An 86,024-nucleotide genomic window follows, 5' to 3' on the forward strand; every position below is an offset into this window, starting at 1 on the left:
GGTTATTTTTGTACCTTTAACTGTTACTTACACAATTTTAACATCTAAATTTAATCTATAGGTTCAATGGATGCTGGAATGACGCTGAAGGTTACTGTTGGATTCTCTTTCATTAGTCGAGACGAAATTTTTACTTCAATGACAAGATCTGTATCAGTTTCGTAGCGATAGTTTTTTTTATTTGCTGGAATTTCAATGGTAGCAGGCTGATCGAATCGAAACTTAAGAGAACTCATCTTTGGTGCAAATAAATACATCGCACCTGCCAACTTTTTGGTAACGTTATTAAAATCTTCGATTATTAAAAACAAATCTCTATATGGCATTACTGTTGACGATGGAGATTTAATACTGGCATTCAAGTTCAGTACCAATGAGTCTTTATCTTGATTCAATCGCAGGGCGAGTTGCTTTGCACGCGCTTCTTTGAATACCGGCAGTTTAATGGTTCCGTTCGTCATATCCACGGGGATCTCATTAAGTATCCGGTTGTCCTCTACGATCCAAACTTTGATTTCATCATACGAAATCTCTTTACTCAATATCTCTAGTTTGATCTGACTTTCTATCAGTGGTGATTTTGACTGACTAACTGTACTCAGAAGAGTGTTAATTTTTCCATATTCTATCTCACGACCTTCTGATGCTGCAGGTTGAGTTCCAACTATTACTAATAAAAACCCCAGGAGTAGTCTGCGCACAATTAATTCTCTATCGACGATAAAGCCCTCTGTAGAACCCATTCAACCGTGATAGAACTTTATATACTTTTCTTCCATAGTTATTTTCGAATTTTGAAAAGACCAAGTTCGTCACAAACTATTGTCTTTTAGGTCTTTCTTTTAGTTCTCCTCCACAATTTTTACAGACGTGGTTATGATCTTCTGCGCATGACTGGCAATACGTGCACTCAAAAGAACAAATATGTGCCAAAGAATCGTTTAATAACTTAACGGCACAAACTAAACATTCTTCCTTCATTTCAAGCATATACTACCTTTCTAATTCTCTGTTCGAACTTACTCAACCGTTACAGAGTATTTTACAACAGTAAATAATCTTAGATTAGAATATAAGTCCATCAGCACCATCAATAGTGGAAAAAGACACAACTCTCTCAATTTATTTTCTTTACTCTTCTCTAACTGATCTAAAATACAATAATTTATATTCAAATCATCTAATAATTTTTTATATTTACCTAATCCGCCTAAAGGAAAACCAGTCGAGTAATGATTTACTCCGAATAATTTTAAGTTAAAATTTTTGTTTAAAAATTCCGCTCCATCGTCAACTGCCTCATAAAAGGATCCGCATTGAATAAGGACTAAATCAAAATCAAAATCCTTTTTTAGGGATTCTGTGATAGTAACTTTAATACCTTTATATTTTGATTTTGGATATCTCTTGGCTTTCTGTTGCTCCAGTCCAGTTGATCCGCCTTGATAAATTTTAATCATAATAGTTATAATCCTATTAAGTTAATTTACTGTTGTAAACTATTCCACAGTAACGAATTCATTTTGAGTGCAGAATTAAGAGTATGATTTTTTCTGAACTCTTTGTGAAATTTTAAATAAAATTCAATTTCTTTTCTACCCATTCTTCATCTTGATAAATTATTGGTTTTTCACAGGACAATCCGTCCTCCCCCAGTTCATTAAGGACTTTTATATACTTTTTTCGTAACCTGTCTTGCAAGACAGGTTCATTAATTAGAAGGTGTGCTTTTGATAGATTATGTGACGAATCTGCAATTTTCACTTGTTTCGCAATCTCATTCCTTTTTACCCTTGGTAAATAATCATTGAAATAATCATCTGATGATAATTTCGTCATTGCATGAATTGCCTCTATCACATCATTGCCGAAAGACTTTTCTATCTGATTTGTTATCTCTTTTTTAAAATCCTCTCCATTAGGGTGCTTACTTGCGTCTTCAATTGCGTCATGGAGTAAACCAGTTATTTCGTAGCTTTCTCCAAGGTGGGAAACTCTCGAAGCAACATCTAATATATGAGCCATATATGGATATTGTTTTTTATCTGTCTGATTCCCGTGAACTTTTTTTGCTATCTCTTTTGCTTCTAATAAAGGATCCTTATTCACTGTTGTAAACTATTCCACAGTAATGGAGTATCCATAACCGAATTATTTTTTTTAGTTTGTCTGTTTTGATTTTTTTCCATCCTTATGTTTCTCTTTTCAGTACAGTGTCAATTTGTAATAAGTATCATGTCGCTTGTGGTGGCATAGGTTTTATTTTCCCAATTAAAGTTTATATTTTTTCCAATGTTTTTGGTTTTGGAAAAATATTCTTTTAAGGATTCTTTTATTAATGGGAGCGATCTTTTCATAGTCCACCCTTCGAATAAATTTTCATTATTAATAAAAACAATAAAGAATCTATTTGCTGAATCAAACCTTCTTATTCCTTGGTTCTCGTATAACCATATCATTAAGGAATTTGGATTGCTTTGCACTTCTGCAACCAACCTCTTTCTAAATCTTTCTAGATCTAAAACTAGTTCATTTGATGAATCATATTCTTTATGTTTTATCCATAGATCTTTAAGCAAATCTGCGCTTGGGGTTGATTGATCAAATGATATTGATAGTTCTCTTGCTGATTGTTTAAGAAGTGTTAGTTCGGGTCTTAGTCCCTCTTCTTTCCTTTTGTCTTTAATATATCCTTCTGGAAGATATGTGACTTTAAGATCAAAGGGGGTCTCATCAATAAAAAAATCTATTTTTTTAATTTGTCCAAGCGCTGGAGTGACTCTATTGAAATCTTTAAAAATGTCTTCAATCATGATTGAAGTCCAGTGATTATACCAGGAACATCTCACGTAACCTCTAAGACTATCTTGAAGGGAATTGTTTATATGATCTTCGAGTTCATTATAATTTGGTATCTTTTTTATATAGTTATTGACAATTGTTTGTTCTAAACTGTTTTGATAGAGACCTCCCCAATCAAACTCCTTTAATTTATATAATTCATTGTATAGTTCGTCTTCATTTAGAAGTCTTTTTTTTCTTTCTTCAATATATTTTTGATTTATATAAGACTGAATCTCATTTTTTTTTAATGGGGAGTTAAAAATTAGGGGTAATTTCTCTTTTACTAAAAGTTTTTCTTTATCAGACAGATTGAATTGCTTTATAAGTTCATCCATATATACAGATCTGCTTAAAGACTTAATGTATAAATATCTTAAACCCTCAGATTGATTAACAATTTCACTAATCTGATCTTTCTTGTACATTTCTTCTAGTTCTTTTAAATGACCCATGATGTCTCCCAACCTGAAATTTTAGATATATCTTTTTTGGGTCTTTGATTTTTATAGAAAACAACACACCAATCATATTTTAGTGCTCCTTCTCTATTATCTTGAACAACAGATCCTGCACTATAGTTTGCCTTAAATTTACCCTCGTAATATAGTGCTTCCGATTGATCTGACAGGTCCTTTAAAAAATTCCAGAAGTCCATGTCGGTGGTGTTAAACATTAAGATTAATCTACCGCCCTTTTTAATTTTTCTTTCACATAGGTCCCAGAAAATAGAGAAATCATTTTTATAACTGGTTTGATCTTTATTTCTTTCAGGAGAGTTTGAAACTATCATTTCGTTATCATAATTAGGTTTCTCTCCAATAATAGCATTCCATATCTCAGATAATTCTAAGTAAGGAACTCTGTCTCCATGTGGTGGGTCAGTGATTATGTTATCAATTGTGTTATCTTCTATATTGTTAAGCATTTCTCTAAAGTCTTTCAAATGAATTTCGTTATTTGTTTGAGTTGTATTAATAGGATTTTCTTCCATTCTTTTAAGAGCATTGATTAATCTTTTGCTTCTTCCGCTAAAAACTCTCCAAGCATTTGTTTCAATGCTTCTATCAGGTTTCCACAAACCAATTACCCAACTTCCAACCTCATATTTAACTTTGCTTTTAGAGTTTTTATTTCTTCTATTAATTGCAAAAACCATTTTTGACATTTGCCCGACGCTGCTTGTAAGAATAAATTTTGCAATTTCTTGATCTCCTTTGGGCATTTGACTAATGCTCCTTAAAATAAGATCAATTGATTTGATTGCCCTGGTTGAAAACAAGGAATATAGATCTTGATTTTTTCTTACGTTTATTCTCACATTTTCTAAAAGGTTAGTATTTTTAAAATAAATGGTTTTAAAATTATGCTCTTCTTTAAAGTTCCAATCTTCCGCTTTTGCTAAATCAACTCCCCTCCCCTTAGGCACCCACACTTCTTTTATTTCACTTTTTTCATAAAGTATATGTGATGCTTCAACATTCTTACTGTTGGTATAAAAAGACCTTATTTCTTCTTCGCAGTCCTCTTTAATCTTTAAAAAAATTTTTTCGACTTGATGCGATGTTGGAGGATTGGAGATTATTCTAGAAATAAGGATTGCGGAGGGGTTAATGTCACAACCCACAAAAGGAATATCGTTTTGCTTGCATGCTCTTGCAATAACACCTGATCCTAAAAAGGGATCAACGATTAATGAGTTAGAGTCTGCTATTCTGTCTAATATTTTTTGATATAGTTCTACGGGTTTTTTTCCCCAGTATTTATGTGCCGAGTATATGCCAGCATATCCCTTCATTCGACGGTGACGGATTTTGCTAAATTTCTAGGTTGGTCTATATCGGTCCCCTTTAGAACAGCGACATGATAGGAAAGCAACTGCAAAGGTATTGTATAAAGTATTGGTGCTATTAATTCGGGAGCTTCTGGTAACGCTACAAATTTAGTTATCAAAGAATCGTGTAAAGCTTTATCGTGCCCGAATACATATAATTTTCCTCCTCTAGCCCTTACCTCTTCTAAATTAGATTTTAGTTTTTCTAGTAAATCGTCATTAGGAGCCACGGCTATAACGGGCATTTCTGAATCTACCAAGGCTAATGGGCCATGTTTCAACTCTCCGGCGGGATATGCCTCGGCATGAATATAAGAAATTTCTTTCAGCTTTAGTGCTCCTTCCATAGCAATTGGGTAATGAATTCCTCGACCCAAAAATAAAGCATGGTCTTTGTGGGCAAAATCTTCTGCCATATTAATAATTTCTTTTTCTAACTGCATAACCTTTTCCAAAGAATCTGGCAAGGCTTCTAAAGAGGTATTAATACTTTTCTCTGCAACCTCAGATAAACCATGATGTCTACCAAGAACTAAAGTTAACATTAATAATCCCACTAATTGAGTAGTAAAGGCTTTTGTTGAAGCCACCCCTATCTCGGGTCCAGCTTTGGTTAAAAAAACTAAGTCTGATTCTCTGGCTAAGGAGCTCGTAGGAACGTTGCATATTCCTAACTTTGCCAGATAATTAGCCGCGCTGGATGAACGTAAGCATGCCAAAGTATCTGCGGTTTCTCCTGATTGGGATATGGTTATAAACAAAGTATTTGGGGCAACCACTTTATTTCTATATCTAAATTCGCTGGCAACCTCTACGCTACAAGGCAATCCTGAGAGGCCCTCTAACCAGTATTTTGCAACCATGCCGGCATGATAACTGGTTCCACAAGCAACTATCTGAACAGCTTGAACATGTTTAAAGATTTCAGGAGCGCCTGGACCAAATATTTCTTCTTGAACGCCATTATTTGTAAACTGACCTTCTAAAAGCCCTTTAACCTTTTGCGGCTGTTCATATATCTCTTTTAGCATAAAATGACGAAAGTCACCCTTTTCTACAGTCTGACCCAAACTTTTTGCTATCACGATTGGCCTATCAATTATTTCGCTATTTTTATCCCAGATAGTGACCTTTTGAGAAGATATCTCTGCCAGATCTCCTTCCTCTAAAAAAATAAATTCTTCTGCAAAATCAGCGAGAGCCAACTGATCTGAAGCTAGAAAATTTTCACCCTCTGCCTTTCCGAGAACTAACGGACTTCCTTTTCTTGCAGCGGCTATAACATCAGGCTGATTTGAAGACATAACGCCTATAGCATAAGCTCCTTCTAATTCAGCTACTGCTTTGCTTAACGCTTCTGTAATAGTTAAGGCGCCATCGGATAATTTTGCATGGACTAAGTGAGCTATCACTTCAGTATCTGTATCAGAAGTAAATGCATATCCCGACTCCTTAAGCATAGTGCGAAGGGCTGAATGATTTTCTATAATCCCATTATGCACAACAAAAACATTTTCATTTGAAGTGTGAGGATGGGCATTATGCTCGGTAGGAGAGCCGTGAGTTGCCCATCTAGTGTGGGCAATACCAACCTTGCCAGAAATAGGGCTTTCAGCTATAGCTCTTTGCAATTCAGAAACCTTTCCTAGCCTTCTAAGTACGTTAACTTGGTCTTCTTCTTCATTGTAAATAGCTATGCCTGAAGAATCATAGCCTCTATATTCCTGTCTCACCAGACCCGCTAACAACTTGTCAGTAACTGGTCGATTTGATACTACTCCAACTATTCCACACATTACTTTTTCTTTTTGATATTAACTTGTTTTCCTCTTGCTATAGCTAAAGATTCCTCTGGCACATTCTTAGTTATAACAGAACCAGCGCCTGTATAGGCATTTTTTCCTACTTTAACAGGAGCAACCAATGAAGAGTTAGAGCCTATAAATGCTCCTTCTTTTATTTCTGTAATTGATTTTTTCTTTCCGTCGTAATTACAAGTTATAGTTCCAGCGCCTATATTTGCCCCCTTCTCTATCCTGGCATCCCCCAAGTAAGTCAAGTGTTTAGTCTTAACATTGTTATCAATTTTGCTTCTATTTACTTCAACAAAATTTCCTACTTCTACAGATTCATTGAGCGCGCTACCGCCTCTAACTCTGGCAAAAGGACCTAGCTTACAATCCTTGCCTAACTTTGAATCTTCAATAACAGAATTTGCATAAAGCCTACTTCCTTCGCCTATTATGGAATCTTTAATAAAACAATTCGGTCCTATATTTGTATTTTTTTCTAAAATCACCTGCCCCTCAAATACACAATTTACGTCAACGAAACAACCCTTTTCTGCCTCCAGGTGGCCCCTGACATCGAATCTATTAATATCGCCGAAGCGAACACCGCTTTTGATTAGGCTTAATGCCTGTCTTTTTTGATAAACCCTTTCAAGGTTATGCAACTCCTCTGCACTATTAGCGCCTAGGGCTTCTTCCGGAGAGCTCAAGGTGATTGCTTTAATTTTCCTTTGTTCTGATTTAGTTATTTCAACTAAATCAGTTAAATAATACTCTCCAGCTTTATTTTTTTTCTTTATTTTAGGTATCAGATCTAGTAGTAAATTTGACTTCATTGCCATTATGCCCGTATTCACCTCAGCTATTTTCTTTTGCTCCTTTGTAGCATCCTTTTCCTCTACAATAGATTTAATTGTGCCTTTCTTATCTCTGACGATTCTTCCATAACCTTTTGGCTTATCTAGCTCCATTGTCAATAATGCTAAATCATTACTCTGAGCAGATTTAATTAACTTCTTTAGGCTGGCCGGCTCTACCAGGGGAACATCGCCATACAAAACAATCGCAATTGAATTGTTTCTTAATTTTTTAAGGGTTTGCTTTACGGCGTGACCCGTTCCCAACTGATCTCTTTGTTTTACCCAAGTAATGTCTTTGTAAGTTTCGAGCGAAGACATAACCTCTTTCTGTCTGTCGCCTACCACTACAAAGGATTTGGAGTTTAAAAAATTTTTAGCTGTGTCTACAACGTGCTGGACCATGGGCTTACCGCCAAGAATTTTTAATACTTTGGGGACATGGCCCGACATTCTTTTCCCCTTCCCTGCGGCTAATATAATGAAATCTGTCTTCATATTAAGCATTTGTAAGGTAAAAAACGGCTGAGGTAAAGAAAAAAGAAATCTGAAGTTACTTCTTACGTAACTTTTGAATGGACTTTAAACGAGCTGCTGCTTCTGCAAGTTGAGCTGCAGCCAAAGAATAGTCTAAATCTGATTTTTGTCCTTCTAGCTCTTTTTCAGCTAACTCTTTTGCTCTTTCTGCTTCTGCTTCGTCAATATCTCCAGCCCTTTCTGCCACGTCTGTCAGAACTGTTATAGAACCTGGCTGAACTTCTAAAAATCCTCCAGAGGCATAAAATACCTGCTCTTCTCCTCCCTCCATAGTTAATCTCAAGGGTCCTGGTTTTAGGGAAGTAAGCAAGGGTGCGTGCCTTGGAGTGATGGCAACTTCTCCAGCTCCTCCGTCAGCTATAAGCATCTCTACCTCTCCTGAAAAAAGTTCTCCTTCTGGACTTACAATGCTACATGCGATAACTGACATTAATTATGACTCCTTTGATTTCTCTACAACTTCATCTATTCCGCCAGCCATAAAAAATGCCTGCTCAGGGATATCGTCATAATCTCCGTCTACAATTCCTTTAAACCCTCTGATTGTTTCAGCTAAAGATACATATTTTCCTGGGGCATTAGTAAAAATCTCTGCAACAAAAAAAGGTTGAGATAAAAATCTTTCTATTTTTCTAGCCCTGGAAACAACTAATTTATCTTCTTCTGACAACTCGTCCATTCCCAATATAGCAATAATATCTTTGAGTTCTTTATATCTATTCAAAACCATCTTAACGGAATTCGCTACATCATAGTGTTCTTGCCCAACAACATCTGGTTCTAGCTGTCTGCTCGAAGAATCTAAAGGGTCAACCGCGGGATAGATTCCTAGTGCTGCTATTTGTCGAGACAGAACTACCGTTGAATCCAAGTGTGCAAAAGTTGTCGCAGGAGATGGGTCTGTATTATCATCAGCCGGAACATAGATAGCCTGAACAGATGTAATTGAACCTGTTTTAGTAGAGGTAATTCTTTCTTGCAACACGCCCATTTCTTCTGCTAATGTTGGCTGGTATCCTACAGCTGATGGCATTCTCCCTAAAAGTGCTGAACACTCTGTTCCTGCAAGCGTATAACGATAAATATTATCAACAAATAGAAGTACGTCATTTCCTTCGTCTCTAAATTCTTCTGCCATAGTCAAGCCAGATAGAGCTACCCTAAGTCTATTACCAGGAGGTTCGTTCATTTGGCCATAAACAAGTGCCACTTTATCTAGAACTCCTCCCTCTATCATTTCATGATACATATCATTACCTTCTCGAGTTCTTTCGCCCACTCCAGCAAAAACTGAATAGCCATCATGCTCATAAGCTATATTTCTAATCAGTTCTTGTATATTCACAGTTTTGCCAACCCCAGCTCCTCCAAACAATCCTACCTTGCCGCCCTTGGCAAAAGGACACATAAGATCGATAACTTTAATTCCTGTCTCTAGCAACTCTTTAGTTTCTGCCTGATCTTCATAAGAAGGAGGCGCTCTATGAATTGGCATCGTCTTATCTGCTTTTACTTCTCCTTTTTCATCGATAGGCTCTCCTAGTACATTCATAATTCTTCCCAGGGTGCCAGTCCCTACTGGAACTGAAATAGGATTTGCAGTATTTTTTACAGAAACCCCTCTTTGAAGCCCTTCTGATGCACCCATGGCTATAGTCCTCACAATGCCATCTCCTAGTTGCTGTTGCACTTCCAAAACCAAGCCCCCTTCTTCTACCTCAAGGGCGTCATAAATTTTGGGCAGGCTCTCCTTAGGAAATTCAACGTCTATTACCGCGCCTATTATTTGTATTACTGTTCCTTTGCTCATAGTTTTTAAATCCAAGTTTTAATTAAATATTAAAGTGCCGCGGCACCCCCTACAATTTCTGAAAGTTCTTGTGTAATAGCTGCCTGTCTAGCATTGTTATAAACAAGCTGCAATTCATCTATTAAATCTCCTGCATTATCAGTCGCGCTCTTCATTGCTACCATTTTTGCTGCCTGTTCGCAGGCTATGTTCTCTACCAAGCCTTGATAAACTAATGACTCTATATATCTAGACATCAGACTGTCTAATATGGCCCTTGAGTCGTCAGGTTCGTATAAATAGTCCCAGTGCTGAGGTTTTTTTTCAGTCTCTTCTCGAACTAAAGGAACCAACTGATCAACCGTTGGATTTTGAGTCATGGTGTTTACAAACTTATTGCTGGCTAAATAAATCTGGTCTACTTCGCCCTCCACAAAGGAATCCAATAAAACCTTTATAGCTCCTAGCAACTCCTCCAAAGAAGGGTTGTCTCCAAGCTTCTCAGTTGCTGATATTATCTTGCCTCCATATGATTTAAAAAAAGCCCTTCCTTTCGTCCCTATTAAACAGAAGCTTACTTTCTTCCCTTCCTCGGAAAGGTCTTTCGTAAATCTAGTTACCTGCCTAAACAGATTGGCATTCAAGCCTCCACAAAGCCCCTTATCTGAAGTGATGACAATGATCGCTACATTTTTGACCTCTCTTTCATTCATAAAAGTAGGTTTATATTCTGGTTGCCCATTCGCCAAATGAGAAATAACTTCGAGCATTCTTTCTCGATATGGCCTCCCCTTAGCCATCCTAAGCTCAGTCTTCTTCATTTTACTGGCTGCCACCTTCTCCATGGCGCTGGTAATCTTTTGAGTGTTGCCAATGCTGGCAATTTGATTTCTAACTTCTTTACTGTTAGCCATTTCTTAGTATGTTTGAGTACTTACAAAATTATCTAACGCCTCTTTAAATTCTGCCGCTATAGTTTCGCCATAATCTCCAGTCTCATCTACGGTTTTCATTAAATCAGCGTGCTCTGAACGCAAATAAGCCAATAAAGCCTTTTCGAAATCTTTTATTTTTTCTACTTCCACCTCTTTTAGATACCCTTCATTCGCCGCAAAAAGAACTGCGCCCATTTCGGACACGCTCATTGGTGAATTTTGTCCTTGTTTCATAAGCTCCGTAACACGCGTCCCATGCTCTAGTTGCTCTCTAGATGCATCATCAAGATCTGACGCAAATTGAGAAAAAGCTTCTAGCTCTCTATATTGGGCCAAAGCCGTTCTAATTCCGCCACCAAGTTTTTTTATTATAGGAAGTTGCGCCGCCCCTCCAACCCTAGATACAGATATTCCAGGATCCATGGCTGGTTTTAGGCCTGCGCTAAAAAGAGAAGTCTCCAAGAATATTTGGCCATCCGTTATAGAAATAACGTTAGTAGGCACAAAAGCAGATACATCACCTGCCTGCGTCTCGATAATAGGAAGAGCTGTTAAAGAGCCCGTTTTATCTTTTACTTTTCCTTCTGTGAACTTTTCCACGTAATCTGCGCTAACTCTAGCAGCTCTCTCTAATAGTCTTGAGTGAAGATAAAAGACATCGCCCGGATAAGCTTCTCTGCCGGGAGGCCTCTTTAGCAAAAGTGACATTTGCCTATAGGCCCATGCTTGTTTAGTTAAATCATCATAGACTATCAATGCATCCTCACCTCTATCACGAAAATACTCACCCATTGAGCAGCCAGAAAAAGCAGCAATATATTGCATTGGCGCTGGGTCTGCCGCCCCCGCTGCTACAACTATGGTGTTATCCATAGCTCCATATTTTTCTAGGGTTCTTACTACCCCTGCTATCGTTGATTGTTTCTGTCCTATTGCTACATAGACACATCTAACTCCAGTATCTTTTTGATTGATAATTGCATCTATTGCTATTGCCGTCTTGCCTGTCTGCCTGTCGCCTATGATTAATTCACGCTGCCCCCTTCCTACTGGAACCATGCTATCTATTGCCTTCAACCCAATCTGCACTGGCTGATCTACGCCCTGTCTCGAAATGACTCCTGGAGCTATTTTTTCTACTGGCGACCTAAAATCTGTTTCTATAGAACCCTTACCATCTATTGGCTCGCCTAAAGCATTAACAACTCTTCCAAGTAAAGCTTCTCCTACTGGAACTTCTAAAATTGTCCCCGTACATTTGGCAGTTTCGCCCTCTGCCAGGAGCCTATAATCTCCTAGAATGACCGCTCCAACAAAATCTCTCTCCAAATTAAGGGCCATTCCTTGCACGCCGTGCTCAAACTGGATTAGTTCTCCATTCATCACTTCGCCCAGGCCGTGTATTCTTGCAATTCCGTCCGCCAAAAATACAATTGTTCCTTCATTGCTTGGTCTTGGCTCTGAGTCCAAGGCATCAATTTTTTGTTTTATTATTTGGCTTATTTCAGATGGGTTTAATTCTTCCATTTTTAACCTTCTTATATTTATGTTATTTGATTCCTGAGTTTTTCTAGCTTTCCTTTGATAGATGCATCTAAAACGTCATCTCCACTTTTTGCCAAAAAACCTCCTATTAATGATTGGTCTATCTTGGTTTTGATTGTTAAATTTTCACCAAACCTCCCCTTTAGAACCTTCGCCAAGTTTTCGTTTTGATCTGCCGAAAGATCAAATGGAGACGTCAGTTCTACGGTCCTTTTTTTCTCCTTTTTTTCTATCAACTCTTTATATTGTTGGTATATGCTTGGTATCAAAGAAAGCCTTTTTGATTCACCCAGAACCTTTATTAGGCTTATTGATTTTGGGTCAATCTCGCCATCGAACAATGACAAAAATTTAGTTACCTTTTCTTGATAAGAAAGATGTGGTGAGTCAATTAGGCCTGCAACGCTCGGATCTTGAACTACTTTTGCCATTTGCTCTAAATTTTTTGTCCAACCTTCTGAGTGGTCAAATAAAGCGGCGGCATAGGGCCTCGAGAGAGTTTCGTTATTTGCCATAATTAAAGCTCATTTGATATCTCTTCTATTAAGGCCGCATTGCTTTCTTTATCTATCTCGGCCTTTAATAGCTTTTCTGCACCAGCTACAGCCAATACAGCCACCTCAGCCCTTAGCCCTTCCCTGGCCTTATTGGCGCTTTGTATTAAATCTTTCTCAGCCGAAGCCTTTATTCTGTCTGCTTCGTCTTGAGCTTTTGATTTTGCATCTTCTACCATCTGGTTAGCTCTCAAGTTTGCTTGGTTTAAGAGTTCAGCGGCTTCTTTCTTAGCAGCCCCCATGACTTCTTCTTTTTTTAATGCAGCCTCTTCTAGCTCCCTCTTCCCCTTACTCGCTGCATCCAATCCTTCCGATATTTCCTTTTCCCTTTCTTCTAGAATTTGCAACATTGGCGGCCAAACATATTTCATGCAAAACCAAACAAATAGGATAAAGGCCAGTAATTGACCTATTAAAGTGTAATTAAAATTCATTCGATCTTGTTGCTTTTAGGTAAAAAGAAATATTAAACCAAAAGCTAGCGATATAATTGGAAGCGCATCTACCAGCGCCATCATTATAAAAAACTGACCCAATAGATAGCTTTGAAGTTCTGGCTGTCTTGCTATACCCTCTAGATACTTAGACGCGGCAACCCCGACACCGATAGCCCCTCCAACGGCCCCCAAACCAGCCATTATGGCTCCGGCTACTAATCTTAATTCTTCCATTTCTTTCTCCTTAGTTAATTAATGGTGAGTTTCGTGTGCTTGGTTTAAAAACACAACAGTTAAAATCATAAATACATAGGCCTGCAACGCTATTATCAGAATATGGAATATCGCCCATCCCATATGCAAAAGTATTCCAAAGACGCCCCAAATGACTCCGGATATACTTTCAAAGAAGCTTCCAAAAAGAAGCGCTATCAAGATAAAAATCATTTCTCCTGCAAAAAGGTTTCCGTATAGCCTTAATCCTAATGCCGCCTGTTTTGCGTAGAATCCTGGAATTTCTACTATCATGTTAAAAGGAAGGGCCCACTTTCCAAGCGGTTGTAAGGTTAATTCTGCTAAGAAGCCGCCCAAACCTTTGTTCTTTATACTGTAGTAGTGAATAAGAATTGCGACACCCAAAGCCATTCCAGCGGGGGCGTTTATATCGGCTACAGGTAAAATTTTAAAGTAATGAACTGGTCCATATACGACAGAGGACTGAAAACCATTTGCTATCCAAGGAATTAAGTCCACCGGCAAAAGGTCCATTAAATTCATTGCCAGAACCCAAGAAATAGATGTCAGGGCTAGCGGGCCGATAATATTATTGTTTTTAGGAACAAACGTATCATTGACCGCCCCTCTGACAAAATCAAAAACATACTCAAAAGCATTCTGTATTTTGGATGGGTTTTTCACTGACGCCTTTCTTGCGACCAGCCAAAAAAATAAACAGACCATGGAGCCAAGAAAAACAGATACAAGCATAGTATCTACATGGATTGCGTTAAAACCCATTTCTTTAACATCACATGTATAATTTTTTTGCTCTACATGAGCAGAGTGAGATTGGCCAATATTTATATGTCCATCGGCAAATCTCCATTTTCCATCGGAGCACTCTCCAAAAGTTAAATTTTGAAGATGGTGTTGTATAAAATCAGTCGAGTTTAATTCTTTATTAGCCATATCATTTAAGGGCGCCGCAATTATAGATTGCTATGACCTTCAATAAAAGGCTAAAAATAAAAAAACTTTATTTTTTTATTTTTTCTAAAACTCCCTGAAGGTGCTCTAAGTTTTTATATTGAAAGGCTACCCTGCCCTGGCCTGACTTTTTATGTGATATGGTCACCTTAGTTCCCAGGATATCTGATAGTTCTTTTTCAAGTAATGTAATATTCGGGTTGGCTGGTTGCTTATGATTTTCTTTAATTTTACCCGCGTTTGCCTGATAGTTTTTAACCAAAGCCTCTGATTGGCGAACAGACAGCTCTCCAACTACTATAAGCTCAGAAATTTCTTGTTGTGCGGACTCCGTCAAAGGGATTAATGTTCTAGCGTGGCCCATATCTAACTTCCCTTCTTCTAATAAATTTAAAACCTCGGAACAAAGGTTCAATAACCTTAAAAAGTTTGCTACAGCGCTTCTTGATATTCCCAGCGAGGAGGCCACTTCTTCCTGTGATAGGTTGAATTCTAATTTAAGCCTTTTTAGGCCCCTTGCGGTATCTAGGGGCCCTAAATCTTCTCTTTGAAGGTTTTCAATTAGGGCAATTTTTGCAGTTTCATCATTATTTAGCTCTTTAAGGATCGCCGGAACTTTATTTAGACCTGCGATCTTAGCTGCCCGCCACCTCCTTTCGCCAGCTACTATTTCAAACCTGCCAGAAGCTAAACTTTTAACTAAAATAGGCTGAAGTACCCCCTCTTCTTTTATGCTCTCTGCAAGCTCGCTAAGGCCCTCTTTTTTAAAACTTGTTCTAGGCTGAAATTGGCCTGGCACTATATCCGCCAAGTCAATTTCTAATAAACTATTACCTTCATTTTTAATGTTCCTAGACTCGCTCATTTCTCCCAAGAGAGATCCAAGCCCAGTTCCTAAGTTTTTCTTTTCTTCATTCATTGCCTAAAAGTTCTTGGCCTCCTTCCATTCTTCCTAAAACCTCCCCGGCTAAAGCCATATAAGCCAAAGATCCTTTGGCCGAAGGATCATAATTCAAAATTGGCTTTCCAAAACTTGGGGATTCTGCCAGCTTGATATTCCTTGGAATAATCGTGTTGTAAAGTTCCTTCTTAAAATGCGTCGACAGCTCTTCTGAGACCTGTTGACCTAACTTGTTTCTTGAGTCAAACATAGTTCTTATTATGCCAGAGATTTTTAAATTATGACCAGTCGCCTCATTTAGTTCATTAACAGTTTGCAGCAAGCCAGTAAGCCCCTCTAGGGCAAAATACTCGCACTGCATAGGAACCAAAAGTTCACCTGCTGCCCTTAAGCCGTTAATGGTTAGAAGGTTCAAGGAGGGGGGGCAATCTATTATACAATAATCATATCTGTCCTTCCTTGCCGCCAAATTATTCAAAAGCACCTTTTCTCTTTTATCTTTATTCCTCAGGCTAGATTCTACCGCTATCAAAGAGGGGCCCGAAGGCATTATGTCAAAACCAAAAGAGCCGGCTCTTTGCACTTGGTTTTCTCCTTCTTCAAGAAGGGCCGATAAAGTGCCGCCGGTTGTCTGAATTTTATTAATTCCTGAGTTTGTGGTGGCGTTTGCCTGAGGATCTATATCCACCAAAAGAACCCTCCTGTTGGCAGCCGCCAAAGACGCGGCCAAATTAACAGCTGTCGTGGTTTTGCCAACCCCTCCCTTTTGGTTTGCTATTACTATGGTTTTCAATTTCCTTCCTGCTTGTTACATTTCGACCCAACTGTTATCAATATGTTTTGGCTTCTAAGCTCCGAGTATATATTTTCTGTTGAAATTATCTGGTATTTTTTTGAAAGTTTTTTTCCAATTTTTTGTTTTTGGCTATTAGTTTTCATGAGCCTTAAAAGTGCCCCCCTGTCTAAATAATAAGAGCTGGTTGATATGGCCCTGTCTATATCTCCAAAAGCTCTGGCTATTATTTCTACATCGGTTTTCTTTAAAAAAAAATTTTCCATCCTTTCTGAAATCACCTCCACATTTGTTAACCCTAGCTCATGAACCGTCCTGAACAAAAAAGAAGATTTTTTATTATTACTCTCAACAAGATAAAACTTTAACTCTTTCCTCCTAATGGCGACTGGAATCCCTGGAAACCCTGCCCCACTGCCCAGGTCTATAATATTTTTTCCTTGGATTTTTGTTGCAACGGAAAGAGAGTCATCTATGTGGAGGTCTATTTCTTGGAGGGCACTTTTAGACATTAAATTATGGGTTTTCCCCCAAGACAATATAAGTTCTTTGTAGCTATTAAAAAGAAGCTTTTCCTCTTTTTTAATGTGCACGTTAAGCAGCAGCTGAGCCCTGTTTTTTGGTTTTCTTTTTTAAATAAACTAACAGTAAAGAAATTGCAGCGGGCGTGACGCCAGATATTCTAGACGCTTCACCCAAATCTTCCGGTTTATGTTTTTCTAATTTTTCGGCCACTTCTATGGAAAGTCCGCGCACCTCCTTATAATTGAGTTCGCGTGAAAGTTTTGTTTGGGTTTTTTTCTGAGCCCTCTTAACCTCTTTGTGTTGCCTTACAATATAGCCGGCATATTTTATCTCTGCCTCTATTTCATCTATATAGTTTTGGCTTATTTTTGGATTTTCAACAAGGTTTAAATATTTAATGGCGGGCCTTTTTAGAGCATCAAAAAATGATTTTTTTTCCGCTATCCTTTCTCCCGTCTCTTTTTCTAACTTCTTAGATTTAATAGATTCTGGAATTATAAATTTTTCTTTTAACGAAGACAGCTCTTGGCTTGTTGTTCGCTTTTTTTCTTGTGTTCTTTTCCAGGCTGCCTTGTGCAATATCCCCATGTCGTTGGCAATACCTGACAACCTTAGGTCCGCGTTATCTTCTCTCAGCAAGAGTCTGTGTTCTGCTCTGCTTGTAAACATTCTATAAGGCTCCATGGTTCCCTGGATAACAAGATCATCCACCATAACGCCCATATATGCCTGATCTCTCCTCGGCACCCATGAAACCTTTTTTCTTACCTTTAAACTAGCATTTATTCCTGCCAGCAATCCTTGCGCCCCCGCCTCTTCGTACCCCGTGGTTCCGTTTATTTGCCCTGCAAGAAAAAGGTTGTGAATGTGTTTGCTCTCAAGGGTGTGATATAAGCCTCTTGGGTTAAAGTAATCATACTCTATGGCATAGCCGGGTTGAACAATTTTTGACGCTTCTAGGCCCTGTATACTTTGAACCATTTTTATTTGCTCTTCCAAAGGAAGGCTTGTAGATATTCCGTTTGGGTAAACTAAATCCGTATCTAATCCCTCGGGTTCCAAGAATATTTGGTGGGAGTCTTTTCCCGAATATCTTACCACCTTATCTTCGATGGACGGACAATATCTTGGGCCGATGCCCTTTATTACGCCCGTGTATAGGGGCGACTCTGCAAGGGCTCCTTTTATTATTCTGTGAGTATTTTCATTAGTTCTTGTTATATAGCAGTTAACCTGTTTGGGGTGGTCTTCTGTTTTTCCAGCAAAAGACATCACGGGCCTAGGTGTGTCTCCTGACTGGGCCGTTGTTTTGTTCCAATTGATCGAACTTCCGTCAATCCTGGGGGGTGTTCCTGTTTTCATTCTTCCGACTTCGAGTGGTAACGACCTGAGCCTTTTAGCTAAGTTGTTGCTTGCCTCGGCTCCGGCTCTCCCGCCGTCCTCCTGTTTTAATCCCGTGTGCATTACTCCGCCCAAGAAAGTTCCAGCTGTTAAGATCACACATTCGGCTTTTATCTTGTTTTTTTTCTTTGTTAATATCCCGCCCGCTCTGCCTTTGGTTATTAACAGGTCTTCTACTTCATCTTCTAAAACTGATAAATTTTTATAGTTTTTTAAGAAGCCTTGGATGGCTTTTTTGTAAAGGGCTCTGTCCGTTTGAGCCCTGGTGGCTCTGACAGCTTGACCCTTGGAAGAATTCAATACCCTAAAATGAATGCCTGACAGGTCTGTAGCCCTGGCCATTAATCCTCCCATAGCATCAATCTCCCTGGCTAGGTGGCTTTTACCTATTCCCCCAATAGCCGGGTTACATGACATCTGTCCCACGGTTTCAAAAGAGTGTGTAACTAGCAGAACCTCTAAATTAGAACGAGCGCAAGCGGCAGCAGCTTCTACGCCAGCATGACCCCCACCTATTACAATTATTTGATAATTTGTATTGATAATTTAATTTTGTGTATAACTTATAAAATAAATTTATAGTATTAATATTAACTTAATTCACTATTATAGAGCAGAAAAAAAATGTGGAAAACTAAAGTCCTTCTTATTTATCAAGCTCATTAGAGGAATCAAATATATGTATAAATAAAACACAAATTGTATTCTAAGAATTAAAGCTGTTGATACCTTTGAGGTAATAAAAAACTGCAAACAGGTCTAAGTAGAAAATAAACAAGTTATACACTTATTTTCCAATACAAAAACTAGAAAAAATTTCTTCTAGTAAATCTTCGCTTGCAACAGGTCTTGTTATTTGCCCCAAAATATCCTGACCCTCTCTGAGAAATTCCGCACACAGTTCATTTTGCCCCCTTTCTTTTAAAGCAACTCCACAACTGTAGAGTTTTTGCAAGCAACCCTCTATTAATACAATGTGTCTTCTTCTTGCCAAAATAGGAACTTGACTCTTCTCGGAAACCCCCAGCACTTTTAAAATTTCTGCAGTTAATACGTCTAAGCCCCTCTCTTCTTGCGCAGATATATATATAAAATCTTTATACGCACCAAATCTTTTCTCCTCACCCAGGTCAGCTTTAGTGTAAATTTTTATCATAGGCTCTTCGTTGAAATCGGGATGTTTGTGGTTCGTATCAACAGAACACGTATATAAAACTAGGTCAGAATCTACTTTTTCTGAGACCGTTCTTTTTATTCCTTCTTTTTCTATGGGGTCACTAGTTTTCTCCCTAACCCCGGCTGTATCTACAATCTCAATAACGAAGCCGTCTAAGTTTATTTTTTTTCTAATAGGATCTCTGGTCGTTCCTGGAACGCTTGAAACAATGGCTATATTCTCCTGAGCTAATCGGTTTACAAGTGTAGATTTACCTGAGTTGGGAGGGCCGATGATGGATACTTTAAAGCCGTCTCTTAAAAGCGCCCCCCTCTTAGAGCCCTCAAGGATAGAATTCACCTCTTGTATTATTTCTTCTAAAAGACCTTCTAATAGGGCATCCTCCTTTTCGTCTGTTTCATCTTCTGGAAAATCTAAACCTGCTTCAATGTTTACGCGCATTTTTAAAACTTTATCTATAACCAGGTTTATTTTATTGGAAAAATCACCCTTAAGAGAGGACTCGGCAACCTTTATAGCCTCTAGTGATTCTGCAGATATAAGATCTGCAACAGATTCTGCCTGAGCCAAGTCAATTTTCTCATTTAAAAAAGCCCTCTCAGTAAACTCTCCCGGTAAGGCCATGCGAGCACCTTCTTTTATAGCTGCCCGAGTTATTAGATCTAACAAAAGGGGGTTGCCATGGCAGTGAATTTCAACAACGTCTTCTCCCGTATAGGAGTTCGGGGCCTTAAAGTAAACAACCAGTCCAGAATCTATCATTTCCTTATCAGAGTCACTGACAGTACATTTTTTTACCTTCCAGGGCTCGGAAAGATCTCCGCAGAGAGCAGAACCTATGAGTCGCGACTTTTCACCGGAAAGCCTCACTATGCCCACTCCCCCCTTTCCAACTGAAGTGGCGGGGGCAACTATCGTTTCCAGCATCTATCTATAAGGCCTAAGATAATAAAGTTGTTGTATTAAGGTAACCAACATATTTATAAGCCAATAGAGAACTAGGCCCGCCGGAAAGAAGCAGAACAGAGCAGAAAATGCCAACGGCATATATTTCATCATTTGGGCCTGCATGGGGTCAGCATTAGGGGGCGTGGGCGTTAGGGTTTGCGAGTAATACATACCGGCAGCATTTAACAAGGGAAGGACAAAAAAAGGATCTTTTTGAGACAAGTCAACTATCCAGAAGAAAAAGGGCGCATGTCTAAGCTCTACCGTTTCTATTAAAACCCAATAAAAAGCAACAAAGAAGGGCATTTGTGCAACCATAGGTAAGCAGCCCCCAAGCGGATTTACACCCTCTTTTTGGTAAAGCGCCATCATCTCTTGACTAAATTTTTGCTTATCAGAACCATAAGTTGCTTGTAATTCTTGTAGCTTAGGAGAAAGGGCTCTCATTTTTCCCATAGACCTGTAGGCAGCGGCAGATAATGGCCACAAAAGAAGTTTCAAGGACACGGTTAAAAATATAATAGCCAGACCCCAGTTCCCTAAAAAAGAAAAGCCAAAGTTTAAAACCCAATAAAGAGGCTCTCCCAACCAAAAAAGCCAACCATAATCCACGGTTAATGCTAAGTTTTCTTGAACTTCGTTTAGGTTTTTAGGTATTTTAGGACCAACAAAAAGAGTTTGAACTGATGTTTTTGTGATGCCAGGCTCAAGAAAAAAACTTTCCCCCGCCATTCCGACTGAATATACACCATTATCTTTCCGCCTTGCTTGAAATAAGTATCTTTGATCTTGGTTGGGCACCCAGGCAGAAATAAAGTAATGTTGTATAATTGAAGCCCAGCCGCCCTGAGACTCTTTAGAAAAACCTTCTTCATCAACATCGTCAAAACTAACTTTTTCATACTTGTCGGTGTCTAGAGAAAAAACAGGCCCTAGATATGCGTATGTCATAAAACCAGATTCCACTTCGCTGCGACTTCTTTCTATTACAGAAAAACTCGCAAGGCTTTCCGCCAGGTACCCCTCTTTTAAAGTTATCTGGTCTCTTACTTCAACATCATATTTATTCTTTTTTAAAGAAAGGGTTTTTTTGATGATGTATTTTTCGTTTTCCCCAGAAAGAACATAGACAGGATTTTCTCCACCTTCAGACAAAATAAAAGAGGAAAATATAGGATCTAAGGCGCCCTCTTCTTGAGATAAAAAACCACTCTTAGCAAGATACTTACTTTCTCCCGAGGCATCGAAAAGTATTATGTTACTTTCCGACTTCAGCTCGTTTTTCATTAACAGAAGCTCAGCCTTCACAAGCGCCCCGTTTTTAGGATCTACCTCTAAAGACAAAACGTTATTTTGAAGTTTATAATTTTCTAAGCCAGGCTCTACATCATCAAAAGAAGCCAAAGGCTGTGCGTTGTTAAGAGGCGTTAAACCTTTAGTAAGTGAGTCATTACTATCAATTAAAACACTATCAATATCTTTTACTACTTCATGCCCCTCCTCAAGGACTAAACTTTTAACAGGCTCAAAAGAAGACCATTGAATTAAGAGATAATAAGAAACTGTGGCAATTGACAGAATAATAAATCCTTTAATTTTATCCATTTTTTTTATCTGTTTTATTTGTGTTTTGAACAGGGTCGTAGCCACTTCCTCCCAGAGGATGGCAACTTAAAATTCTTTTTAACGAGGCTATAATTCCCTTAAAGGGGCCGTGGATCTGGATGGCTTCCAAGGCATACTCTGAACATGTAGGTTGGTACCGGCAAGAACTTTGCGTAAGAGGACTGATAAATCTTCTATAAAAATTTATTACTAGAATTAAGAATTCTTTAGTTAACTTGTTTACTAGAGGCATTTTCCCACAACAAATAAATTTCATGTTTAAGAGCGGGGTTTTTTATATCCAGCCCTCTTGAAGATATTATTATATAGTCTAAATTAGGCAGCTTATCTTTTTGACACACAAACGTTTCTTTAATGAGTCTCTTCACTAAATTTCTGTGCACAGATAGCTTAATATTTTTTTTCTTTAAAGATATCCCGAGCCTAGGATTATCCTTTGAGTTTTTCTTTGCTAGCAGAGAAAACCCTTTAGATTTTAATTTAAAATCAGGACACTTAAAGACGTGTGCAAAAGTTTCTTGAGAAGATATTTTGTTTATCTTTTTAAGGGACATTTTAATTAAAAGGAGGATTAAGCTGATAGTTTTTTTCTACCCCTTTTTATCCTAGAGTTCAATATGGCCCTCCCACTCTTAGAAGAATTTCTTAATCTAAAACCGTGGGTTCTCGCCCTTTTTATTTTACTTGGTTGATATGTTCTTTTCATAATTGTTTGGTATTTAGCTTAAAGGGGGTGTGAATAATAGGTTTTTTCACCAATTTTAACAAGAAAAATTAAATAATCATTTAATTAACAGTTTATTAACAGTTTATAATCTTATTTATGCTGTGGATAAGTTAAAAAAAAAATGTATAATTTCGTTATGCCCAATTTATATTTCTGGAACGAGTGCAAAAAAACAATTCAAAGAGATATATCTATGGAGGAGTATTCTACATGGATTTCTCCTTTATCGCTAAAGGAAAATGAGGGATCAAAGCCTTTGTCCTATAGCGTTATAGCTCCTAATAAGTTCATTTTAGACTGGGTGGAAGAGAAATATTCTTCCTTGATACAGGAAAGGCTTGTAGCCATAACAACAAACCAGGAGTTAAATCTAACATATGAAGTCCAGGAGCATCCTGTGAATAACTCTATACAAGAGGAAATAACTGGAAGGTATGAAAAGAAGAGTCGGCCAGCTAAAACCAAAAAAGAACCCAAGATAGAAGAGAATTTAATCTCCTCTTTTGTTTTTGACAACTTTGTAGAAGGAAAATCTAATAGAATTGCCTTCGCCGCTTCAAAGCAAGTTTCAGAGGGAGAAAAAAATTCCTATAATCCTTTATTCATTTATGGCGGGGTGGGCCTAGGTAAAACCCATTTAATGCATGCAGTTGGAAATCATATAAAGAAATCAGATTCTAATAAAAAGGTAGTATACGTTCATTCGGAGAAGTTCGTGAATGATATGGTAAAATCGCTGCAATTAGGAGCAATATCAGAATTTAAAAGTTTTTATAGAGGCTTAGATGCTCTGCTTGTAGACGACATACAGTTTTTTGCAAATAAGGAGCAATCCCAAGAGGAGCTTTTTCATACATTTAATTCGCTTTTAGAGAAAGGAAGCCAGATGGTTCTTACTTGCGATAGATACCCTAAAGAAATAGATGGACTAGAAGATAGGCTAAAATCAAGATTAGGTTGGGGCCTGCCCGTTGTAATAGAGCCCCCAGAACTTGAAACAAGGGTGGCTATATTGTTATCAAAAGCAAAAAGCATGGAAGTTGATTTAGACAACGAAAGCGCTTTCTTTATAGCCCAGAAGGTAAGATCTAATGTTAGAGAGCTAGAGGGCGCCCTAAAGAGGGTGGTGGCTAATTCAAACTTTACAAATAAACCCATCACCGTTCTTTCAATAAAAGAATCCCTTAAAGACCTTTTAGCGATCCAGGCAAAACAAGTAAGCGTAGAAAATATTCAAAGAATTTCTTCTGAGTATTATAATATTAGGCTAGGAGATATGCTTTCTAAAAAAAGAAGTAGGTCTATAGCAAGACCAAGACAAATGGCAATGTCTCTAGCAAAAGAGCTTACAAATCATAGCCTTCCTGAAATAGGAGATTCTTTTGGTGGCAGAGACCACACTACAGTTTTGCATGCTTGTAGAAAAATAAATGAATTAAGAAGCTCTAGTAACGAGATAGAGCAAGATTATAGAAACCTGATAAGAGTATTAACGGCATGAATTTTATAGCAAAGAAAGATCAAATTGTAGAAGCGATACAGAATGCGGCAGCAGTAGCAGAAAGAAAAAATACCATACCTATTTTAGCAAATATGCTTATAACCATCGTAGGGAAAAAAGCAGCTTTTTCTGCGACAGATCTAGAGATACAAATTAAAACAATAGCAGAAGTAAAGGAAGTGAAAGAAGAGGGAGAAATTACAGTATCAGCAAAAAAAATGTCGGAATTATGTAGGTCTTTGCCCGATAATGAAGAAATAAATTTTTTTCTTAACTTGGGCAAGCTGTCCATAAGGGCAAAGTCTTTTAAAGCAGATCTGTCTACTATTTCAGCGTCAGACTTTCCTGAAATAGATTGTAAGGAAGTTCTGTCCGCAACAAAAGTAGCCCCAGATTTAATTAGAAATATACTTCAAAAAACTCATTTTTCCATGGCATCACAGGATGTAAGGTACTACTTAAATGGTTTGTTAATAGAGGTTAAGGAAGGCGTTATCTCCGCCGTAGCAACAGATGGTCATAGATTGGCTATATCTAGAAAGAATTTAAAAGATGTAAATGATTTTAGCTCCATAGTCCCAAGAAAGGCAGTTTTAGAGCTTCTTAAAATTCTTCAATCTGCAAATGATGAAGTAGAGTTAGTTTTAGGGTCTAATTTTTTAAGCCTTAATTCAGATATTTTTAAGTTTTCTTCAAAATTAATAGACGGAAAGTTTCCGGATTATAAAAAAGTTTTTCCAGAAGGGACCCCTGAATCACTAAGAATTTTGCGTGAAAACCTTTTGTCTGCCCTTAGCAGGGCCTCAGTATTATCTAATGAAAAGTATAGGGGGGTTCGTCTTTCTTTATCAGAAAATGCTTTAAAGCTTTCAGCGAATAATCCAGAACAAGAGTCGGCAGAGGAAGACTTAGAAGCTACTTATTCTGGGGAATCTTTTGAAATAGGATTTAATATAGGTTATTTAGTAGAGGCACTTAACTCAATAGATACAAAAGAGGCTGAGATTTCTTTCTATGGGGAGGATTCAAGCTGCACAATAAATTCTACCAATGAAGATGATTCTTTATATGTGATTATGCCCATGAGGTTGTAATCATACATGGCTTTAATAAGAGCAGACATTTCAAACTTAAGACTATTTAATAAGAATTCTTTTACTTTCGAGCCAGGTATAAATCTAATCATTGGAAAAAACGGTTCTGGTAAATCTAGTATCCTAGAAGCCTTAAATATAGCCTATTCAGGCAGGTCTCATAGATCTTCAAGATTAATAAATTGTATAAAAGAAGAAACCTCTGGATTCGTTGTGTCTTTATTGGAGAATAGAGAAGGAAAAAATATAAGAATAGATGTAGAAAAGCCCCTTGCAGGAAGGGTCAGGGTTAAAATAAAAGAGGGAGAAAACAAATTAAATAAATCTTCAATAAGCGTAATACCTTCCATAATAAATGATACTTCGTTTAAATTAGTTGAAGGAGTTCCAGAGCAAAGGAGGGATTTTCTTAATAAAATTATGTTTCACGTGAAACCTGAAACTAAAAAAATATATAATTTCTATATAAAGTCTCTAAAACAAAGAAATAATCTTTTGGCATCAGGACAAAAAAATAAGGAATTAGAATTTTGGACGGAGAAGATTGTGGAATATGGGGTTTTATTAGGAAAGTCCCAGAACGAAGTATTCAATATATTCAGAATTTCAACAGAAGAAAGTCTTCTGAAAATTTCTAAAGATTATAATTTAGATTTTTTAAAAGGTATTACTTTTAATTATTCATGGGGTTGGAAAAAAGGTAGAAGTTTAAAGGGCGAGTTAAGAAATTCATTATTTAAAGATATAGCTATAGGTAGGACAAGCGTAGGTCCTCACAGGGCGGACTTAATATTTACAAAAAACAATAAGCTTATAAACGACTTTTTATCAAGAGGACAAGTTAAGTTATTGATAATACTAGTTTTTTTATCTGTTCAAAAGATCGTAGAAGAAATTCAAGGGCATAGAAATTTCCTTATGATAGACGATTTAGGTTCTGAATTAGACGAACAAAATTTGGATGTAGCAATTGATCTAATGTCTAAAAATAAAAGACAAGCTATATTAACTTCAACCGGCAAAGATTGGGTCAACAGCTTAAATAAAAAAAGCAAAAACATTAATAAGATTTTCATATAAAAATGTTGTAAAATAACCTCATGGCGAAACAGAAAAAAAGCACTTCAAAACCCGTCAAAAACCAAACAAAAACAGTAAAAAAAAATGAAGTAAAGTCTGCTGACTATGACTCTACTAGCATTCAGGTCTTAAAAGGACTGGAAGCGGTAAAAAAGAGGCCTGGAATGTACATAGGGGATACAGATGACGGCACAGGTCTGCACCATATGGTTTTTGAGGTAGTTGATAATTCAATCGATGAGTCTTTAGCTGGCCACTGCTCTCAAATAAAAGTAACCATACTCGCGGATAATAGCGTGGTTGTAGAGGATGATGGAAGAGGTATTCCTACAGATATTCATAAAGATGAAGGTGTTTCAGCGGCAGAAGTAATAATGACAAAACTTCATGCGGGAGGTAAATTTGATGATAATTCATATAAGGTTTCCGGCGGACTCCACGGAGTAGGAGTTTCTGTTGTGAACGCACTTTCTGATGAGTTGGAGCTCACTATTAGGAGAGAAGGTAGCGTATATCAACAAATGTACTCTAACGGAGATCCTAAATCAAAATTGAAGAAAGCTGGTAAAACTGAAAAAACTGGAACAGAAATTAGGTTTATTCCATCAAAGGATACTTTTACTAACATAGAATTTCACTATGATATCTTAGCTGGAAGATTAAGGGAGTTGTCTTTCTTAAATTCGGGTTTAGAAATTATTTTAGAAGATCAAAGAACAGGAAAAAAAGAAACCTTTAAACATAAAGGAGGTCTTGCAGCATTTGTTGGTTTTCTTAACAAGAAAAGGAATACAGTAAATTCTATTTTTCATTTTATACAAGATGCTAAAGATGGAATGTCAGTAGAAGTTGCGCTTCAGTGGAATGATGGATATCAAGAAAATATTCAATGCTTTACAAATAATATTCCACAAAGGGATGGGGGAACTCATTTGGTGGGATTTAGGACAGCTCTCACGAGAGGACTTAACAATTATATGGAGAAGGAAGGCTTTTTTACAAAAAATAAAATAACCGCAGGAGGTGATGATGCTAGGGAAGGGCTTACAGCAATTATTTCTGTAAAAGTACCAGACCCTAAATTTTCTTCACAAACGAAAGATAGATTAGTTTCTTCGGAGGTAAGGCCCGTTGTAGAACAAGAAGTCTATAAAAGCTTAAGGGAGTATTTACTAGAAAATCCAAACGAAGCTAAATTAGTTGCAACGAAAATAATAGAAGCTGCTAGAGCCAGAGAGGCAGCAAGAAAAGCAAGAGATTTAACTAGGAGAAAGGGAGTTTTCGATGGTGGCGGATTGCCCGGTAAGCTATCTGATTGTCAAGAAAAGGATCCGGCTCTCAGTGAAATATATCTTGTAGAGGGAGAGTCGGCAGGCGGTTCGGCCAAGCAAGGGAGGGATAGAAAATTTCAAGCCATATTGCCACTTAAAGGAAAAATTTTAAATGTAGAAAAAGCCAGAATAGATAAAGTTTTATCTTCAGATGAAATAATTACACTTATAACGGCTTTAGGCTGTGGCATAAAGGGTGAGGAGTGGCAAATTGAAAAACTTCGCTATCAAAGAATTATAATAATGACAGATGCCGATGTGGATGGCTCGCATATTAGAACTCTTCTGCTAACATTTTTTTATAGACAAATGCCAGAGCTTATTGAGAAAGGCTTTATTTATATTGCACAACCACCTCTGCTTAAGTTAAAAAAAGGCAAGCAAGAAATTTATTTAAAGGACGATGTGGCCTTCAGAGATCATTTAATAACTGAAATTCTTGAAGAGGGCGAATTAGTATTAAATAAAAAAGGAGAGTCTATAACGGGATTGGCTTTAGGAAAGCTAATAAAAGAAAACGATGAATTTAAATTAGCAATAGATGGCCTTTCTAATAGATACCCAAAAGTGCTTTTAGAAAGAATGGCCTACATTAAAAAATTACCTGACTTAAAAAGCGAAAAAGAAGTCAATAAATGGAGTAAAAGTCTAGAAAAAAGTTTAAATAATTCAGCTCAAAGTGGGGCTATATGGAACACTAAAGTATATAAAAATACTGAGCTAAATATTTATGAGCCAACCTTTTTATTACTTAGTCACGGAACAGAGGACTCCTGGGCATTAAATAATAATTTCTTTAAATCTAAATTTTATAAAGATATCTGTACATTTGGAGAGGACTTACTGTCCTTAATAAACGAAAACAGTTATTTTGTTTATAATAAAAATAAATATTTAGCATCAGATTTTTCTGAAGCTCTTGAGAATCTATTAGAGGCGGCAAGAAAATCATTCTCTATTCAGAGATATAAAGGACTGGGAGAGATGAATGCTAATCAACTTTGGGAAACCACTATGGATCCAGAGGCAAGAAGATTGGGGCAAGTAGGTGTAGAAGATCTTCAAAATGCTGATAACTTGTTCCATGCTCTTATGGGGGACGAAGTCGAACCTAGAAAGCAATTTATAGATGAAAATGCTAAATTAGTCGTGAATCTAGATATTTAGCTCTCAAGACCTCTTATTTCTTTTAAGTTAATTCTTGTCCAATTTTCAATTTCTATAGCAGCCTTTTTTGTATTTGAAACTAACAAAGATTTACCTATTCTAATTTTTATCGTACCTGGTCTTTTTAAGAATCTATGAGCTGGCCAACAATCCCCAGAATTATGAACAACGGGAAGAATAGGGATATTAGTTTTAAGAGCTAATTCAAACCCGCTTCTTGAGTATTTTTTTACCTCACCTGCGGGCATCCTTGTGCCTTCAGGAAAAAAAAGAATAAACATATTATTATTAAGCCTTTTCTCCCCTTCTTTTAATATGGTTTTTAAGGCAGAATTTGGTTTTTTTCTGTCTATAGCTATGGGCTCTAATTGTTTCATGGCCCATCCCCAAAAGGGAATGAACAATAATTCTTTTTTTAATAGTGTGCATAATGGAAAGAAAAGATATTGAAAAAAGAACGTCTCCCATTGGCCCTGATGGTTGGAAACAATAATACAAGGCTTGTTAGTTATATTTTCTTTTCCCTCTATTATTACTTTTATATTGCAAGTCTTCCCTAAATACCAGTTAGCAAATAAAGGCCACATTGAAAAAATTTTAAGCCTTCTTTCTAAACTTATAAATGGACCTATAAATGTAGCAAAAAACCCAGCAATAAATCCTGAAACAAGATACCCAATATAAAAAATGAATGATCTAAGAAAAATCATTATTTACAGAGGATTTTTCAAAATATATGCAGCGGCATGTTTTAGGTCTTCAAAGCAATGTTCTTCTTTTGGGCAAAAGGGGCTTTCTAGCGTTTTTTTTCCATAACCAGTTTTCACTAATAAGGGGATGCAGCCAAAATTTCTTGCTGCCAATACATCTGACTCTTTATCACCGATAAAGTATGAACCTTCTAGATTAATTTTAAGTTCATTTTCTATTTTTGTTAGAAGTCCTATTTCAGGTTTTCTACAGTTACATTTTTCTTCAGGGGAGTGCGGGCAATAAGCTATGCAATCTACCTTCCCCCCTTTCTCTTCTATTATTTCTAACATAAAGTTATGAACTCTTTTCAACTCTTCATCAGAAATAATTCCTTTACCAATGCAGGCTTGGTTTGTGGCAACAGTAATTTTATATCCAGATTGATAAAGTGTGGCTATAGATTCTATACTCCCATGAATGGGTTTGAAATCTTCTGGCACTTTAACATAGTCCCATAAGTCTTCATTTATAACACCATCCCTGTCCAGTATAAGCACTTTATTAGGGTTCTTCATTTATGAGTTTCTTTGTATATTTATAAGAATTTTTTTTTGAAGAATTCACCTACTTCATCTATCTTTATCCTTTCTTGCTCCATTGTATCTCTATCTCTCAAAGTTACAGTTTTATGATCTAATGATTCAAAGTCTACAGTTATACAGAGGGGCGTCCCTATTTCATCATGACGCCTATAACTTTTGCCTATATTTCCAGAGTTTTCAAAAACAACTCTACCTAGTTGCAACTGTTGTAGTTCTTTTTTTATCTTTAAAGCTTCATTAACAAAATCTTCATTATTTCTTTTTAAAGGAATGATGGCAGCTTTAATTGGAGCTAGATGAGGAAGCAAAGAGAGCACAACCCTTTCTTTGTTATTATCTAGCTTTTCTACTTTAAATGCTTCACAAAGTATAGCCAGTATTCCCCTTTCAATGCCGGCCGAAGGTTCAATCACAAATGGAACATTCCATTTTTTTGTTTCCATATCTTGAATCGCTAATTTAGAGTTTGAGTGCTTATTCACGATGGTATTTGAAGTTAAAGATAGTTCTTCCTGGTTTTTAGAATGTGAACCTAAATCAAAATCCGCTCTATTAGCAATTCCTTCAAGCTCTTCAACGCCATGAGGAAATTTATACATGATATCAACAGTTCTTTTAGAATAATGAGATAAATCCTCTTTAGGAACTTCATAAAGTTCTAAGTTTTCTTTATTAAGACCTTGATCTACCCACCAATCTAATCTATTTTCTATCCATGATTCATGCCACTTGTCATCTGTACCTGGTTTCACAAAAAACTCTAATTCCATTTGCTCAAATTCACGAACCCTGAAAATAAAATTCCTAGGCGTTATTTCATTTCTAAAAGCTTTACCAATTTGAGCTATTCCAAAAGGGAGTTTGTGAGATGTTGCATCCATTACATTTTTAAAATTTGTAAAAATATTTTGAGCAGTTTCTGGCCTTAAATAAGCAAAAGATTTTTCATCTTCTAGAGGACCAACATTAGTTTTAAACATTAAGTTAAAAGGTCTTGCTACGGTCAGATCAGAAGATCCACAGTTAGGACATTTCTTTTTTTTAAGATGATCTTCTCTCCATCTACTTTTACAATTTTTACAATCTACTAAAGGGTCAGAAAAAGTATCTTCATGTCCTGAGTACTTTAGAACTTTTGGATTCGTTAAAATGGAAGTGTCCAGACCTTCTACGTCATCTCTATCGTAGACCATAGATCTCCACCAAGTTTGTTTTAGGTTATTCTTAAGCTCTACTCCCAACGGACCAAAATCATATGTTCCTTGAAGTCCTCCATAAATTTCATTAGATTGAAAAATAAATCCTCTTCTTTTACAAAGAGAAACCAGCTCATCCATTGTTTTCGCAGCCATAGGCGTTTAATTAAATTTCTTAAAGTAAATACTTACTATCGTTAACACTCTTTAATTGTATGGATCTATATTTGAAGAATGTTTATATTTTTTATATTCCCAAGCGTATTGTTCAGGATAATTCATTATACATTTTTCTAGTTCTTGGTTCATGCAGTTGACGCCCTCTTCTAAGTTATTTCCAATATGTTCTAGCTTTGAACTAAAGATAATTTTAAAATGGCCTTGATTCCCCTCTCTCAAGCAAACCATAGAATGACATGGACTATTAGTTTTCATTGCAAGGGTTGAGACTAAAGTCATGCTTAAAGCTTTTCTTCCAAAGAAGTTAGATAAAATTCCGCCACCAATATTTGGCACTTGATCAGATGCTATAGCAACTACTTCATTTTTTTTAATTGCCTTCATAAGAGTTCTTATACCTTTAAAATTAGTTTCAACCATATTAACCCCCATTTCTTCTCTAGCTTCTAAAATCATTTCATTAAAATTAGAATTTTTAATCTTCGTAAAAGGAATCGAACATACAAAGTTATGCGATAAGAAATTAATGAGAACTTCTATGTTGCCTTGATGGGGTGTAAAAAGTATTACGCCTTTATTAAGTTTTAGACTTTCATTAATATTATCTAAGCCTTCTACTGTAATTTTAAAATAGGTATTTGCCTTGTTAGTAGAGAACCAAACTAGAATATTTTCTAAAAAGCCCTTAGAACTTTCAATAAGACTTTTTTTTAATAAGTTATGGGAGTCTTTTTTGCTTAAATCAGGGAAAGATAAAGAGATATTCAATGCAGAGATCCTTCTTGAAGAACTCTGAAGATAAAACAATAAAGAGCCTATTATCTTTGCCATAAAGTAAATAACGCTTAAAGGAGTTACTCCTATGATATTAAAAGCAATCCTATAAAAAAATTTCATATTTAAATTAAATAAGATCTATTAGTAATCCAATTTTCATTTTCTCCAGAAAGAAGGAGACAATATAACTAAAAGGGTAAATATTTCTAATCTTCCAAGAAGCATTGCTAAACAAAGCCATAATTTAGAAATTAAGGTAATATCAGCATAATTCTCAGAAACATTACCTAAACCAGGGCCTAAATTATTAAGTGTAGCTCCTACGGCAGAAAAAGAAGTTATAAAGTCGTTACCTTGATTTAATAATGCCATAAAAATAACAATAAAAACAACTACATATAGAGAAAAAAACCCCCAAACTGAAGCAGCTATCTTAGTTGATAATGGCTTATTACCAAGTTTAATAGATAAAATTGCATTTGGATGAATAAGCTTAATAATTTCTCCGGTACCTTGTTTAAAGAGTATCAAAGCTCTAATTACTTTAATGCCTCCACCTGTAGACCCTGCACATGCACCCACAAAAGCAGCAGTTAGCAGCATAATAGGAACAAATGTCGGCCATTTAGAGTATTCAGTTGTAAGAAAACCTGTAGTAGTTGCTATGGATATAGATTGAAAAGCCGCTTCTTGGAATGTTTTCGACACATTCTGATCAAAATTTAAGTGCAATACTAAAGCAGAGGCTATGAATATTGAAAGAATTATCAGAAAATATAGTTTAACTTCTGAGTCTGCTAGATAATGACCTAGATAAATCCTATTCAATTTAGTTTTTGACCAAGCTGTAAAGTGAAGGGCAAAATTCATACCAGCAATGAGCATAAAGAGCATCGCTACCCATTGCGTAGAATAATGACTAAAGAAAGCAAAACTTTCATCATGAGTAGAAAAGCCTCCAATAGAGAGGGTAGAAAAAGAATGACAGATAGAATCAAAAGCACTCATACCTGTATAATAATAAAGAACTCCGCAGGCAATTGTCATTGATAGATAAACATACCATAAGGCTTTAGCTGTCTCTGTAATCCTAGGAGTCAGTTTTGAGTCTTTCAAAGGACCAGGCGTTTCAGCTTTATATAATTGCATACCACCTATCCCTAATAATGGTAAAACAGCGACGGCAAGAACTATAATTCCCATGCCACCTAACCATTGTAAGAATTGTCTGTAAAATAAAATAGATTTAGGCATTTCATCTAGGCCTATAAAAACAGTTGCACCAGTAGTAGTTAATCCAGAGATAGATTCAAATAGAGAATCTACAAAAGAAAAGTCGTTAAAATGCGCGAAATAGAAAGGAAAAGATCCGAAAAGTGCTAAAACTGTCCAGAAAAAGGCAGTTATAATAAAACCATCTCTAGTTTTTAAATTTTCTTTCTTATTGTTAGATAAGAAAAACAATAATATCCCAGACAGAATAGATATACAAAAAGCATAGGCAAATCCTCTTATTTCAAGAATTTCATTATATAAAAAGGCTACACCTATAGGGATTAACTGCGTAAAGCTAAATAAAATGAGAAGAAAGCCTAAAATTCTAGAAGTATATGTTAATCGCATGCCTTTAACTATTAAGGAGAAAAAATGCTCTTAATTTCGGGTAGAATACTTTTATCTGTTAAAAATAGAATTAAATGATCATTTTCACAGATGATAGTGTCATGATGGGCTATATTAGCATAATTATCATGCATAATAGCTCCAATTGTAACTCCATCAGGCACCAATACTTCTCCTAGTCTTTTGCCTATCACGCATTTTTCTTTGTCTTTATTCTTTTTAACTATTGTCTCGATGGCTTCGGCTGCTCCTCTTCTAAGAGAATAAATAGTTTCAACTCCTTCCCCAGCAACTTCTGCTAGCAAGGTTCCAATAGTTATTTGTGATGGAGCTATAGCTATATCTATACCTTTTCCTTGAACTAAATCAACATACGCAGGGTTATTAATTAGTGCTATAAGTTTATGAGCACCCATTTCCTTTGCTAATAAGCAAGACATAATATTAGCTTCATCGTCATTAGTTAGCGAAGCAAATACATCCATACTTTCTATATTTTCTTCATGTAAAAGTAATTTATCAGAAGAGTCTCCATGTAAAACAATAGTCGATTCAAGTTTTCCAGCTATATATTTTGCTCTTTCTTTGTTAGTTTCTATAACTTTGACTTGGTGATTATGCTCTATTGCTTTTGCTAGCCTACTGCCGACTTTTCCTCCTCCTGCTATCATAATTCTTTTATAGGCATCTTCTTTCTTTCGCATTTCATTTATAACACTCGAGATGTCATTTTTTTTTGCAATAAAAAATACTTCGTCTCCTGCTTCTATAATAGTATCGCCAGATGGAATAACAGCTTGGTCTTGTCTAAAGATGGCTGCTATCCTGGTATCTACTTTTGGCATGTGTTTCTTTAAATCAGAAATATGGTGGCCTATAAGCGGACCTCCTCTCACGGCTTTAACTCCAACTAAATTAAGCTTTCCATTGGCAAAGTCTAAAACTTGAAGAGATCCAGGTGTATCAATTAACCTTTGTATATAGTCTGTTAAAAGTTGTTCTGGACTTATTATTTTATCTACTATTTGTAGTATTGCGCCTTTAGTATCCTTTTTGGCATAAGAAGCATCTCTTATCCTAGCTATGGTTCTAATGTTAGCGGAAAGAGTTTTTGCAATCAAACAAGCTACAAGGTTTATTTCATCGCTACCTGAAACAGCCACCACAATGTCTGCTTTTTGAATGCCGGCCTTTACTAATACGTCAGGGTGAGAACAGTGACCTTGTATGGTTTTTATATCCGCATGTTCTTCTATGGAAGAAAGGTAAGAAGGGTTAGCATCTATAATCGTAATATCATTTTCTTCACTTTCTTTAGCAAGCAGATCTGCTAAGGTGCTGCCAACGGCACCTGCTCCTAGAATAACTATTTCCAACTGTATTTATAATAGATAAGTTTTAATGATTTATTATAGCCCTTTTATATAAATTGTTGCCTATTTATTAATAGAAATTAGATTTATCAAACACCTTATGGGCCGTATTTAATAGATCAGTTTTGGTCCACTTTCTCTTACCAGGGATTTGAATTTCTTCTATTTCTATGTATTCATTACTTCGGCAACCTATAAAAAAACCTTGCTTATTTTTAATATATTCTCCAGGTTGAAGTTTAAATTGGTAGCTTTGAATAGTTCTAGCTTGGAAAAACTTAATTCTTTCTTTGTTTAGAAAACTATAAGCCCCAGGTTTGGGATTAAAAGCTCTTATTGATCTTATAATTTCCTCAGGTCTCAAGTTCCAGTTAATTCTTGCTTCCTCAGAATTTATTTTGTTTGCATAACTTGCCATCTTATTATTTTGCTTTTTAGCTTTTATTTTTTTCAAAAAAAAGTCTTCTAAAAATTCTTTTAAGTTTTCACAACTAATCATCATAAGCTTATGTTTTAAACTTTTAGCTGTTTCATTGGCTTCTATATTACATTTTATTTTTCTTAGCATTGGACCAGTATCCAAGCCTTCATTCATGTACATGAAGGTTATACCTGTTTCTTTATCACCATTTAGAAGACATCTTTCAATAGGGGCTGCACCTCTCCATGCCGGCAATAAAGAAGCGTGAATATTGATACAACCTAGTTTAGTTATTTTTAATATTTTTTTAGGAATAATAAGACCATAAGAAACGACTAATAAAAGATCTGCGTCTAAGTTCTTCATTTCTGCTTCAATTCTTACGTCGTCTAAAAGAGTTGGCTGAAAGACTTTTAAGCTGTTGTCATTTGCAACCTTTTTTACAGCAGAGGGTTTTTTGACCTTTCCCCTGCCTTTGAAGCTATCTGGCTGAGTAAGTACACCAACAATTTCATAATTAGTTTTTAAAAGTGAATTAAGTATAGAGGCAGCAAAGGAAGGAGTGCCAGCAAAAATTATTTTCATTTTTTAGTTCTTTCCTTTATTAATTTTTTTTTGATTATCTCCCTCTTCAGGTTAGATAGATAGTCTACAAAAACTTTACCATCAAGATGATCCATTTCGTGTTGAATAACAACTGATTCTAGGCCTTCCGGTTTAATTATTAGATGCTCTCCTTTAACGTTTTGGAAAGATATTTCTACATTATTATTTCTCTCTACTGGTTCATAAAATCCAGGTACAGATAAACACCCTTCCTCATATACACTTTTGATTTTATCCAAATTCTTTTTTAAAGGATTTATTAAAATCAGTGGACGGTTCTTTTCTTCGCTAGTATCTACTGCTATTATTCTTTTATGAATATTGACTTGTGTAGCAGCTAGTCCAATGCCGTCGCTAGAGTACATTGTTTCTAATAAATTATTTGCTAAATCAACTATAGAGGAGTCTATTTTTGATATAGGTTTGGCCACTGTTCTAAGTCTGCGGTCAGGGAAAATTAAAATTTTTAGTAGTGACATTTAATGTTCTAAGCAAAATAGTAATTATATTAGAATAAAGATATATTTATGGAGAAAAAATGAGTAAAACAATATCAATAATACTGGGCTCTGATTCGGACTTAGGTTTAGTTAAAAAATGTACTGATGTCTTAGAGTTGCTAAATATAGAATTTAGCACGAGAATTTTATCGGCTCATAGGACCCCTGACCTCCTAGAAGAGCATGTTAGTGAATGTGAAAAGGGCGAAACAAAAGTTTATATAGCTTTTGCGGGTTTGGCAGCGCATTTAGCCGGAGCTATAGCATCTAAAACTATAAAACCCGTGATAGGGGTTCCTGTAGACGCGGGACCTTTAAGCGGATTTGATGCTCTTTTATCCACCGTTCAAATGCCTAAGGGAATACCAGTTGCTACAGTGGCAATAGGTTCGGCAGGTAGTGCTAATGCCGCTTTCCTAGCCGCCCAAATATTGTCTTTATCATCTGATGAAGTTGCCAATAAACTAAATGAAATTAGGCTCGAAAACAGGGTAGTTATAAAAAAGAAGAATTCAGAATTGGCATAACTAATAATGCCGCAAATTAAAAAGGCAGTTGAGGCTTTAAAGGCAGGAGAGTGCATAGCTTATCCTACAGAAGGAGTCTGGGGGTTGGGTTGTGATCCTTTCAATGAAGAAGCTTTAATTAATTTAAGGAAACTAAAAAATAGAGACGATACAAAGGGTTATATACTTTTAGCTTCTTCGCTTATTCATTTTAATGATTTTGTTGATACAGAATTATATAAAACTAAACTTATGGCAAAGTGGCCTGGCCCTCATACCTGGATTGTAGAAACTAGAAAGGAAGCCAACTTTCCAAATTTGCAGATAGAAAAAACTATAGCCTTAAGGTTAAGTAATCAAAAAGTTATAGTCCAGTTATGTAGTAGGTTTGGAGGGGCGATCGTTTCTACTTCCGCTAACCCCAATGGAAAAAAACCAGCAATAACAATAGAAGAAGTAAGAGAAAATTTTCCAGGAATATGTGTCTTAGAAGGAGAGCTAGGGGGCCTGAAAAGGCCAACGCCTATTCAAAATTTATTATCCGGAGACTTTGTAAGAAGATAAATAAATGAAAAAGCTGGGAGTTATTGGTCATCCTATAGGGCACACGTTGTCACCACAAATTCATCAAGCATTCTCTTTGCAGACCGGAATTGAATTGACCTATGAGCCTATAGATATGAAGGAATTTAATTTCACTGCAAATCTTCTAGATCTTGTTAAAAAGGGTTTTAATGGATTAAATGTAACTTTACCATTGAAGGGTTGTGCATATGGATCGGCAGATATCAAATCGGAAGAGTGCAATTTAGTTAAAGCAGCAAACACATTACATTTTATAGATAAGCAAATATTAGCATACTCAACAGATGGCAAAGGCTTTGCTCGTGACCTAAAAGATAAGAATCTTAAAGTGCCTGGCAAGCATATACTGATGATAGGCGCAGGAGGTTCGGCGAGGTCAATCCTTCCTTCTCTATTAAGCATGAAGCCTATGTCTCTATCCATAATAAACAGAACTAAGCACAAAGCTGAAATTCTAGCAAAAGAGTTTTCAAATGAGCAGATATTAATAACAGGAGGAGGTTTAGATGCTGCGCATGATAAATATGACGCAATAATAAACACTTCTTCTTTTGAAGCAGAAGGGTCTAAGTTACATATAAATAAAAATGCATTTAAATCAGTCGAATGGTCTTATGATTTAATGTATTCAAAAATAAATAAGACAAAATTTGTTAGCCTATCTAATCAATTAGGGGTAGAAGAATCCTATGATGGTTTTGGAATGTTAATCTGCCAAGCCGCCCTTAGTTTCGAAATATGGACAGGCGTTCAACCGGAAATAACTAATGTTTCAAAAGAAATCTTTCTAGATTAATTTCATGGAAGTAAATACAAAGAAAAATTTAACAAATAAAGTTGTTGATATCGTCCGCATGTTATAAAATTCCCGCGGAATCCAAAGGCGCCTACCAAAAAAATATTAATGTATGGAATTATTTAAATTTTTCTTTCACAGGTCTTTAGTTTTTCTTCTTGGGCTTTTCCCATTATCTTTGCTTGCCGAATCCCCTTACAACATGCGAAGAGGAGTAACCGAAACAAGCTTAGAGATTTTTGATCTACACATGTTAATTTTCTGGATCTGTGTCTGGATAGGAGTCGTTGTCTTTGGAGTTATGTTTTGGTCTATCTTTAAGTACAGAAAATCAAAGGGCGCAATTGCAGCTAAGTTTGATGATAATTTTTGGCTTGAAATAGGATGGACGATTGCCGCTACTTTAATTTTAGTAGTTATGGCCGTTCCTTCAACCCAAGTTCTTGTTAAGGCGTATGATGATTCGGAGGGTGAGATTAACATCATGGTCACCGGGTATCAGTGGAAGTGGCAGTATAAATATTTAGAAGACGATATATCTTTTTTTAGTAATTTAGCAACTGATCAAGAAGCTATTTATAATAAAATTCCAAAAGGAGAGCTCTACTTAAGAGAGGTAGATGAGCCTTTAGTTATTCCTATAAATACAAAAGTAAGATTTCTCATAACTGGGAATGACGTAATCCATTCTTTTTGGGTTCCAGACTTTGCAGTTAAGCAAGATGCTATTCCAGGATTTATAAATACAGCTTGGACCAATGTCCCGGAACCAGGGATTTACAGAGGTAATTGCACCGAGTTATGTGGAATTAATCATGCATTTATGCCAGTAGTAGTAAGGGCTGTAGAAAAGGATGAGTATAACGCTTGGGTAGCCGAAAAATTAGCTTTAGCAGAGTCAGAAAAACTTTTAACAGAAAAAGACTGGACTAAGGATGAATTGTTTGAAAGAGGAGAAAAAGTATATGCAAAAAATTGTGTTGCTTGCCATCAAGTTAATGGGCAAGGAATACCGCCTGTTTTTCCTGCTTTAGCAGGAAGTGACATAGTGATGAATGACGCGTCTAGGCAAATTGAGATTTTAATGGAAGGAGTTGGGCCCACTTACGCTATGCAAGCTTTTGGCAAGCAATTGAACGAAGTAGATATTGCGGCAGTAATAACATACTCACGCAATGCCTGGTCTAATGCTGAGAATGGGGATGGAAAAATAGTTACCCCTAAAGATATCGTGGAATATAAAAAAAGAATCAAATTATAAATTTATAGGAAAAGAGGATGAGTACAATAGTAGAAACCCATGAAGATCATGGGCATCACGGGCCGGCTAAAGGATTAACCAGGTGGCTTTTTACCACAAATCATAAGGACATAGGCACTCTATATCTTTGGTTTAGTTTTTTAATGTTGTTTATAGGCGGTGCCATGGCAATGGTTATAAGGGCAGAGTTGTTTGAGCCTGGCTTGCAGATCGTAGACCCAGAGTTCTTTAATCAGATGACAACTAACCACGGATTAATTATGGTTTTTGGGGTAATTATGCCGGCATTTGTGGGCCTTGCAAACTGGATGCTTCCTATGCAAATAGGCGCGCCAGATATGGCTCTACCAAGGTTAAATAATTTAAGTTTTTGGCTTCTTCCTATGGCTTTTGGAATATTAATCTCAACCTTATTTATGGAAGGAGGAGGACCTAACTTTGGCTGGACTTTCTATGCGCCTTTATCAACCACATACGCACCAGATACAGTAACTTTCTTTATATTTTCGGTACATGTGATGGGAGCTTCTTCTATCTTAGGCTCAATAAATATAATAACCACTATTTTAAATATGAGGGCGCCTGGCATGACACTTATGAAAATGCCTATGTTTGTGTGGAGTTGGTTAATAACTGCATATTTGTTAATAGCTGTTATGCCTGTGCTCGCAGGAACTGTAACTATGATGTTAATGGACATACATTTTGGTACTAGTTTTTTTAGTGCGGCAGGAGGAGGAGATCCAGTTCTATTTCAACATATCTTTTGGTTTTTTGGCCATCCAGAAGTGTATATTATGATTCTGCCGGCTTTCGGAATTGCTTCGCATATTATAGAAACGTTTTCAAGAAAACCTCTTTTTGGGTACACTTCCATGGTATATGCAATGGCCTCCATTGCTATATTGTCTTTTGTAGTTTGGGCTCACCACATGTTTACAGTTGGCATGCCTTTGGCAGGTGAACTATTTTTTATGTATTCCACAATGCTTATAGCTATTCCTACAGGAGTAAAAGTCTTTAACTGGATTGCTACAATGTTTAAAGGATCTATATCCTTAGAGACACCTATGTTGTTTGCGATAGCTTTTGTTGCTCTATTTACGATAGGGGGTTTTTCAGGATTAATGTTAGCAATAGTGCCGGCTGATTTTCAATACCATGATACTTATTTTGTTGTTGCTCATTTTCATTATGTTTTGGTTCCAGGAGCATTATTTGGGATCATTGCAGGTGTCTACTACTGGATACCAAAATGGACTGGTATTATGTATGATGAGACGCTTGGAAAATTGCATTTTTGGTTATCGTTTATTTCTGTAAATATCACATTTTTCCCCATGCATTTTGTTGGCTTAGCAGGTATGCCTAGAAGATATCCTGATTACGCGCTCCAATTTGCAGATTTTAATGCCTTAATAACCGTCGGTGCATTTCTGTTTGGCCTAACTCAGCTACTATTCCTATATATTGTTTTGAAATCAATTAGGAGTGGGAAGAAGGCTAATTCGGAAGTTTGGGAAGGGGCTGGTGAATTAGGCCTAGAGTGGACGCTCAATTCGCCTCCCGAGTATCATACTTTTACTGTCCAACCACAGGTTAAATAGTTTTGATTCAAGAAAAGAATAAAACAGTAAAATCTCTATTTTTGACCACAGTCGGAATGTTTGCATTTGGTTTTTTACTTGTACCAATTTATGACGTATTTTGTGACATAACTGGGTTGAATGGAAAAGTAACAGGTCCTTCATTCTTGAGCAAAGAATCGCAAGAAATAATAAACCATAGAGAAGTTTTGGTGCAATTTGTTACTCATAATAATGCATCTATGCCTTGGACATTTAAATCAAGGGTTAATCAAACAAGGGTTATGACAGGAGAGCAAAAAGAAGTTTTCTTTGTTTTTAAGAATACAACAGATGAAGATATGGTTGCTCAAGTTATACCAAGTGTTTCTCCTGGAAGAGGCGCGAAATATTTTCATAAGACGGAATGTTTCTGCTTTGAAAGTCAACTCTTACATGCAGGAGAGTCAATTGAATTGCCAGTTCGTTTTATCGTTGATCCTGCAATACCTAATGATATTGGCTCTTTAAGTTTGGGGTATACTATTTTTGATATAACTGATTTAGCTGCTAATAAGCTCTTAGCAGAGCTCTAATGGAGAATAAAATGTCGTCAGAACAAGCTTATTATGTTCCTGAGTCAAGTAAATTGCCATTTTTAATGGCTCTTACCATGCTTACTTTAATCATAGGAGCTTCAAATACTGTAAATAATATGGGTACAGATTCAAATGCCTATATTATTTTATTAGTAGGTTTTGGAATGATGTGGACCACTATGTTTGTCTGGTTTAGACAGACTATAAAAGAAAATCATGCGGGCTTGAATAACCCCATGCTTAATGAATCTTATGTATTTGGTATGGCATGGTTTATTTTTTCTGAAGTGATGTTCTTTTTTGCTTTCTTCTTTGCCTTAGCCTACATAAGAAACTTTTCTGTTCCTTGGCTGGGGGGTGAAGGAGAGAAGGCTATAACAAACATTCTCTGGTCTGGTTTTGAGGCACACTGGCCTTTAATGATAACTCCAGAACAGGCTCTTGCTAACTCACAAGGTGGTGGAGATGTTATTTTTAAAGGACCTGACGAAGAAATGTCTGTAGTTACAGCTTATTCGCATGGTGGACTAACAGGTGTACTTGGATGGATTCCTTTATGGAATACTGTTCTTCTATTGTCATCAAGCGTGACAGTGCATTTTGCTCACACTTGCTTAAAGAATGATAATAGAAAAGGTTTTAATATTTGGTTAGGCTCTACTTTGATCTTAGGTTATTTATTTGTGGCTTTACAAGCAGTGGAATACTATGAGGCGTATAATCATATGGGGCTAACTTTAAATTCTGGAATTTATGGGACAACTTTTTTTATGCTAACCGGATTCCATGGCTTTCATGTTTGTTTAGGCGCCATAATTTTAACTGTTATGCTTCTTAGAAGCCTTAATGGTCACTTTACTACAGATAATCATTTTGGCTTTGAAGCGGGTTCTTGGTATTGGCACTTCGTAGACGTCGTTTGGGTTTGTCTTGTAGCTTTTGTTTATGTAATGTGACTATTGTGCATTCGGACCAATTTGCCCAGTTAAAAATCCAAAAACTAAGGTCGCGAATAAAACGACCGCTATAGTCACTCTAATGCCCAGACTATAGGCGGCCCTTTTAGTAGTGCCTCTATCTTTGATAAGAAAAAAAGCGCCACTGAATAAGCTAATTAGCATGGCTAGAATAAGGAAAATAATTAGAGCTTTGTACATATTGAATGATGCAACAGTATACATATATGGTTATTAAAAATCTTAATTTTTTAGGACATTTAACTTTTAAGCCAGGCGGTCTCATGACAACCTTTTTTATGATTTTCTTCCCTATACTAATTTATTTGGGAATGTGGCAAATTGACAGAGGATTTGAAAAACAAGAAGTTTGGAAAACTTATGAAGAAAGGAAGGTAATGGTCCCTTTTGAAGAATTAGAATTTGAGAGAAAACCTTTGGAAGAGTTGTGGTACAGAACAATAATTTTAAAAGGAAAATATAAGCTTAAATCCTATATTTTAGATAATAGAATTTATAGAAATAAAAAAGGGTATGAAATATTTACTTTATTTGAAACTGTTCAAGGTAAAAATATTTTAATAAATAGAGGATGGGCTGATGAAGACGCTTTAAGTAAAATTTACGAAGAAAAATTATCTACAAACCCTGTTATTATTCAGGGAATAATAAGCCCTTTTAATAGATTTGGATTAAATTTAAAAGAAGAGCCTAAAACTGAAAGCTGGCCTAAAAAAGTTCAAGAGTTAACATTTGATCAGGCTTTTAATGATTTAAAAAAATATGGGTTGAATAATTCTATTGTTCAGCTTTCCGCAGCTTCAAATATGGCACTTGAACCAATCTGGAAGCCCTATCAATTTAAATCAAGTAGGCATTTTGGTTATGCGCTTCAATGGTTTGGTCTAAGCCTTGTTTTGATCATATCTTTTATATATTTTGGAGTAAAAAAGAAATATGAAAATTAGTTTGCAAAATATTCAAAGGGTTAAAGCTATGACAATCTTCTTTCTCCCTATAGCTGTTCTTTTTATAAGTACTTATTTTTTTTATAGTGGTTTCTCACCTGAGGGAAGGACAAATAATGGGATTCTTCTAGAGGAGCCTATTGATATAGGCTTATTAAATCTTAAAGCTCAAGAAGGCCCTTTGATTTCTAAAGTGCCAAAAAAATGGTTAGTTTTGCACATGCTTAATGAAGGTTGTAAAGAATCTTGTTGGAGCTCTTTGTATAAGGCAAGACAAGTAAATACTAGATTGTCTAAAGATAGAAATAGGCTTGCTAGATATTTAATTACAACTGAGAAAACAAAACTAAGTAAAAAAGATTTAGAAAAAATATCTTCTGAGTATCCAAAACTAATGATAGCTTCCATGGCTTCATTGAACTTACCTGATATCGTAAAAGAATTAAATCAAGATGGAGTTTATATATTATTTGATCCTTTGGGGAACGGGCTGATGGTCTACACACCTGACTTGCCAGGTGGTGAATTACTAGAAGATCTAAAGAAATTATTAAAAAACTCTAAGATTGGATAATTAAATTGTTTACAAAAGCTTTAACATTATTTTCAGGCGTATTTGCTTTTATGGTTGTGGCTTTGGGTGCGTGGACTAGATTAGCTGATGCAGGTTTAGGATGTCCTGACTGGCCAGGGTGTTATGGGTTTATAACCATTCCTATAAATCAAGAAGATATATCTTTGGCTAATGAAAGATTTCCTGACAGTCCCTATGAATTAGCAAAAGCTATACCAGAAGTAATTCATAGATACTTTGCTGCTTTTTTAGGACTTTTCATTATAGGAATATATCTATCTATTATAAAAAAACATGATTTCCCCAAACACATTAGGACCCTTTCAGGGTTTCTAGTGCTTTGGGTTTGTATGCAAGGACTTTTTGGATATTTAACAGTTAGTCTTAAATTGTGGCCCCAAGTAGTGACCAGCCATCTTTTAGCTGGCTTTGTTGCAACAGTAATATTGTGGGTTTTATTTTTTAAAATAAAAGACTTTTATGGTCAAGCTCGGAAAAAATGGAATTTATCTAATTCGATTCTAAAATTAATTTCTATAGGAATCTTCTTGGTCACTTTTCAGATTTTTTTAGGGGCTTGGACAAGCACAAACTACGCAGCTCTATCCTGTCCAGATTTTCCTACTTGCCAAGGAGTATTTTGGCCTGAAGCTGACTTTAAAAAGGGATTTAATTTATTTCAAGTTTTTGGTCCGAACTTCTTAGGAGGCTTGCTTGATCATGAATCAAGAGTTGCTATTCATTTAGCGCATAGATATGGAGCTATTGTTATTACCCTATATCTTTCCGGACTGGCTTGGGTATTCTTCTCCAATGGCTACCTTTTGTTGAGTCTAGGCCTTCTGCTAGCATTGATATTTCAATTGGTCTTGGGCATTTCTAATGTTCTATTTAGCTTACCTTTATTGGTAGCTGTAGGGCATAATCTAGGTGGCCTTTTTCTTATAAATTATCTATCTGTGTTAAGGTTTAGGGAATAGAAATGAGTGTAATTTCAAATAATGCTGCTATCTGGAGATCTTATCTAGAGCTTACTAAGCCAGGAGTTCAGGCCCTACTTTTTGTGTCTTGCATCACCGGTATGCTGATTGCAGATAATTTTCTATTAAAACTTAGCACTTTGATTTTTGGGCTTTTAGGAATTAGTTTAATAGCAGCCTCGGCTGCAGTTATTAACCATATTCATGATGTTTTAATAGACGCCAAAATGCTACGCACGTCTGAAAGGCCTATAGTAAAAGGAGAAATTTCTCAATCATCGGCTATTTATTTTTCTATTATTTTATATGCTTTGGGAACTTTCTTGCTTGTTTATTATATAAATCTTTTAACTTGGGCTTTGACTTCATTAACATTCATATTTTATGCTTTTATTTATACAAGATATTTAAAATTTTTGACTAGTCAGAATATAGTCATTGGAGGTATAGCAGGCGCGATGCCTCCATTACTGGGCTGGACAGCAGTAACTGGAGAGCTAGATCAAGAAGCTTGGTTACTTGTACTCATTATTTTTGCTTGGACACCTCCTCATTTTTGGGCTCTAGCAATAAACAGGGTAGATGAATATAAGGAAGCTGGAATACCTATGTTGCCAGTTCAAAGAGGTATAAAATTTACTAAACAACATATAGTTTTATACACACTGCTTCTCATTGTCTCAACACTACTTCCTTTCAGTATAGGCATGTTTGGAATTTTTTATCTCATTAGTGCATTAATAATGGGAGTATTATTTTTATACCATTCCTTAAAGCTCTATTTTGATAATTCTAACGAACACGCCATGAAGACATTTGGGTTTTCTATCATATATTTAGCCCTACTTTTTATTGTAATGCTCATAGATAGGGTGCTCTTAATATGAGAAAGAGTTTTATGTGGACCATATTTAGCTGTATAGGCATTATGGCCCTCATCTTGGGCTTGTTTGTTAACAGGATGACCATTGACAAGGAGTTAAGCATAGAGGACTTTAAAGATTTAGGTCTATATTTAATTTCTCCTAATAGAGAGTTAGAAGGGTTTATCTTGGTAGATTCGAATGAAAGCACATTTCTTCCTGATCAGTTTCTGGGCCAATGGAATATTCTTTTCTTTGGGTTTACTTTTTGCCCAGATATTTGCCCAATAACTATGAAAATGTTGTCTGGGATTGAGGAGGATCTTATAGGAGGCCATGAAGGAAAATTTAAAATTTTTATGATTTCAGTAGACCCTAAAAGAGATTCGCCGAACAAACTTAAAGAGTATTTAGCTAATTTTAGTAAAAATATTACTGGATTGACTGGTGATTTAGATCAAATATATACTCTGGCTACTCAAGTTAATGCCCCTTTCATGCCAGTAGCCGATACAGCAGATCCTTTTTATACTGTTGATCATTCAGGGAGTATCGTAATAATAAGTCCTAATGCAGGTTATGCAGGGTTTTTTAGGTCGCCGCATAATAAAGATAATATTACGACAGCCATGAGAGCTATTTTCAAGCAGTAAGAAACGGTGTAGCTAAGATTTTTTTCTTAGTCTGATAGACTTAGGGGTCACTTCCACAAGCTCATCTTCTTCTACAAATTCGAGAGCTTGTTCTAATGTGTGGACTATGTGTGGAGTCAGTATAAGGTTCTCATCAGTACCAGAAGCTCTGACATTAGTTAATTGTTTTGCTTTTGTTGGGTTAACAGGTAGATCATTATTTCTTGAGTGAAGTCCTACTATTTGGCCTATGTATATATCTAGCCCATGCCCGACAAACATTTTCCCGCGTTCTTGGAGATTGAACAAAGAATAAGCTAAGGTTTTTCCTGATGCCATAGAGACAAGTACCCCGTTTTGCCTTTTAGAAATCTCGCCCTGTTTTATTGGTCCATAGTGATCAAAGATGCTTGTCATGACACCTGTTCCACTTGTTAATGTTAGGAAATGAGATCTGAAACCGATCATTCCTCTAGAGGGGGCTATAAACTCAAGTTTTGTTCTTCCTTTGCCGTCAGGTTCCATATTTCTTAAGTCAGCTTTACGTTGTCCCATTTCTTCCATAATAGGGCCTTGATGCTTTTCTTCTATATCTATCACTATCTCTTCAAAGGGTTCATGGGCTTGTCCATTTATCTCCTTTTGTATGACTTCAGGTTTTGAGACTCCTAATTCATAATTTTCTCTTCGCATGTTTTCTATCAACACTGATAGATGAAGTTCGCCTCTTCCTGAAACTATAAATTTGTCTGGGCTATCACCTTTTTCAACTCTTAAAGCAACATTATGTTTTAGTTCTGTTTCTAACCTCTCTTTCAGGTTTCTAGATGAAATATATTTACCTTCTCTGCCTGCAAAAGGAGAATCATTGACTTGAAAAGTCATACTTACGGTGGGTTCATCTACATTTAGAGGAGGAAGAGGTTCTACCATTTCAGGATCACAAATGGTATCAGATATATTTAATTTATCTATTCCCGTAATGCAGACAATGTCGCCAGCTTGTGCTTCTGCCACTTCAACCCTGTCAAGTCCGTTATAACCCATTACTTGAAGTACTTTAGCTCTTTTCTGAATTCCATCAGAACCAGCGACCACGATCTGTTCATTAGGTTTAAGTTTTCCTCTTGTTATTCTTCCAATGCCTATAACTCCTACATAACTGCTGTAGTCTAAAGCGCTTATTTGCATTTGAAGAGAGCCTTCAGCATTTACTCTAGGATGATTTACTTCTTTTACGATCAATTCTAATAAGGGTGTCATATCTTCAGCCAATTTATTTTCATCTAGTCCAGAAACACCATTTAATGCCGAGGTATAGATAACTGGGAAGTCCAGCTGACTATCATTACCTCCTAATCTATCAAAAAGATCAAATACTTGATCTAAGACCCAATCAGGTCTTGCTCCAGGCCTGTCAATTTTATTGATTACCAGTATAGGATTAAGGCCTTGATCAAACGCTTTTTGAGTTACAAACCTTGTTTGTGGCATTGGCCCATCTACAGCATCTACTAATAAAAGAACAGAATCTACCATTGAAAGAACTCTTTCTACTTCTCCTCCAAAATCAGCATGCCCAGGAGTATCTACAATATTTATTCTATGATTTTTCCAACTTATAGAAGTATTCTTTGCAAGAATAGTTATTCCTCTTTCCTTTTCCTGGTCATCAGAGTCCATAATCCTTTCTGTAGACATATTTTTTCTATTAAGAGTGCCTGTTTGTTGAAGTAACTTGTCAACAAGAGTTGTTTTTCCGTGATCTACATGGGCAATAATTGCAATGTTACGTAAATTGTCGATAGACATTTGATTTCCTTAAAAAGGGCGAGATTATACGAGAATTATTGAGAAGTTCTATTTATCTTTTAAGAAATTTAATTTTTTGAAGAGAATAAAGGTATTTATTCCATTGAGACTACAACCTTACCTAGAACTTTTCTATCTTGAAGTAATTTAATGGCTTTCGCAGTATCTTCAATCTTAAACGTTTCACTTATGAAAGGTTTGATTTTACCTTGGGCATGAAGTAGAAATAGATCCTGGAAGTTCTGAGCATTTAATTCTGATTCTACTCCAGTAAAGTGTCCCCAAAAAACACCAACGATTTGACAACCTTTAAGTAGCGCAAGATTAAGAGGAATTTTTGGAATATTTGAAGTAAATCCTATAACTAGATATCGTCCTTTCCAATTAATTGCTCTTAATGATGGTTCAGCATAGTCTCCCCCAACAACATCATAAACAACATCTACACCACCTCCTGAAATATTTTTTATTTCTTCAGAAAATAATTTTTGTTCTTCTCGGCTCATATCATGACTAGGGTAAAGCAGAACCTCATCTGCACCTTCCCTTTTACAAAGGTCTAACTTTTCTTGGGACGAAGCCGCTGCTATAACCCTTGCACCTAGCGCCTTGCCAAGATGAATAGCAGTCATGCCTATGCCTCCCCCTGCGCCAAGTACTAACAAAGATTCGCCGGATTGAATATTAGCCCTTTGCTTTAATGCGTGGTAAGTGGTTCCATAATTCAGAGGAAATATAGCTCCTGTTTGAAAGTCCATTGATTCAGGAAGGGGCATTAGTTGGTTTTCAGAGTAGACAGCTTTCTCTGCTAAACCTGCAAATCCCGTAGTCCCTATGATCCTATCACCTACTTTCCACTTAGTTACACCTTCTCCAATCGAGCTTACAATTCCAGCAATTTCGCCACCTGGAACAAAAGGAAAAGGAGGTTTGAACTGGTAAAGACCTTGAACTATTAAAACATCAGGGAATGCCACGCCAGCTGCTTTTACATCAACAACAACTTGTCCTTGCCCAGCCGTAGGGTCTTCTATTTCTTCTACATTATGAGATTCTATTGGTCCAAACTCTCTACATATATATGCTTTCATAATTTCACTTCCATAATCTTAATAAATACATTACTTATTCTTTTATTCAGGTCAAGAGGTCTGGCTTAAAAAATCTTTAAGGAATTCTTCAAATGGCTCTTCGTCTTTTTTTTCTAACTGCTCTTGCTCTGTGAGAGAAAAGATTGCAGCTTCTCTCAATTTTACTTCATTTTTAATTTCAACGTCATTAAAATAATTTTTATGTTTTCTTGACATTTTCATTCCAAATTCACTAAATGAATCTTCATTTTCTTTTACAGCGAGGATACTTTTAGCGCTAGGAGAAGTTTCTGGGTTTAATATTTTATTTTTTTGGAAATCTAGACTTATTTTCCAATAGTTTTCCCCCAATTGGAATAATGGCTTCTCCACTAATTCAACTATTTCACTTAATTCTTCAAGTACTTCCAGGGCCTGGGCTTTGGCCCTTACTTTTTTTCCTCTATGCGTTATCTCCAGTTCTGAACTTCTTCCCATATTTATAATATTTTTATGATTATTGAGAATAATTTTATTTTCTTCTTTATCAATAGGAGGGCTATCTTTAACCAAACAGTAAACCAAAAGTAAATCTAAGAAATCTATTTGTTTTCTTTCAATGCCCAGGGGTTCAAAAGGGTCTACATCTATACATCTCAGCTCAAGATATTCAATACCTTTATTCTCTAAAATATTTACAGGTCTTTCACCGGAAGGGCAGATTCTTTTTGGTCTAATGGTGCTGTAATATTCATTCTCGATTTGGATTATTGAGGTATTTAATTGAACTCTTTTATCTTCTTTAAACTCACCTATTTTCTGATAATCAGGATAAGGTTCCTTCAAGGCTCTCCTTAATTCAGAGCAATATTCTTTAAGAGAATTTATAGAAATACTTAAGTTGTCTTGAGCGGCACTAATATAACCAAGATCTCCCATTCTTAAAGATGTAGCTTCTGGTTTATATAGACCATCTTGTGAAAATTCTTTAAAACCAGATTTATTTTTGCCAACAAAAGATTCGCTTGCACTAGGCGAAGCTCCGAATAATATAAAATATAGCCAGCTATACCTTCTAAAATTCCTAGCTATTCCTAAATAAGAATCATTTTTTAAAGATTGAATATTATTGAAGTCCTCTTTAAGGCCAAGTATTCTTCTAAAAAAATTATCAGAGAATGAGAAGTTATAATGAATTCCAGATATCGCTTGCATCATACTGCCATACCTTTGTGCCAACCCTCTTCTGTATATAGTTTTTAGCTTGCCAGCATTAGAAGATCCATATTTACCAATAGATATATCATTAACTGAATTAATTTGACATGGCATACTCAAGGACCAGAGCAATTCTTCATCTAAATTTTTATATACAAAAGCATGTATATCAGAAAGAAAATTCAGACACTCTTGAGGTTCATGAAAAGTAGGTGTTATGAACTCTAAAAGAGATTCCGAAAAATCAGTTGTAATATAAGGGTTAGTTAAAGCCGAACCTAAAGATGGATTATGTAATTTTTTTGAAATATTACCATTAATATCCACTCTGAGGCTTTCCTTTTCCAATCCCCTATTTGAAAGTCTTAATTCATTTAACGCCCCAGAACTTTCTAGTTCTGAAAGAGGTATATTCATTTTAAGGTTTTAGTTTAAGAAGATGGCCCTGCAGCGATTATCTCGGGCGACACTTCGAATTTATCAAAGTTTTTCACAAATTTAGAAATTAACTTTTCCTTTTGTTCTTCATAAAGAATTGAATCTTCCCAGCATTTAATAGGATTTAATAATTTTAAATCAACTCCTTTTACAAAAGTAGGAACGGAAAGATTCATGCCTTCTATAGATTCAGTTTCAGCGTCTTTAAGTGCGCCAGATTGAATGGCATGGATAACTGCTCTTGTCACGGGTATATCAAATCTCTTACCTGTTCCATATGGGCCACCTGTCCAGCCAGTATTCACAAGGTAAACTGTACTTCCAAAAGACTCTACTCTTTTCATTAGCAAGTTGGCATATACGCTTGCTGGCCTTGGAAAAAAAGGAGCACCAAAGCAAGTAGAAAAAGTTGATTTAAAGGGTTCAGTTGAGCCTATTTCTGTTGATCCTATTACTGCCGTGTATCCACTTAAGAAATGATAAGCTGCAGCTTCCTTAGATAAGATAGAAACAGGAGGTATAACTCCAGTTAAGTCACAAGTTAGGAAGATGACTGCTTTTGGTTCGCCGCCTTGATTTTCTTGCACCCTTTTTTGAATATGTTCTCTAGGATAAACCACCCTAGTATTTTCTGTTTTGGATGTATCTGAGTAATCTGGCACTTTTGTAGTTTGGTCAATGACAACATTTTCCATCACACTACCTCTCTTAATAGCATCCCATATTACTGGCTCATTCTTTTGAGATAAGTCTATGCATTTTGCATAACATCCTCCCTCAAAATTGAATACTGCCCCAAGACCCCATCCATGCTCATCATCACCTATGAGGTCTCTTTCTGGATCTGCAGATAATGTTGTTTTCCCAGTACCTGAAAGACCAAAAAAAAGACAAACATCTCCTTCTTCAGAAGCATTAGCAGCGCAGTGCATGGGTAGAACTTCTTTTTCAGGGAGAATAAAATTCTGCACGGCAAACATAGATTTCTTAAGTTCTCCCGCATAGGTCATACCAGCTAGTAACACTTTTTTTTGACTAAAATTTATAATTACTACGCCATCTGAATTTGTTCCATCTTCTTCCGGAATACATTCATATTCAGCTGCACTCATAACTTCCCATATATCTTGATTATTGGGGTTATAATTTTTTGGCCTTATAAACATTTGCTTGCCAAATAGATTATGCCAAGCCCACTGGGTTGTTACCTTAACTGGAATATAATGATCAAGGTGATCTCCTACATGAAGATGAGATATAAAATTGTCTTTTGTAGATAAAAAATTAGAGACTTTGCTCCATAAAGCATTAAATTTTTGTTCTGTAATTGGCCTATTAATAGCGCCCCAGTCAACTGAATCTTTTGTAAGAGAGTCCTCTACAATAAATCTATCATTTGGACTTCTTCCAGTTCTCTTGCCAGTATTTACAAGCAAAGCTCCATTGGCAGCTATCTCTCCTTCATTCCTTTTTAGCGATTCTTCGATTAATTCTTCTGTAGATAAATCTTCAAAGGATTTTACTTTATTATTATTTTCCATATAAATTTTTTACCTCTAACTTACTAATTATTATCCTTTGAAAAAAGACCATTATAAATTAACTTTTTATTCTTTAAACAGAAGTTTTAACCTTTTTTATCCCCACTATAAGATATAGCATCATTACAGAAAGGAAGATTAGAACCCATCCGGGTAAACTAATACCAAAGAATTGCCATACTACTTCTGCGCAATTTCCGTCACCCTGAATAGCAATGAAAAATAATTCTGCAATGGGCATTGTCTCAATCAGATAACTAAAATCTGGAGCACAGCTTGGAACAAGGTCTGCTGGCAGGTTTTGGAGATATAATTGTCTCATAGCTAAGAAAGCACCTATAGCTATAAATATCAAAGAAAAGATAATATAAATCTCAAAAGATTGGGTACTTTTTTTTCTATGAACTAACCCTATTAAAGAAATGATCCCAAATAGACCTACGCACACCCTTTGCATATGGCAAAGAATGCAAGGCTCTAAGCCTAGAAAAATTTCCATAGAAAAGGCTATAGATAATGAAGAAAATGAAGCAATTAACGCTAAAATAAGTACTCTATCTTCATTTTTATAAAGAAGTTTATTCAATGTGCTTGGTCCCAATTAGATCCGACCCCAATTTCTACATCCAAAGGTACGGTTAAATCTGCAGCATTTTTCATAGAGTTAATAAGGCCATCAGAGGTTTCTTTAATATCAGACTCTTTTACTTCTAGCACAAGCTCATCATGGACTTGCATGATAATTTTTGCATCCAGATTAGATGTTTCTAGCCATTGATAGAGTTTAATCATAGCCAACTTCATGATATCTGCAGCTGTACCTTGAACGGGTGCATTGATAGCAGCTCTTTCTGCAGCCTTCCTCCTCATTCCATTATTTCCATTAATTTCAGGCACATAAAGTCTTCTATTGTATAAAGTTTCAACAAAGCCTTTCTCTTTAGCTTTATTTTTTGTTTCTTCCATGTACTCTCTCACTCCAGGGTATCTCGAAAAATAGGTTTCAATGTAGTCAGATGCTAAATTTCTATTAATTCCTAATTGTTTCCCGAGACCGAAAGCAGAAATACCATATATCAAACCAAAGTTTATAGCCTTTGCACTTCTTCTCTGATCAGAAGTTACTTTATCTAGTTTTGATCCAAATACTTCGCTAGCTGTTGAAGTATGAATATCTTCTCCATTCTTGAAGGCCCCTATTAAATTTTGATCTTTAGACATATGGGCCATTATTCTCAGTTCTATTTGAGAATAATCAGCAGAAACAAGAGAGAATCCATTAGGGGCTTCAAATGCTTGTCTTATTCTACGACCATCTTCTGTTTTTATAGGAATATTTTGTAAATTTGGGTCTGAAGAAGAAAGTCTTCCTGTTGTAGTAACTGCCTGATGATAGGAAGTATGAACCCTATTAGTAGATTTTGAAATTTGCAAAGGTAATTTATCTGTGTAAGTTTGTTTGAGTTTATTTAAAGATCGATGCTCTAGGATTACCTTCGGTAATTCAAAATCTTCAGCAAGAAGTTGCAAAACATTCTCCGCTGTGGAAGGTTGCCCGCCAGGAGTTTTTTGTTTAACAGGGTACTTTAACTTTTCATAGAAAATCTCCTGAAGCTGTTTGGGCGACCCTAGATTAAATTCTTCTCCAGCCATTTCAAAAGCTTTATGACTTAGAACTTCGATTCTCTTAGCTAAATCTTTTGACTGAGCATCTAAGATTTTTGAGTTAAGATTTGTACCAGTCAGTTCCATATCCGAAAGGACTGGAACTAAAGGAAGTTCAATTTCTTCAAGTAAGTTATTAAGAGCAGGTTCTTTTTTTAATTTACTTTTTAATTTTTTATAGAGCCTTAAGGTAATATCTGCATCTTCAGCTGCGTATGTTTTTGCTTTCTCTATGGGTATTTCACCAAAAGTTTTTTGCTTTACTCCCTTACCAGCTATCTCTTCAAAAGTAATAGTTTTATGTTGAAGATATAGACCTGATAAAGCGTCTAAATTATGTCTAGAAGCAGTACTATTGTATATATAGCTCATGAGCATAGTGTCATTTTCTATTCCATTAATTTCTAAGCCATATCTAGAAAGGATATTCATATCGAACTTAATATTTTGACCTATGATTTTCTTCGAATTAATAAGAGGTTTAAGTTTATTAATAACTAGATCGCGATCTAGTTGCAAAGGCGCTGAATCCACAGTATGACCAAAAGGTATATAAATAGCTGAACCTTTTTCACCTGATAGAGAAATACCAACTAAGCTAGCCGTAGTGTAATCAAGGCCTGAAGTTTCTGTATCTAGAGCAATTACTTTATATTTTGAAAGTTTATTAATCCATTGGTCTAATTTCTTTTCTTCCACTATTAGTTCATATTCATTAGTAGAATTTTTTGAGTTTGAATAGTTAAGGCCTGCATTATTTTTTTCATCAAGCCACACTTTAAATTCAAGCTCAGAGAAGATTTTCTGTAAAGTATTATTATCAGGTTTTTGAACTCGAAGGTCGTTTATTCCAATATCAAGGTTCACATCTGTTTTTATAGTTACTAGCTCTTTGGAGAGCTTTAGTTGACTTATTCCGCTGCGCAGATTCTCGCCAACTTTGCCTTCTATTTTCTCGGAGTTATTGATAATACAATCTAGATCATTGTATTCATTTATCCACTTCACAGCAGTCTTAGGGCCAACCTTATCAACTCCCGGTACGTTATCAGATGTATCTCCTACAAGAGCAAGGTAATCAATTATTTGATCAGGCCTGACTCCAAATTTATTCTTTACACCTTTTTCATCAAGAAGCTCATCTTTCATTGTGTTAACAACTACAACATTTTTACAAACTAATTGAGTCATATCCTTATCTCCGCTTGAGATTACAGTATCCTTTTTACTATTTTTGGCTTGATCAGCTAATGTGCCAATCACATCATCAGCCTCTACTCCCTCTATAACCAGAATTTTTATTCCCATCGCTTGAATAATTTCATGAAGTGGATTTATTTGGAGCACTAGGTCTTCTGGCATTGGCGGTCTATTGGCCTTATATTCTGAATACATTTCGTGACGAAAATTTTTTCCTTTCGCATCAAAAATAACTGCTATTGGGCTTGCTGGATGATCTGTAAGAATCTTTTTTATCATATTGATGACACCTTTAATAGCTCCAGTAGGTTGGCCTTTCGAAGAAGTCAAAGGAGGCATAGCATGATAAGCTCTGTAGAGATAAGAAGATCCATCTATAAGGATAATGGGATCTTTTTCTAGCGATTTATCTTGAGACATATATTTAGTATTTTATATTTTTTATTCCATTTGAACTTTTTTAAATTCTCAATGTCCTAATTAGTATCATACATGTTTGTTTGTATGACTCCTTGGAATAAGTAAGGAGCCAAAGAAAACCCCAAATGTTAACCCCAAGGCATTTGGGGATTTTTCATTTTGAATTGTCCAGCCAATCATTTAACTTGTCTTGTAATAAATTAAGGCCATATTTTTTTTTAGCAGAAAATACTATGACATTAGTATTTATTTTGAAATCTTCAAGAGCTTTAAGTATCTGAGTTTTAACTAACGAGGATTGACCTTTAGAGATTTTATCTGATTTATTTAAGACAATTTGTACAGGCGTATTTGTTTGTTCACACCAATTTATTAATATTAAATCAGATTCTTTTAAAGGATGTCTTATATCCATTATAATTACTAAGCCCTTTAGAGATTTTCTTTTACTAAGATAATTATTTATTAAAAAACCCCACTTCTTTCTTTCTTGTTTTGAGACTTTAGCAAACCCATAACCGGGTAAGTCTATGACCCTAATTGCATGATTTTCTTCGAGACTAAATACATTTAAACTCTGTGTCCTGCCGGGTGTCTTACTAGTCCTAGCTAAGTTTTTATTATTAGCGAGCGCGTTCAAAACACTAGATTTTCCTGAATTAGATCTTCCGCATAGAGCAACTTCACTTCCAGTATCTTTTGGAAGAGAAGCAACTTCTAGAGCGCTCAATAGAAAATTTATGTTAACAAAGATATTTTTTTCCATCGTTTTTAAAGTAAATGAAAGAAACTGCTAGAATGTTAGTATATAATTCTTGTTCCGCTCAATGTGATTTTTATAAACTTATTGTATGTTGTTAAGAATTTTAATACTCATAGTTCTCTCTTCAAGTGTTCTTGGAGAGGGCGTTGCTTCAAATGGAAAAGAAAAGGTAGCAGCTTGTGTTGCTTGTCACGGGGCTGATGGAAATAGTCTAGTAGGAATTTGGCCAACTTTAGCAGCTCAAAATGAGAAATATTTACTAGGTCAATTAAGGAACATCCAATCAGGAAAAAGAGTGATAATAGAAATGACAGGTCTACTAGACGATCTGAACGAACAAGACTTGGCAGATATCTCTGCATATTTTGCTAGTCAAAATAATATAAATGGAACAACAAGCGAAAAGTATCTTGATTTAGGGTCAAAATTATATTATTCAGGTAGTATAGAAAAAGGTATTCCTGCTTGTACTGCTTGTCATTCACCTTCAGGAAAAGGAAACGCCCTTGCAGGGTACCCTTCGTTGGGCGGACAGAAAAAAGAGTATTTGGATAAAACATTAAAAGAATATAGATCTGGAAAAAGATCAGGTAATGAACAAGCCCTGATAATGCAAAGTGTTTCTTCTAAATTAAATGACGCAGAGATCGAAGCTCTAGCAAACTTTATACATGGCTTATACTAATAATAAGATGATTTCGTGTAGATTTATTTTTTTTGTATCTTTATTTTTGTTGATGTCATGCAATGACAATCAAGTTAAAAATACTTCAATCATTCAATCTAGCCTAGATAATAAGAGTCCTTATCAGGAAGGAATCCATTATGAGTCACTAGATAAACCTTTTGCCACTAGAGATCCTTCCAAGGTAGAAATAATTGAATTTTTTTGGTTTTCATGTGGGCATTGTTATAACTTTGAGAGATATATAAAAGCTTGGAAACAAGGATTGGCAGAAGATATAGATTTTTATAGATCTCATATTACTTGGAATGCTCAAGCAGAGACTCAAGCTAGGATTATGTATGCAGCTAGGGCTTTAGGGGTTGAAGAGGAGGCTGTTGCAGGTGTTTTTCATTCTATACATATAGAAAATCAATTGATGACTGGTCAGTCAGAGGTAGAAAGTTTTTTTAGAGGCTTAGGAATTTCAACAGAAAAATATAGAGCTATTAATTCTTCTTTTGGTGTAAATAATGCTTTAAGCCAAGCCAATAAAAGAATGAGAGGTTATGATCTAAGAAGTGTTCCTGCATTTACAGTAAATGGTAAATATAAAGTTGTCCCTACAAATGATTTAAGTTCGACAGAACTATTGAAAGTTTTAGATTTCTTAATTGAAAAAGAGAAGCTTTATTTAGCAAAAAAAGATTAGAGAATTTATCCGAATGGGCTTTCCAATTTCTCCTATCTTTATACCGGCTAATCGCTTGGAATGGGTAGAAAAGGTAAATAACTCTAATGCAGATGGTATTATCTTTGATTTAGAAGACGCCATTCCTAACGACGAAAAGGATTCAGCAAGAAATGATCTTTTTAAATTTTTAGAACAACATAATACTGAAATCACTTATATCATCCGCATAAATGATTTAAAAACTGAAGCAGGCGTAAAAGATTTAGACCTTCTAAGAAGTTCTTCTCTTATAAACCCTTTAATAATGGTTCCGAAAATAGAAGGGCCGGAAGATTTATCGAAAATTAATTTAACCTTAAGATTTATTGCATTAATAGAATCCCCTCTAGGATTGAGAAACTTAAAAAGTATAGCCGATGAAATTAAGGTAGAAGCATTTGCTTTTGGGCCTGCCGATATGAGTAAATCTTTAGGGAGTTCAATGGACTGGTCTTCGTTGTTATTTTACAGAACAGCAATTATCCTAGAAAGTAGCATTAAAAATATACACCCTATTGATGGTCCTTTCATGGATGTCTCTTCAGAAAATGGTTTAAGGGAAGAATGCAAACTCTCAAAATCATTAGGTTTTAAAAGTAAAATAGCAATTCACCCAAGTCAAGTAGATATCATCAGAGAAATCTTTCTGCCTTCAAGTCAAGAAATAAGAGAAGCCAAAGATCTGATCAAGAAGTTTTATGATTCTGGAAAGGGAGTAATTTCTATAGACGGCCAAATGATTGATAAACCCCTAGTAGAAATTATGGAAAAAAAATTAATATTAGCTGGTTTAGATCCAAAAAAACTTATTTAAAGATAGAGGTGTTTAATGGTTAAAAAGACAAAAGAAGTAGGCCCAAGAAGATACAGAGAAAGTTTTGGTAGATATTTTGAAGAGTTTACAGTTGGAGATATTTATGAGCATAGGCCAGGCAGAACTATTACACAGTCAGATAACACTTGGTTTACTCTGCTTACAATGAATCAGCACCCAATTCATTTTGACGAAGAGTTTGGTAAAGGTTCAGAATTTGGCAGAACTCTCGTTGTCAGCCCATTTACAATAGCACTCATGGTAGGTATGAGTGTAAGTGATATTAGTCAAAAAGCAGTAGCAAATTTAGGATGGACAGATATCGTACTTCCTCACCCTCTATATGTTGGAGATACATTGTATGCTGAGTCTGAAGTTATAGAACTTAGAGAATCAAAATCAAGAAAGGATGATGGAATAGTAACAGTTAAAACATTAGGAAAAAATCAAGATGATATTCTTGTTGCGTCATTTCTTAGATCTGCATTAATTCCTAAAACTGGAAAGGCAGTTGAGGATAAAATTAACTACTAATATACTTAAATAATAAAACTATAGTCAGGAGAAATATGGATATGCAATTTGCGTCACTTTGGGAGTCTACAGCAGATCAACTGGGAGATCATCCTGCTTTGGTTTGTGGTGATGTTGTTACAAGCTGGAAAGATTATGACGATAGAGCTGCAAGATTGGCAATGCTCTTGACTGAGAAAGGTCTTGGAGATGATTCAAAGGTAGGTATTTATCTTCATAATTGTAATGAATATTTGGAAGCCCAGTACAGTATTTTTAAAATAAAGGGAGTTCCTATTAATGTAAATTATCGTTATAAGGCCGATGAACTAACTTATTTATTAGATAATTGTGATGCTGAGGCAGTATTTTATCAGGCTTGTTACTCAGACCAGATTGATTTAATAAAATCTAATTTACCCAAAGTTAAGGTTTTTATTCAACTTGATGATAATACAAATCCATTACTAAGCGGCTCTGTGGATTACGATGAAGTGATAGCTGGCTATGAGCCTATGGAAAGGATAAGAAGATCGGGAGATAATATTTATATGTTGTACACCGGAGGCACAACAGGAATGCCTAAAGGTGTTATGTACCAACATGGCCCTTTTATTAATTCTATGTGTAAGACTCTTAAGGGAATGGGTTTTGATATGCCAGAAGATCCTAAAGATATAGGTAAAACCATTGACTCCTTAAAAGAGGCAAAAGCTTTACCGGTAAGCTTAGTTGCCTGTCCATTAATGCATGGGACTGGAATGTGGTTAGGTTCTTATCTTCCGTTGATTATGGGAGGATCAGTTGTCACTACTTCTAATTTAGGTTTAGATTCTAACTTGTTATGGAAAGAAGTTGAGAGAAATAAAGCTACAAACATGACTATTGTAGGTGATGCTTTTGCCAGGCCATTATTAGATGAACTAGAATCCGCTAAGAATAAAGGGCAGCCTTACGATATATCTTCTCTTCAGTTAATGATTTCTAGCGGAGTTATGTGGAGTTCAGAGGTGAAAGATGGACTACTTTCGCATCATGACATGGTCCTGATGGATGCTTTTGGTTCTACAGAAGGAGGCATGGGCAGTTCGATGTCCTCTAGAGATTCAAAACCTAAAACTGCTAAATTTTCTATAAACCCTGGAGTTATTATTATTAATGATAAAGGGGAGTCTGTAGAGCCAGGTTCTGGTGAACGCGGTAAGCTGGGATTAAGTGCAATGGTACCTCTGGGTTACTATAAAGATCCCATTAAATCAGCGGAAACTTTTAAAGAACACAATGGAGTAAGATATAGTTTTCCTGGGGACTACGCCACAGTTGAACTTGATGGAACCATAAATCTTTTGGGGAGAGGAAGTAATTGTATAAATACAGCTGGAGAAAAAGTTTATCCAGAAGAAGTAGAAGAGGCTATAAAACTCCATCCCAATATTTATGATTGTTTGGTAGTGGGACTTGAAGATAAAAGGTTTGGGCAGAAGGTAGTGGCCTTAGCTTCTTTCTCTGGAGAACAAGAGATTTCTGAACAAGATCTCATCATCCACACTAGGGAACATTTAGCAGGATATAAACTTCCAAAAGATATAATCTTTGTAACAGAAGTTGAAAGGGCGCCTAATGGCAAGGCTAACTATAAATGGGCTAAAGAGGAAGCTGAGTCTACTTTAAGCTAATTCATACTTTAATGAAGGTATCTGAAGCAATTAAATCTAGAAAGACAATTCGCTCTTTCTTGGATACTGCCGTAGAAAATTCTCTTATTAAATCTATTCTAGAAAAGGCGGCTAGAGCTCCTTCAGGAGGAAATCTGCAACCTTGGAGAATCTTTGTCCTTAATAAAGATTCCATGAGTAGATTTAAAGTCTATTTAAATAATAATTCTGAGCCAGATATTCCTGCCTATGATATTTATCCAAAACAGCTAAAAGAGCCATATAGATCTTCAAGATATAAGGTCGGAGAAGATATGTATTCTTTGTTGGGAATAAAAAGAGAAGATAAAGCAGGTAGATTTGCTCAATTAGCAGAGAATTATAATTTTTTTGGCGCACCCGCAGCTTTTTTCTGTTTTATAGATAAACAAATGGGACCTCCGCAATGGTCAGACCTCGGCATGTTTTTACAGACATTTATGCTGTTAGCAAGAGAGGAAGGTTTAGATACATGTCCTCAAGAAGCCTGGGCAGTTAGACCAAAAGTAGTCACTGATTTTGTGGGTGCCGCCGAAGAGTTAATGTTATTTTGCGGCATGGCAATAGGCTATAGAAATAATAAAGCAAAGATAAACGATCTCAAGACTGAAAGAGAGCCCATCAACGATTGGGCATATTTTATAGATTAAACCGTTCTATTGATTGAGATACTTTCTCGCTACAACCCACTTATGTATTTCATCAGGACCTTCATATATTCTCATAGTTCTAAGGTCAGCAGCCATTAATTGCAAAGGCAATTCTTTAGTTACTCCCATAGCTCCGTAAGATTGCATTGCATTATCAATTATTTCTGAAGCCATATCTGTTCCATATACTTTAACCATACTAGCTTCAGTTCTTATATCAATTCCTTTATCTTGTTTTATTGCAGCATCTAAGACCATTAATCTCAGCGCATGGATTTTAGTTGCTGCGTCTGCTACCCACCATTGTATGGTTTGTCTTTCAGCAAGCTTAACTCCAAATGTTTCTCTTTGATTTGATTGTTCTATCATCATAGAAAGAGCTCTTTCAGCCATTCCTATGCACCATGCAGCCATTTGCAGTCTTCTAATAATTAATCTATTTTGCATAGGCGCAAACCCTTTTCCTTCCTCTCCTAATAGTTGATCATTCGGAATTCTGCAGTCTTCTAAGACTATTTCAAAATTACTTGCCCCTCCAATTAATGGAATTTCTCTTTCTAGAATATAACCAGGAGTATTCTTATCTATTATAAAAGCTGACATACCTCCTCTAGTTCCTTTTTTTGAATCTGTAACAGCTATTAATATAGTGAAATCAGCTTCATCAGCTCTTGTTATCCAAATTTTTCTTCCATTTAATATCCAGTCAGAGCCATCTTTAACTGCTTTTGTTGACATGGAAGATGGATCAGTTCCAGCTCCGGGTTCAGAAATAGCTATAGCAGATGACATTTCTCCTCTTGCATATGGCATTAGGTATTTCTGTCTTTGCATGTCATTTGCAGTTTCAATCAACATATGGAGATTAGGTGAATCAGGAGGAAAAGTGAATGGAACTGGTGTAGAGCCCATAGCCTCATTTACTCCTACCATGGCAATTGCCGGCAAATTCATTCCGTCATATTCTTCCGGAACATCTAGACCCCATAGGCCCAATTCTTTGCATTTCTCTAATAAAGGAGTTTTTTCTTCAATATTTAATTTACAAACACCTTCTTTTGCTTCTCTTGCTAATATAGTTGGCTCTAGAGGAATTAACTCTTCTTTTACAAATCTACTGACCGTATCTTTTATCATTTGATATTCTGACGGTAATTGAAAGTCCATTTTGTCTCCTTATAGCTAAAAAAGTTTATTCAAGTCTTTATTTTTTGTTTTAATCAATCTTTCTACCCAGTCATGAAAGATCTGACCACCTCTTTCATTTCTTCCAAACAAAACTTTTTCTAATTTTCCAGTTTTTAGTCCTTTTTGTAGTCTAAGCCCTGTTGCATAATCTTCTTCTTGAACAACAAATTCTAGAAATTTAAATTGTTCTTCTGCTTCTTTTATTTGTTTTTTATTAGGCTTTTTTTCCATTAAGTAATACTGCATGGTAAATGATTCTTCAGGGGATTCCCCTGGCATTAGTTGGGAAAGTAAAACGCTTCTTCCCCCTGCGTTAAATGAAGCAATAGAGATATGCGGAAAAATTGTCCATACACCAGTCATTAGAATAGAAGTAGGCACTTCAGAAACTGGAGAATTAGTATAATCTTTACCATCGCCAGCAAAATCATCCTGATCAGGCAATCTTGAAGGAGAAATAACTCTTTGATGAGGACCCCATTGGTAGAACATAGCTTTATTTGATATCTCCGTTCCAAAGGTTTCACTATGAAGAACTGGTAGATGATAAAGATCTAAATATCCGTCATAGGCAACTTTCCAATTAGGACCTTTCACCATTCGTGTATCAAATATATGCCAATTTTCTAATCCAAAATGTGCCAGCATTTCATCATATCCGGACAAAAAATCTTGTGTTGAAAGAGTTGTTTTCTCATCTAAATTAACCCAAATTATGCCAGCTTTCTCAAGAACATTTAATTTTAAAAGACCATTACATTCCTTATCAAGATCTCCAAAATTTTTATTATCCGCTATACCAATTAAATTTCCGTTTTCATCATAAGCCCAGCCATGATACGGGCATCTAAATGATTTCGAGTGTCCAAAGCCTACTTTCATCATTGCTGCCCCTCTATGTCTGCACATGTTCAAGAAGGCATTTAGCTTTCCTTTAGAATTTCTTTTTATAATAATAGGAATTCCTACTGCCTCTAAGGCCTTAAAATCACCAATATTTGGCAGTTCTTTGGAAAGGCCTAAAACTAAGGGAAGTCGCTTAAAAATTTTTTCTATTTCTAGATTCCATCTATCTAAATCATAGTAGTTAGATGCCGGTATTTCTACAATATTCTTTGCTAATTCTAGAGTGCCATCCTCGGCGTGCTGACGGTTTATTAAAGCCATCTTTTCTAGGCTAACTCTACTCATAGATTATTTTATTCCACATTTCTTTAAGTATAAATTAATGCCGATTTAAGACAACAGGGCATAATTCTTCTTAAAATTTATTTTTTACTTCCAAATTTTGGACCTGACTTGTCAAGCGCAATGAAGCTTTTTTTAACTAATTCATTAACCTCAGATTCTATTTTGCCAATCATCTTTCCTTGCAACATAGTCAAAGCTAGGAAATTCATATAATCATTTAAAGATTTATCGGGTATAGCACCTACAGCCCAATGCCTTACAGCTAATCCCATTGTTCTTACCATAATAGAAGTTAATAGGTCTACTTTAACCCAAGATTGCAAAAATTTATCTTCGTTAATCTCTTCTAAAGCTACCCTGTAAGTTTGATCTCTAATATCATTCCAAGGATGGCCTATCATATATCCGCCACTTGGGTTGATACTTAAAGTTGCTCTAGCATAGATCTTTTCTTTTATGGTTAATGTTGCAATAGTCTGAATAATAAAAAGAAGTCTTTGGACTCCTCTAATCCCTTCTTCTCTTTGAATGCCTCTATGAATATCTACCCATCTTTGGTTTACGGCTGTTGAAATCAAATACTCTTTATTTTCATAATAATGATATAAAGTCTTCAAAGCCACTCCGCTTTTTTTTGCCAAGTCTCTCATGCTCAACTCTTCATAACCTACTTTGGCTAACATTTCCCTAGCTGTAGATAAAACTACAGCTCTTCTTCTTATTTGATTCTCTGTGAGATGTTTCATGAGACAAAAATCCTTGTAATATGATTTAAAATTATAACAAGTTATATAAATTAAGTTAAAATGTGTAAAACTTTAAATTTTTACCTACTTTAAACAATATGAATCTAAAAAGATACGCTGCCAAAGGTTCTTCTGGAGATAAAACACCTGAACCATATCTAGAATATAAAAGAATTTCTAAAGAAAGATATGTATCTCAAGAATTTAAACAAAAGGAATGGGAAGGAGTTTGGACAAAAGTATGGTTTCAGGCAGGGCTAGAAAGGGACGTAAAGGAGCCTGGAGATTTTTTTACCTCAGAAATAGGGAATCTTTCTATTATTATAATTAAGGGAGATGATAATAAAGTCAGAGCATTTTATAATGTTTGTAAGCATAGAGGTACTCAATTAAGGCATCAGAATTGCGGACATGTTGATTCTTTAAAATGCCCTTTTCACGCTTGGGAATATGATAGACAAGGTAATCTTGCTTCAGTTCCAGATGCTGAGACTTTTCCTGCGGGCACCAAAGATTCTAGCCTGAATCTTACTTCCATTCATTGTGAAGCTTGGGCAGGATGGATATTTATATCCTTAAACCAAAACCCTATACCTTTTAAGTCGTATATTTCTGATATCAAGAATCAATTAGAGCCATATCAATTTGAAAAAATGGATCTAATTTTAGATGTCACGGTTGAGTGGAACTGTAATTGGAAAGTAGGAGTGGATGCTTTCAATGAAAGTTATCATGTCATGGGTACTCATCCACAACTATTAGATGTTTTAGATGATCAGAATGTTCAGATAGATTTATATGAAATACATAATAGATATTTGGTTCCTTTTGGAACGCCTAGTCCTAGATTAAAGAACAATGGAGATATTAGTCCTGCATTAGCTAGCTACATGGATCAACAAGGACTAGATTCAGATAATTTTAAAGGAACTGCTCAAGAAGTTAGAAGAGAGATTCAGTTGTTTAAAAGAAAAAATTCCCACAAAGAAGGTTATGACTATTCAGGACTTAATGATGATCAATTATCTGATGATTATCATTATTTAATCTTCCCAAATTTATCGTTAAACATTTACTCAAATAACATGATGAGTTTTAGACACAGGCCTCATCCAGAAGATCCAAACAAGATGTTTTTTGATGTTCAGATGTTTCAAATGGTACCAAAAGGAGAGTCAGAAGGAAAAAGCCATAGATCTATAATTGCAAAAAATATAAGAACCAATGAAGTAAATAAAAACCTTAATGTGAAACAAAATGAATCTAAACCTGGTCGAATAGAGCATGTTTACATAAAAGAAGGGACTGAGCATACTCTTGGTCAGGTGATAGACCAAGATGCTTTTAACTTACCTTTTGTTCAAAAGGGAATGAATAGCCCAGCCTATGAAGGGCTTTGGTGCGGCAGTCAAGAAAGAAGAATAATTCACTTCAATACAGTAATTGACGACTATATTGAAGGCAGACGTTAAGTCTGCCTTCAAATAAATTTTTTAAAAGTGAACGCCCTTAGTGAAACCGCCGTCCACAACTGTATTTGTTCCGGTTATGTATGAAGCTGCAGGACTCCCAAGAAAAACAACTGCATTAGCCACATCTTGAGCTGCTCCCATTCTTCCAGCGGGAATTGAAGCTAGAGTAGCATTATAGAAATCTTCCATATTATCTTTTATAAAATTCCATCCTCCACCCTCAATGTAGATAGGGCCCGGACAAACCACATTACAATTAATTCCTGATGGGGCTAATTCTTGAGCTTTTGTAGAAGATAGATTAAGTAAAGCTGCTTTGAGTGCTCCATAAGAGCCAGCTCCTGGTCCATTTTCAATGGCAGTTGTTGTAGAAATAATAACTATACTTCCTTTAGATTTTGTTAAATCCTCAGTCACAGTTTCTATACCTCTTACAGTTCCCATTAAATCTACTTCGAAACAAGCTTTCCATCCATCTTCAGTGTTGTTACCTCCTCCGGCACTTACATTAGCAACAAATAAATCTACTCCTCCTAGATCAGAAGCAGCCGAAGATATCCATGCTTTGTAGGAATCTGCATCTGCTACATCTGCTACTCCTCCAACTACTTTAGTTCCATGAGATGACAAAGCTTCAACTGCAGAATTGACTTCGTCTTCATTTCTTGCACAGATTGCTACATCAGCACCTTCTTTAGTCAAAGTTTCTGCAACAGCTCGTCCTATACCTTTACTTCCCCCGGTAACTATTGCTTTTTTTCCTTTTAATTCTAAATCCATATTACTCTCCAATTTAATTACATTTTATTTTAATACTTCTTAAGGGCGTTATGTTGTAATTTCTATAAAATTATTTTTAATAAATAGAATTAACTTATATCCGATATTGCCCTTACTGGATTTTTACCATTCCAGGACTTAGAAATTTCTTCTATATATTTATAAAAGTTTATTAAATCTAAACTTTCTTCATAAACTTCTATGAAATGCTTAATCCCCAAATCTGATCCATACCAAGAAAATTGCATTCCATTCCTAGATTGCACTCTTGAGTATAACACTTCTTCAAAACCTCGACTTTTTAAAGAACTTCTTTCTTCATCAAAGTTAGAAGCCATCCAAGCAATATGGTGTATGCCTCCTAATCCATTTTTAGAGGACAGTTTCTCATCATGATCACATATTAGTTCAATCATAATATTATTATTCCATGCATAAGCTGATGAATGGTCATATATTTCATGAACTCCTTTTACCTTACTTTCCATAAGTTTTATATGTTCATTTACAAAAAAGGGGCCTATGGAAAATCTTTTAGACCAATCTTTTGCAGATTTAACAACATCATCTACTTGATACGCAATTTGAATTATATTGCCTGAGTTAAAAAAATTTTTATTCATATATGAATAATATATGCGAAGATTACTTACAATAAAAGTAGTTAAAAATATAACGTGTTATAATTATTTAAGCTTTTTTAATAAATTTTATAAAAATGCCAACCAAAAAAGAAGTACAAGCAAAATTCTCAGGACCATCTGCAAGGGATATCATTGCGTCAGATAAAAAACCTGCAGAGGACTTTTTGTTGAAAGAAGAAAATGACTTTCAAGGAGATAAGGACATAGACTTTACTAGATACACTTCTCAAGAATTCTTTGATCAAGAAATGTCTTTAATGTGGCCTAAAGTATGGCAATGGGCTTGCCGTGAAGAGCATCTTCAAAAAGTAGGTGATACTTATATTTATGAATTTGGTAATTATTCTATCATTATAGTGAAATCTAAGAACGATCTATTACAGGCTTTTTTAAATACTTGTTCACATAGAGGAACAAAAATATGTCCTAATGAAGGATCTGGTTCTTTAAAATTCTTTCGCTGCCCATTCCATGGTTGGTCATGGAATTTAGACGGCACAATTAAAAATATACCAGGAAATTGGGACTTTCCTCATGTATCAGACAAAACGCATGGCCTTCAAAAAGTTAAATGTGATGTCTGGGGAGGTTTTGTTTTTATAAACCTTGATCTAGAAGCTGGACCACTGCAAGAATACTTAGAAGTATTGCCAGATCATTTTGAGAAAACGCCATTAGAAAATAGACACATAACTTTGCATATTGAAAAAACTTTACCAGCTAATTGGAAAGCATCTCAAGAAGCTTTTCTTGAAGCTTATCATAGCTTTGAAACACATAGATCTCCAAACGGTGCAAATTGTCAATATGATGTTTTTGGAAAAAGAACAAGTAGGTTTTTGCATAATAGAGGAACTTATAGTCCTATGGCCCTAGATGATTATCCTGGAGATGAATGGAGAAAGCCTCCATTAACAGAAGAAGAGATACTCAAAAATTTCGGCATAGTAGATCTAGAAACTACTTCGGTCCCAGATGGAGAAACTGCTAGAGAAGTCGCTGCTAAAGAAATTAGATTAAATTTAGGAGATAGACTGGGTGTAGATTTATCTAACTATAGTGATAGTTTAATATTAGACTCTATTCAATATCATCTGTTTCCTAATATGTTTTTCTTTCCTGGGATTACAATTCCAATGTGTTATAGATTCAGGCCTTTAAAAAATGATCCTGAAAAAACTATATTTGATATTATGTTTCTTAGTCCACTCCCAAAAGGAGCAAAGCATCCAGATCCGCCTCAACCTTATAAAATAGATATTCATGAATCTTACCAAGATATATCTGAATTAGGTCTACTAGGAAGAGTTTTTGATGAAGACACAAATAACCTAATCTTGCAACAAGAGGGTTTTAAAACAAACAGAAAAAAAGGACTCACTTTAGGGAACTATCAAGAATCAAGAATAAGAAGAATTCATGCAACATTAGATGAGTTCTTGAAGGCTAAAATATAGAGATTAATATTTAATATGTCCTCAAGTTTTGTTTCAGAAAATAAATTACCAAGGAAAACTAAGTTTTTTTATGGTTTATCCGAGATGCCCATTTCTATAGCAAATGTTCCGCTCACTGCTTTTATTCCAAATTATTATGGATCTGAACTTGGAATTCCTTTGGCGTTTATAGCAACAATTCTATTAGTAACCCGTTTATTTGATTGTATCTCAGATCCTCTTATCGGATATTTAGGGGATAAAACTAATACTAGATGGGGAAGAAGAAAGCCTTGGATATTTATGTCTGCTCCCATAATATTCTTTGCAGTTTATAAATTATTTTTTCCTGCAACAGACGGTTCGGTAGATGGAAATTATTTATTTATTTGGTTATTAGTTTTTTGGCTAGGTTGGACTATGCTATTAATCCCTTACTATGCTTGGGGGGCAGAATTGTCCCCTGAATATAATGAAAGGACTAGCATTGCAGCTTGGAGAGCGCAGATAGGCATGATAGCTAATGTTGCAAGTAAGGTTGTTCCTACTTTGGCGCTTCTTCTTTTTGCTTATGGGGGAACAAGGGAAGTTATAGAAATGATAGGTCTGGCTGTATTAGTATTGATTCCTATTACTATAGGTGCCACTTTATATAAAGTGCCGGAATCAAAAGATTATAATGAAACTCGCATACCTATAATGCAAGGGCTTAGGGCAATGTGGGGAAATCATCCATTTAGAGTTTTAGTGCTTGCTTTTGGAGTTTGCTATATCGGCATGAACCTATCTACGGCTGTATTTTTATTTTATATTCGAGGAATTGTTCAAGAGGAGGAAGCAGGTATTGTATTTTTGCTCTGTTATTATTCTTCTTTACTATGTGGCATTCCATTTTGGACTTGGGCTTCTAAATATCTAGGTAAAAATAAGACTTGGGCAGCAGGCTTAACCTGTTTTGTTGTTGTAACTCCTACTTACCTTTTTTTAGGTCCAGGGGATTTTCTTTGGACCCTTCCTGTTACAACAATATGTGGATTTGGAGCAGGAGCTACCTATGTGATGCCCCATTCTATGAAAGCAGATGTAATAGATATTGATAGATTAGAAACAGGGGAAGATAGAACAGCTCTTTTCTTTGCTGTTTGGTCTTTTGTAATGAAACTAGGGGCAGCTTTAGGTCCTGCTCTAGCCCTAGCTATGTTATCTTGGTCTGGTTTTGATTCAACACCAGGCGCCTATAATGGACCTGATCAACTTTTAGGTTTGAGATTAATATTTGGACTTTCTACCCCAATATTTTTTGGCGCCACGGCAATAATTATGCTTTTTTATCCCATAACAGAAAAAAAACAAATTGAAGTTAGAAAGAAAATTGAGGAACAAAGAGCTATGCAACCTGAGTCAGGCTAAATTTATAGGAAGAAGAGATGCAATTAAAAGAAAATCAGTGGCAAATAGGAAAAGTTAAGATAACTAGAATATTAGAAAGTGAGGGAGCGTTTGGATTATTTGTTGTTCCCGAAGCTACTCCTGAAAACCTTGAAGGTATGGACTGGTTAAAGCCGCATTTTGTGAATGAGAAATGGGTGCCTATGGTCAGCATACATGCACTTATTATTGATACTCCATCTAAAACTATTGTGGTAGATACTTGCTTAGGTAATGATAAAAAAAGGTCAGTTCCTGGCTGGAGTGATCTGCATACCAGTTTTATAGATGACATGAAGGGTGCAGGATATCCTCCCAATCAGGTAGATGCAGTTCTCTGTACACATCTTCATACTGATCATGTTGGTTGGAATACGACTCTCATTAATGGAAAATGGGTGCCAACTTTTAAAAATGCAGAGTATTTGTTTGCTAAGGATGAATGGAAATATACAGAACAACAATCTTCTAAAGATCCTCACTACAATGAATTCTTTATTGACTCTATTGAGCCTATAAAGGAGGCGGGGCTAATAAGATTTGTAGAGACAAATGAGATTATCTGTGAGGAGATAACTTTAGAGCCTACCCTGGGTCATACTCCAGGTCATGTAAGTGTTCGCATTGAATCGGAAGGAGAAAAGGCAGCTATTACTGGAGACTTTCTTCACCACCCATCACAAATGGAGAAATTAGATTGGGAGTCAATTGCTGATTGGGATGCTAATTTAGCTAAAGAAACTAGACGTAAAAAGCTAAAGGAGTATTCAGAAGAAGATATATTGGTTTTTGGTACTCACTTTGCAAGTCCTTCAGCAGGCAAAGTAATAAAAAAAGGGGACCATTTTGAATTTGATGTTAAATAAAAAAAGGGCCACTTCTATGTGACCCTTTAGTAAGTCAACTATCTAATCATTGGGGTAATTAGATAGTTTTCAATTAAACTACTAGAATTCTCTTCCAATAGTTAAGCCCATTTCTCTAGGCGGAGATGCATAACGAATCCCCCAATTTGATGAGAAAGCAACATGGACTTCTGTATATTCTTCATCTGTTAGGTTTTTTCCCCATAGAGTTGCGTACCATCCATCATTACCTTTGTATCTTACACTTGCATCAACAAGTTTAAATGAGGGATAGTCAAATAACCCTGGTGTATTTCCATATTGCAATTCAGGAACCTTTCTATAGGACATTCTTCCAGTAACATATCCTGTGGATACAGGACGATCATAGGTTAAAGCTAGATACAAAGACTTATCAGCAACACCTTGCCATTTAGCAGATTTGTCATCTGTGCCATCACCATCGAAGTCAATTAAAGATTTATATGCAGTATCTAATTTACCAGCATTTATATCTAAAGCTAAGTAGTCCCCATCTGTAAATGCACTTTCTGCAAGAACAGCTGTTAATTCAACTTCAAAACCTTTTGCTTCAGATTTTGGAAGGTTTCTTAAAGCTTGATAAGAGTCTCCTGCTCCAGCAGTTCCTTGAGCATTATCACCTGTTATTCCTGAGTGATAAGTTCTTACTAGATCTTGTATATCCATAACAAAGTAAGTTGCATTTACTCTGAATCTTTCAGAGTCATACTTAATTCCTATTTCAGTATTCTCTACCTCCTCTGGATCAAAAGTCCCTGGATTTTGAGAATAGAGTAGATCATTATTTGATGCTCTAAAATTAAATCCCCCTGATTTAAAACCTGTAGAAATGGTACCGTAATAAAGCAAATTATCAGTAGCTCGATGTTCTAGAGTCAGTTTATAGGATATATCATCTACGGTTAGAACATTCTCTACATCAAAAACTCTGTTATTAGGTAGTCCTGCAGTAGGAGTTTTTTCAGTTGAGTAGCAAGTGTAACCGCCATTATATGAGCCTTCCCATTCGGAGCTCCCAAAAGGATAGTCCAGCCAGCATGATCCTATATTAACCATAGCTAATTTGCCGTCTTTTTCCTCATCACTCCATCTTAATCCAGCTATAACATCAGTCTTATCTGATATATGGAAAGTACCCTCACCAAAAACACCTAAAGTTTCATGCTCTAAGATTCCTACTTGGGCTCCACCAACATTTTCAAATCCTGGCCTTCTTGGATTTCCATTTGGATATCCATATTTTTGAGGTGAACCACCGCCTCGGCTGTAACGTTGTTCAATGTTTAAGACTTCTTGATTAAATATGTTAATACCCATGATGTAATCAAATTTTTCCCCTTCATTAGAAGCAAATCTTAATTCCACAGAAGATTGCTCATGTTCTGTTACGGTATGGTTTTGAACATCAAGAGCAAGATTTGTCGCTCCATCAAAGTCTGTACCAGAAAGTTTATCTAGTTCTCCTGTTGCTGCTATAAGAGTTACAACTCCACTATCAAGTGTCCAATTTGCTTCCATAGTGAAACGATCTCTTTCATCTTCTCCTATACTTGCGAATGGTTCATTGTCTCTAAAGGTGTCATGCCAACCATATCCTGTGCTTAAAACATGTACGGAGTTTTTATAGTTTTCTGGAGAAGCTAGACCTAAAGCTGAAGTAGAACCCCCATCACCATCTCTTTCATAATGGTCAAGAATGAAAGTAATATCAAAATTATCTGCAGTATAAGTAACAGAAGGTCTGACTATAGTTTCTTCTTTATAACCTATAGTTCCTCCATTATTCAAATCATTGATGTATCCATCATAATCATTTGCATATATAGCTAAACGACCAGCTAAGTTTTCTCCTAATGCTCCATTTAAAGTCAAAGCCATATGTCTTCTTCCATATTTCCCAAAACCGACTTCTATTTTTCTGGAAGTTTCCATACTCGGCCTTTTACTGCGCATAACAATAGCACCCGCTGTAAAATTTCTTCCAAGAACGGTTCCTTGAGGGCCTCTTAATATTTCAACTGATTCTGTATCAAATAGGTTGAGGATACCCCCGCCACGTTGACCAATATAAACCCCATCTACTATAGTTCCTACAGCAGGATCTAAACTAGGGATAGATCCTGTTGTGTATAAGCCTCTTATTCCTAATCTTTCAAATCCTGGAAATGTGTTGACTTCTCTAAATTGAGCATTAGGTATCATTGCACCTAGGTCTCTTGTTTCTAGTGCAAACATAGCTTCTATTCTATCTTCCGATATTACAGTAATAGCAATTCCGGTATCTTGAACATCCGTACCTTGCACTTTCTTTTGTGAAGTAACTACTAGTTCTTCTATAGCACTCCTGCTTTCATTCTCAGCCAATAAATAAGCTGAAGAAAAAAAAGATAAAAAAGTAAAGGTCAATAACTTATTTGTAAGGTTAAATAAATTCATAATTTCCCCATTTGAATTAAAATATAATTTGGAATTATTATAACTAATTATAAAAAAAAATCAAAACAAATAGTTTCGTAATAGGAATATCCTTATAACAATGCGTATAAGAGGGTTTTATAAAAATAACATGTTATTTTTATTAAGTATAACTGTAAATAAAATTATTATAACAAGTTATATTTATTAACATTTTTTATTTAAAATAAGGTATTATAATTTTTTATATTAATGAGATTTTAAATATGGATCTTGGAATAAAGGGCAAGAAGGCGATAGTAAATGGTGGAAGTTCTGGCATGGGAAAAGGGAGTGTTATAGCTTTAGCTAAGGAGGGTGTTGAATTATATGTTTCAGCTAGGGGTGAAGAAAGATTAGTAAGAGCATGTAAAGAAATAGAGGAACTAACAGGCTCGAATATTACTCCAATAGTTGCTGATCATAGTTCTGATGAAGGAAGAAAATTAATTTTAGATATATGCCCTGAGCCCGATATTCTTGTTGGCACATGTGCCCCCCCAGTTTTTACTGGTGATTATACAAAAGTTTCAAATGAAGCCTGGCTTGAAACACTTTCAGTAGCTTTATTGAGTCCTGTTCAGTTTATGAAAGAATTGGTACCTGGTATGTGCAACAGGGGTTGGGGAAGGATAGTGAATATAGGAACTGGAGCGGCTAAATATCCGGCAGAAGTAAGAATACTATCAGGCCCTCCTAGAGCGGCCCTAGTTAACTATGCTGTAGCAGTTGCAAAGAAAGTAGCAAAGCATAATGTATGCATTAATAATCTGTTACCTGGTATGCATATTACAGACCCCATCATAGAAAGGTATACCAAAGCTGCTGAAGAAAATGGTACTTCTATGGAAGAAGAGATTCAAAAGTTTGTAAAACAATGGCGAATTCCAGCAGGTAGATTTGGCGACCCTAATGATGTAGGCTCCATAGTTGCAATGTTTTGCAGTGAATTTGCTAATTACACAACGGGACAGAGTCTTGTTGTAGATGGCGGAGTAACGAATTCAACCTTTTAAAAAATAAGAGAAATTCATGACTGAACATATACTATTCGAAGTAAAGGATAAAGTTGCAACAATAACTCTCAATAAGCCTGAGAGGAAGAATGCTTTTGATAGCGACATGGTAGAAAACTGGGTTAATGCTCTGGAGGAATGTAAAGAAAGAAAAGATGTTTCAGTTGTTATATTGACAGGCGCTGGAAAATCTTTTTGCGCTGGAGGAGATGTAAATAATTTAGGAGCTAATACTAAGCCTTCACCCATGGACACAAAAGACCATTTTCATGATGGTCTTCACAATATTGCTAGATTGACAACCTCCATAGATAAACCTTTTATAGCAGCTGTTAATGGTCAGGCAACTGGTGCAGGAGTTGATATGTCATTGCATTGTGATATTAGGTTCGCTTCAGAAAGTGCTATTTTTTGTTCTACTTACACGCGATTTGGTCTAGCTCCAGGGAACGGAGGAACATATTTTTTACCAAGAATAGTTGGAACATCGAAGGCGTTAGAATTATTTTGGTCTACAGATATAATAGACGCAGAAGAGGCTTTAAGAATAGGCTTAGTAAATAAAGTTTATCCAGATGATGAATTAATGGAAAAGACTATTGAATGGGCTATCAATGTGTCTAAGAAAGCACCTATACCCGTGCGAATGATAAAGAGAATGGTATATCAACAGCAGAATATGGACTTAATTTCAAGTCTTGATCAAATCTCATCTCATATGGTTCCCGTAAGAGCAAGCGAAGACCATAAAGAAGGGGTGAAAGCTTTTTTTGAAAAAAGGGATCCTGAATTTAAGGGCAAGTGAAATATAGATGAGTACTAAAAAAGACGAGCGGCATATTTCTTCTTCTCCTACATGGGACAATCCTAAGATAGAGGGACATAAATTAGAAGGTAATATTTATACATCAAAGGAAGTCCTACAAAAAGAATTAGACTACCTCTGGCCAAATGTTTGGCTACTTATGGGGCGAGCTGATGAAATTCCAGATACAGGAGACTATCAAACAGAAGAATTAGGCAAAGAAAGCTTTATTATGGTTAGGCAAAATGATCTTTCTATTAAGACTTTCTTTAATGTTTGTCAGCATAGAGGGGCAAGACTAGCTCATAATCCTATAGGCTTTAATGAAGCTTTTAAATGCCCTTATCATGGTTGGACTTGGGAGCTAGATGGAACTTTAAGTCACGCCCAGGATTCTGAAGACTTTCCTGAAGGAAACCCTTGTGGAAAACTGACCTTACAAGAAGCTAAGACAGAAATTTTTGCAGGCTTCATATGGATAAATATGAATCCTGAATGCAAGCCACTCAAAGAAGAGCTGGGACCAGTATGGGATGACTGGAAGGCCTATGAGATCCATAATTGGAAAAGGTACCAGGCTCAGACAGTTAACCTTCCCTGTAATTGGAAATTAGTTTTAGATAACTTTAATGAATCTTATCATGTGCCTACAGTGCATGCTCCATTAGGCACTGAGGCTGAAAAAAAGAGAATGGCATCCGGTGTCGATACTGACTACAAGAATACTCAGTTTGATCTTTCTAATCAAGGCCATAATAGGATGATCATGAAAGGTGGATATGCTAAAGGAATAGCAGAACTGCCTGGAGGAGAAATAGGAGAACCTTTAGCTTCGGTTATGAAAGAATGGAGTTTGAATCCCAAAGATTTTAAAGGAAAGGGTTTAGAAACTAGAGAAGCTCTTCAGAAAGCTAAAAGGAAGATAGGGAAAGTAAAGGGTTACAGTCATTATGATAATTTAAGAGATGAACAGTTAACTGACGCTTTTCACTATACTCTTTTCCCTAATTTTGCTGTCTCTTTATGGGCCGATGGTTTTCATTTTTTAAGAGCTAGACCTCATGCCACTGATCCTGAGAGATGTGTGTTTGATAATTGGTGGTATAGCAGTCAACCTGAACATGAAACAGCTCCAGTGAGGACAACAGTTGGAATTGTAGAAAGAGAGGAAGAAGTAGAACATGATGTTTTTGAATTAGGAGAAAAAAGTTGCGGTGTCACTATTGATGGTGATATTGCAATGTTTCAAATACAACAAATGGGCGTTAAGTCTTCAGCTTATAAGGGAGCCTATTTATCCGGACAAGAATCAAGGGTATCAAGGTTTCATGAAATGATAGATAACTTCATAGAAAAATATTCAAAAGACTAACTTTTTTCTATTCTTATCCCGACCTTCCCATCCTTAATTTTTACTGGATACGTATTCAGAGGTTTTTTTGTTAGATTTCCCTGAGGACAACCATTTTTAAGATTGAATCTTACTCCATGAAGGGGACAAAATAGGTAGTGACCTTTTTGCCTTCCACCTTCTAGTTTTGCAAAAGCGTGAGTACATTTATTTTGCACTGCATAGACTTCATCTCCCACCCTGCAAAGCAAAATGCTTAAATCATTAAAAGGAACTGCAATATTCCCTTTTTCAGGAATTTCGTCTAAATTGATTAAGTTTATGTAGTCTTCAGGCATGGCAAAGATCAGGAATTATAACGAGTTATATTATTTTGACAATGGCAGCCTCTCCCAATAAAGTAATTAAAATTAAATATAAACTGAATTATGAATAAAGAGATAGAAAAAGTTCCTTCACTTAAAGAATTATCTGATAGAGGGGCAATTGAATATTTATTAAAAAGGCATAGCAGGGGAATAGATAGACTTGATTTGGATTGTTTACTTTCTTCATATTGGGAAGATGCTCAAGTAGATTATGGTGGCTTTAAAGGTCTTGCTCATGATTTTGCAAGAAAGGTAATACCATCCCTCGGGCAAAAATATAAATTAACCCAACACAAGATTTCAAATATTTTAGTAACTTTTAATGATGAAGAAGCTTTTGCTGAAACATATGTAACAGCCTATCATCTATATAAAGAGGAAGAAAAAGAAATGACTTATACAGGCCGCTACATTGATAGGTTAAAATTCAAAGATAGGCTTTGGAAGATATCACATAGAACTGCTGTAATGGATTGGAACAACATTAAAAAAGTTGATCAAGATTTGACTGGCAGTTTTGAATTATTAGCTAAAGGATCTCATTTCCCCGAAGACCCTTTATATAAAAAACTAAAATAAAAGGAGAATATATGTCGAACGATATAGAGAAAACTTACTTAGATAAACAAGAGATATATGAGTTAGCTTGTAAATATATGAGAGGTTTGGATAGATGGGACAAAGAGCTGCTTGGGTCAGTTTTTCATGATGATGCTTTTTGTGAATATGGTTTTCATAATAGTGATGCAGCCACTTTCGTAGATTTTTGCATGGAGGCTTTAGGAGGTCATATATCAAATCACCACATGATAGGACAGATGTTGATTGAGGTTGACGGTGAAGAGGCTTTTGGAGAAGTATATTTTAATGCTTACCATAAGACGAAAAAGGAAGATGGCTCTTTTGAGGAAGTAATTATAGCTGGAAGATATATAGATAGATATGAGAAAAGAGAAGGTTTATGGAAAATTTCATATAGATCAGAAGCAGTAGATTTTACAAGGACACAAGATTGTAATGAACCTTATTATGATACTCCTGGAGGACAGGCTTGTATTAGAGGAAAAAGACAAGATGATAATGTCTATGATAAAGAGAGAACAAGAAAGAGGATTTAGGTTATGAAAAGACTACTAGTAACCGGCGCAGCAGGGGGAATAGGTTCTGAAATAGCAAGGCACGCAGGAAATCTAGGGTATAAGGTTGGTCTTATAGATATAGACCAAGATGGATTAGAAAACCTAGCTAAAGAGATTCCGGATGCCATAGCATTACCAACCGATATTTCAAATGAAGAGTCTGTTCAAGATAGCTTAAATAAATTTAATGATTTACCAGATGCCTTAATAAATTGTGCAGGGATAGTTAGGTTTGGTAGTTTATTAGAGCAAAGTGCTGAAGATTTTCGTAAAGTATTTGAAGTGAACCTATTGGGCTGTTATATCATGAGTTGCGCCTCAGCTAAGCTCATGATTAAAAAAGGCGCTGGGAATATAGTAAATATAAGCTCATTAAGCGGTGGGAAGCATCCGGCCATTCATGCAGGTGCTTACGCTTCAACTAAGGCAGGAATGGTAATGCTATCAGAACAAATGTCTTTGGAGTGGGGCAAAGATGGAATTAGAGTTAATGCCATTTCTCCAGGTTTCATAGATGCGGGGATGGCATCTTCACATTATGCAGATAAAAAAGAGAGAGAAAAGCGAGAGAAGATGGTCCCAATCCAAAGAATAGGTACAGCAGAAGATATTGCTAAAGTAGCTATGTTTTTACTTTCTAATGATTCTTCATATATCCATGGAGAAAATATTTTGGTAGATGGAGGAGTGATAAATAGTGTCTTAGCAAATATTAGCAGGTCCTAAGAACATAAATTAATAAATATGTCTCAGATTAAAGAAAGTTCAATATTAATTAGCGGAGGTGGCTCTGGTATAGGAAGAGGAGCGGCTATTTATTTTGCTTCTCAAGGAGCGAAAGTAACAATCTGCGGACGCAGAGAAGAAAAATTAAAAGCAGTTTCAAACCAAATAGGAACTAACTGTGTCTTTGTGCAAGCAGACATTACTTCTAAAGAAGGAAGGTTAAAGGCAATATCAACTGCTTTGGAACACGGCAAAGGTTTAGATGCCTTGTTGAGTATAGCCGGAAATATGTATAGAAAGAATCTTGAGGATTTAGAGGAAGATAAGTTAATAGAGATTTTCCATTCAAATGTTATTGCAGGCATGATGCTTTCTAAAGAATCCATTCAATATTTAAAAGAATCAAGTGGATCTATAGTGTTTGTTAGTTCTGTTCATACAAGAAGAGCTTTTACTGGCGCATCTCCTTATGCAGCTTCAAAAGGTGCTTTAGAAACTCTTACTAAGGTTTTAGCATCAGAGTTAGGCCCTTCAGGAGTAAGAGTAAATTGTATTGTTCCTGGGGCTGTGCCGGGTGAAATTAATCAAAGAGCAGGTTTGTTTAGTGATACAGAGGCCAAAATTCGTTTGGAAAAATTAATACCTGAGCATAGATTAGGCAGAATAGGCACCGCTGAAGAAATAGCGAAAGCCATTGAATATTTAATAACTGCTGACTGGACTACCGGAGCTATTTTAGATGTGGACGGCGGTTTGGGTTTAGGTGCAATAAAGGATTAACCTAACCTCAGAAGTTTCTTTGCATTTTTAGCAAGATATAAAGGTGTGGCCTTTAGAGAATTTATATCAGGCTGGTCCCAACCTAAGAAATTAGTTCCTAACACCTGCCTATCTTTACCGACGATGGTTTCTAACAAATCTAGAGAAGGTGTTTGATGAACATGATTATCAAACCAGATTAGTTTAAGTTGCTTAATAAACTCGCCTTTTTCTTTAATCCACTCAGGTGAAGTATGCCTAAATTCTGCCGCTAAGGATAATCTTCCAGCAAGGAAAGCAATATTACCTCCACCATGACTTATACAGATATCTAAATCAGGATGTCTCTTCAAAACTCCGCCAAAAATTATATTCCCCAATGCAATAGTCTCATCATTGGAAAATCCTACTGTTAAGTCTAAGCTGTAGCTATCCAATCTATTATCTTTATATGGGCCGTTTATACCTTGAGGAGCAGGATGAATGAATAAGGGAACATCAAGTTCTACAAAAGCCGCATAAAGCTGATCCAGATCAGGTTGATTAAAGCCCAAAGGAAAATCAGTCCCTATATATCCTCCCAATAACCCTAATTCATTTATAGATCTTTCAAGTTCTTTAGAGGCTTCTTCAGGATCTTGCATTGGAAGAGAAGCAAATCCACCTAATGACTCAGGGTACCTCATGATAGTTTCAGCCATAATATCATTGTGGAGCTTGCAGTATTTAACAGCAGATTTACTATCAATAAAGTGAAAATAAGTTATAGGATTAGGAGACAGGACTTGGTAATCTATACCCATCTTTGCCATAGCTTCTAGCCTTAAGTTAATATCCATAAAAGGCGTTTTTCTGTATCTGACGCCCTCTAATTTATAGTCTCCTACTCTAAACCAAGGTATATCAAAGTTTCCTCCTATTTCAGGGCCATAATCTTTAATAGAATTGAGAGTTTTTTCAAAAACAACATGAGCATGTATATCTATTACGTTCATTAGAGTATCTAAATTATTACCAATCTGTACCTTTAGATTTCATAAAAGTCTTAATCCAAGAGTGATAATTTTGGACTGCCGGCTCATTCCTTCCATATACGAAATTGTTATTTTTTAGTTTAGAAATATTGCCTTGTATCTCTAATCCAATTTTATAATCTTCATCTTTTACAGCTTGAAGTACCATGTCACTGAAATTTTTACTTATAGCTACCTGCTCATCATTTTCTGGTTTTTTAGATGAAAGAATAGTTTGCCTAGTAATTGTTCTACTTGGCGAGTTTGTTGGGAAAATCTGACTTACTAAACAGTGATCACCAAGAACACCCGATATTGAAAGGTTTGGGAACCCAGAATGTATTAGTCTAATATTCTCTAGAGGGTTCCAATCTTTTTCTGGTTTTTTAGCTAATTCCCCTAACGATTTTCTGCCGAAAGTTAATCTTTGATGCGGGCCATATGTATCGAGAACCAATAGATTGCCCACGGTATGTTTTCCAACAGTTTTTCCATGAAGTTGATTATGATGATACGCCTCAAGATAACCATCTAAAGCTACTTTCCATCCAGGCCCTTCCAATTCTCTTTGATCAAAAATATACCAATCTCTTAGATTTAGAGTTTCTAATTCAAGAGCAAAATCACCTAGCCAGGCATCTATCTGAAAATCTACTCCAGGAGTTAGTAAAACCCAAATCAATCCTGATCTTTCTGAACAATTTAATTCTATTAGTCCAAATTCTTTTTTATCTATTTCTCCAAAGGTACTTTCTCCATACATACCAATTAATTGACCTTCATGATCATAAGTCCATGCATGATAAGGGCATATAAAAGATCTTTTTTCTCCACTTCCCTCTTCACAAATTTTTGATCCTCTATGTCTGCAAACATTCAAGAAAGCTCTTGCCTTCAGATCTTTTCCCCTAGTAATAAGTACGGGTGTGTCTAGAACTTTCATTGCGCGATAACACCCATAGTCTGGAAGCTCAGAGCTTAAGCATAAAGCCAAAGGAAGTTGCCTATATATTCTTTCCACTTCATCTTTATATCTATCTTTGTCTATATAAGCTTCTATAGAGTTTGACATAATATGATCAGCTTGGTCTGTACTATGATTTTCATAATGATGAAGTGCCCTTTTTACAAGAGACATCATTTCTTCAGAATGTGTGCTATTTTTACTCAATCTTTATATTTTTCTTTAAAATTAATCCAGGCAGGAACTTTTTCTGGTATATCTGCCATAACATTTTCTCCACCTATAAATACTCTTAATGGATTATTAAGTTTCTCTGTATATTCAGAAGTTTTTACATAGTAAACAAAGTTAATGGTTCTTTTTAGAAATTTCCATGACCCTTCCTTTCTTGAATATTCATCATCATATTTCATTGCAGCTAAACTTACTTCGCCATTTGGGGTTGTTTCTGCATGACTATATACAGTCCCTGAAGCTAAATCTGAATCTTCAGATTTAATCTTTATATTTGCATCGTGAGTCCAGTGAAATGAAGGACCTCTAGTTTTTAAAATATCAACGTACATATCTAATATGTTTTGTCTTCCATTGCATTTCATAGATCCATTGGGCGAGTCAAATGCAGCATCTTTTGTGAACAATTTTTCAAGAAACTTGATATCTTGCTGATCGCATGCAATAGCATAGTTAGATATTAACTCTCTAATAGAGTCTTTGGACTCAAGCCTATCAAGGCGCTCCATAATCTCTTTTGTGTTATCCATCATTCCCTCTGAAATTTATTAGATCTATTTTTTATTCAGATTGTACAGAAAACTTAGATAAAGATTTAGCTGAAAGGATTTCTATCCAATATCCATCAGGATCTTTAATAAATGCTAATCCCTTCATCTTTCCATCATCAGGTTTTTTAATAAACTCAATGCCTTGTTCTTCAAAATTATCGCAAGCTTGATATACATCAGGAACACTAATTCCAATATGTCCAAATCCCCTGGGTTCTGTATTCCCGTTATGATAGCTAAAGGAAGGGTCATTTTCAGTTCCCCAGTTGTGAGTTAGTTCCAGCATAGCCTTTTGATTTAGGACATAAGAAAACCTTTCTTCGGGACTTTGAGGTACTTTTTCATTCTTTTTAAGATAACCTAAAAAATATAATGAGAATTCCATTTCAGAAAAATCAAGTTTCTTTAAGAGGGACATTCCTAATGTGTGGACATAGAATTCAAGAGATTTCTCAGGATCTTTAATTCTCATCATGGTTTGATTAAAGACAAATTCTTCAGTTCCAATTGCTTTAGTTTTTTCTAGTTCGTCCATAATTTCTCCCATTTATAGTTTCAGCCTGAAAAGATTCTTTCAAGTAACACTTAATGAATATTATCAAGAAGATGCCTTTATAGAAAATTTCTTTATAAATTAAATTTTAGTAAAAAGTTTTTTTTGTTGCAAAAAGTAATAAAAACCTGATAGATTAAGGATCTATTTGTAAGTTAAGTTAAGTTTCGTCATCATTTGGGGAGTAAATATGCATTTTAATAAAATAAGTGTGGCAATTGCCATCGTTGCGAGTTTTATTGTTTTTCCAATTTTTTCTGCTGAAAGTTCAGAAGGGGCTTCAGTCCAAGTCGAAGAAATAATGGTTACAGCTCGTAAGAGAGAAGAAAGTCTATTAGATATTCCAGAATCTATTACAGCTATTTCAGGTACAGATATAGATCGTCAGAATATAAAAACATTAGACGATGTTGGTTTTTTAATACCTAACTTGAATTTATCAATGAGAGCCGATGGATTTCCTAATGTTTCCATAAGAGGTCTGGGTTCTTTTGGAAATACTCAAGGTGTAGGTTTTTACATTGATGATGTTCAGTTATTTTCTGATGCCTCTTCAAGATTTGGAGACTTGGAAAGAATCGAAGTATTAAAAGGTCCGCAAGGAGTTTTATTTGGGGGCAGTAACATAGGTGGCGCCGTTAAATATGTTTCAAAAAGGCCTACTGCTGGTGAAAATACAGGAAGAATAAAAGTTCTTGGAGGTGATCAAGGGGTAATAGATACTGAAGTGAGCGCTAATTTATCTCTAGGTGATGAATGGGCGATACGTTTATTTGGCTTCACAAGAGAAGATGATGGAATTTTAGTTAACCCTAGAACACCAAGAGTAAATGGTGGAAGAAGCTTGGCTGATCCAGATGCTGGCGCCTATGATGAAGAAGGCGTAAGGCTTTCTTTGGCTGGTCCAATAGGAGAAAATGCATCGTTATATTTTACGTATAGAAGAAATGAGTATGATGGTCCTGTAAATATGTGGACTAGAGATCTTGAGCTCCCACACTCATATTCAAATATACTTGATACAGGCATAAATCCTTATCATAAAAGAGAAACAGACGGGTATAGTCTTGAATTAACTTTTGAAAGAGACGGATATGATATTACATCTCTTACTTCTTATACAGATACTTATAGTGAAAGATTTACAGACGTAGATTTAATGCCTGAGTTTATTTTAGACTTTCTTAGACCAGAAGATATGGAAGTTACTACACAAGAGATTCGCTTTACATCAACTAATGATAGCAATCTTCAATGGATTGGTGGATTCTATTACTCTTCTTTTGAAGAAGTAATGCGTTCTACGCAATTATGGCGTGATGCGAGAGTAGATGCAGCTGGAAATATTACAGGAGCTTTAGGTTTGGCTATTGGGTCACCTACAGGTGGCGGAGTGTGGGCAGGACAGATACCTACACTTGCTGAAGAAATGGATACCTTAGCTTTACCTTTTGAGTTTAGAGATAGAGATAAGGTTCACAAATCAGCTTTTTTGAATATAACTTATGATTTATCTGATCAATGGGAATTAGGTTTAGGAGCAAGAATAGATAAGTGGGAGAATGAGTCTTCTAATTTAGATACAGGTTCTGTTGGTTCTGTAGGAGATACTGAATTCTTGCCAAGAGTCTCTTTAACTAGGAATTTAGATGACGGATCTATAGTTTACTGGACTAGTTCTATAGGTATGGAACCAGGAGGTTTTAATGGTGTTGATTTACCTGGAAAAGCCGGCAATTTATATAATTTTGATTCCGAAGAAGCTATTCAGCATGAGTTTGGCTGGAAAGGATTAATTATGAATGGTCAGGGTTCAGCTTCAGTTGCAGCTTTCTTTATTGACTATTCAGACCGCTTAATTGAATTTCAAATCCCTAATCCAGATGGAGGAGGACTTATTGAAGGTATATTCAATGCTGGAGATAGTACTCAGTATGGTATAGAAGCAGAAATGTCCATTAAGGCATCTGAGTTTTTAACTGTCGGAGCATCGTTTGGTTTTATTGAAGCAGAGTGGGATGATAATACTATAATACAAGGCGTAGATATGTCAGGTGAAACGCCTCCAGTTGTGCCGGATAATAGTGCCGCACTAACAGCTAGCTATTTGAGACCTCTTGATAATGGCATGAATTTCATGTTTGATTTTCAAGTTAGTCATAATGGAAGCTTTGAAGGACTTCAAGCTTTTAATCCAGTCACTAACCCTAGTTATACTTTAGCTGGATTGCAGATAGGTTGGTCACTGAATAGTTGGGAATTTATGCTAAAT

General features: G+C 35.8%; 85 protein-coding genes. 34 read left to right on the forward strand and 51 right to left on the reverse strand.

Annotated elements, in window-relative coordinates:
• Positions 1-50 precede the first annotated feature (50 nt).
• From P8J93_08270 to rpmH, 24 genes are all read right to left on the reverse strand, one after another.
• A complete protein-coding gene (locus tag P8J93_08270; protein MDG2061792.1) occupies positions 51-743 on the reverse strand; it encodes a hypothetical protein in 693 nt (230 codons plus the stop codon).
• A 76-nt stretch (positions 744-819) separates the two neighbouring features.
• A complete protein-coding gene (locus tag P8J93_08275) occupies positions 820-990 on the reverse strand; it encodes a DUF1272 domain-containing protein (protein ID MDG2061793.1) in 171 nt (56 codons plus the stop codon).
• Between the two features lie 29 nt (positions 991-1,019).
• Positions 1,020-1,460, reverse strand: a complete 441-nt coding sequence (locus P8J93_08280) for a hypothetical protein (protein MDG2061794.1) — start codon at positions 1,458-1,460, stop codon at positions 1,020-1,022.
• A gap of 112 nt (positions 1,461-1,572) precedes the next feature.
• Positions 1,573-2,109 (reverse strand): HD domain-containing protein, encoded by a 537-nt coding sequence (locus P8J93_08285; protein MDG2061795.1) that lies wholly within the window; start codon positions 2,107-2,109, stop codon positions 1,573-1,575.
• A gap of 107 nt (positions 2,110-2,216) precedes the next feature.
• A complete protein-coding gene (locus tag P8J93_08290; GenBank protein ID MDG2061796.1) occupies positions 2,217-3,296 on the reverse strand; it encodes a hypothetical protein in 1,080 nt (359 codons plus the stop codon).
• Positions 3,284-4,639, reverse strand: coding sequence for a DNA methyltransferase (locus P8J93_08295; protein ID MDG2061797.1), 1,356 nt, complete (start codon positions 4,637-4,639; stop codon positions 3,284-3,286). The genes P8J93_08290 and P8J93_08295 overlap by 13 nt, the downstream gene beginning before the upstream one ends.
• Positions 4,636-6,471, reverse strand: a complete 1,836-nt coding sequence (glmS, locus tag P8J93_08300) for a glutamine--fructose-6-phosphate transaminase (isomerizing) (protein ID MDG2061798.1) — start codon at positions 6,469-6,471, stop codon at positions 4,636-4,638. The genes P8J93_08295 and glmS overlap by 4 nt, the downstream gene beginning before the upstream one ends.
• A complete protein-coding gene (glmU, locus tag P8J93_08305; protein ID MDG2061799.1) occupies positions 6,471-7,820 on the reverse strand; it encodes a bifunctional UDP-N-acetylglucosamine diphosphorylase/glucosamine-1-phosphate N-acetyltransferase GlmU in 1,350 nt (449 codons plus the stop codon). Before glmU ends, glmS begins: the two co-directional genes overlap by 1 nt.
• Positions 7,821-7,875: 55 nt before the next feature.
• Complete coding sequence (locus tag P8J93_08310; GenBank protein ID MDG2061800.1) at positions 7,876-8,289, reverse strand: F0F1 ATP synthase subunit epsilon; 414 nt, start codon at positions 8,287-8,289, stop codon at positions 7,876-7,878.
• A gap of 3 nt (positions 8,290-8,292) precedes the next feature.
• Positions 8,293-9,669, reverse strand: a complete 1,377-nt coding sequence (gene atpD / locus P8J93_08315) for a F0F1 ATP synthase subunit beta (GenBank protein ID MDG2061801.1) — start codon at positions 9,667-9,669, stop codon at positions 8,293-8,295.
• A 29-nt stretch (positions 9,670-9,698) separates the two neighbouring features.
• Entirely contained in the window at positions 9,699-10,562 is an 864-nt protein-coding gene (atpG, locus tag P8J93_08320) for a F0F1 ATP synthase subunit gamma (GenBank protein MDG2061802.1), read from the reverse strand.
• Positions 10,563-10,565: 3 nt separating this feature from the next.
• Positions 10,566-12,110 (reverse strand): F0F1 ATP synthase subunit alpha, encoded by a 1,545-nt coding sequence (gene atpA, locus P8J93_08325; protein ID MDG2061803.1) that lies wholly within the window; start codon positions 12,108-12,110, stop codon positions 10,566-10,568.
• Positions 12,111-12,127: 17 nt separating this feature from the next.
• Positions 12,128-12,643 carry a F0F1 ATP synthase subunit delta gene (locus P8J93_08330; GenBank protein ID MDG2061804.1) on the reverse strand — a complete coding sequence of 172 codons (516 nt, stop codon included), beginning with the start codon at positions 12,641-12,643 and terminating at the stop codon, positions 12,128-12,130.
• Positions 12,644-12,645: 2 nt separating this feature from the next.
• Positions 12,646-13,116, reverse strand: coding sequence for a F0F1 ATP synthase subunit B (locus P8J93_08335; GenBank protein MDG2061805.1), 471 nt, complete (start codon positions 13,114-13,116; stop codon positions 12,646-12,648).
• A gap of 15 nt (positions 13,117-13,131) precedes the next feature.
• Entirely contained in the window at positions 13,132-13,353 is a 222-nt protein-coding gene (gene atpE, locus P8J93_08340) for a F0F1 ATP synthase subunit C (GenBank protein MDG2061806.1), read from the reverse strand.
• 18 nt (positions 13,354-13,371) lie between these two features.
• Entirely contained in the window at positions 13,372-14,307 is a 936-nt protein-coding gene (atpB, locus tag P8J93_08345) for a F0F1 ATP synthase subunit A (protein MDG2061807.1), read from the reverse strand.
• Between the two features lie 67 nt (positions 14,308-14,374).
• A complete protein-coding gene (locus P8J93_08350) occupies positions 14,375-15,244 on the reverse strand; it encodes a ParB/RepB/Spo0J family partition protein (GenBank protein MDG2061808.1) in 870 nt (289 codons plus the stop codon).
• Positions 15,237-16,019: a ParA family protein gene (locus P8J93_08355; protein ID MDG2061809.1), complete on the reverse strand. Its 783-nt coding sequence runs from the start codon at positions 16,017-16,019 to the stop codon at positions 15,237-15,239. The genes P8J93_08350 and P8J93_08355 overlap by 8 nt, the downstream gene beginning before the upstream one ends.
• Positions 16,016-16,612: a 16S rRNA (guanine(527)-N(7))-methyltransferase RsmG gene (gene rsmG, locus P8J93_08360; GenBank protein MDG2061810.1), complete on the reverse strand. Its 597-nt coding sequence runs from the start codon at positions 16,610-16,612 to the stop codon at positions 16,016-16,018. Before rsmG ends, P8J93_08355 begins: the two co-directional genes overlap by 4 nt.
• Position 16,613: 1 nt before the next feature.
• Complete coding sequence (gene mnmG, locus P8J93_08365) at positions 16,614-18,491, reverse strand: tRNA uridine-5-carboxymethylaminomethyl(34) synthesis enzyme MnmG (GenBank protein MDG2061811.1); 1,878 nt, start codon at positions 18,489-18,491, stop codon at positions 16,614-16,616.
• Positions 18,492-18,732: 241 nt separating this feature from the next.
• Positions 18,733-20,049: a tRNA uridine-5-carboxymethylaminomethyl(34) synthesis GTPase MnmE gene (gene mnmE, locus P8J93_08370; GenBank protein ID MDG2061812.1), complete on the reverse strand. Its 1,317-nt coding sequence runs from the start codon at positions 20,047-20,049 to the stop codon at positions 18,733-18,735.
• Complete coding sequence (gene yidC / locus P8J93_08375) at positions 20,050-21,675, reverse strand: membrane protein insertase YidC (protein MDG2061813.1); 1,626 nt, start codon at positions 21,673-21,675, stop codon at positions 20,050-20,052.
• Positions 21,668-21,928 (reverse strand): membrane protein insertion efficiency factor YidD, encoded by a 261-nt coding sequence (gene yidD / locus P8J93_08380; protein ID MDG2061814.1) that lies wholly within the window; start codon positions 21,926-21,928, stop codon positions 21,668-21,670. Before yidD ends, yidC begins: the two co-directional genes overlap by 8 nt.
• 339 nt (positions 21,929-22,267) lie before the next feature.
• Positions 22,268-22,402: a 50S ribosomal protein L34 gene (gene rpmH / locus P8J93_08385; protein MDG2061815.1), complete on the reverse strand. Its 135-nt coding sequence runs from the start codon at positions 22,400-22,402 to the stop codon at positions 22,268-22,270.
• A gap of 157 nt (positions 22,403-22,559) precedes the next feature.
• Here rpmH and dnaA point away from each other — a divergent pair, with 157 nt between their 5' ends.
• From dnaA to gyrB, 4 genes are read left to right on the forward strand one after another with little or no spacing between them, the layout of a single operon-like run.
• Positions 22,560-23,924: a chromosomal replication initiator protein DnaA gene (gene dnaA / locus P8J93_08390; protein MDG2061816.1), complete on the forward strand. Its 1,365-nt coding sequence runs from the start codon at positions 22,560-22,562 to the stop codon at positions 23,922-23,924.
• Positions 23,921-25,018, forward strand: coding sequence for a DNA polymerase III subunit beta (dnaN, locus tag P8J93_08395; GenBank protein ID MDG2061817.1), 1,098 nt, complete (start codon positions 23,921-23,923; stop codon positions 25,016-25,018). The genes dnaA and dnaN overlap by 4 nt, the downstream gene beginning before the upstream one ends.
• Positions 25,019-25,024: 6 nt before the next feature.
• Positions 25,025-26,098 (forward strand): DNA replication and repair protein RecF, encoded by a 1,074-nt coding sequence (gene recF / locus P8J93_08400; GenBank protein MDG2061818.1) that lies wholly within the window; start codon positions 25,025-25,027, stop codon positions 26,096-26,098.
• A 20-nt stretch (positions 26,099-26,118) separates the two neighbouring features.
• The gene (gyrB, locus tag P8J93_08405) at positions 26,119-28,596 is read left to right on the forward strand and encodes a DNA topoisomerase (ATP-hydrolyzing) subunit B (protein MDG2061819.1); all 2,478 of its coding nucleotides are present in this window, start codon (positions 26,119-26,121) and stop codon (positions 28,594-28,596) included.
• On the opposite strand, the gene P8J93_08410 is transcribed toward gyrB, so the two are convergent.
• From P8J93_08410 to def, 8 genes are all read right to left on the reverse strand, one after another.
• The gene (locus tag P8J93_08410) at positions 28,593-29,306 is read right to left on the reverse strand and encodes a lysophospholipid acyltransferase family protein (protein ID MDG2061820.1); all 714 of its coding nucleotides are present in this window, start codon (positions 29,304-29,306) and stop codon (positions 28,593-28,595) included. The two genes, gyrB and P8J93_08410, sit on opposite strands and share 4 nt — an antisense overlap.
• Positions 29,307-29,309: 3 nt before the next feature.
• Complete coding sequence (gene gmhB / locus P8J93_08415) at positions 29,310-29,864, reverse strand: D-glycero-beta-D-manno-heptose 1,7-bisphosphate 7-phosphatase (protein MDG2061821.1); 555 nt, start codon at positions 29,862-29,864, stop codon at positions 29,310-29,312.
• 20 nt (positions 29,865-29,884) lie between these two features.
• Complete coding sequence (locus P8J93_08420; protein ID MDG2061822.1) at positions 29,885-31,243, reverse strand: glycine--tRNA ligase; 1,359 nt, start codon at positions 31,241-31,243, stop codon at positions 29,885-29,887.
• Between the two features lie 51 nt (positions 31,244-31,294).
• On the reverse strand, positions 31,295-32,164 hold the full coding sequence (locus P8J93_08425; GenBank protein MDG2061823.1) for a lysophospholipid acyltransferase family protein: 870 nt from the start codon (positions 32,162-32,164) through the stop codon (positions 31,295-31,297).
• Positions 32,165-32,200: 36 nt separating this feature from the next.
• Positions 32,201-33,667, reverse strand: a complete 1,467-nt coding sequence (locus P8J93_08430) for a TrkH family potassium uptake protein (GenBank protein MDG2061824.1) — start codon at positions 33,665-33,667, stop codon at positions 32,201-32,203.
• Positions 33,668-33,678: 11 nt separating this feature from the next.
• Positions 33,679-35,043 carry a Trk system potassium transporter TrkA gene (gene trkA / locus P8J93_08435; GenBank protein ID MDG2061825.1) on the reverse strand — a complete coding sequence of 455 codons (1,365 nt, stop codon included), beginning with the start codon at positions 35,041-35,043 and terminating at the stop codon, positions 33,679-33,681.
• A gap of 67 nt (positions 35,044-35,110) precedes the next feature.
• Positions 35,111-36,046, reverse strand: a complete 936-nt coding sequence (gene fmt, locus P8J93_08440) for a methionyl-tRNA formyltransferase (GenBank protein MDG2061826.1) — start codon at positions 36,044-36,046, stop codon at positions 35,111-35,113.
• Positions 36,043-36,546: a peptide deformylase gene (def, locus tag P8J93_08445; protein MDG2061827.1), complete on the reverse strand. Its 504-nt coding sequence runs from the start codon at positions 36,544-36,546 to the stop codon at positions 36,043-36,045. The genes fmt and def overlap by 4 nt, the downstream gene beginning before the upstream one ends.
• 59 nt (positions 36,547-36,605) lie before the next feature.
• On the opposite strand from def, the gene purE reads away from it, so the two are divergent.
• The 7 genes from purE (at position 36,606) to P8J93_08480 (ending at position 42,835) form a co-directional block, all read left to right on the forward strand.
• Entirely contained in the window at positions 36,606-37,094 is a 489-nt protein-coding gene (gene purE / locus P8J93_08450) for a 5-(carboxyamino)imidazole ribonucleotide mutase (GenBank protein ID MDG2061828.1), read from the forward strand.
• Positions 37,095-37,100: 6 nt separating this feature from the next.
• The gene (locus tag P8J93_08455) at positions 37,101-37,637 is read left to right on the forward strand and encodes an L-threonylcarbamoyladenylate synthase (GenBank protein MDG2061829.1); all 537 of its coding nucleotides are present in this window, start codon (positions 37,101-37,103) and stop codon (positions 37,635-37,637) included.
• 4 nt (positions 37,638-37,641) lie between these two features.
• Entirely contained in the window at positions 37,642-38,454 is an 813-nt protein-coding gene (gene aroE, locus P8J93_08460) for a shikimate dehydrogenase (protein MDG2061830.1), read from the forward strand.
• A 202-nt stretch (positions 38,455-38,656) separates the two neighbouring features.
• A complete protein-coding gene (gene coxB / locus P8J93_08465; GenBank protein ID MDG2061831.1) occupies positions 38,657-39,715 on the forward strand; it encodes a cytochrome c oxidase subunit II in 1,059 nt (352 codons plus the stop codon).
• 17 nt (positions 39,716-39,732) lie between these two features.
• Positions 39,733-41,322, forward strand: coding sequence for a cytochrome c oxidase subunit I (gene ctaD, locus P8J93_08470; protein MDG2061832.1), 1,590 nt, complete (start codon positions 39,733-39,735; stop codon positions 41,320-41,322).
• On the forward strand, positions 41,319-41,876 hold the full coding sequence (locus tag P8J93_08475; protein MDG2061833.1) for a cytochrome c oxidase assembly protein: 558 nt from the start codon (positions 41,319-41,321) through the stop codon (positions 41,874-41,876). Before ctaD ends, P8J93_08475 begins: the two co-directional genes overlap by 4 nt.
• Before the next feature lie 11 nt (positions 41,877-41,887).
• Positions 41,888-42,835, forward strand: coding sequence for a cytochrome c oxidase subunit 3 (locus P8J93_08480; protein ID MDG2061834.1), 948 nt, complete (start codon positions 41,888-41,890; stop codon positions 42,833-42,835).
• Here the strand turns inward: P8J93_08480 and P8J93_08485 are convergent, their stop codons facing one another.
• Complete coding sequence (locus P8J93_08485) at positions 42,836-43,036, reverse strand: DUF2909 domain-containing protein (GenBank protein ID MDG2061835.1); 201 nt, start codon at positions 43,034-43,036, stop codon at positions 42,836-42,838.
• Between the two features lie 5 nt (positions 43,037-43,041).
• Here P8J93_08485 and P8J93_08490 point away from each other — a divergent pair, with 5 nt between their 5' ends.
• The 5 genes from P8J93_08490 to P8J93_08510 are packed head-to-tail and all read left to right on the forward strand — an operon-like array spanning position 43,042 to position 46,873.
• Entirely contained in the window at positions 43,042-43,803 is a 762-nt protein-coding gene (locus P8J93_08490; GenBank protein MDG2061836.1) for an SURF1 family protein, read from the forward strand.
• Complete coding sequence (locus P8J93_08495) at positions 43,793-44,377, forward strand: hypothetical protein (protein MDG2061837.1); 585 nt, start codon at positions 43,793-43,795, stop codon at positions 44,375-44,377. Before P8J93_08490 ends, P8J93_08495 begins: the two co-directional genes overlap by 11 nt.
• A 5-nt stretch (positions 44,378-44,382) precedes the next feature.
• The gene (locus tag P8J93_08500) at positions 44,383-45,357 is read left to right on the forward strand and encodes a COX15/CtaA family protein (GenBank protein ID MDG2061838.1); all 975 of its coding nucleotides are present in this window, start codon (positions 44,383-44,385) and stop codon (positions 45,355-45,357) included.
• A 2-nt stretch (positions 45,358-45,359) separates the two neighbouring features.
• Positions 45,360-46,244, forward strand: coding sequence for a heme o synthase (gene cyoE / locus P8J93_08505; GenBank protein MDG2061839.1), 885 nt, complete (start codon positions 45,360-45,362; stop codon positions 46,242-46,244).
• Positions 46,241-46,873, forward strand: coding sequence for an SCO family protein (locus P8J93_08510; GenBank protein MDG2061840.1), 633 nt, complete (start codon positions 46,241-46,243; stop codon positions 46,871-46,873). Before cyoE ends, P8J93_08510 begins: the two co-directional genes overlap by 4 nt.
• Before the next feature lie 12 nt (positions 46,874-46,885).
• Here the strand turns inward: P8J93_08510 and typA are convergent, their stop codons facing one another.
• The 7 genes from typA to yihA all read right to left on the reverse strand — a co-directional run bounded on the left by typA (position 46,886) and on the right by yihA (position 56,982).
• Positions 46,886-48,664: a translational GTPase TypA gene (gene typA, locus P8J93_08515; GenBank protein ID MDG2061841.1), complete on the reverse strand. Its 1,779-nt coding sequence runs from the start codon at positions 48,662-48,664 to the stop codon at positions 46,886-46,888.
• Positions 48,665-48,759: 95 nt separating this feature from the next.
• The gene (locus tag P8J93_08520) at positions 48,760-49,755 is read right to left on the reverse strand and encodes an NADPH:quinone oxidoreductase family protein (protein ID MDG2061842.1); all 996 of its coding nucleotides are present in this window, start codon (positions 49,753-49,755) and stop codon (positions 48,760-48,762) included.
• A 51-nt stretch (positions 49,756-49,806) separates the two neighbouring features.
• Positions 49,807-51,369: a glutamate--cysteine ligase gene (gene gshA, locus P8J93_08525; GenBank protein MDG2061843.1), complete on the reverse strand. Its 1,563-nt coding sequence runs from the start codon at positions 51,367-51,369 to the stop codon at positions 49,807-49,809.
• 14 nt (positions 51,370-51,383) lie between these two features.
• Positions 51,384-52,931: a phosphoenolpyruvate carboxykinase gene (locus P8J93_08530; protein ID MDG2061844.1), complete on the reverse strand. Its 1,548-nt coding sequence runs from the start codon at positions 52,929-52,931 to the stop codon at positions 51,384-51,386.
• A gap of 73 nt (positions 52,932-53,004) precedes the next feature.
• A complete protein-coding gene (locus tag P8J93_08535; protein ID MDG2061845.1) occupies positions 53,005-53,517 on the reverse strand; it encodes a disulfide bond formation protein B in 513 nt (170 codons plus the stop codon).
• Entirely contained in the window at positions 53,514-56,216 is a 2,703-nt protein-coding gene (gene polA / locus P8J93_08540; protein ID MDG2061846.1) for a DNA polymerase I, read from the reverse strand. The genes P8J93_08535 and polA overlap by 4 nt, the downstream gene beginning before the upstream one ends.
• 154 nt (positions 56,217-56,370) lie before the next feature.
• Positions 56,371-56,982: a ribosome biogenesis GTP-binding protein YihA/YsxC gene (yihA, locus tag P8J93_08545; protein MDG2061847.1), complete on the reverse strand. Its 612-nt coding sequence runs from the start codon at positions 56,980-56,982 to the stop codon at positions 56,371-56,373.
• 85 nt (positions 56,983-57,067) lie between these two features.
• On the opposite strand from yihA, the gene P8J93_08550 reads away from it, so the two are divergent.
• Genes P8J93_08550 through P8J93_08575 form a run of 6 tightly spaced genes read left to right on the forward strand, consistent with a single transcriptional unit; the run spans position 57,068 to position 62,047 of the window.
• Positions 57,068-57,664: a c-type cytochrome gene (locus P8J93_08550; GenBank protein MDG2061848.1), complete on the forward strand. Its 597-nt coding sequence runs from the start codon at positions 57,068-57,070 to the stop codon at positions 57,662-57,664.
• Positions 57,651-58,355, forward strand: coding sequence for a thiol:disulfide interchange protein DsbA/DsbL (locus P8J93_08555; protein MDG2061849.1), 705 nt, complete (start codon positions 57,651-57,653; stop codon positions 58,353-58,355). The genes P8J93_08550 and P8J93_08555 overlap by 14 nt, the downstream gene beginning before the upstream one ends.
• A gap of 13 nt (positions 58,356-58,368) precedes the next feature.
• A complete protein-coding gene (locus P8J93_08560; protein MDG2061850.1) occupies positions 58,369-59,190 on the forward strand; it encodes a CoA ester lyase in 822 nt (273 codons plus the stop codon).
• Positions 59,191-59,205: 15 nt separating this feature from the next.
• Complete coding sequence (locus tag P8J93_08565; protein ID MDG2061851.1) at positions 59,206-59,724, forward strand: MaoC family dehydratase; 519 nt, start codon at positions 59,206-59,208, stop codon at positions 59,722-59,724.
• A 41-nt stretch (positions 59,725-59,765) separates the two neighbouring features.
• Positions 59,766-61,379, forward strand: coding sequence for an acyl-CoA synthetase (locus P8J93_08570; GenBank protein ID MDG2061852.1), 1,614 nt, complete (start codon positions 59,766-59,768; stop codon positions 61,377-61,379).
• 11 nt (positions 61,380-61,390) lie between these two features.
• The gene (locus P8J93_08575) at positions 61,391-62,047 is read left to right on the forward strand and encodes a nitroreductase (GenBank protein MDG2061853.1); all 657 of its coding nucleotides are present in this window, start codon (positions 61,391-61,393) and stop codon (positions 62,045-62,047) included.
• A 6-nt stretch (positions 62,048-62,053) separates the two neighbouring features.
• Here P8J93_08575 and P8J93_08580 read toward each other — a convergent pair whose 3' ends face one another.
• The 3 genes from P8J93_08580 to P8J93_08590 all read right to left on the reverse strand — a co-directional run bounded on the left by P8J93_08580 (position 62,054) and on the right by P8J93_08590 (position 65,172).
• Entirely contained in the window at positions 62,054-63,214 is a 1,161-nt protein-coding gene (locus tag P8J93_08580; protein MDG2061854.1) for an acyl-CoA/acyl-ACP dehydrogenase, read from the reverse strand.
• A gap of 15 nt (positions 63,215-63,229) precedes the next feature.
• A complete protein-coding gene (locus tag P8J93_08585) occupies positions 63,230-64,426 on the reverse strand; it encodes an aromatic ring-hydroxylating dioxygenase subunit alpha (GenBank protein MDG2061855.1) in 1,197 nt (398 codons plus the stop codon).
• 77 nt (positions 64,427-64,503) lie between these two features.
• The gene (locus P8J93_08590) at positions 64,504-65,172 is read right to left on the reverse strand and encodes a TetR/AcrR family transcriptional regulator (GenBank protein ID MDG2061856.1); all 669 of its coding nucleotides are present in this window, start codon (positions 65,170-65,172) and stop codon (positions 64,504-64,506) included.
• A gap of 98 nt (positions 65,173-65,270) precedes the next feature.
• On the opposite strand from P8J93_08590, the gene P8J93_08595 reads away from it, so the two are divergent.
• A complete protein-coding gene (locus P8J93_08595) occupies positions 65,271-66,644 on the forward strand; it encodes an aromatic ring-hydroxylating dioxygenase subunit alpha (GenBank protein MDG2061857.1) in 1,374 nt (457 codons plus the stop codon).
• A 21-nt stretch (positions 66,645-66,665) separates the two neighbouring features.
• Here P8J93_08595 and P8J93_08600 read toward each other — a convergent pair whose 3' ends face one another.
• Positions 66,666-67,436: an SDR family NAD(P)-dependent oxidoreductase gene (locus P8J93_08600; GenBank protein ID MDG2061858.1), complete on the reverse strand. Its 771-nt coding sequence runs from the start codon at positions 67,434-67,436 to the stop codon at positions 66,666-66,668.
• Positions 67,437-67,513: 77 nt separating this feature from the next.
• Positions 67,514-68,047, reverse strand: a complete 534-nt coding sequence (locus P8J93_08605; protein ID MDG2061859.1) for a VOC family protein — start codon at positions 68,045-68,047, stop codon at positions 67,514-67,516.
• 95 nt (positions 68,048-68,142) lie between these two features.
• On the opposite strand from P8J93_08605, the gene P8J93_08610 reads away from it, so the two are divergent.
• Genes P8J93_08610 through P8J93_08620 form a run of 3 tightly spaced genes read left to right on the forward strand, consistent with a single transcriptional unit; the run spans position 68,143 to position 71,798 of the window.
• A complete protein-coding gene (locus tag P8J93_08610; GenBank protein MDG2061860.1) occupies positions 68,143-69,525 on the forward strand; it encodes an aromatic ring-hydroxylating dioxygenase subunit alpha in 1,383 nt (460 codons plus the stop codon).
• Positions 69,526-69,540: 15 nt separating this feature from the next.
• Positions 69,541-70,914 (forward strand): MFS transporter, encoded by a 1,374-nt coding sequence (locus P8J93_08615; protein MDG2061861.1) that lies wholly within the window; start codon positions 69,541-69,543, stop codon positions 70,912-70,914.
• 17 nt (positions 70,915-70,931) lie between these two features.
• Positions 70,932-71,798: an MBL fold metallo-hydrolase gene (locus tag P8J93_08620; GenBank protein MDG2061862.1), complete on the forward strand. Its 867-nt coding sequence runs from the start codon at positions 70,932-70,934 to the stop codon at positions 71,796-71,798.
• 81 nt (positions 71,799-71,879) lie between these two features.
• On the opposite strand, the gene P8J93_08625 is transcribed toward P8J93_08620, so the two are convergent.
• Positions 71,880-74,255 carry a TonB-dependent receptor gene (locus P8J93_08625; GenBank protein MDG2061863.1) on the reverse strand — a complete coding sequence of 792 codons (2,376 nt, stop codon included), beginning with the start codon at positions 74,253-74,255 and terminating at the stop codon, positions 71,880-71,882.
• A 245-nt stretch (positions 74,256-74,500) separates the two neighbouring features.
• Here P8J93_08625 and P8J93_08630 point away from each other — a divergent pair, with 245 nt between their 5' ends.
• From P8J93_08630 to P8J93_08640, 3 genes are read left to right on the forward strand one after another with little or no spacing between them, the layout of a single operon-like run.
• Positions 74,501-75,289, forward strand: coding sequence for an SDR family oxidoreductase (locus tag P8J93_08630; protein MDG2061864.1), 789 nt, complete (start codon positions 74,501-74,503; stop codon positions 75,287-75,289).
• Positions 75,290-75,305: 16 nt separating this feature from the next.
• Positions 75,306-76,094, forward strand: a complete 789-nt coding sequence (locus P8J93_08635) for an enoyl-CoA hydratase (protein ID MDG2061865.1) — start codon at positions 75,306-75,308, stop codon at positions 76,092-76,094.
• Positions 76,095-76,101: 7 nt separating this feature from the next.
• A complete protein-coding gene (locus P8J93_08640) occupies positions 76,102-77,466 on the forward strand; it encodes an aromatic ring-hydroxylating dioxygenase subunit alpha (GenBank protein ID MDG2061866.1) in 1,365 nt (454 codons plus the stop codon).
• On the opposite strand, the gene P8J93_08645 is transcribed toward P8J93_08640, so the two are convergent.
• Positions 77,463-77,783, reverse strand: a complete 321-nt coding sequence (locus P8J93_08645; GenBank protein MDG2061867.1) for a Rieske 2Fe-2S domain-containing protein — start codon at positions 77,781-77,783, stop codon at positions 77,463-77,465. The two genes, P8J93_08640 and P8J93_08645, sit on opposite strands and share 4 nt — an antisense overlap.
• A 90-nt stretch (positions 77,784-77,873) precedes the next feature.
• On the opposite strand from P8J93_08645, the gene P8J93_08650 reads away from it, so the two are divergent.
• From P8J93_08650 to P8J93_08665, 4 genes are read left to right on the forward strand one after another with little or no spacing between them, the layout of a single operon-like run.
• Positions 77,874-78,392, forward strand: a complete 519-nt coding sequence (locus P8J93_08650; GenBank protein ID MDG2061868.1) for a nuclear transport factor 2 family protein — start codon at positions 77,874-77,876, stop codon at positions 78,390-78,392.
• An 11-nt stretch (positions 78,393-78,403) separates the two neighbouring features.
• Entirely contained in the window at positions 78,404-78,931 is a 528-nt protein-coding gene (locus tag P8J93_08655; GenBank protein ID MDG2061869.1) for a nuclear transport factor 2 family protein, read from the forward strand.
• Between the two features lie 3 nt (positions 78,932-78,934).
• Entirely contained in the window at positions 78,935-79,678 is a 744-nt protein-coding gene (locus P8J93_08660) for an SDR family NAD(P)-dependent oxidoreductase (protein MDG2061870.1), read from the forward strand.
• 18 nt (positions 79,679-79,696) lie between these two features.
• Positions 79,697-80,458, forward strand: a complete 762-nt coding sequence (locus P8J93_08665) for an SDR family NAD(P)-dependent oxidoreductase (protein ID MDG2061871.1) — start codon at positions 79,697-79,699, stop codon at positions 80,456-80,458.
• Here the strand turns inward: P8J93_08665 and P8J93_08670 are convergent.
• From P8J93_08670 to gloA, 4 genes are read right to left on the reverse strand one after another with little or no spacing between them, the layout of a single operon-like run.
• Positions 80,455-81,432, reverse strand: a complete 978-nt coding sequence (locus tag P8J93_08670) for an amidohydrolase family protein (GenBank protein MDG2061872.1) — start codon at positions 81,430-81,432, stop codon at positions 80,455-80,457. The two genes, P8J93_08665 and P8J93_08670, sit on opposite strands and share 4 nt — an antisense overlap.
• A gap of 16 nt (positions 81,433-81,448) precedes the next feature.
• Positions 81,449-82,621 carry an aromatic ring-hydroxylating dioxygenase subunit alpha gene (locus P8J93_08675; protein ID MDG2061873.1) on the reverse strand — a complete coding sequence of 391 codons (1,173 nt, stop codon included), beginning with the start codon at positions 82,619-82,621 and terminating at the stop codon, positions 81,449-81,451.
• Entirely contained in the window at positions 82,618-83,181 is a 564-nt protein-coding gene (locus P8J93_08680) for a nuclear transport factor 2 family protein (protein MDG2061874.1), read from the reverse strand. Before P8J93_08680 ends, P8J93_08675 begins: the two co-directional genes overlap by 4 nt.
• A gap of 28 nt (positions 83,182-83,209) precedes the next feature.
• Positions 83,210-83,734: a lactoylglutathione lyase gene (gene gloA, locus P8J93_08685; GenBank protein ID MDG2061875.1), complete on the reverse strand. Its 525-nt coding sequence runs from the start codon at positions 83,732-83,734 to the stop codon at positions 83,210-83,212.
• A gap of 208 nt (positions 83,735-83,942) precedes the next feature.
• Between gloA and P8J93_08690 the strand changes: the two genes are divergently transcribed.
• On the forward strand, positions 83,943-86,024 hold a 2,082-nt coding region (locus tag P8J93_08690; protein ID MDG2061876.1), incomplete at its 3' end, for a TonB-dependent receptor.

The sequence above is a fragment of the SAR86 cluster bacterium genome (assembly GCA_029268615.1).
Lineage (GTDB): Bacteria > Pseudomonadota > Gammaproteobacteria > Magnimaribacterales > Magnimaribacteraceae > JAQWNM01.

What these genes read in the sequence shown, in the direction of transcription:
- P8J93_08270 (MDG2061792.1), bottom strand. Translation starts at nt 743, where the DNA reads ATGGGTTCTACAGAGGGCTTTATCGTCGATAGAGAATTAATTGTGCGC.
- P8J93_08275 (MDG2061793.1), bottom strand. Translation starts at nt 990, where the DNA reads ATGCTTGAAATGAAGGAAGAATGTTTAGTTTGTGCCGTTAAGTTATTA.
- P8J93_08280 (MDG2061794.1), bottom strand. Translation starts at nt 1,460, where the DNA reads ATGATTAAAATTTATCAAGGCGGATCAACTGGACTGGAGCAACAGAAA.
- P8J93_08290 (MDG2061796.1), bottom strand. Translation starts at nt 3,296, where the DNA reads ATGGGTCATTTAAAAGAACTAGAAGAAATGTACAAGAAAGATCAGATT.
- P8J93_08295 (MDG2061797.1), bottom strand. Translation starts at nt 4,639, where the DNA reads ATGAAGGGATATGCTGGCATATACTCGGCACATAAATACTGGGGAAAA.
- glmS (MDG2061798.1), bottom strand. Translation starts at nt 6,471, where the DNA reads ATGTGTGGAATAGTTGGAGTAGTATCAAATCGACCAGTTACTGACAAG.
- glmU (MDG2061799.1), bottom strand. Translation starts at nt 7,820, where the DNA reads ATGAAGACAGATTTCATTATATTAGCCGCAGGGAAGGGGAAAAGAATG.
- P8J93_08310 (MDG2061800.1), bottom strand. Translation starts at nt 8,289, where the DNA reads ATGTCAGTTATCGCATGTAGCATTGTAAGTCCAGAAGGAGAACTTTTT.
- atpD (MDG2061801.1), bottom strand. Translation starts at nt 9,669, where the DNA reads ATGAGCAAAGGAACAGTAATACAAATAATAGGCGCGGTAATAGACGTT.
- atpG (MDG2061802.1), bottom strand. Translation starts at nt 10,562, where the DNA reads ATGGCTAACAGTAAAGAAGTTAGAAATCAAATTGCCAGCATTGGCAAC.
- atpA (MDG2061803.1), bottom strand. Translation starts at nt 12,110, where the DNA reads ATGGAAGAATTAAACCCATCTGAAATAAGCCAAATAATAAAACAAAAA.
- P8J93_08330 (MDG2061804.1), bottom strand. Translation starts at nt 12,643, where the DNA reads ATGGCAAATAACGAAACTCTCTCGAGGCCCTATGCCGCCGCTTTATTT.
- P8J93_08335 (MDG2061805.1), bottom strand. Translation starts at nt 13,116, where the DNA reads ATGAATTTTAATTACACTTTAATAGGTCAATTACTGGCCTTTATCCTA.
- atpE (MDG2061806.1), bottom strand. Translation starts at nt 13,353, where the DNA reads ATGGAAGAATTAAGATTAGTAGCCGGAGCCATAATGGCTGGTTTGGGG.
- atpB (MDG2061807.1), bottom strand. Translation starts at nt 14,307, where the DNA reads ATGGCTAATAAAGAATTAAACTCGACTGATTTTATACAACACCATCTT.
- P8J93_08350 (MDG2061808.1), bottom strand. Translation starts at nt 15,244, where the DNA reads ATGAATGAAGAAAAGAAAAACTTAGGAACTGGGCTTGGATCTCTCTTG.
- mnmE (MDG2061812.1), bottom strand. Translation starts at nt 20,049, where the DNA reads ATGCTGGAAACGATAGTTGCCCCCGCCACTTCAGTTGGAAAGGGGGGA.
- yidC (MDG2061813.1), bottom strand. Translation starts at nt 21,675, where the DNA reads ATGGATAAAATTAAAGGATTTATTATTCTGTCAATTGCCACAGTTTCT.
- yidD (MDG2061814.1), bottom strand. Translation starts at nt 21,928, where the DNA reads ATGCCTCTAGTAAACAAGTTAACTAAAGAATTCTTAATTCTAGTAATA.
- rpmH (MDG2061815.1), bottom strand. Translation starts at nt 22,402, where the DNA reads ATGAAAAGAACATATCAACCAAGTAAAATAAAAAGGGCGAGAACCCAC.
- dnaA (MDG2061816.1), top strand. Translation starts at nt 22,560, where the DNA reads ATGCCCAATTTATATTTCTGGAACGAGTGCAAAAAAACAATTCAAAGA.
- dnaN (MDG2061817.1), top strand. Translation starts at nt 23,921, where the DNA reads ATGAATTTTATAGCAAAGAAAGATCAAATTGTAGAAGCGATACAGAAT.
- recF (MDG2061818.1), top strand. Translation starts at nt 25,025, where the DNA reads ATGGCTTTAATAAGAGCAGACATTTCAAACTTAAGACTATTTAATAAG.
- gyrB (MDG2061819.1), top strand. Translation starts at nt 26,119, where the DNA reads ATGGCGAAACAGAAAAAAAGCACTTCAAAACCCGTCAAAAACCAAACA.
- P8J93_08410 (MDG2061820.1), bottom strand. Translation starts at nt 29,306, where the DNA reads ATGATTTTTCTTAGATCATTCATTTTTTATATTGGGTATCTTGTTTCA.
- gmhB (MDG2061821.1), bottom strand. Translation starts at nt 29,864, where the DNA reads ATGAAGAACCCTAATAAAGTGCTTATACTGGACAGGGATGGTGTTATA.
- P8J93_08420 (MDG2061822.1), bottom strand. Translation starts at nt 31,243, where the DNA reads ATGGCTGCGAAAACAATGGATGAGCTGGTTTCTCTTTGTAAAAGAAGA.
- P8J93_08425 (MDG2061823.1), bottom strand. Translation starts at nt 32,164, where the DNA reads ATGAAATTTTTTTATAGGATTGCTTTTAATATCATAGGAGTAACTCCT.
- P8J93_08430 (MDG2061824.1), bottom strand. Translation starts at nt 33,667, where the DNA reads ATGCGATTAACATATACTTCTAGAATTTTAGGCTTTCTTCTCATTTTA.
- fmt (MDG2061826.1), bottom strand. Translation starts at nt 36,046, where the DNA reads ATGAAAATAATTTTTGCTGGCACTCCTTCCTTTGCTGCCTCTATACTT.
- def (MDG2061827.1), bottom strand. Translation starts at nt 36,546, where the DNA reads ATGTCACTACTAAAAATTTTAATTTTCCCTGACCGCAGACTTAGAACA.
- purE (MDG2061828.1), top strand. Translation starts at nt 36,606, where the DNA reads ATGAGTAAAACAATATCAATAATACTGGGCTCTGATTCGGACTTAGGT.
- P8J93_08455 (MDG2061829.1), top strand. Translation starts at nt 37,101, where the DNA reads ATGCCGCAAATTAAAAAGGCAGTTGAGGCTTTAAAGGCAGGAGAGTGC.
- aroE (MDG2061830.1), top strand. Translation starts at nt 37,642, where the DNA reads ATGAAAAAGCTGGGAGTTATTGGTCATCCTATAGGGCACACGTTGTCA.
- coxB (MDG2061831.1), top strand. Translation starts at nt 38,657, where the DNA reads ATGCGAAGAGGAGTAACCGAAACAAGCTTAGAGATTTTTGATCTACAC.
- ctaD (MDG2061832.1), top strand. Translation starts at nt 39,733, where the DNA reads ATGAGTACAATAGTAGAAACCCATGAAGATCATGGGCATCACGGGCCG.
- P8J93_08480 (MDG2061834.1), top strand. Translation starts at nt 41,888, where the DNA reads ATGTCGTCAGAACAAGCTTATTATGTTCCTGAGTCAAGTAAATTGCCA.
- P8J93_08485 (MDG2061835.1), bottom strand. Translation starts at nt 43,036, where the DNA reads ATGTACAAAGCTCTAATTATTTTCCTTATTCTAGCCATGCTAATTAGC.
- P8J93_08490 (MDG2061836.1), top strand. Translation starts at nt 43,042, where the DNA reads ATGATGCAACAGTATACATATATGGTTATTAAAAATCTTAATTTTTTA.
- P8J93_08495 (MDG2061837.1), top strand. Translation starts at nt 43,793, where the DNA reads ATGAAAATTAGTTTGCAAAATATTCAAAGGGTTAAAGCTATGACAATC.
- cyoE (MDG2061839.1), top strand. Translation starts at nt 45,360, where the DNA reads ATGAGTGTAATTTCAAATAATGCTGCTATCTGGAGATCTTATCTAGAG.
- P8J93_08510 (MDG2061840.1), top strand. Translation starts at nt 46,241, where the DNA reads ATGAGAAAGAGTTTTATGTGGACCATATTTAGCTGTATAGGCATTATG.
- typA (MDG2061841.1), bottom strand. Translation starts at nt 48,664, where the DNA reads ATGTCTATCGACAATTTACGTAACATTGCAATTATTGCCCATGTAGAT.
- P8J93_08520 (MDG2061842.1), bottom strand. Translation starts at nt 49,755, where the DNA reads ATGAAAGCATATATATGTAGAGAGTTTGGACCAATAGAATCTCATAAT.
- gshA (MDG2061843.1), bottom strand. Translation starts at nt 51,369, where the DNA reads ATGAATATACCTCTTTCAGAACTAGAAAGTTCTGGGGCGTTAAATGAA.
- P8J93_08530 (MDG2061844.1), bottom strand. Translation starts at nt 52,931, where the DNA reads ATGGAAAATAATAATAAAGTAAAATCCTTTGAAGATTTATCTACAGAA.
- polA (MDG2061846.1), bottom strand. Translation starts at nt 56,216, where the DNA reads ATGTCTCAAGATAAATCGCTAGAAAAAGATCCCATTATCCTTATAGAT.
- yihA (MDG2061847.1), bottom strand. Translation starts at nt 56,982, where the DNA reads ATGGAAAAAAATATCTTTGTTAACATAAATTTTCTATTGAGCGCTCTA.
- P8J93_08550 (MDG2061848.1), top strand. Translation starts at nt 57,068, where the DNA reads ATGTTGTTAAGAATTTTAATACTCATAGTTCTCTCTTCAAGTGTTCTT.
- P8J93_08555 (MDG2061849.1), top strand. Translation starts at nt 57,651, where the DNA reads ATGGCTTATACTAATAATAAGATGATTTCGTGTAGATTTATTTTTTTT.
- P8J93_08560 (MDG2061850.1), top strand. Translation starts at nt 58,369, where the DNA reads ATGGGCTTTCCAATTTCTCCTATCTTTATACCGGCTAATCGCTTGGAA.
- P8J93_08565 (MDG2061851.1), top strand. Translation starts at nt 59,206, where the DNA reads ATGGTTAAAAAGACAAAAGAAGTAGGCCCAAGAAGATACAGAGAAAGT.
- P8J93_08570 (MDG2061852.1), top strand. Translation starts at nt 59,766, where the DNA reads ATGCAATTTGCGTCACTTTGGGAGTCTACAGCAGATCAACTGGGAGAT.
- P8J93_08575 (MDG2061853.1), top strand. Translation starts at nt 61,391, where the DNA reads ATGAAGGTATCTGAAGCAATTAAATCTAGAAAGACAATTCGCTCTTTC.
- P8J93_08580 (MDG2061854.1), bottom strand. Translation starts at nt 63,214, where the DNA reads ATGGACTTTCAATTACCGTCAGAATATCAAATGATAAAAGATACGGTC.
- P8J93_08585 (MDG2061855.1), bottom strand. Translation starts at nt 64,426, where the DNA reads ATGAGTAGAGTTAGCCTAGAAAAGATGGCTTTAATAAACCGTCAGCAC.
- P8J93_08590 (MDG2061856.1), bottom strand. Translation starts at nt 65,172, where the DNA reads ATGAAACATCTCACAGAGAATCAAATAAGAAGAAGAGCTGTAGTTTTA.
- P8J93_08595 (MDG2061857.1), top strand. Translation starts at nt 65,271, where the DNA reads ATGAATCTAAAAAGATACGCTGCCAAAGGTTCTTCTGGAGATAAAACA.
- P8J93_08605 (MDG2061859.1), bottom strand. Translation starts at nt 68,047, where the DNA reads ATGAATAAAAATTTTTTTAACTCAGGCAATATAATTCAAATTGCGTAT.
- P8J93_08610 (MDG2061860.1), top strand. Translation starts at nt 68,143, where the DNA reads ATGCCAACCAAAAAAGAAGTACAAGCAAAATTCTCAGGACCATCTGCA.
- P8J93_08615 (MDG2061861.1), top strand. Translation starts at nt 69,541, where the DNA reads ATGTCCTCAAGTTTTGTTTCAGAAAATAAATTACCAAGGAAAACTAAG.
- P8J93_08620 (MDG2061862.1), top strand. Translation starts at nt 70,932, where the DNA reads ATGCAATTAAAAGAAAATCAGTGGCAAATAGGAAAAGTTAAGATAACT.
- P8J93_08625 (MDG2061863.1), bottom strand. Translation starts at nt 74,255, where the DNA reads ATGAATTTATTTAACCTTACAAATAAGTTATTGACCTTTACTTTTTTA.
- P8J93_08630 (MDG2061864.1), top strand. Translation starts at nt 74,501, where the DNA reads ATGGATCTTGGAATAAAGGGCAAGAAGGCGATAGTAAATGGTGGAAGT.
- P8J93_08635 (MDG2061865.1), top strand. Translation starts at nt 75,306, where the DNA reads ATGACTGAACATATACTATTCGAAGTAAAGGATAAAGTTGCAACAATA.
- P8J93_08640 (MDG2061866.1), top strand. Translation starts at nt 76,102, where the DNA reads ATGAGTACTAAAAAAGACGAGCGGCATATTTCTTCTTCTCCTACATGG.
- P8J93_08645 (MDG2061867.1), bottom strand. Translation starts at nt 77,783, where the DNA reads ATGCCTGAAGACTACATAAACTTAATCAATTTAGACGAAATTCCTGAA.
- P8J93_08650 (MDG2061868.1), top strand. Translation starts at nt 77,874, where the DNA reads ATGAATAAAGAGATAGAAAAAGTTCCTTCACTTAAAGAATTATCTGAT.
- P8J93_08655 (MDG2061869.1), top strand. Translation starts at nt 78,404, where the DNA reads ATGTCGAACGATATAGAGAAAACTTACTTAGATAAACAAGAGATATAT.
- P8J93_08660 (MDG2061870.1), top strand. Translation starts at nt 78,935, where the DNA reads ATGAAAAGACTACTAGTAACCGGCGCAGCAGGGGGAATAGGTTCTGAA.
- P8J93_08665 (MDG2061871.1), top strand. Translation starts at nt 79,697, where the DNA reads ATGTCTCAGATTAAAGAAAGTTCAATATTAATTAGCGGAGGTGGCTCT.
- P8J93_08670 (MDG2061872.1), bottom strand. Translation starts at nt 81,432, where the DNA reads ATGAACGTAATAGATATACATGCTCATGTTGTTTTTGAAAAAACTCTC.
- P8J93_08680 (MDG2061874.1), bottom strand. Translation starts at nt 83,181, where the DNA reads ATGATGGATAACACAAAAGAGATTATGGAGCGCCTTGATAGGCTTGAG.
- gloA (MDG2061875.1), bottom strand. Translation starts at nt 83,734, where the DNA reads ATGGACGAACTAGAAAAAACTAAAGCAATTGGAACTGAAGAATTTGTC.